This window comes from Streptomyces albiaxialis (assembly GCF_039530985.1).
Classification (GTDB): domain Bacteria; phylum Actinomycetota; class Actinomycetes; order Streptomycetales; family Streptomycetaceae; genus Streptomyces; species Streptomyces albiaxialis.
In genome coordinates, this window is the sequence record NZ_BAAAPE010000011.1 from 297,888 (window position 1) to 381,442 (window position 83,555).

An 83,555-nucleotide genomic window follows, 5' to 3' on the forward strand; every position below is an offset into this window, starting at 1 on the left:
GCGCGGGAGCGCGCGGTGCTGCTGCTCAGCCGGCTCGTCGGGGCGATGACCCTCGCCCGCGCCGTGAGCCACGTCCAGCCCGAACTGTCCGACGAGATTCTGCGGACCTGCCGCACCCACCCTCTCGACTGACGGGCGCGGCACGGGGTCGCGTTGCACCGGTGACGAGAAAGAGGGCACCCTTCAACGGCCGGCGGTGCGCGGGGCCCGCCGGAGAAGAAGTGAAGGGGACACCATGTGCGGCAGCGCCGGAGCACAGGATCGGAGCGGCTCCACACCGCTGTGCGGCCAGGGACTCGATCGCTACCGCGAAGCGGTGACGAAGGGCCGGATCACGGGCGAGGTGCCCGAGTGCCTGCTCCGGAACGGCCTCGTGCGCCCCGCGCCGGACGACCCGGGCGCATACGCCCCCGTGCCGCCCGACATCGCCCTGTCACGGCACGCCCGCCCCGTCCAGCAGGCGATCCTCGAACAGCAGCAGGCCCTGCTCCGCGTCCAGGCGCGCTACGCCGAGGCCGAGACCGCGTACCACGAGGCACGGCGGACGGCCGCCTCCGCCGGGCGGTTGCTCCAGGGCCGCGCCACCGTCTACGCCGCGCTGCGGGCCGGGGCCGACGGCTGCCGGGAGGAGGCGCTCACCCTCCAGCCCGGCGGCGCCCGCCCGCCCGCCGTGCTGGAGACCGTGCTGGACTGGGAGTACGAGATGATCGGCCGCGGCGTGCGGCGCCGCACGCTCTACCAGCACTCCGCGCGCTCGGACGGCCCGACCCTCGCGTACATGGAGAAACTCACCGAGGCGGGCGGCGAGTTCCGCACCCTCGACGAACTCTTCGACCGCCTGGTGATCTACGACCGCACCGTCGCGTTCATCCCGGTGGCGGGCACGGACATGCGGGAGAACGCGCTGGCCGTCGAGCACCCCGCGATCGTCGCGTATCTCGCGAACGTCTTCGAGAACGCCTGGGAGAGGGCCGACGCGGTGACCTTCGCCCAGCCCCGTTCCCGCCCCGCGCCGCTGACCGACGCGAAGCGGAGGGCCGTGCTCCGGTTGATGGTGGAGGGGCACACCGACCAGACCATCGCCGCCCGGCTGGGCATGAGCGCCCGCACGGTCGCCAACCACGTCAGGGCCGCCTCGGACCAGTTCGAGGCCCGCAGCCGCGCCCAGCTCGCCTACCGCCTGGCCCGCTCGGGCCTGCTGGAGGAGGGGCGGCCGTAGCGCGGGAGCGGGCCCCGGGGCTCACGTCACCTCACGTCACCTCACGTCACCTCGCCTCGCCTCACGCGCCGTCGGTCGCGAGCGCGGCGAACGCGGCCGGGTCGTAGGTGCCGCCCTGCATGCGCGTGATCACGCTGAACCGGTTGGCGGCGTTGATCATGGCGACGGCCGAGATCAGCGCCGCGGTCTGGTCGTCGTCGTAGTGCTCGCGCACCCGGGCCCAGGTCTCGTCGGAGACCCCGAGGTGGGCGTCGGCGATCCGGGTGCCCTCCTCGGCGAGCGCCAGCGCGGCCCGCTCGGCGTCCGTGAACACGGTGGACTCGCGCCAGGCGGCGACCAGGTTGATCCGGAGCGCGGCCTCCCCGGCGCGCGCCGCCTCCTGGGTGTGCACGTCGACGCACCAGCCGCAGCCGTTGATCTGGCTGACGCGCAGCTCCACCAGCTCCAGCAGGGACTTGGGCAGTGACGCCTCCTGGATGGCCAGGTTGACGCTGTAGACCCGCTTGCCGACCTTGGTACCGAGCGGGTTGGTCATCAGGTTGAGACGGGGTTCCATGGCGTTTCCTTCCGCATGGCTTGGCATCGTGTCGCCATGAAGAAGCCGCTCCCCCGCGCCCTGTGACAGCGCCGCGATGTGACGTAGGCCACGTGGCACGGGCGTCACAGGAGCGCCGCGCGCGGCATCTTGTGCGTGACCCCTACGGCCCGTACCCACAGGCAGGCAGGAGCCGGAATGAACGCGCGCGGCACCCCCGCGGACCCCGCCACCGAGGCCTTCGTGGCGCACCGCAATCTCCTCTTCACGGTCGCCTACGAGATGCTCGGCTCGGCCGCCGACGCCGAGGACGTCCTCCAGGAGACCTGGCTGCGCTGGGCCGGCGTGGACCTCGGGACCGTGCGCGACCCCCGCGCGTACCTCGTACGGATCACCACGCGCGAGGCCCTCACCCGGCTGCGGACGCTCCGCCGCCGCAAGGAGTCCTACGTCGGGCCGTGGCTCCCCGAACCGCTGCTGACCGCGCCGGACGTCGCCGAGGACGTGGAGCTGGCCGAGAGCGTGTCGATGGCGATGCTGCTCGTGCTGGAGACCCTCGCGCCGACCGAGCGCGCGGTGTTCGTGCTGCGCGAGGTCTTCGACCTCGGGTACGACGAGATCGCCGAGGCCGTCGGCAAGTCCCCCGCCGCCGTACGGCAGATCGCCCACCGCGCGCGGGTCCATGTCGCCGCCCGGCGGCCGCGCGGCGACGTGCCCGCCGCCGGGCCCCGCGACGCGCTCGACGCCTTCCGGGAGGCGGTCGAGACGGGCGACATGCGGCGCCTGTTCGACGTCCTCGCGCCGGACGTCGTCCTGCTGACCGACGGCGGCGGAGTCGTCCGCGCCGCCCTCTCGCCCATCGTGGGCGCCGAGCCGGTGACCGCCGTCCTGGCCCGCCTCGCCCCCGCGGCGACGCTGCGCCCGCTCCAGGTCAACGGACGCCCCGCGCTCCTCGTCGAGGTCGCGGGCAGGACGGACAGCGTGCTGGCCGTGCGCCTCGACGACGGCCTGATCACCGGCCTCTACGCGGTGCGCAACCCGGAGAAGCTCTCCCGCCTCGGCCGGGAGACGCCGGTCAGCCGCTGAGCGCCACCGGCAGGGAGCTGATCCCGGTGATGAAGTTGGACTCGATGCGGCGGGGCGGGCCCGTCAGGGCGATGCTCGTGGCGTGGGTGCGCAGCGTGTGGAGGAGGGTGCGGAGTTCGGTGCGGGCCAGATGGGCGCCGATGCAGAAGTGGGCGCCGTGGCCGAAGGTGACGTGGCGGTTGGGGGAGCGCGCGAGGTCGAAGGTGTCCGGCTCGTCGAAGGCCCGCTCGTCACGGTTGGCCGCCGGGGTCCAGAGGGTGACGATGTCGCCCTCCTCGATGCGCGTGCCCCGCAGTTCGGTCGCCGCCGTGGCCGTACGGCCCACGTGGGAGGCGGGGGACGTCCAGCGGAGGATCTCCTCGACGGCCGGGTCGACGGCGGCGGGGTCGGCGAGGAGCCTCTTCCACTGCTCGGGGTGGTCGATGAGGGCCAGCACGCCGCCGCTCATGGCGAGGCGGGCGGTCTCGTCGCCGCCGACGATGAGGTTGTAGCAGTTGAGGAGGGTCTCCTCCTTGGTGAGCGGGCGGCCGTCGACCTCGCTGGTGGCCAGGAGGCTGACCAGGTCGCCGCCGGGCGCGTCGCGGCGCTCGGCGGCCAGCCGCGAGTAGTAGCCGAGGATGCGGCTGCGGGCGACCCGGGTCTCGATGTCCGGCTCGTCCTCGCCGCCGGTGAGCATCGCCGCGTTCGTCAGCTCCAGGACGGAGGCGCGGTCCTCCTCGGGGACGCCGAGCAGTTCGCAGATGGCGGTCAGCGGGATCTGCGCTGCCACCTCCCGCGCGAAGTCGCAGGTGCCGCGCTCCAGCGCGGCGGTGACCACGCGCCGGGTCGCGGTCTCGATCGTCTGCGCGACGACGCCCAGCGCGCGGGGCCCGAAGCCGGAGATGAGCAGCCGCCGCAGCGCCGCGTGCCAGGGGCCGTCCGAGACGGCGATCATCTTGCCGCCCGCCGTGTCCCCGCCGCGCAGCAGCGTGCCGAGCATGTTGCCGCGCGCGACCGTGTAGTGCCGGTTGTCCTTGCTGACGGCGACGACGTCCTCGTACCGGGTCACCACCCAGAACCCCGGCAGCCCGCCGCGCGACGGGTGCCACCACACCGGCGCCTCGTCGCGCAGCCGCCGCCACACGGGCCCGAGGTCGGACGTGGCGTGCAGCCTCAGGTCCAGGAGGTTGAGGTCGTCGAGGCCCTCCAGGGCCACGGGTGCGAGGCCGTGCATGCAGCCCTCCGGGGACGTACGGGTGTGGGGAGTTCGGTCGGATGGCGTGACCTTTGCTCACGGTGTACGGCGCACACAAGGCCCGGCGGCGCGTACGGCCGTGCGCCACCCGCGGTCCCAACCCTCGGTCGGCGGGCCCCTGTTCGGTCACCATCTCGCGGTGACGTGCAGGCCGTGCGACAGGAGTGGTGGATGAGCGACAACCCGTGGGTGTCCCGGATCGGTGCCCCGCGACCGGAGCGGCCGGTGCTGCTGATCTTCCCGCACGCGGGCAGCGGCGCCTCCGCGTTCCAGCGGTGGCGGCGCACGGCGCCCGAGGACGTCGAGGTGCTCGCGGTGCGGATGCCGGGGCGCGAGACCCGGATCCGCGAGCCCCTGGTGGCGGACCTGCCGACGCTCGTCGAGCGGGTCGCGGACGGGGTGGCGGACGTCCTGGAGGGACGCCCATACGCGTTCTACGGGCACAGCGTGGGCTCGCTCGTCGCCTACGAGCTGACGCTGCTGCGCCGCGCGCGCGGGCTGCCGGAGCCGGAGGGGCTGACGCTGTCCGGCTATCCGGCACCGCATCTGCGCACCCCCGACCCGCTCCACGAGGAGCCGGACGACACGCTGCTGGAATTCCTGCGCGAGCGGGATTACGTGCCCGAACTGCTGCTCACGCAGAAGGGGTTCATGGAGATGCTGCTGCCCATCCTGCGGGCCGATTTCGCGCTGGCGGGCGGGTACCGGCCCGGGGCGTACGGGGTGGAGGAGCCGCTGTCCTGCCCGGTGCACGCGTTCGGCGGCGGCGACGACCCGTTCGTCACGCCCAAGGAGCTGGCGGGGTGGGGCGATCTGACCCGCGGCGAGTTCACCTCGGAGATCTTCCCCGGCGGTCACTTCTTTGTCTTCGAGCGGTCGGAGGCCGTCCTGCGGGCGGCCGTCTCCCGCCTGACCGGACGGGGCGCGAGCGAGGTGTGACCAGCCCTGTCCCGTCGACGGGACAACTCCCGGGGAAATCGGGGGCGGTGCGGAATCACTTCCCTTGAACCCCCGAGCGGGCCGCCGCTACCGTGACGCCGCCCGGAAGACGGACATCCCATTGGGGGCTACCACTAAGGAGCGATCACGGTGCAGCGAGTTGCTCGGTTCGCGGCAATTCCGGCTGGGCGGCGGGCCAAGTGGCTATTCCTCCTCCTCTGGTTGGTGCTCCTTGTCCTCATCGGCTCCCAGGGCAGCAAGATGTTCACGCTGCAAAAGAACAGCGGCATCAGCAACGTGCCCGGTTCGGCCGAATCCGCGCAGACCGAGGAGCGGTACCAGGAATTCCCCGGGCGGAAACACCTCTCCGCCGTCGTCGTCTATCACCGGGATTCCCAACTGACCGAGGCGGACCGGAAAACCGTCGACGACGACAGGGCCGTGCTCGCGCGCAAACTCCCGAAGGGCGAGGTGCCCGCGGCCGAATTCTCCCGGGACGGCACGACGGCACATGTGGACGTCGGCATCCCGGTGCGCGGCAACGACCTGAGTTTCGACGAGACGGAGAAGGTCACCGACGCCGTCGACGCCGTCGAGCGCACCGTGCGCGCCGGGGAGGCCCGCGGCGGGCTCGAAACCGCCGTGACCGGGCAGGCCGCCTACACCTCCGCGAGCGCCGGGGTCATGGGGGACGCGAACGTCCCGCTCTTCCTGGCCGTACTGCTGCTGCTCGTCCTGCTGCTGGCGTGCGCCTTCCGGGGCGCGGTGCTGTGGGGCGTGGTGCTGGCGTGCGGCGGCTTCGGCATGGCGGTGGCCGAGGGCGTCGTCTATCTGCTCGGCAAGGCCGCCGGGCTCACCTACACCACCCTCTCCCAGGGCCTGCTGACCGTCCTCGCGCTGGGCGCCGCCGTGCACTACGGGCTGCTGGTGACGGCCCGTTACCGCGAGGGGCTGCGCGCGTACGAGGACAAGCACGCGGCGATGGCGCACGCGCTGCGCCGGGCGGGCCCGACGGCGCTCGCCGCGGCCGGCGCCGTCGTCGTCACGCTGCTGTGCCTCACGGCCGCCGACGTCACCTCCACCCAGGCCCTCGGGCCGGTCTGCGCGGTCGCGGTGCTGTGCGCCGTGGCCGTCGCCACGACGCTGCTGCCACCCGTGCTGCTGGTCTTCGGCCGGTGGCTGCTGTGGCCGGACGTCCCGCGCCCCGCCGCGGACGCGCCTTCGGTGAACGGCCTTTCGGCAGACGGCCCCTCGGCGGACGGACCGTCGGCGGAGGGCGGCGCCTCCCCGCGTGCCGCCGGGCTCCTGCGGCGGCGCCCCCGCGCCGTGTGGGCGGGGTGCGCCGCGCTCCTCGGGGCGCTGGCCCTGGGCCTGTTCGCGACGAGCACCGGGCTCGCGGCCGACGAGGGGTTCAGCTCCGAGCCGCAGGCCGTCGCCGGGCAGCGGCTGCTCGCCGGGCACGCGCCCGGGGGCACCGGACACCCGGTCACCGTCGTCACCGCGTCCGCCGCCGCCGACCGCACGCTCGCGGCCGTACGGGACACCGAGGGCGTGACCGGCGCCCGGAAGGTCGCCGAGCACGAGGGGCGCGCGCTCCTGACCGCCACGCCCACGGCGGCGCCCGGCAGCGCCGCCGCGCTGGACGGCGTCGAACGGCTGCGCGACGCCGTGCACGCCGTGAAGGGCGCCCGCGCCGTCGTCGGCGGCGCCGACGCGGTGGCGCTCGACACCCGCGAGGCGGCGGCGCGCGACCGCGCCCTCGTCGCCCCGCTGGTGCTGCTCGCGCTGGCGGTCTGCCTGGGGCTGCTGCTGCGCGCGGTCCTCGCCGCACTGCTGCTGACCGGCGCCGTGGCGCTCACCTGGGCGGCGACGCTGGGCCTGGTCACCGCCGCGTCAGGGCCCGTGCTCGGCTTCGAGGGCCAGGACCCGACGCTCGCGCTGCACTCGCTGCTGTACGTGGCGGTGCTCGCGGCCGGTTCGACCGTCTTCCTGATGTCCCGGATACGGACGGAGCACGCGGAGAGCGCGGAAAGCGGCGGCTCCGGCTCCGGTCTCGGCTCCCCCGAGGCCGTGCTGCGGGGCCTCGCGGCGACGTCCCGCGTGACCTTCTGGGCGGGCCTGGTGCTGGCCGGGGTGTTCGGCGCGCTGGGCCTGATCCCGAGCGTGCCGGTGACGCAGACCGCCCTCGTGGTGGCGCTCGGGATGCTGCTCGACGTGTGCCTCGTACGCCCGTTGCTGGTGCCCGCGCTGCTGCTGGACGCCGGGGAGCGGAGCTGGTGGCCGGGCGGCACCCCGGAGCGTACGGAGCGGAACCGGGTCTCCGGCATTCCGCGCCCCCGCAGCCCCGAACCGGCAGAGACGATGTCAGGAGACCTCGATGTCTGACGCGCACGACGCCCCGCACAGCCCGCGGGCCGACCACGCCGTGCCCTCCGCGCCCGCCGCCCCTTCCGGAGCCGTCGCGCCCTCCGTACGCGTCGTGCGGCACGGTCCCGCGCGGCCCGGCGCGCCCGTGCTGGTCTGCTTCCCGCACGCGGGCGGCGGGGCCTCGGCGTTCCGCCGCTGGCCGGGCGCGCTGCCCGACGGCGCCGAACTGGAGCTGTGGGCCGTGCAGCCGCCGGGCCGCGAGGAGCGCGCCGACGAGCCGTGCCTCACCGACTTCGGCGAACTCCTCGCCGCCACCGCCGCGTCCGTCGGCGAGGTGGTGGCCGGGCGGCCGTACGCCTTCTTCGGGCACAGCGTCGGCTCGGTGCTCGCCTTCGAGCTGGCCCGCGAGGCGCGGCGGCGGGGCGAGCGGCTGCCGGAGGCGCTGGCCGTCTCCGCGTTCCCCGCGCCGCACACGCTGGTGCCGCACGCGCTGGACGGGATTCCCGACAAGGCCATTCTGGATTTCCTCAGCGGCCTCTCCTACGCTTTCGCGGACGGTCAGGCCCCGCCGCCCCGGCTGGTCGAGGAATTCCTGCCCGTGCTGCGTGCCGACTTCTCGGCCGTCAGCAGTTACGCATTCGCCGACGAGGCCCCTCTCCCCTGCCCGCTGCATGTGTTCTGCGGCAGCGTCGACCGTTTCGTGCGGCCGGCCGAGCTGCACAAGTGGGACGCCTACACGGACGGGGAATTCGCCCTGCACGTCCTGCGCGGCGGGCACTTCTATCTGAACCAGCACGCGGCCGGAATCCTGGAGATCCTCGGCACGCATCTGACAGCACATTCCCTCACCCAGGAGGTCTGAGAGCGGCATGGGCAACGGAAAGCAGATCCGCAGCATAGGCGTGATCGGCGGTGGCAGCGCCGGATATCTGGCCGCGCTGACGCTGCGGGCCCATCTGCCGGACACCAGCATCAGCCTGCTGGAATCGTCGAGCATTCCCGTCATCGGCGTCGGCGAGGCCACCACCTCCGAATTCCCGCCCTTCCTCTACAAGGTGCTGGGATTCGACATCGAGGACTTCTTCGCGAAGGTCAGGCCGACCTACAAGCTCGGCATCCGCTTCAACTGGGGCGGCCGGGACGAGGACCACTACTTCAACTACGCGTTCGACACCGGCTCGGCCGCCGAGTCGCAGGAGTACGACGGGAACATCAAGCGCGCCACCCTGCTGTCCGTGCTCATGTCCGAGCACCGGCACCCGGTCGTCCGCTCGGGCGACCAGCCGCCGTTCTCGCTGGAGCCGCTCTACCCGTACGGCTACCACATCGACAACAAGCGCTTCCTCGGCTACCTCCACGAGCAGGCGCGCGCCCGGGACATCACGCACATCGACGCCACCGTCGACGAGGTCGTCCAGAGCGCCGACGGCACCATGGAGGCCGTCGTCGACACCGAGGGCGTGCGCCACGAGTTCGACTTCTTCATCGACTGCACCGGCTTCCGGTCGCTGCTGCTGGAGAAGACGATGGGCTCGCCGTTCCTCTCGTACGCCTCGACCCTCTTCACCGACTCGGCGCTCTTCGCGACGGCGCCGCACGACGGGGAGATCAAGCCGTACACCCGCGCGCAGACCATGGACAACGGCTGGGCCTGGACGATCCCCATGCGGGACGAGGACCACCTGGGCTACGTCTACTCCTCCTCCTACGTCACGGACGAGGAGGCCGACGCCGAGTTCCGGCGGGTCTACCCGGGGCTGGGCCCCACGCGCCAGGTGCGGTTCCGCTCCGGGCGGCACGACGAGTTCATCAAGGGCAACGTCGCCGCGATCGGCAACTCCTACGGCTTCGTCGAACCCCTGGAGTCCACGGGCCTGTTCGTCATCTGCCGCCAGTCGCTGCTGCTCGCGATGGCGCTGGCCGAGAGCGACGGGCCGCTGACCACGAAGACCACCGACGCCGTCAACGGCGCCATCTCCGACACCTGGGACTTCATCCGCTGGTTCCTGTCGGTCCACTACCGCTACAACACCCGGCGCGACACCCCCTTCTGGCGCGCCTGCCGCGAGAGCACCGACATCTCCGGCGTCGAGCGGTGGGTCGACCGGTTCCGCGAGAAGGGCGCCCTCACCTACTCCACGACCGACCTCAGCGTCGGCGGCACCATCAACTTCGGCGCGTACGGGCACGACGTGCTGCTCTTCGGCCAGCAGGTGCCGCACAAAGCGACAGGCGCCCGCGAGACCCGCGAGGAGTACGAGCGGCGCGCGGCGGGCTACGAGGAGCTGGCCCGCGACGCGATGCCCCAGGCGGAGGCGCTGCGCTTCCTGGAGGAGCACCCGGAGATCCTGCGCGAGCCGATGAGCGGCGCGAACTCCTGGATGGCGAAGTTCATGGACTCGGTGATCGACATCTGCGAAGAGGCCCTGCGCACGGGCCGCTCGAAGGACACCGCGATGGCGGAAAGGAATCAAGCGTGATGACCCTCACCCAGGAGGCCGGACGGGCCGGATCCGGCACCCGGCTGCTGCACGAACTGGTGGCCGAGCAGGCGGCGCGGACGCCGGACGCGCCCGCCGTCGAGGCGGGCGACACCCGTATCAGCTACGCCGAACTCGACAGCCGCGCCACCCAGCTCGCCTGGCTGCTGCGGGAGCGGGGCGTGACCGCCGGCGCGGTGGTGGGCGTCTGCCTGGAGCGCTCCGTCGAACTCGTCGTCTCCCACCTCGCGGCGCTCAAGGCGGGCGCGGCCTATCTCGCGCTCGACCCGTCCGACCCCGCCGACCGGCTCGCCTACGCCCTCCGGGACGCGGGCGCCGCGGTCGTCCTCACCGAGGCCGTGACCGCCTCGGACTGGCCCGAGGCCGCCGCCGCGCTCGCGCTGGACGTGCACGGGGCCGAGAAGGAGGCCGCCGCCGAGGTCCGGCAGAGCACCCCGCCGTCCGAACTGACCGGCGCCGCCTGCGCGTACGTCATCTACACCTCGGGCTCCACCGGCCGCCCCAAGGGCGTGCTCGTGCCGCACGAGGGCGTCGTCAACCTCGCCAGGTGGCACGGCGCCGAGCACGGGCTGACCGGCGAGGACCGCTGCGCGCTGCTCGCGCGGGTCGCGTTCGACGCGATCTGCTGGGAGACCTGGTCCGCGCTGGCCGCCGGGAGCTGCCTGGTCGTGGCCCCCGCCGCCGTCAAGCAGGACCCGGACGCCACGCTGGCCTGGCTCGCCGACGAGCGGATCACCGTGGGTTTCCTGCCGCCGCTGCTGGCCGAGCGGCTCTACACCAGCCCGCACGCCACGCGCTCCGCGCTGCGCGTGCTGCTCACCGGCTCGGACCGGCTGGCCCAGCACCCGCCCGCCGGGCTGCCGTTCAGCGTGCACAACAACTACGGTCCCACCGAGTACAGCGTCGTCGGCGCCGCGGGCACCGTCCCCGCGGGCGCAGAGGGCTCGCCGTCCCTCGGGGTGCCCGTCGCGCACACCCGGGTCCGCGTCCTGGACGAGGATCTCGCCGAGGTCGCCGAGGGCGCCACCGGCGAGATCCACCTCAGCGGCACGGGGCTGGCCCAGGGCTACCTGGGGCGTCCCGGCCTGACTGCGGAGAAGTTCGTGCCCGACCCGTACTCCGGGGAGCCGGGCGCGCGGATGTACGCCACCGGCGACCTGGGGCGCTGGAACCCCGACGGCACCCTCGCCTTCGAGGGCCGCGCCGACCGGCAGGTGAAGATCCGCGGCTACCGCGTCGAGTGCGGCGAGGTCGAGACGCGGCTGCTGGCCCACACCTTCGTGCGCGAGGCCGCCGTCGTCGCCCGCCCCGACACGGCCGGCACCCCGCGCCTGGTGGCCTACCTCGTGTGCCCGCCCGGCCACGAGCCCGCCGAGGCCGAGCTGCGCGAGCACCTCGCCCAGGCCCTGCCCGAGTGGATGATCCCCTCCGTCTACCACCCGCTGGCCGCCCTCCCCAAGAACGCCAACGGCAAGGTCGACCACGCCCAGCTCCCCGAGCCGCACACCGAACGCCCCGACACCGGCTCGGCGTTCGCCGGGGCGCGGAACGCCACGGAGGAGACCATCGCCCGCATCTGGGGCGAGGTGCTGAACCTCGACGAGATCGGCATCTACGACAACTTCTTCGACCTGGGCGGCCACTCCCTGCTGGCCACCGAGATCGTGGAGCGGATCTCCGTCGAGTTCGACGCCGACCTCGACGTACGGGCCATCTTCGACTACCCGACCATCGCCGAGCTGGCCGCGAGCCTGAGCTAGGAGCACGAGCAGCACATGAGCGAGATCATCGACGTCGACAGCCACTTCCAGGAGCCGCCGGACTGGCTGGTCGAGGCCGACGCGGAACTGGCGGCCCGGGTCGATCCGCGGTGGTACTTCCGCACCTCCACCCAGGACCTGTTCGGCTTCTTCTCCGACGGCGCCCCCGAGGAGCGGCTCGCGGTGGACGCCGAGCGGCTCACCGCCTCCATCCAGCAGTCCCAGGACTTCTTCGCGGGCTTCCCCACACTCAAGGAGGCCGCGGCCGCCGCGGGCGAGAGCCGGTTCCGCGGCATGGCGTACCCCTTCGGCGGCTACCTGCCGGACGAGCGCCTGGCGTGGATGGACAAGAACGAGATCACCGCCCAGATCATCAACCCCGCCTCCGCGCTGGTGACCGTGCAGCGCGTCTCGGAGTACCTGGAGCCCGAGGACGTGCCGCGCACGATCCAGGCGTACAACAACTGGGCCGGCGAGGTCGTCAAGGGCCACACCGACCGGATGCTCACCACCTCCCTCCTGTGGTGGGAGGACGTCGACTGGTGCGTGCGCGAGCTGCGCCGCACCCGGGAGATGGGCGCCCGCGCCTTCCTCATCCCCGGCCGCCCCCCGGCCGGGCGTTCCCTCGCGCACGAGGCCTACGAGCCGATCTGGGCGGCGGCGAGCGAGCTGGGCATGCTCGGCGTGCTCCACTTCGGCTTCCTGGGCGGCCCGCAGGTCGCCCCCGGCTGGTACGAGACGGGCCGCGACGAGCTGAAGGACGTCGGCTACGCGCTGGCGTCCATCCACCCCACCACCCCGCAGCTCGCCTCCGCCGCGCTGATCGCCTCCGGCGTCTTCGAGCGGCACCCGGGCTTCCACCTCACGCTCCAGGAGTACCAGGCCACCGGCTGGGCCCCGGACTGGGTGCACGGCCTGGACTACCTGCTGGACCTGCCGGTGCTGCGCAACATCACGGGCCGCTGGTCGCTGCCGCTCAAGCCGAGCGAGTACTTCCGGCGCCAGGTCCTCGTCGTCGCCCAGCCCGGCGACCGCGTCCAGCGGGCCATCGACGAGCTGGGCGAGGGCTGCGTGGTCTTCTCCTCCGACTTCCCCCACCCCGAGGGCTCCTCGACGCCGACCCGCGAGTTCCGCGAGCTGCTGGAGAAGGAGCCGGTGTCGCAGTCCAAGGCCGACAGCTTCTACGGCCGCCGGATGCGCGAGATCCTCTCGGGCACGGCATGAAGTTCCGGTTCGGGATCCAGCTCATCGGGGCGCGGACCCGCGACGAGTGGGTCGGCGCGGCACGCAGGGCGGAGAGCACCGGCTTCTCCACCCTCGTGCTGCCCGACCACTTCGGCGGCGGACAGCTCGCCCCGCTGCCCGCGCTGATGGCCGCCGCCGACGCGACCTCCACGCTCCGCCTGGGCACGCTGGTCCTCTGCAACGACTTCCGCCACCCGGTCGTCCTCGCGCAGGAGGCCGCGACCGTGGACCTGCTGAGCGACGGCCGCCTCGAACTGGGCCTCGGCGCGGGCTGGATGAGCGAGGAGTACGAGGCGGCGGGGCTGCCCTTCGACAGCGCCGGCACCCGGGTCTCCCGGCTGGAGGAGTCCGTACGGATCGTGCGGGACGTCCTGGACGACGGCCGGGCCGACTTCTCCGGCGAGCACTACCGGGTCACGGGCTTCGAGGGCGCGCCGGAACCGGTCCAGCAGCGGGTGCCGCTGCTGGTCGGCGGCGGCTCGCCCCGCGTGCTGCGGCTCGCGGGGCGGCACGCGGACATCGTCAGCGTCCACCACGACCTGCGCTCGGGCGAGGCCCGCGCGCAGGACATCACACCCGAGGGCACCGAGCGCAAGCTCTCCTGGGTCCGCGAGGGCGCGGGCGCGCGCTTCGCCTCCCTCGAACTCCAGGTCGGCGTCGGCATCTTCTGGGTCACCCCCCGCCGCGAGACCGTCCTCAACGGCCTGAGCCGCCGCCTCGGCATGCCGCCGGCCCTCGTGGGCACGCTGCCGAACGTCATGGTGGGCAGCGTGCCCCAACTGGTCGACCAGTTGCAGGAGCAGCGGGACCGGTTCGGCTTCAGCTACGTCGTGATCCAGGGCCGCGACATGGCCGACGCCGAGCCCTTGGTGAACGCCCTAGCCGGTTGTTAGGGCTGTACCACCAGGGGCGCGGGGAACTGCGCGACCAGCCACAGCGCGCCTGCTGGCAGCGACATACGTGAGCCCCTACGGCGGGATTCTCGCCGTAGGGGCTCACGTGCGCTGCCGAGCGCGCCCACGTCGTGGCCGCTCGCGCAGTTCCCCGCGCCCCTGACGGGGCACCTCGCGCGTCGGCCCGAAGCAAGCGCAGCGCCCGCGAGGGACGCGGAAAGAAGGGGTCCGCGCCCCTTAGGGCGCCATCTGAGCCTCAGTCGCGGGGTGCGGGCCCCCGTGTCGGGTCTCGTATTCCGTGAGGGCCACCTTCATGGACTGGTCCCAAGAAGCGGACGCTTCCGGGATGGCGGCGGAGAGGCCTATCAGTTCCATGCGGCGGAGCAGGGTACGGCGCGCGCTCGCGTAGCGGGCGGCGTACTGAGTGCCCAGCGCGGCGCGGAGCGGCGGCAGGGACGCGCCGGGGAGCTTCCGTTCGGGGGCGACGAGGGCGAGGGTGACCTGGGGGATGGCCTCCAGCATGGTGGCGCGGACGTGCTCGGCGTGGTCACCGAGCACGCCCTGACGCGCGGCGTACATGCCGAAGGCCATGTGCCGGGACTCGTCCCGGATCACGTTGCGCAGGCCCGTGTTGAGGACCGGCAGCCGTCCCCGGAGCTGGCGGACCATGGAGAGCATCGAGCCGAGGACGGACATCGCGAGGACGCCCTCGGCCATCAGGTGGTAGTACGTGACCGCCTCGTACCAGGCCCTGCGGTCGTCGGGGTGGAACTTGACCCGGTCCGTACGGGCCTTCAGCTCGTCGTCGAAGATCGTGGAGACCGCGTCCCCGGCGGAGGCCCACGCGTCCTCGATGACCTTCTCGTGGCTCGGGACGCGCTCGCGCATCTCCTGGAGGTAGGTGGTGAAGAAGCGCGTGTGCCGGGCCTCGTCGGCGATCTGCGTGCACAGGTACTGGTGCTCGTCGAGCGTGGGGGCCGCGTCGGCGATGGGCGAGAGCGTGTCGCTGACGGCGGCCTCGCCGAGGACGAAGCCCTCGATCATGGACTCCAGCTCGCCCCGCGCGTACGGCCGGACCGCCGCCCAGTCGGCGGCGTCGTCGGCGATCGGCAGCTCTGTGAGCTTCCACTGCCCGTTCTCCCACTTGCGGAAGAGTTCCGAGGGGGAGACGACGCGCTCCTCGTCGGCCTCCATCTGCTCCGTGACGTCGGTGGTCACTGCTCCTCCTTGCCGGAGTCGTGGAGGACGACCCCGTCGATCGTTCCGTTCATGAGCTGGTCGAACATGGCGCGGCGCTGGGGCTTGCCGCTGGAGGTGCGGCGCACGGCGCCGCGGTTCGCGGCGACGACCACGACGCGCACGCCCCGCAGTTGGCGGCGCAGCGCCCGGTAGACGGGCTCGCTCCACTCGCCGGGCTGCTTGACGACGAGGACGGCGGCGGTGTCCTGCCCTTCGAGGCTGCCGAGGACGACGGCGTGCCGGACGCGGCGCAGCTCGGGGAGTTCACCGAGGACGGTCTCCAGGTCCTCCGCGAAGACCTGGACGCCGCGCACCTTGAGGGCGTCGCCGAGCCTGCCGAGGACGTGGAGCCGGTCGTTCCAGAAGAAGCCGGCGTCGCCGGTGACGAAGGCGCCGTCCCAGCGCGGGTGGCCGCGGTAGCCGTCGGCGAGCGCGACGCCGCCGACGGCGATCTCGCCGAGCACGCCGGGCGGCACCGGGTCGCCCGCCTCGTCGCGGACCTCGACGGTGACGCCGGGCAGGACGCGTCCGCTGGAGGCCAGCTCCAGGGGTTCCTCGACGGGGAGTTCGCCGGTGTCGAGGACGACCTTCTCGCCGAGCCGCAGCCGCGCGCGGTCCACCCGTACGCCCGGCGGGGGCACCCGCAGGTCCTCGCCGGTGACGGCGAGGGTGGCCTCGGCCAGCCCGTAGGCGGGCGAGAGCGTTCCGGGGCGCCAGCCGAAGGGCGTCAGCAGCCGCTCGTAGGCGTCCAGGACGCGGCTGTCGATGGGCTCGGCGCCGACGACCTGCACGAGCATCTTCGAGAAGTCGCAGCCCTCCAGGTCCTCGGCGCGTACGCGCCGCAGCACGTGTGCGAGCGAGAACGGCGGTACGGAGGTGATCTGCACGTTGCCGCTGCCCAGCAGCCGCATCCAGCGGGCGGCTCCGCCGATGAACTGGTCGGGCTGCATCACCCACAGCTCGGACTGCGTGACGAGGCTGGGCAGCACCATGCCGACGAGACCCATGTCGTGGTGGATCGGCAGCCAGGTGCCGCAGGCGTTGCCGTCGCGGAAGCGCAGCCACCGGGCCAGCAGGGCGATCTGTCCCTCCAGCGCCGCCAGCGAGACCTCGACGCCCTTGGGCGCGGAGGAGGAGCCGGAGGTGAACTGGAGCAGCGCCGTGCTGCCGTTCTCCCAGGTGTGGACGGGCACCTCGTCCGCCGTGGCCCCGAACGCGTCGTCCAGCGGGACGATCGGGGTGCCGAGGCTGTCCAGCTCCTCGCCCCACTCCTGCGCGATGTCGGGCTCGGCGAGGAGCACCCGGGGCCGCGCGGTGCCCAGGATGGAGCCGAGGTGGCGGGTGTAGGCGGCGCGGTCCTGGAAGAGGGCCGGGGGCACGGCGGGCGAGGGCGTGGCGCCCGCGGCGAGCGCGCCGAAGAAGGCGGCCATGAACCCGGGCCCGTTGCGGTGGACGACGGAGACCACGTCGCCGGGGACGACCCCGGCCCCCGCGAGCCCGGCGGCCACGCGCCGCACGCGCGCGGCGAGTTCGGGGTACGGGGTGTACTGCCACGCGCCCTCGGCGTCCATGGTGTGCACGCCCCGGTCGGAGCGCGGCCCGTCGAGCCAGTCGAGCAGCCCGGGGACGGCGGCGTCGTCGGGGACGGCGGTGTCGGTCGTACTCACGGTGTGGCTCTCCTCAGCTCTTGCCCGCGATCTCGTGGACGGCGGTGACGATGACGTAGATGTTGGCGAGGCCCAGCACGAACAGGAGCCTGCTGCCGGTCCAGCGGGTGACGGGCGCCCGCCAGACCCGGACGACGGCGCCGGCGCGGCCCCGCAGGAAGGTCGCCAGCAGCGTGGAGACGAGCAGCAGCACCAGCGCGGGCTCGCGGGTGATGTGCCAGACGGCGGGTGCGACGAGCACGACGGGCACCCAGAGCTGCCAGGCGGGCGCCTCGCCGAACTTCCCGGAGGCCAGGAGGCGTTCGGTCCAGTCGGCCAGCAGGTAGCCGAAGAGGGCGGGCAGCAGGATGAAGAGCGGGACGGTGAGCCAGAGCGGCTTCACCGCGTAGTAGTCGACGCCGTCGGGGCGGATGAACATCGCGCCGCCCGCCGTGGCGCCGAACACGGCGGTCTTCCAGTGCCGGTTGCCCTCGGCGAGCCAGGGCCGTACGAGGATGTAGAGGGCGCCGACCTGGGCGCCCATGGCGATGCCGGTCTCCAGCAGGCCGAAGGTCTGCAGGCTCCACTCGCCGATGGTCGACTTCGCGTCGGTGGTCTTGCCCATCGACGAGTCGGGCGAGGTGAAGCGCAGCAGGTACATCACGAGCCGCCCGCCGACGCCGCAGACCAGGAGGCCCGCGAGCGCGCCGGTCACGATGCCGGCGGACAGCTTCCACAGCGCCGCGCCCGTGTCCCGGAGAGCTGCCGTGCGGCCTTCGGCGGACTCCGCCGCCTCGTTCGTCGCTGTCATGGTCCGGGGATCTCTTTCGTCGCGTCGGGGTCGGTCACGCCGCGGGCGAGCGCCGTCTCGAACCGCCGCGCCAGCTCGGCGACGGTCCCGGAGGGCACCCGGGGCGCGTGCCCCACGCCGAGCCGCCGGTGGTCCGGGGCCTCGTGGAGCGAGAGATGCAGGTCGGCGGTGAAGCCCGCGCCGTGCATGCCGTACGGCACCCGGCGCAGCCGCCCGCCCGGGGGCGGGCCGCCCTCGTGGAAGGTCTGGTAGACCACGTCAACGGCGGTGTCCCCGGCGCGCCGCAGGGCGCGCAGCTCGGGCCGGGCCAGCAGCCGGTGGTACGGCACGACGGCGGCGTCCAGCGCGCCCAGCACGGTCTCCCGGGTGGCGCGCAGCGCGTCGCGGAAGGTGCCGGTGGCGCGCAGGTGGACGGGCACGGTGCTGATGAACGGGCCGAGCGTGTCGCGCAGCGGCGCCCTGCGCCGGGTGGACACCTCGATCGCGACGAGCGCGCCGTCCTGCCCCGAGAGCTGCTGGAGGGCGAGGGTGAGCGCGGTGAGCCCGGCCATGAACGGGCTGGCGCGCTCGGCGATGAGCAGCGCGCGCAGCGCCTCGTCGTCCACCGCGTCCAGCCCGAACTCGGCGGAGCGCACGGAGCCGGGGACCCGGGTGCGGGGTTCGACGCCGGGCAGGACGGTGGGTTCGGCGTCGCGCAGGGCGCCCGCGGCGGCCTCGATCAGGCCGTCGAGCTTCGGGCCGTAGACCTCGTGCTGCCAGGCGGCGTAGTCGGGGTAGGCGACGCGCTCGCCGTACTCCCCTCCCCTGCCGTCGAGTTCGAGTTCGAGGCGGCGCTCGATCTCGTCGAGGGTGACGGCGTCGGCGATGGTGTGGTGGACGACGGTGGCGAAGGCGTGCCCGCCGCCGGGCAGCGGCGCGAGCGCGGCGCGGAAGAGCGGCCCGTGGTGCGGTTCGAGCGGGCGGCGCACGAACTCGCCGAGCAGCTCGTACGGGTCGCCGTCGCCGGTGAGGCGCTCGACGGGGATCTCCAGCTCCTCGTCCACGTGCTGGACGTAGCCGCCGTCGCGGCGCCGGATCCGGGCGCGCAGCAGCGGGTTGCGGGCCACGAGCCGGTCCACGGCGGCGCACAGCTCGTCCGCGTCCAGCCCGGGCGGGGCCTCGTACAGCCGGGGCATGTTGAAGGTGCCGGTGCGGCGCATGCGGGAGAGGAAGAGCATCCACTCCTGCTCGTACGCGGCGGGAGCGGTGGTGCGGCCCGTGGCGTGGCCCAGCAGTCCGGGCCCGGCGGCCGGGCCCGGCCCTGAGGCGCGTCCGGTGGTCACGGTCACGGCGCGGGCACCTCCTCGGCGCGGTGGAACTCGGGCCGTACGTCCAGCAGCGCGGGGAACAGCCGGGCCTCCATCCGCTCGCGCAGCAGCGCCGCGGACTGTCCCGCGGTGCCCATGGCCGCGCCGATCTGGCGGCTCACCAGCCGCCAGTGCGCGGACATCCACGCGCCGAACGCGTCGTCCAGGTCGACGAGCAGCTCGGCGACCTCGCGGGGGCCGCCGCCCACCGCGTCGTAGATCTTGACGAGCCCGCCCTGGCCCTCGGCGAGCGCCGCGAACGCGTCCCACAGGCTCGGGCCCGGGCCCCGGCACGCCTTGATCACCCGGGCGAACTGCGGGGACTGCGCGGCGGAGGCGGTGCCCAGCTCGGTGCGGAACCGGGCGAACTCGGTGGGCAGCATGCCGCACAGCACGTTCAGCGTGCCGGTGAGCTGGCCCAGCACGTCCACGGCGGTGCGCAGCCGCCGGGCCGCGCCCTCCGTGTCCTCCTCCAGCAGCATCCGCCGCGCGTCTCCGGTCTCCCGCAGCAGCGTCGCCAGCCACAGCTCGGAGACCTGGTGCACGGCGATGAACAGGTCCTCCCCCGGCGCGTCGGTGCGGGGGCTGTGGAGCGCGAGCAGCTCGTCGACCCTGATGTACTCCTCGTACGGGGTGGGGGGTGCGCTCACCACGTCACCGCTCTCCTTCCGGTTCAGCATGCTGGGGTTCGTCGAGCCGGTACGCCTCGGCCTGGGTGCGGTAGAGGCGGGCGTAGCGGCCGCCGGCCGCCATCAGCTCGTCGTGGGTGCCGGTCTCGGCGACGGTGCCGCGTTCCATGACGGCGATCCGGTCGGCGAAGCGCACCGAGCCCAGCCGGTGCGTGATGATCACGACGATGCCGCGGCCGTCCCGGGTGACCTCGCGGGAGGCCCGCGCGTAGTGCTGGAAGAGCCGGTACTCGGTCTCCGCGTCGAGGGAGGCGGTGGGCTCGTCCAGAACCAGCAGCCGGGGTGTCTCGCGCATCATCGAGCGGGCCACCGCGAGCTTCTGCCACTGCCCGGTGGACAGTTCGGTGCCCTCCGGGTGCGAGCGGCCCAGCGGGGTGGCGAGCCCGTCGGGCAGCGCGTCCTCCAGCCGTTCGCCGTCGGCCTTGCGCAGCGCCGTACGCGCGGCGCCCGTGTCGTCGATACGGGGCAGGTCGCCGAGCCCGACGGTGTGCCCGGCCGTCACCTCGAAGCGGACGAAGTCCTGGTAGGCGGCGGAGACTTGGGAGCGCCAGGCCTCGGGGTCGAGCGTGCTCAGCGGCGCGCCGTTCCAGGTGACGGCGCCCCCGTCGGGGTCGTAGAGGCGGCACATCAGCTTGGCGAGCGTCGTCTTGCCCGCGCCGTTCTCGCCGACGACCGCAAGGGTCTGCCCGCCCTCGACGCGCAGGTTCACGCCGTCGAGGGCGGGCCGCGCGGCGTCCTTGTAGCGGAACGTGACGTCGTGCAGGGCGAGTCCGTCCCCGGTCTCGGGCGGTTCGGCGCCGTCCGTACGGTCGCCGTCGGCGAGCGCGGCGATGCGCAGATAGCGGTCGGCGGTCGCCTTGGCCCGTACGAGCTGGGTGACGGCGTCGGTCGCCATGGTGACCTGGCCCGTGACCTGCGCGGCCAGCGCGATGGTGAGCAGCACGTCGCCCACCCCGGCCTTCCCGGCGACGGCGGCGAGCACGGCGACGGCCACGGCCGCGGCGTACGCGGCGCCGAACAGCCCGGTGGCGTCGGCCTGGACGCGGAACGAGCGGTGGGCGCCGGTCTCGCGCTCGCGCTGCGCGGCGCCCGCCAGTTGCCGGTGCCGGTCGCGTACGGCCGCCTGGGCGCCGAGCACCGACAGCTCCTGGGCGTGCTCGGCGCCGCAGGCCACCGCGTACAGCTCGCGGGCCCGGTTCTCGTCGGCGGCGGCCAGCTCCAGGGAGCGCTGCCGCCAGCGGTCGCCGCGCCGGGCCGCCCAGACGGGCAGCGCGCCCACGGCGGGGAGGAGCAGCAGGACGGGGTGGACGTCGGCGAGGACGACGACGGCGAACAGGAGCTGGCCGAGCGCGCCCAGCAGGGTCAGCAGGAAGATCACGACCTGCGCGAGGCGGTTGACGTCCCGCTCGATCAGGGCGAGTTCCTCGGCGATCTCCGGGTCCTCGTGGTGCGCGACGCTCCACGGGGCCATGCTCATCGCCGCGATCCCGGCCTCGGCGGCGTGCCGGACCTTCTCCTCCAGCACGGTGCGGAGCCCGAACGTGTACCAGAGCAGCGCCAGCCAGCTCGCGACGGCGGCGGCCAGGCCCAGCCCCCAGCCCATGGCGGTGTCCGCGTGCCCGGCGACCACCGCGTCGGTGAGCTGCCGGATGAACAGGGCCACGACCACGGGGTGCGCGGAGATCGCGAGGGTCATCACGACGGCGCCGACGGCGCGCGGCGTGTCGCTGGCGAGCGCGAGCCGCGCCATCGCGGCGATGCCGCGCAGCTTCCCGGACGCCGGCGCCTTCCCCTTCACCGGGCGCCCCCCGCCTGCGCGAAGGGCTCCGCCTGGGCGGTGAACATCCGCCGGTACAGGCCCTCGTGGCGCATCAGCTCGTCGTGCGAGCCGGAATCCACGACCCTGCCGTGCTCCAGCACGAGGATGCGGTCCACCCGGCGGACGGTGTTGAAGCGGTGGGAGACCACGATGCGGATCAGTCCCTCGGTCTCGTCGATCAGCCGGTCGAAGAACTCGATCTCCCCGGACGGGTCGATGCTGGCGGTGGGCTCGTCCACGAGCAGCACCCGCGCGCCCCGGGAGAGGGTGAAGAAGGCGCGGGCCAGCGCGAGGCGCTGCCACTCGCCGCCGGACAGGTCGGCGCCGCCCGGGAGCCGGGCGCCGAGCGGGGTGTCGAGGCCCTGCGGCAGCCGCGCGACGCGTTCGCCGAGGCCGACCCGCTCCAGGCAGTCGCGCACGGTCGCGCGGGCCTCCTCGTCGTCCGGCGCGGCGCGCAGCACGTGCACGTTCTCGGCGACGGTCAGCGGCAGCCGCGCGAAGTCCTGGAAGACCATGGCCAGTTGGCTCCGCCACTCCTGACGGTCCAGCCCGGCCAGCGGCACCCCGTCGACCGCGATATGGCCCGCGACGGGGTCGAGGAGCCCGGCGAGCTGCCGCAGCAGCGTCGTCTTGCCCGCGCCGTTCTCGCCGACGACCGCGACGACCTCGCCCGGCTCGATACGGAACGAGACCCCGTCCAGCACCGGCCGCTCGCGGTCGTACGCGAACGTCAGTCCGTCCGCCTCCAGCGCCTTGGCGGGCAGCCCCGCGCACGGCTTGCGCGCGGCGCCGCCGCCGTCGCCTCCGGGGGCGGGGGCCGGTCCCGCGTGCGCGGCCTTGCGCTCCTCCAGCCGCCGTACGGCCGCGATCGGGGCCATGGCGACGTCGAGCCCGTAGGCGGCGGTGCCGCCGGAGACGGCCGAGGCGCCGATGAGCGCCTGGAGGAAGACGGCGAACGCGCCGGTCTCCAGGCCACCGTGGACCCCGCCGTCGACGAGCGCCCAGAACACCAGCCCGTACACGGCGACGAGCGCCGCGCTCAGTCCGAGGATCTTCATGTTGCCGGGGCGGCGCTTGGCCCAGGTCGGCCGGATGGCGGCCAGCCACTCCTGGCCGAGCCGCTCCAGGACCCAGCCGCGCAGCCCGAAGACCCGCAGCTCCTTGGCGGCCGCGCCGCCGACGGCGAGCGAGCGGAAGTACGCGGCCCGCCGCATCTCGTGCGCCTGGCCGAACAGCAGCTCCAGGCGCTTGGAGTTCTCCCGGCCCGCCACCGCGCGCGCGGCGAACCAGGCGAGCCCGACCAGCGCCCCCGCCCATACCTGGAAGAACATCAGGATCAGCAGCGGCCCGAGGGCGCCGAGCAGCGCCGCGTTGACCTCCGCGAGGCCCGCGACGGCCCGTTCCAGCGGCAGGCCGCCCGCGACGCCGGAGAGCAGCGCGAGGTCGTCCCGCGTCTCCTCGTCCTCCAGGTGGTCGGTGCCGTCCTCGACGGCGCAGGCACGCATGGCCCGTTCGCGCAGGGTGATCTCGATGCGCTGGCCGAGGATCTCGCCGACGGTGAAGCGGATCTTCCCGGCGACCTGGGTGAGCAGGAAGACCGCGCCCGCGGCGGCGACGGGCCCCGCTACGCGCCCCGCGCCGTCCTCCAGGCCGAGCCGCGCCGCCTCCGGGATCCGCCCCACGGCGATCCCGGCGAGCAGCATGAAGGCGCCCGGGCCGAGGCCGCCCACCACCACGGTGAGCAGCAGCAGGACCGAACTCCCCCGCCCCGAACGCCAGGCGAGCGCGTACAGGTCCCGCCGGGTGCGCCGGTGGCTCGCGCCCTCGCCCGCCTTCGGGCCCCCGCCTGCCTTCGGATCCTCGCCCGCCTTGCCTGACCTCACGCGCTCCCGCCCTGCGGGGTGATCCGGGAGACCGCGTCACGTGCCTTGTCCAGGTCCACGACGTGGCCCGTGCGCTCGGCCAGCCCGGCGATCAGCTCCTCGACGTCGCCGACGCTGCTGATGCCCGCCGTCTCCTCGCCGGGCAGCGGCGGGAGCTGGAAGACCTCCTCCAGCGCGAACGCCAGCTCGGCCAGGGCCAGCGAGTCGTAGCCCAGGTCGTCGCGCAGCTCGAACCGGGCGCCGGCGTCCGCGACGCGCTCGGGGGCGAGGCGTACGACGACGTCGCGGGCGAGCCCGCGCAGCGCGGCGGCGGTCTCTTCGGGCGTGGCGCCCTCGGGGGTGCCCCCGGGGGTGGTGGCCTCGGTCATCAGCGGTCTCCTCGCGCTGCGGGAGCCGCCGCCGGGCGGGCTCCGTTCGGGGAACGGAGGAAGGCGAGCATGCGGGACGCCTCCTCCCGGTCGAGCCCGGCGAGGCTGTCCTTGCCGAACTTGTTGAACAGCACCTTCTCCAGCAGCTCCGGCCCGTAGTCCGCCGCCGAGACGGCCTTGTCCAGCGACTGGAGCTGGGCCGGAGAGGCGGGCGGCTCGGGCGTGGCGATCTGCTCCAGCGAGGTGCGCACCCCGGGCCGGTAGAGGAAGTTGCTGTTGAGCCGCATCTCGTCGTAGAAGTCGGTCTCCTCGTCCAGCGGGAAGAGGAAGAGCGGCAGTTCGGGCGTGAGGCCCTGGCTCTTGTGCAGGTCGCGGAAGACCTGGCGCATGGCGCGGTACTTGTCGTGCCGCGAGTCGTAGTCCTTGTTGAACGCCCCGATGACCTCCTCCAGCACCGCGCGCTGCCCCGCGGAGGGCTCGGCGCCGGGCGCGATGCCCGCGAACGGCTCGGCGACGGCCTGGAGGTACTGGTCGGCGAGGAAGTTCTCCACCGACAGGAACTTGCTGTACGGGTTGCGGCCGAAGCGCACGTTGAACGAGGCGCCCAGGTCGAGGTAGTCGAGGTAGTGCCACAGCAGCGGCGGGATGTAGACCGCGTCCGTCGGGTGGATGACGGTGTACGCGCCGCCCGCCAGCTCCACGAACCGGCGGCGCTCCTCGGGCTCCATCACCTGGAGCGAGATCGACCCGAAATTGCCGAACGGGTGCAGCCAGGGCGAGGAGGACGGCGGGAAGAGGGCGACGCCCTTGCTGCCGAAGATCTGCGCGAGCAGGACGTGCCGCTGGTCCATGTCGAAGTGCAGATGCGCCCAGTTCTGCGGGCCCGCGATGAACGAGTGCAGATACAGGCTGTGGTGGTCGGTGGTGGGGCGGCAGAACTCCGGGATGGTGAAGCTCCGCAGCACGTCGGTGGGCAGGTCCCACTCGGTGACGACCTTGCGGCTGGCCTCCTGCGTGCCGTACCCGTCCAGGTACTCGTCCAGGGTGCCGAGCTTCGGCTCCGGCGGCTTCTCCTCCGACTCGACGAACTCCTTGCGGGTGTAGTCGATCTGCCGCGTGTACTCGTCCTGGATCAGCACCGGCATCTGGCCCAGCAGCCGCCGCGCCCCGTCCAGGGTGGCCGCCTCGGCCAGCGGCTCGTCGGCGTAGATGCCCCGGATCACCACGGGCTGCCGGGCCAGGACGTACTTCTCCCAGAAGCGGTCGTCCACCTCGGCCGCGGTGATCTCTGCTATGTGAAACTTCGCCATGCTGCCTCTCTTCGTGCGGATTCTGGGTCGCCCGCCGCGCGGGGCGCTGGGGGCGGGGCGCGGGGCCTCGTGGCCCGCCTAGGCGCTCGCCCGGACGCGGCGGTCGGCGCTGAACTCGGCGACGGTCGGCCGCTCCAGGACCGTCCGCGCCTCGACGGCGACCCCGAGCCGGGCGGTCAGCCGGGCGGCGACGGCCTCGGCCTGCGCCTCCCCGCCGCCCAGCGCGCGGAAGTCGTCGTAGATCCCGACGGGGCCGCGCCCGAGGACCTCGGCCCATACCTCCGCCACCGCGCGCTGCACCGGGTTGCGCGGCGCCGCGGCGCCGGTGGCCACGGCAGGGGTGGCCGGCGCGGCGGGCACGAGCGTGAGCGTCCCGTCGTTGTTCCACCGCCCGCGCGCCTCCGAGGCGTACATCCGGGCGCCGGGGACGCCCGCGTACGGGTCGGGCAGGAAGCTGCCCGCGGTGGCGGCGGCGCGTCCCGCGTAGCCGTGCGCGACGGCGTCCCCGCCGAAGTGGATCCGCCCCGTCGTCCCGACGGGCACGGGCTCCAGCCGCTCGTCGAGCACATAGACCCGGGCGCCGGGGGACGGCCGCCCCGCGATGCCGGTGAGCCCGTGCTCGGCGGGTCCGTGGTGGCGCAGCACGGGGAACGGCAGCCCCTCGGTGGTCTCGGCGCCCGCGTCGGTGAGCACGCCGCGCAGCGCCAGCTTCTCCGCGTACGGGTCGTAGGCGAGCCGCGCGAGGGCGCGGGGCGTGAGGAAGGCGACGGTGATCCCGGCCTCGGCCAGCCAGGCGTCCTCGGCCTCGCGCGGGGCGACGACCAGGGTCGCCCCGGCGGCCAGCGCCGCCCACGTCTGCCGTACGGCTGCGCGCTCGGCGTCGGCCGGGCCGTCCCCTTCCGGCAGCAGCGCGACGCGGTCGCCGGGTGCCGGGCCCTGCTCGCCGTACGCGCCGCCGAGCGCGGCCAGCGCCCGGTGCGGCACCAGCACGGGCCCGCGCCCGTCCGCGCCGGGCAGCACGTACGCGGTCGCACCGGGCGGGGCGGGCCCGGTTCCGAGGCCACCGGTCCCGAGGCCACCGGTTCCGAGGCCACCGGATCCGGCGACCCCGTCCGCCCCGGACGGCCCGGACCCGAACCCGTCGGGCACGGGCACGGACGCGGGCGGCTCGCCGGGTGAACCGGCGGCGGGGGCCTCGCCGGACCCGCCGGACGACGGTTCGCCGGAACCACCGGGCGACGGTTCGCCGGGCAGGCTGTCGGCGGCGGCGCCGTTCCCGGTGTCCGCCGGGCGCGCGAGCACCCTCGTCTCCCCGCCGGGGCCGAAGAGGACGTCCGCGCCGCGGGCGCGGAGCGCGGCCTCGCGGCGGGCCGGGGAGAGGTCCGGGTCGACGAGAGTGACCGCGCCGCCCGTCAGCAGGACGCCGAGCTGTGCGGCGATCTGGTCGGTGCCGGGCTCCATGGCGACGGCCGTCACGGTGCCGGGCCCTCCGGCGCCCAGCGCGCGCAGCCGTCCGGACGCGTCCCGCGCCGCAGCGAGGAGTTCGGCGTACGTGAGCCGCGCGTCACCCGCGACGACGGCGGGCACGTCGGGCGTACGTTCCGCGAGGGCGGCCACGCGTTCGTGGACGGGCGGGTGCGCGGCGCGGCCCGCCGGGCCCTCGTTGAAGCCGTGCAGGACCAGGTCGCGCTCCTCGTCGGGCAGCGGGTCCAGGGCGCTGAGCGGCGTCTCCGGGTCGGCGGCGATCCGGCGCAGCACCCGGACGTAGCGGCCCCACAGGCGGCGCATGGTGACCTCGTCGAAGAGGTCGGGCGAGTAGACCACGAGGCCCGACCAGGTGCCGTTCTCCCGCTCGATGACGTGGAGTTCGAGGTCGGCGCGGGTGGTGACCAGGTCGAGGTGGAAGGGCTCGACGCCGACCCCGTCGAGGCCGAGCCGCGCGGAGGCGGCGGAGCCCGCGTCGGTGGGCTGCACGACCTGGAAGAGGACCTGCGCGAGGGGGTTGCGGCTCAGGTCGCGGGCCGGGGCCAGTTCCTCGACGAGCTTCTCGAAGGGCAGGTCCTGGTGGTCGAGGGCGCCGTGCACGACCCCGCGCACCCGCTCCAGCAGCTCCAGGTAGGTGGGGTCGCCCGCGCAGTCGGTGCGCATGACGAGCCAGTTGGCGAAGAAGCCGACGAGCTTCTCCAGCTCGCGGTGGGAGCGCCCGGCGACGGGCACGCCGACGGCGATGTCGTCGGTCCCGGCCCACCGGCTGAGCAGCGCGTCGAACGCGGCGAGGAACACCATGAACAGCGTCGCCGAGCCCCGCTTGGCCACCCCGTCGAGGGAGGCGACGAGGTCGCCCGGCAGTTCGACGTCGAGGCGGTGGCCGACGTAGGTGAGCGTGTCGGGGCGCGGCCGGTCGGCGGGCAGCTCCAGCGGGCGCAGCCCGTCGAGCCTCTCGCGCCAGTAGCCGTTCAGCTCCGCCAGGGCCTCGCCGGTGAGCCGGTCGCGCTGCCAGGCGGCGACGTCGGCGAACTGCAGGGCGAGGGCGACCAGTTCGCGGCCCGCGTAGGCCGCCTCGACCTCGTCGCAGATCACCGAGAGCGACCAGCCGTCGGCGACGGTGTGGTGCGAGGCGACGACGAGCACGTGCTCGTCCGCGCGCAGCCGGAAGAGGCGGGCGCGCAGGAGCTGGTCGGCGGCGAGGTCGAAGGGCGTACGGCCGAAGCGTTCGCCCTGCTCGCGTGCCTCGTGCGCGTCGGCGACGTCCACGACGGGCAGCTCCACGGGCCGCGCGTCGCGCACGATCTGGCGCGGGACGCCGTCGACGCGCGCGAAGACCGTACGCAGCACGGCGTGCCGTTCCACGACGGTGTCGAGGGCGGCGGCGAGCCGGGGAACGTCGATCGGGCCGCGCAGCCGGAAGCCGAGGGCGACGTTGTAGAACGGCCGGCCGGGGGTGAGTTCGCCGAGGAACCAGAGCCGCTGCTGCCCGAAGGACATCGGCAGGTCGGTGCGGCCGGTCAGCTCGCCCTCGAACACCCGGGACGGGCCGCCCTCGTGCGCGACGCGTCCGCCCGCCGCAGCCACCCGTTCGGCGAGGTCGGCGAGCGTCGGCGACTCCAGCAGCGCCGACAGCTCCAGCTCCACACCGCACACCTCCCGCACCCGCGAGATCACCTGCGCCGCCAGCAGCGAATGACCACCCGACGCGAAGAAATCGTCCTCCAGCCCGACCGACTCCACCCCCAGCACCTCGCACCAGATCCCCGCCACCGCCTCCTGGACGGCCCCGGCGGGGGCGGCGTCGGGGGCGGCGGTCGCGGGTGCCAGAGGCGCGGGCAGGGCACGGCGGTCGGCCTTGCCGCTGGTGGTGCGCGGCAGGTCCGGGAGCGTCACGAAGGCGGCCGGGACCATGAAGTCGGGCAGCGCGGCACGCACGTGCGCCCGCAGCCCCGCCTCGTCCGCCGCGCCGTCGAGCACGGTGTACGCGACGAGCCGCCGGTCGCCCGGCGTGTCCTCGCGGACCGTCACCACGGCCTCGCGGACCCCCGGGTGGCGCAGCAGCACGGCCTCGATCTCACCCGGCTCGACGCGGAAGCCGCGGATCTTCACCTGGTCGTCGGCGCGGCCCAGGAACTCGACCGTGCCGTCCTCGCGCCACCGCCCGTGGTCCCCGGTGCGGTACATCCGGGCGCCGGGGTGCGGCGAGAACGGGTCGGGCAGGAAGCGCTCGGCGGTGAGCGCGGGCCGTCCCGCGTAGCCGCGCGCGACGCCCGTACCGCCGACGTACAGCTCGCCGCGCACGCCGACGGCGACGGGTGCGAGGTGCTCGTCGAGGAGGTGGACGCGGGTGTTGTCGACGGGGCCGCCGATGGGCAGCGGGCCCTGGACGCCGTCCAGTTCGCCGGGCACGCACACGCCCTCGGTGGAGATGACGGACAGCTCGGTGAGCCCGTAGACGTGGTGGACCTCGTCGATCCGGCCCCGCCAGCGGCGGATCAGCTCGGCGGGGAGCTGCTCGCCGCCGATGACCAGGCAGCGCAGCCTCGCGCCGGAGTCCGGGTCCACCGTGGACCACAGGGACGGCACGGTCTGGAGGACCTCGACGCCGGTCGTGCGGACGAAGCGCGCGAGGCCGTCGCCCGTGGTGTCGTCGGCGGTCGCGAGGTGCAGCTCGGCGCCGCTCAGCAGCGCCGCGTACACGTCGAGGACGGCGACGTCGAAGACCGGGGAGACGGCCTGGCCGACGCGGGTGCCGGGGCCGATGCCCCAGGAGCGGGCGGAGGCCAGCGCGATGTTGACGATCCCGCCGTGCGGGACCTGCACGCCCTTGGGGCGGCCTGTGGAGCCCGAGGTGAAGATCGTGTACGCGCAGTTGCCGGGGCCGGTCGCGGCGGGAGGCGCCTCCTCGGTGCCGGAGGCCGAGGGCGCGGCGTCCGGCGCGACGACCGCGCAGCCGGCCTGCCCGGCCCAGTCGGCGGGCTCGCCCGGCGCGGCGACGGCCAGCCGCGCGCCCGCGGTGCGCAGCATGTACGCGCGCCGGTCGGCGGGGTCGGCCGGGGACAGCGGGAGGAAGGCGGCACCGGTCTTGAGCGCGGCGAGCTGCGCGGTGACCGCGTCGATGCCGCGTTCCAGGCAGACGCCGACGACGTCCTCGGGGCCCGCGCCGCGCTCGCGGAGCGCTCCGGCGAGCCGCTCGGCGCGCGCGTCGAGCGTGCCGTAGCCGACGCGCTCCGCGCCGTGGACGAGGGCGACGGCGTCGGGGTCGCGGCGCGCCCGCTCCTCGAAGAGGCGGTGCAGCGGGAGCGCGGGGACCTCGCGGCCGGTGGCGTTGAAGCCGTGGACGACGCGCTCGCGTTCGTCCTCGGCGAGGATGTCGAGCCGGGAGAGCGGCACCTCCGGGTCGGCGGCGATCTGGGTGAGGACGCGGACGTAGCGGTCCCACAGCAGCCGCATGGTCGGCTCGTCGAACAGCTCGGTGGAGTAGACGAGCTGCCCCGACCAGGAGCCGGTGGCGTCCTGGGCGACCTGCATCTCCAGGTCGAGCCGCGTGGTGAGGACGTCCACCTCGAAGGGCTCGACGCCGATGCCGGGCAGCGTCAGCCCGCCGGAGCCGGCCTCGCGCGCGCCCGCGACGTGGAAGAGGACCTGGACGAGCGGGTTGCGGCTCAGGTCGCGGGCCGGGGCCAGCTCCTCGACGAGCTTCTCGAACGGCAGCTCCTGGTGGTCGAAGGCGCCGTGCGCGTCGCCCCGCACCCGCTCCAGCAGCTCCAGGACGGTGGGGTCCCCGGCGCAGTCGGTGCGCAGCACGAGGGTGTTGACGAAGAAGCCCATGAGGGATTCGAGCGAGGAGTGCGTCCGCCCGGCGACGGGCACGCCGACGGCGATGTCGGTCTGCCCCGACCAGCGGCTGAGCAGCGCGTCGAAGCCGGTGAGCAGCACCATGAACAGAGTGGCCGAGCCGCGCCGGGCGACCGCCTCCAGCCCCTCGACGAGCGCGTCGGGCAGGGCGAACTCCAGCCGCCTGCCCGCGTAGCTGAGGGCGGCGGGGCGGGGGTGGTCGGTGGGCAGCTCCAGCGGCGCGAGCCCGTCGAGCCGCGCCGTCCAGTGGTCGGTCAGCTCGCGCAGCGCGGGCCCCTGGAGGTGCTCGCGCTGCCAGTGCGCATAGTCGGCGAACGCGAGGGGCAGCGGCGGCAGTTCGCCGCCCGCGTAGAGCGTGCCCAGCTCCTCGCAGAGCAGGGACATCGACCAGCCGTCGGCCACGATGTGGTGGACGACGAAGACCAGCACGTGCTCGTCGGGCGCGAGGCGCAGCAGCCGGTAGCGGACCAGCGGTCCGGTCTCCAGGTCGAAGGGGGTCAGCAGCCAGCCGCGCGCCGTCTCGTGCGCGGCGGCGAGGTCCGCCGCCTCGTGCACCTCCAGGGTGACGGGCGCCGCCGGGTGCACGTACTGCAGGGGGACGCCGTCGACGCGGGCGAACGAGGTGCGCAGCACCCCGTGCCGTTCGACGAGGGCGCCCAGCGCCCCGCGCAGTTGGTCGAGGTCGAGGGCTCCGGTGAGGCGGAAGCCGAGCGCGACGTTGTAGAAGGGCTGGCCCGGGGCGAGTTCGCTCAGGAACCAGAGGCGTTCCTGGTCGAAGGAGAGCGGCAGCCCGCCCTGCGCGGCGAGGTCGCCGTCGAAGCGGCGTACGGGGCCCTGGGAGGCGGCGGGGCGTGCGGGACGGGAGTCCTCCCGCACGCCGCCGCCGGCCTCCTCGACCCGCGCGGCGAGCCGGGCCACGGTCGGGCCCTCCAGCAGCGCGGAGATCTGCAGGTCCACGCCGAAGGTGTCGCGCACCCGGGCCATGACCTGCGCGGCGAGCAGGGAGTGCCCGCCCAGTTCGTAGAAGTCGTCGTCCTTGCCGGGCGGGGCGACGCCGAGCACCTGGGCCCAGAGGGCGGCGACGGCCTCCTGGAGCGGCCCGTCGAGGGGCGCGTCCGCCTCGCCCCCGGCGCGTTCGGCGGCGGGTTCGGGGAGCGCCGCGCGGTCGACCTTGCCGCCGGAGGTGGTGGGGAAGGCGTCCATGACGACGACGGCGGCGGGCACCATGTACCCCGGCAGCGTCTCCCGCAGCGCGTCCTTGACCGTACGTTCGGTCGTCCGGCCCTCGCGCCCGTCCCCGGCGGCGGGCACCACGTAGGCGAGGAGGCGCTTGCCGCCCGCGGTGTCCTCGCGGGCGACGACGGCGGCCTCGCGGACGCCGGGCACGGCCCGCACCCGCGCCTCGACCTCGCCGAGTTCGACGCGGAAGCCGCGGATCTTCACCTGGTCGTCGGCGCGGCCGAGGAAGGTGACGGTGCCGTCGGCGTCGCGGTGGCCGTAGTCGCCGGTGCGGTAGAGCCGGGCGCCGGGCTCGGCGGAGAACGGGTCGGGCACGAACCGTTCGGCGGTGGCCGCGGGACGCCCGGCGTAGCCGTGCGCGACGCCGGCGCCGCCGAGGCAGATCTCGCCGCGCTCGCCGGGCCCGACGGGGTTCAGGTCCTCGTCGAGGAGGTGGACGGTGTCGCCGGGGATGGCGGTGCCGATGGGCGGCGGCGCGTCCAGCGGCGCGGTCACGGGGCAGCTCGTGGAGATGACGGTGGCCTCGGTGGGCCCGTACGCGCTGAAGAACGCGGCGCGGGCCGACCAGCGGTTGGCGATCTCGGCGGGGACGGACTCGCCGCCGGAGACGACCTGCCGCAGCGCGGGCAGTTCGCCGTCCGGCAGCGACTGGAGCGCCGCGGAGAGCACGGCCGCGGTGGTGATCCCGTGGTCGCGCAGCACCCGGAACAGGTCGCTGCCGGAGCCGACGGTGCCGGGCGGCAGCAGGACGAGCGTGCCGCCGTTGCACAGCGCGAGGGACAGGTCGAAGACGCTGGCGTCGAAGCGGACGGGCGCGAGCTGGAGCACGCGCTCGCCGGGCCCGTGCGCGTACAGCTCGCGCTGCGCGCGGACGAGCGCGACGACGGCGCGGTGCGGCACGACGACGCCCTTGGGGGTGCCGGTCGAGCCCGAGGTGTGGATGACGTAGGCGGCGCCTCCCGGCACCCCGCCCCCCGTGAGCGGGGTGGCCGGGCAGGCGCCGACGTCGTCCGCGGCCTCGTCCAGGTGGACCACGGCGCAGGCGCCGGTGTCCCAGTCGTCGGTGATGCCGGACCGGCTCAGCACGAGCGGCGCGTGCGCGTCGCCGAGCATGAAGGCCACGCGCTCCGGCGGGTCCTCCGGGTCGAGCGGCAGATAGGCGCCGCCCGCCTTGAGCACCGCGAGCAGCGCGACGATCTGGTCGATCCCGCGCTCCAGGCACAGCCCCACGACCGTCTCCTGCCGCACGCCGCGGCGGCGCAGGTAGTGGGCGAGGCGCTGGGAGCGTTCCTCCAGTTCCGCGTAGCCGATCTCCCGCTCGCCGCAGACCACGGCCGGGAGGCCGGGGGTGCGGCGTGCCTGCTCGGATATCAGCTCGTGGAGCAGAGCCCGGTCCGGCATCGCGTCAGACCTCCTGGGCCGCGGGCGCCCCGAGGGACTCGCGGACGCTCAGCGGCCGGATGTCGGTCCACACCTTCTCGATGTGCGCGAGGCAGTCCTCCCGGGCCCCGCTGAATCCCTCGGCGCGCCATCCGTCGGGTATTTCCTTGGCGGCGGGCCAAATGGAGTGCTGTTCCTCGTGATTGACGACGACCGTGTACTGGTCTATTTCGCTCGGCATCTTGTTCCTCGGTTCCTGTAATTCCTGTGACGAAGCAAAGCCGGGCCGGCGCCAGCGGATGCTATTTATGGCTTCTCAAGCCAGTCAAGGTTCCCGCTGACGCTGCGAGTCGGCTCTTTGCGGCGCTCTACGAGGGGGAGAGCTGGGGTGCCGCCGCCATGAGCTGCCCGGGGTCGAGGAGTTCCACGGCCTCGCGGTCGAGGACCCGTTGTATCCATTCGTCGAGCGTGGAGCCGACGCGTGAGGCGGCGTCCTGCCAGCGGCGCATCTGCTCGGCCGGAGCCTTCACGGTCACGGTCGCCGAACCCCCCGCGGGTCCGGCGACGGGACCGATCCTGCTGGCCTTGACCCGTCTGCGCAGCTCGCTGACCGACCAGTTCAGGCGCTCGGCGCGGTCGAGCCAGGCCTCCTGGTCGTCGTGCGGCAGCGCCGCGACCTCGCCGTGGTGCTGGAGGCTGAGGGTGTCCCGTCGACGGGACACCTCGAACTTCCGTGCCACCCAGGCGTAGTTCCGCAGGGTCTTGTAGTGCAGGGCGCTCGCCTCGATCGCCCTGCGGTAGCGGTCGGGGTAGCGGTTCTGCCCGTAGATCAGCCAGTCGCCCAGCCACCAGGCGGAGGCGTCGGCGACGACGAATATCTCCTGTCCGAGAGCGATCCAGGTGTCCAGGGGAATTGCCCTCGGAAAGCTCAGGCTGGTGCGACGCTTCAGCACCTTGGCAGTAGTGTGCGGTTTTCCGTTCACTGCACTATCCGCCTTTCACTGATAGTGGTATTGCCTGGCCGGTCAGTCGCGTACGACTGTCACGATGGCCGGTGTGACCTCGCGTATTCCGGCCGCTTTCAGTGCTGCGATGAGTGACTCGGCGTCTTCTCTGCCGTTGGCGAGCAGACAGCCGGGCTGAATTCGCAGCTTCTCGATGGCCTGTGCGGGAATGCTGAGGGCCTGGTCCCGCACTTCCGTCACCGTCAGGCGCGCGGTGCTCTCCGTCCCCGCCAGCCACTCGTCCACCGTCGCCGCGGCGTCCGGGTGGCGGCCGGGGACCGCGACGATGACGAGCGCCTCGGCGACCCCGCCGGGCCGCGCGAGCACGCCGGGGAGCCGCCGCGCGATGTCCTGGAGCAGCTTCTCCGCGCTGAGCGGGTGCGCCGTGTCCGCGTTGCCGTCTCCTTTCAGGGGCGCCCGCCCGGGCGCGTTGAAGACCAGGTGGTCGACGGGCCCGAACGCGTCGAGGCCCTCGCGGAAGTCGGCGACCTCGAAGGCGGCCTCGACGTGCGCGAGCCGCGCGTTCAGCCGGGCGTAGCCGACGGCGCGCGGGTCGATGTCCACCCCGGCGACCGCCTCGTACCGGTGCGCCCGGTCGAGCGCCAGCACGCCGGAACCCGTGCCGACGTCGAGCAGCCGCCCGCCGTGCTCGCCTCGGTGGGCCGCCAGCCGCAGGGTGCTGGCATGGGGCGGCATCACCGGGTCGAGGCCCTCGGCCGTGTACCCGGCCATGGCGGGATAGCCGTGCGAGACGGCGCGGCAGGCGAAGAGCGGGTCGGACAGGTAGTACCCGTCCTCGTACGGCGAGAGCGCCGCCCGGGCCGTCAGCACGGGCCCTCCCCCGGCTCCGGGGGCACCGGGGTGCTCCTCGACGAGTCCGAGGGTGTCGAGCGCGGTGCGCAGCCGCGCCGAGAGCCGGCGGGACCAGGCCGCGGCCGGGACCTCGCCGTTGCGGAAGAAGAGCTGGGTGAGCAACCCGGCCGGTTCCCCCGCGAGTTCGGTGACCCGGTCGCGCGACCAGAGCGCGTAGAGCGCGGAGTTGCGCAGCAGGTCGGTGCCGTCGGCGGCGCCGAGCAGCGCCGCGACGGCCTTGTCGGTGTAGTGGTGGTGCGGAAGCTCCTCGGCCAGGTCGCGCAGCGCCGCGAGGAATCGCGGGGAGGGAGCCGCGCCGGGGGCCGGTGAGGGGGTTAACGAGGTGGTGTCCCAGGGAATCACTGGACTCCGTCCTCTCAGTGGGGCGAGTGGAATTGCCTGTCGACGTAGAGCAGCGGCTGGGTCTCCTGACGTGCGGTACGGATGTCCACGGCGCGGCCGAGGAGCAGCAGATGGGTGGAGCGGTCCACGGCGTCGTCCAGGGTGCACACGAAGCTCGCGGGGCTGTCCGCGAGCACCGGGGCGCCCAGGGCGCCCTCCTCCCAGTCGCCGTGCGCGAAGCGCGCGGTTCCGCGGACGCCGGGGACCATTCCGGCGAAGGCCCGGGCGACGGGGAGCTGGGAGGAGGACAGGACGTTGACCGCGAAGGCGGGTGCCTCACGGACGGCGGAGCCCAGCCGGGTCCGCTTGTTGACGCAGGCCACCAGGGTCGGGGGGTCGAGGGTCAGGGAGCAGACGGCGGTCGCGGTGAGCCCGCACCGCTCGCCCGCAGCGGAGACCGCGGAGATCACACAGACGCCGCCCGCCAGCTTGCGCATTCCTGACTGGAAGTCGTTCGTGGGCCGATCAACCGTCACGGCACCCCCTCGCCTCGGCCGTACAAGATCCCGTCACTGGGACGTGCGGGACGGATTGAACCAAGGCCGCGACGGGGGAGTGAAGGGAACGGATGGTTCCCCGTACCGGGGTTACAGGACTGCCCCTACTGGGACTGATCACGGACAGAACTTGCGTGCCTGTTACGGAGGTTGACGCCCGGGCGGCGCCCCCGGTTTTGGCAAGCACTCATTGACACTCGGGAACTGTCAACGAATGATTGCTCCGTCGTCGCCCCCGCTGTGGGGCGCGCGCTGACCGCTGCCCGTACCCGGAGGAGTCAGTCGTTCCCATGTCCGCTTCCGATGCCGCGAGTTCCGCTCCCGCGGCCGACGAGGGGTCCACCCGCTTCCCGCCGCTGCTGCGCCGCGTCGTCCTGGTGACGGTGCTCGGCTCGATCATGTCGTTCCTCGACGCGACGATCGTCAACGTGGCGCTGCAGTCGCTGTCACAGCACATGGACGCCTCCCTGGCGACCATCCAGTGGGTGGTCACCGCCTACCTCCTCGGCCTGGCGGCCGTCATCCCGGTCAGCGGCTGGGCCGCCACCCGGTTCGGCGCCAAGCAGATGTACGTCCTCTCCATCGCCCTCTTCACGCTCGCCTCGCTCGCCTGCGGACTGGCCCAGAACGCCGGGCAGTTGATCGCGTTCCGCGCCGTCCAGGGCGCCGCCGGCGGGCTCACCCTCCCCATCGCGCAGATGATCACCGTGCGCACGGCGGGCCCCGCGCGGCTCGCCCGCGTCATGAGCGTCAGCGGAATCCCCACGCTGCTCGCGCCCGTCTTCGGACCGGCGCTGGGCGGACTGCTGCTGGAGCACGCGAGCTGGCACTGGATCTTCTTCGTCAACGTGCCGATCGGCGTGCTCACCGTCGTCCTCGCCCAGCGCATGATCCCCGCCGACGAGGGCCGCCGCGCGGCCGGGAAGCTGGACGTGCCCGGACTGGCCGCCGTCTCGCTCGGCTTCGTCGCGCTGACCTACGGGCTGGCGCAGATCGGCTCGAAGGGCAGGGCCGACTCCCCCGCGGTCCTCGCCTCACTGGCCGTCGGCGCGCTGCTGATCGCGGGCTTCGTGCTCTACGCGCTGCGCGCCGAGCGCCCGCTCGTGGACGTACGGCTCTTCAAGAACAAGCTCTACAGCGCCGCGCAGCTCACCAACTTCTGCCTGGGCTCGGCCGTCTTCGGCTCGATCATCCTGATGCCGCTCTACTTCCAGACCGTCCGCGGCGAGGATCCGACGGCCACCGGACTGCTGCTGATCCCGCAGGGCATCGGCGCCGGGCTCGCGATGGTGATGAGCGCGCGGCTCGTGGAGAAGCTGGGCGCCGGGCTGACCGCGTGCGCGGGCGGCGTCGTCAGCATCGTCGCGACCGTCCCGTTCATGATGATCGGCTCGGGTACGTCGTACTGGCTGCTGGGCGCCGCGATGGTCGCCCGCGGCTTCGGCATCGGCGCCTGCACGATCCCCGCGACGACGGCCGCCTACCGGGCCGTCCCGCCCACCGGGGTCAACGACGCCACCGTGCAGATCGGCGTCCTCCAACGGGTCGGCGGCTCGACGGGCACGGCGCTGTTCGCGGTCGTCCTCCAGGACCGGCTGACGTCGGCGACCGGCCACGCCGGGCAGGCCGCCGCCTTCGGCACCGCGTTCTGGTGGGTGCTGGGCGCCGCCGCGCTGGCCACCGTCCCCACGCTGCTGCTGACGTCGGCGGAGCGCCGCGCGGCCAAGGCGGCGGTTCCGCAGCCCGCCTAGCCTTCGCCTCCGCTCCCCACTCTCCCTCCCCTTCTTTCCCTCCCCTTGCCCTCTCCTTTCCTTCTTCTTTCCTCTCCCCCTGGCCCCGGTGTCCGTCCCGCCCTCCCCCGAGCGGGACGGGCACCGGTTCTTCCTCACGGCACCAACTCTGGCCCCGCGTCCCCACGGCCGGTTAGCTTCGCGCCCTCGCGCCCCGACGTGCCCCGCACCGGCGCTGAGCTGTCCCTCTGTCCCGTACGACGTCCCGTATCCGGAGTGACCCATGCCCGTGAAAGAACGCAGCGAGCCCACGGAGCCCAGGAAGGGAGGGGGCCCGGCGGACCCCGCCGGACCGGCGGAGCTGCCGCCGGACCTGCCCCCCGAACTGCCCCCGCTCGCCTCGCCCCGGCACCGCGTCGGCAGCGCCCTCGCGTTCCGGCGCGACCAGCTCGGCTTCCTCGCGCGCGGTATAGAGGAGCACGGCGACCTCTTCCGGTTCCGCCCGCTGGGCATCCCCATGGTGCTCATCAACCACCCCGACCACATCCAGCACGTTCTGGTCGAGCACAGCGAGCGGTACGACAAGGGCGCGGCCCTCTTCAAGATCGTCCGGCCCGTGCTGCGCGACGGGCTCATCGCCATCGCGGACATGGACCGATGGCGCCGCCAGCGCCGCATGATGGCCCCGCACTTCACGCCGCGCACCGTCGCCACGTTCGCCCGCAACATGACGGACGAGACCGAGCTGATGCTGGAGCGCTGGACCTCCCGGCCCGAGCCCTACGCACGTCCACTGGACGTCACCGACGAGATCGGCCAGCTCGCGCTGCGGATCGTCACCCGCTCGCTGTTCAGCGCCCAGGTCGGCGACTCCGCACGCGACTTCGAGCAGGCCTTCGGCGCGGCGAACGCCATCCTCGCCGACTTTTTCCGCTTCCCGTTCCCGCCGCTGAGCGTGCCCACCCCCAGCCACCGGGTGCTGCGCCGCGCCGTGGACGACATGGACTCCTTCGTCTCCGGCTTCATCGAGCGCCGCCTCGCCGACGGGCCCCCGGGCGAGGCGGACGCGGAGGAAGAAGCCCCCGACCTGCTCACCCTGCTCATGCACACCGTCGACGACGACGGCTCCGGCATGGACCTGGAGCAGCTCCACCACGAGGTCCTCAACCTCTGCATCGGCGCCTACGAAACCACGACGAACGCCCTGTCCTGGGCCTTCTATCTGCTCGCCCGGCACCCCGAGGCCGAGGCGCGGGTGCACGCGGAGGTCGACGAGGTGCTCGACGACGGGCGGGTCCCCGGCTTCGACGACCTGCCCCGTTTCCCGTACACCCGGCGGGTCATCGACGAGACGCTGCGGATCTACTCGCCCGCGTACCAGACCATGCGGCGCGCCCTGGTGGACGACGAGATCGGGGGCCACCGCATCCCCGCGCACAGCAATGTGCTGATCAACAGCTACTTCCTCCACCGGCACCCGGACTTCTGGCCCGCCCCGGACACCTTCGACCCGGACAACTTCGCGCCGGAGGCCGTCGCGGCCCGGCCCAAGCACGCCTACGTGCCGTTCGGCAGCGGCCCCCGGGTCTGCATCGGCAAGCACTTCGCGCTCACCGAACTGGTGCTCGCCCTGACGACCGTGGCCCGCCGCCACCGGCTCGTCCTGCCGGACGGCGCGCCCGAGGTCGAGCCCGATCCCCTGATCACCCTGCACCCCAAGGGCGGCGTCCACCTCCGCCTGGAGCCCCGATGAGCAGCCGGAGAGCCGAGATGAACCGGAGAGCCGACGTGCCCGACATCGCCTGCCCCTTCCCCTTCTCCGTCAACCCGCACGCCGAACGGGCCCGCGCCCATCTGCGGCACTGGACCCACGAGACCGGACTCATCCGGGGAGAGCGCGCCCGGCGCCGCTTCGAGCACGCCGACTTCGGCTGGTTCGCCGCGCTGGTCTACCCGACGGCGCCGCCCGAACGGCTGGATCTGCTCGCCGACTGGTTCGCCTGGCTCTTCCTCGTCGACGACCAGCTCGACGACGGCTCCTTCGGCCGCTCCCCCGAGCAGCTCGCCGAGGTCATCGGGCAGATGCGCGAGGTCCTCGACCGCTCCCCCGACGAGACGGCCGCCGAGCCGTCCCCGTCCCCGACCCCGGCCCTGGCCCCGTCCTCCCGGCTCCCCGTCGTCGCCTCGCTGGCCGACCTGTGGCGGCGTACGGCCGAGGGCACCTCGGCGCGCTGGCGGGCCCGGTTCGCCGGGCACCTCGCGCAGTGCCTGACCACCGCGGCCGTCTGGGAGGCGGGCAACCGGCTGAGCGGCCGGGTCCCGCCGGAGGACGAGTACGTGGCCAACCGGCGGCACACCGGCGCGATATACGTCTGCATGGACCTCATCGAGATCGCCGAGTCCGCCGAACTGCCGCCGGAGATCGAGGAGTCCGCCGCGTACCTCACCGCACTCGACGCCGCCTGCGACGTGGTGTGCTGGGTCAACGACGTCTACTCGCTCGCCAAGGAGCGCGCGCTCGGCGAGTTCCACAACCTCGTGCACATCGTCGGGCACCAGCGGGGGCTGCCCGACGACAAGGCGCTGTGCGAGGTCGTACGGGCCGTCGCCGGGGAGACCGCGCGCTATCTCGCCGCCGAGGCCGAGCTGCGCGCCGCCCACCCGGCGCCGTCGCGCGCGCTGGAGGGCGGCCTCGCCGGGATGCGCACCTGGATGCGGGGCAACCTCGACTGGTCACGCCGCACCCACCGGTACGGCGCGGACACCGCGCTGCCCGACGGCTATCTGGAGCCGGCGCTCGTGGAGGCGGACGGGCTCGTGGAGGCCGACCGGTGAGCCCCGCCGGAACGGCGGAGGAGGCTGTCGGTCCCGAGGAGGCGTGGGAGCTGCTGGAGCGGGCCCGGATGCTGACCGAGCCCGCGCTGCGCAAGGCGGTCGCCCGCCTCCCCGAGCCCGTACGCCCGCTCGCCGCCTACCACTTCGGCTGGCGGGACGCGGACGGCGACCCCGCGGAGGGCGGTTGGGGAAAGGGCGTGCGCGGCGCGCTCGCGCTGGCCTCGGCGCGGGCCGTGGGCGGCACGGCCGAGCAGGCGGTGGCCGCGGCGGCCGGGGTGGAGCTGGTGCACAACTTCTCTCTGCTGCACGACGACCTGATGGACCGCGACGCCACCCGGCGCGGACGCCCCGCCGTCTGGGCCCGGTTCGGCGAGGGGCCCGCCGTGCTCACCGGCGACGCGCTGCTCGTCCTCGCGATGGAGGCGCTGGCGGACGAGCCGGGCGCGGTGGCCGAGCTGTGCGAGGCGCTGCTGGTGCTCGTCGGCGGGCAGGGCGCGGACCTGGAGTTCGAGACGCGCGGCGACGTACGGCTCGACGAGTGTCTGCGGATGGCGGCGGGCAAGACCGCGCCGCTCCTCTCCGCCGCCTGCGCGCTGGGCGCGCTCGCGGCGGGCGCCGCGCCCGAACGTACGGCCGCGCTGCGCCGGTTCGGCCACCACCTGGGCGTCGCCTTCCAGCTCACCGACGACCTGCTCGGGATCTGGGGACGCAGCGCGCGCTCCGGCAAGCCGGTCGGCGCGGACCTGCGGCACCGCAAGAAGTCCCCGCCGGTCGTCGCGGCCCTGGCCTCCGGGACCCCGGCGGGCCGGGAGCTGGCGGAGCTGTATCTGCGCGGCACCGGCCCGCTCGACGACGCCGGGGTCCGTACGGCCGCCGAGCTGGTCGAGCGCGCGGGCGGACGGGCGTGGGCGGAGAAGGAGGCGGCACGGCAGCGTGCGGAGGCGCTCGCCGCTCTGGACGCGGGCGCCCCCGCCCCCGAGGGCGCCCGCGCGCTCGCGTCGCTGGCCGGACTGATCACGGCCGGGAGGGAGCGCTAGCCTCCCTCCCGGCGGGCTCCCTCCCCGCGTACGCCGTCAGTCGGTCTCCGCGAGCAGCTTGTCGAAGCGGGTCAGCCCCTCTTCGAGGACATCGGCGGGACGCGCGAAGCTGAGGCGTACGGCGTGCTCGGCGCCGAACACCTCGGCGGGCATCACCAGCGTCCGGTGCTCGGCCACGAGCCGCTCCGCCAGCTCGCGGGACGGCGTCCGTACGGCCGTCTCCAGCCAGGCGAACGGGGTGCCCTGGGGGCGGACGAGGCGCAGGCGGTCCGGGTGCCGGGCGACGAACGTGTCGAGCAGTTCGGCGCCCGGCGCCACCAGCCGCCGGTACCGCTCCACGTGCCGGTCGCGCTCGGCGAGGACCTGCTCGGCGGCGCGCTCCCAGACAGCGGAGTTGGAGACGGTGGTGTACCGCTTGTAGTTGACCGCGCCCTCGACGACCGCGCCGGGGGCGTGGATCCAGCCGAGCCGCAGCGCGGGCATGCCGTAGACCTTGGAGAGGCTGGAGACGGAGATGCCGAGCGGGGTGCGGTGGACGACGGAGTCGCGGAAGTCCAGCAGATACTCCTCGTCGTTGACCAGCCAGGCCCCGCAGCCCGCGGCGATCTCCGTGACGGCCGCCCACTCCTCCTCGCCGAGGACGCAACCGGAGGGGTTCCCCGGGCTGTTGATGACGATCGCGCGGGTACGGGGGCCGACGGCGGCGGCCAGTGCCGCGGTGTCGAAGGGGGTGCCGGGCCGCCAGGGCAGCACGGTCACCTCGCACCCGGCGGCGCGCGGCACCTCCCACGCCTGCTGCCAGCCGGGGCTGGTGGCCACGACGTGGTCGCCGGGGCTCAGCAGCGAGCGGTAGAGGAGGTAGAGGGCCTCCTGTGCGCCGTGCGTGACGGCGACGCTGTCGGCGGCGGGCGGCTCGGCGCCGTAGATCCCCGCGATGGCCTCGCGCAGCGCGGCGCGTCCCCGGTCCAGGCTGTAGTCGAGGTCCCATTCCGGATCGAGCCGCAGATCGGAGAGGAGCTGGAACCGTACGCCGCTTTCCGCGAGGTCGATGTCGTAACGCCCCTCGGCCTCGTCGAAGAGCCAGCTCTGGATCGTGTATTCGGCAATGCTCACGCGGGTGCTCCCCCGTTCTCTTTCGCGAAAGTGATGACGACGACGTCCCGGTACGCGGGCCTCTCCGGGAATTTCGGGGTCATGGGCGTGACGTAATGCAGCACGCTGGTGTCGTCGAAGAGCAGGGTTTCTCCGGCCGGCATCGTACGGTCGAGCAGCACGTCGTCGCCCTCTTCGCCCCGCTCTTCGCCCCTCTCCTCGTCCCCGGAACGCGCGCGGACGAGGGAGATCGCCCCGCTGACGTTCTCCACGGCGACGCACGTGACCGCGACGCGGTCGAAGCCGTCCCGGTGGAAGCCCTCGGGTGCGGGCAGTCCGACCTGGTCATCGGTGGCGACGACGCGGATCTGGTGGCACCCGGCGGTGAACTCCTCCGCACCGACGAACCGCCGCACCTCGGGCGCGAGGACGAGCCGCTCGGCGAATTCCCGTGCCGGTGCCCCGAGTTGCGGAAACCGCCGCTCGACGCCGCCCGCGTACATATTGATGTCCGTGTCCTGGAAGAACGAGTCGTCGTCCGTCCAGCGCAGGGTGTCGCCCTTGACGAGGGCACTGGCGAAGGCCCGGAAGCGGAAGGGGACCCGGGATTTCAGATAGTTGTCGGCGGTGAGTTCCGAGAAGCTCTCGATCAGCTCGTCGGATATCTTCCCGCTCGCATTGAGAAGCCTCAGGCGCATTCCTGTCCCCGCATTCCCGAAGGAGTTGATCCACAATGCGGGCCGAGTCGATCACGGTCGGCTCCGGAGGGTCAAGGAACGAGCACCCCCACAGAAGCAAGCAGGGCTTGACAATCTCCCTTTGTCAAGGCTTACTTGCACCATGGCACTTCCTGACCTTGACGATCTGATCGCCGAAGTCGACCGCACCTGCGAGGTCGCGCACCGCCCCGGGGGGCACGAGCAGCCCGACTGGCTGGCCCTGCTCACCTCGGCCGCCGGACTCGCCGGACAACTCCAGGCCCTCGCCGACGACTTGGTCGAAGACTACGTGGAGCACTGCCGTCTGCACGGCATCTCCTGGACGGACATCGGCTCGGCCCTGGGCGTGACCCGGCAGGCCGTGCAGCAGCGCTTCCACGCCCCCCACAAGCGGTACACCCCGGAGATGCTCACCGAGGACCTCCAGCAGGCCATGACGCACATGAAGCAGGCCGCGGTGCAGCACCGGAACAACTACATCGGCACCGAGCACCTGTTGTGGGGCCTGACCTCGGAGGACAACGCGGCCACGGCCCTGCTGACGGCGGTCGGCGCCGACCCCGAGGAGATCCACCGCGCGGTCGGCGACCAGCTCAGCATGGGCGCCTCCCAGGCCGCCGAGCGCATCGCCTGGACGCCGTACTCGCGCAAGGCCATCGCCCTCGCCGAGGAGCGCGCCGAGGAGACGGGCTCCGAGCTGATCGGCTGCGACCATCTGCTCTTCGGCATCGCCCAGATCGCGCGCGGCGTGGGCGGCGCGGTCCTCGCCGACGCGGGCCTGGACGCCGAGCGCCTCCGCAAGTCGTCGGGGGCAACCCCCGCGTGACCCGCACCCCGGAGGTACGGCGCGCGGTGACCGCCGCCCTGGCCACCGCCACGTCCCTCGGCCTCTCCGCCACCGACGCCCACATCCTCCAGTCCTCGAACAGACTCACCCTCCGCCTACTGCCCAGCGACACCTTGGCCCGGGTGACCCGGCTGACCCCCCTGCCAATGGGCGGCGAAGCCGCGGGGTTCGAGCCCGCCGAACGCGCGGCCGCGGGCCCTGAGATGGCCGCGCCCGGCATCGCCGGGCGCGCGGAGGTGGGGTCCGCGCCGGAGGCTGAGGCCGCGTGGTTCGAGGTCGGTCTCGCGGGGCGGCTTGCCGCCGCCGGGTGCCCCGTGGCCGCGCCCGACCCCCGGGTGGCGCCGCGTGTCCACGAGTACGACGGGCACGCGGTCACGCTCTGGACGTACTACGCACCGCCCCCGGCGGCCCGGGACGTCCCGCCGGCCGACTGCGCCGCCGCGCTCGGCCGACTGCACACGGGCATGCGCCGTCTCGACGTCCCCGCGCCGCACTTCACGGACCGCGTCGAGCAGGCCCAGCGGCTCCTGGCCGACCGCGACCGGACCCCGGCGCTCGCCGACGGGGACCGGGAGCTGCTCGCCGGGACCCTGCGCGACCTGCGGCGCGACATCGGGACCCGCGGCGCCCCCGAGCAGCTCCTCCACGGCGAGCCGCACCCCGGGAACCTGCTCGCGACGGAGCACGGGCCGCTCTTCGTCGACCTGGAGACGTGCTGCCGCGGCCCCGTCGAGTTCGATCTCGCGCACGCGCCCGAGGAGGTCGACGCGTACTGCCCGTACGCCGACCAGGAGCTGCTGCGCGCATGCCGCGCCCTCGTGCTGGCGATGATCACGACCTGGCGCTGGGACCGCCACGACCGGCTGCCCGACGGCCGCCGGCTGGCGGCGGAGTGGCTGGCCCGGCTCCGCACGGCACGCTGAACGCGCGGGGCAGTACGCCTGTTCGGTGAGGTCGAGGCCCCGTCGGCCCGCTCGGCGACCCGGCGGGTCGGCCGTAGCCCGCGCGAGCGGCGGCGGGCCGCCGTGCGGTTGGATGGCGTCCGACAGCGGACGAGTCGGGCGGAGGGGTGAGCGGCGCGGTGGAATCGGTGCACGAGGTGGTGGCGGGGAATCCCTATCCGGGGCGGGGCGTCGTGTGGGCGCGCACGCTCGACGGTGCGCTGTGCGGCGGCTATTTCCTGACGGGACGCAGCCCGGCGTCCCGGACCCGGACGGTCCGCCGCGGCGACGGAGAGCTGATCGTCGCGCCGACGGCCGCACCAGCCGCACCAGCCGGACCGGGCGGACCCGGCGCGCCCGGCGCGCCCGGCGTGCCCGGCGTGCCCGGCGCGCCCGCGCACGATCCGCTGCGGCACTACGTCGCGGCCCGCGAGCGCGACGGCTGGCTGGTGTTCGGCAACGGCGAGCAGGTCGCGACGGTGTCCGACCGGCTGCGGCGCGGTCACGCACCGGCGGAGGCGCTCAGCGGACTGGAGTACGAGCCCGACCCGCCGATCTTCACGCCCCGCATCACGGTCGTGGCGGACGTCCGGGACGACGCCGGGGACGACGCCCGGGACGACACCCGCCCGGGCCGCGAGGCCTGGTTCGGCGCCGCGCGGCGCGGGCGCGGCGGCCGGACCGCGGCCGACGTGCTGACGCTCGCGGTCCGGGACCTGGAGCCGGGCGACGCCGTACTGATGACGACGTACCGTTCCGACGGCCGTACGGTCGCGACCGGCGAGCCCTACCACGAGGTCAGGACCGAGGCGGCCGGGCGCGACGGGCTCCTGGAGGAGCTGTGGAGCGCGCTGGACCCCCGACTGCGCGTCGCGGCGGCAGTGTTCGAGCCGCATCGTACGGCCGAAGCCGCCGTCCGCCACGAGATCGTGCCGGGGCCCGGTTCAGGCCCGTGAGGAACTCTCCGAAGAGCCGACCCGCTGCCGTCGCGAAGGGGGCGCCCTCACCTCGTGGGGCGCCAAGTGGCCGCGCCGAGGACCGAGTCGGCCATGCCGTAGTAGAGGAACCAGGTACCGCGGAAGCGGACCAGCCCCTCGCTGAAGACGACGTGGTTGACCTGGCCGCCCTGCTCGTCGTCCGAGGTCGGGACGAGGAACGGCCGTTCCAGCCGGGCGACGGCCTTCGTCGGGTCTGCCGGGTCGATGAGGAGCTGGCCGCCCGAGTACTGGCCCTTGCGGTAGCCGCCCTTGCCGTCCGAACGGCCGTTGTAGACCAGCAGGATGTGCCCGTCGTCGGTGAGCAACGGCGGCGGGCCCGGCTCGATCAGGGACCCCTCCCAGGGGTGCACCGGCTTCGCCACCGGGTCATCGGTGCCGACGGTCCTCCAGTGGATCAGGTCCTCCGAGGTGGCCCAGTAGATGTTGGACTCCCCGAAGTACATCCAGTACTTGCCGTCGACGGGCGTGGTGAGGATCGCGCCCGCCTTGTTCCAGGGCTTGTCGCCGTGGATCGGGTCGGGCAGGTCGGGGAAGAGCGGCCCGTGCTTCTTCCAGTGCACGAGGTCCTTCGAGGTGGCCAGGCAGAGCAGGGCGCTCGTGCCGTCGTAGCCGGTGTAGGTGAGGTAGTAGGTGTCGCCGACCCGCACCACGCGCGGGTCCTCACAGCCGCCGGGCTTCTCGTACGGCTCGGTCGGCGTGAGCACCGGCTCGGGCCGGCGCCGGAAGGTCAGGCCGTCGTCGCTCCAGGCGAGCCCGATGCTGGAGGTCTTCGCCTTGTCCTGGGCCCGGTAGAGCAGCGCGATCCGGCCGCCGACGACCAGGGCGCACGGGTTGTAGAGGTACGCCGACTCCCACGCGTGCGCGGGCTCCGGGCGCAGGATCGGGTTCGCCTCGCTCTTGGTGAAGGGCCCGAGGGGGAAGCGCGCCGACCCGCGCGGGTGCCGCCCTCCCGGCGCGGCTCCGGCGGGGCCCGCCGTGGCGAACGTGCCCGCCAGCGCCGTGCCCGCCACTCCCGCGGAGGCCCTCAGCACCCCGCGCCGCCCCCACCGCCCCCACGCCCGCGTCTCCGCCTGCCGGTCGTTGTGTCGCATGTACGGACGACCTCCCCACCCTCACCGTTGACAACGTTGTCGGACTCCGGGCCGCCGGAGCCTGGCGTACCCGTACGCACCGGGCCACACCCTGGGCGACGCGCCGCACCCCGTCAAGGGAACGCGCACCACTCCGTTCGCGCGGGCCCCGTGGGGCCGAGCAGCCGCACGCCGCACGGGTGTTGACAGGTTTCCCCGGGCGGCTCAAGAATCGGCCCCCTCGTGACAACGTTGTCGGCAGGCAGGAGGACCACCGTGGGGTCCCAAGGGTCCGATCGGTCAGATTCCCCGGAGGTCGGCCGCCGTCGCCTCCTGCAGCTCCTCGGCGCGACCGGCGCCGCCACCGCACTCCCCCTCGCCCTCGCCTCCCCCGCCGCCGCGGCCCCGGGGACGGCGCCGGGGCAGCAGGGGCAGGGACGGGCCGCCCGGGGCGCGCCGGAGGACGACGAGGTCGCCGCCACGTACTACCGCGTCCTGCTCCGGCACACCCGCTGGTCGGAGACGCAATGGGACGCGGCCAAGGGGGCGTACGCGGCGAAGGACTTCGGCTTCGCCGTCGTCCTCGGGCACGCCGTCCTGCTGACGCGCGGGGACTTCGACGAGCAGGCGGCCGGAGTCAGCGAGGCGACGCTCAGGGACCGGACGCTCGCGACACTGCGCCGCTTCGCCGCGTCCAACAGGCTGGCGGGCGGCAGCCAGTGGGGCCGCAAGCTGTTCTTCGACACCACGTTCCAGTCGTACTTCATCCTCGCCGCGCGCCTGCTGTGGGACGAGCTGGACGACGCGACGCGCTCCGCCGTCGACACGATCACCCGCGAACAGGCCGCGTACACCCACTCGTTGGGCACCGGCGACGACCCCGACTCGGGCGACTGGACACCCAACGGCCTGACCGGCGGGTACGTCGGCGACACCAAGCTGGAGGAGATGGGGCTCTACGCACAGACGTACGCCCCCGCGCTCGCCTGGGCCCCCGACGACCGCCGCCACGCCGACTGGGCCGCGCACTACGGCACCTGGTCGCGGAACGAGGCCGGGCTGCCGCCCGCCGACCTGGCCAACCCCGCGCGCGTGGACGGCGTCCCGGTCTCCCGCAACACCGCGCACAACACGTACGACACGTTCATCGTCGAGAACCACGAGTCGTTCGGCCCGCACTACCAGGAGGAGCTGTGGCGCACCTCGGGCCGTAACGCGGCGCACTTCCTCGCCGCGGGCAGGCCCCTGCCCGAGGTGCTGACCGCGCAGCCCAACGCCGAGCCCCTGTGGCGCACGCTGCTGAGCGTCATGTCCGACGCGGGCGAACCGCTGATGCCGATGGTGAACGACCGCGAGCACCTCTACGGCCGGGACGTGATCCCCCTCGCCTTCCTCGCCCGGATCGCCGGGGACCGGGCAGCGGCCCGCGCGGAACGGGAGCTGGCCGCGCGCCTGGAGGCGTACCAGGCGTATCCGCCGGAGCACCGGCTGGCGAAGTTCTCCGGCGAGCCCAAGTACGAGCCGGAGGCGCGCGCCGAGCTGGCCATCAGCTATCTGCTGCACGAGTGGACCGCCGACCGGCCGCCCGTACGGCCGCTGTCGCGGGACGGGCTGTTCGCGCACGCGGCGGGCGTCACCGACTTCGGGACGGGGCCCGGCCTGGTCGCGCACCAGTCCCGCGCGGCCTGGGCGGGCGCGGTCACGAAGCCCGGTTTCGTGAAGTTCGCCTGGCAGCCCGGGCACGACGACTGGCTGTTCCGGCTCAGCGGCGGCACCCCCGTCTTCCTGCCCTCGACGGCGGCCGAGGTCACCGGCCGCGCGGTGCGGGTGCACACCGCAGTACGGGACGGCTTCGACGGCAGCGCCACCCTGCTCCGCCTCGGGGACGGCTTCGCCGGGTACACGACGCTCCCCACCGGCGCGGTGGTCTACGCGGCGGACGGGGCGCACGCGGGCGGCTCGCGGCTGGAGGTGCACAACCTGACCATGCCGGGCGTGGCGGGCCTGAGCGGCAGCCGCACGTACCGCTTCGCGGAGGGCTCGGCGAAGGTACGCGCACAGGACGGCTCCTCCTCCGAGGGAGCCGGGCCCTCCCGGGGAGCCGGGCGCACCGACGAGCTGACCTTCGAGAAGGTGACGGTGCGTCACCTGCGCATGCTGGGCGTGCAGCCCGACCCCGAGTACGGCTACTCGCTGTACGCGGTGGAGGCCCGCGACGGCTCCGGCGCGCCCGACCTCGCGCGCGGCCGTACGGCGACGGCGTCCTCCCGAGCGCCCGGCATGGAACCGGGGATGGCGGTGGACGGCGCGGCGGACACCCGCTGGGCCGTCTCGAAGGAGGACCGGAAGCGCGCCGACAGTTGGTGGGCGGTGGACCTCGGCTCCGCGCACGCGCTCGACCGGGTCACGCTGCGCTGGGAGGCCGCCGCCGCGCGCGTCTACCGCCTCCAGGGATCGTCCGACGGCGAGGAGTGGACGGACCTCGCGACCGGCCCCGAGCCCGCCGTGCGCAGCCGCGGCGGCTGGCTCGACGTCGACGGCCGCGCGGGGCTGGTGGTGCGCGGCTCCGGCGAACACCCCGTCGCCGTCTACGGCGACATGATCGTCCCGGCCGACGGCGCGACGGTGCCCCTCGTCGTCGAGGGCCACTGCGGCGCGTCGCCCGCCGAACTGCGCGCCCTGGCACGGGACGCCGCCCCCACGGCCGCGGACGAACGGGTGAGCGCGGCGCTCACCGACGGCTACCTGAGCCTGTTCAACCTCTCCGCGCACGCGGTCCGCACGCGCGTCGACATCCCCCGGCGGGGCCGCCACCAGCACGTCCACGAGGGCGAGCAGACGGTCACCCGGAACGGCCTCACCCGCACCGCGCGCCTCGACGCCGCCTCGGCCGCGCTCCTCCCGCCCCGCTTCACGCTCACCTCGCTCTCTGGCCGCACCCTGCCCCCGGGCCTGCGGATCCGGGTGACCGACGGCGCCACCCTCCACCTCTCCGGCCCCGCGTGCCGCGTACGGATAGCGGGCCAGGGCCGCACCACCGTCGCGACCGTACGCAGCGGTCGCGGCACCCGCGTCACGCTGCCCGGCGCCCGCCCGTACCCCTACGACGACCACGCCCTGGGCCGCACCACCTTCCCCACCTCGCCCCTGCCGTCCGGCATGTCCCGCCCCGGCACCGCCGTGGACGGCGACCCGGACACCGCGTGGCGCCCGGGACCGGACGGCCGCATGGTGGTCGATCTCGGCGAACGGCGCCGCGTACGGTCGGTGGAGACCGAATGGACGACCGGGTCGCCCCCGTCCGCGCACGTGGAGTTCAGCAGGGACGGCATCCACTACCACCGCGCGGGCCCCCTCACCGGCCACGGCGAGGTCCGCCGCCTCACCCGCCCCGCCTCGGCCCGCTACGTGGCCCTGAAGATCCACGGCACTCCCCGCCCCGGGGCCCGCCTGCGACGGCTCTCCGTAAACTGACGCCGGCAGTTCCACACAGGGGGAGGCGCGGGCCACGGGAATGAACACCGCGACGAGGATCTCAGCGCTCGCCCTCTACGTGGCGGCCCTCGCGCTGCCGAGGATCGCCGGGTGGCCGCTCGCCCGCTCGGTGGCCTGGTACGCGCTGCTGCTCGCCGTCGCCGCCGGGACGCGGCTCGCGCTGTCGCGGGCCGCCGGGCGCTGGGACCTCCGCGGCTCCGTGCCCGGGGACGAGACGGTCCGGCTGGTCCTGCCCGTCCGCAAGAGGGCAGGGCGCGTCCCGTACGCGCTGCTCGGCGAGGAGTTCGCCCTGGCGCTGACCGACCGGCACGTGTTGCTCCAGCGCCGCGCCCCGCTCACCGGGCGCCCGGTAGGGGAGCTGCACCGGAGTGAACGGACCGAGCTGCGCCGGGAGAAGTTCCTCACGGTCGAGACGGCGTCCGGCTCCCGGATGGAGCTGGTCGTACCGATGGCGCACCGGCCGGAGGTCGCCCGCTGGTCCAGGGACGGCGCCGCGCCGGGCTCCTGAGACGAGACGGCCCCCGTCAGGGCCCGGGCCGGTGGTGGACCGAGACCGCGTAGGCGCCGTCGGCGAACGGCTCCCGGTCCCACGTCGCGTACCGCGCCTCGGGCGCGAGGCCCGCCGCGGCGCAGTGCGTGTCGTACGCGTCCACGGTGTAGCCCCGGTCCAGCGAGAAGCCCGCGACAAGACGGCCGCCCGGCCGGACGTGCGACGCCACCCCGGCGACGAGGGCCCGCTCCGTCCCCGGCGGCGTGAACAGCGGCACGTTGCCCGCCATCAGCACCACGTCGAAGGTGACCCCGAGGTCGAGTCCCGCGAGGTCGCTGAGGTGCCAGGGGATACCGGGCGCCAGCCGCCGTGCCGTGGCCAGCATCGACTCGTCGACGTCCACGCCCACGACCTCGACCCCGTGCCGCGCCAGCTCGATGGCGACCCTGCCCGTCCCGCACCCCGCGTCGAGCACGCTGGACGGCCCCAGGGCCCGTACGAAAGCGGCCTCCCCGTGCACGTCCTTGCCCTCGGCGGCGATGCTGTCGAACCGCGCCTGATACTCCTCACCGTCCCACGCCATCCCCCCACCCTGACACACCCGCCCCAGGGGCCGTGGGCCGTGGGCCGTGGGCCGGTTCACACACGCGCCGCCTCGGCGACGGCCGCGAGGAAGGCGAACTGCCGCTCCCGGGCGTCAGGAGGCGCGCACGTACCGGTCTGCACGCCGAACGTCGCGTTGCGGGCCTCCATCGCGAGACGGAGGATGCGTTCGTCCCGGGTGGCCAGCCGCAGCCTGTTGATCGCGTAGTTCACCCGCGACCGCGCTTCCCAGCTCTCGCGCTGCGCCTCGTCGCTCTGCCCGTCGCTCTGCTCGGACCGCGTGGCCAGCCGCGTCTCCCAGTACAGGCGCCCCCGGTAGTCCGTCAGGGCGTCGGCCAGGCCCGACGCCGCCTCCTCAAGGCGCTGCATCCGTGCGACGTGCTCGGCGCGGGAGGACACCCAGCGTTGGAGCAGGCCGGTGGTGAGCGCGCCCAGCAAGGTCCCGGCCACCGCCACGAGACTGGTCCACACCGCGCTCAACCCCGTGCTCCCCCGTCCCAAGATCAGGCCACCGGCTCCCATTCTGGCAGCAACGGCCGCCGCCGGAGCGGCGGTTCCCGGCGCCCGTGCCGGGTAGCGGTCCGGTGTGGACGAGCCAGCGGTCGGCCGGGCGTACGGGTACGGAGGCGTGCGGGGATGAGACGCGCGATGTCCCACCTCCGGGGCGCGGACGCCGACATCCTCGCGGTCGGCGTGTGCGCGCTCCTGCTGTTTCTCGCCGCCAGGTGGAGCTACCCGCTCCCCGTGCTCGCGCTCCTCGTCCTCGCCTGCGCGGTCTTCGCCGTCTCGGCGGCGACGGGCGGGAACCGGGGCGCCCTTGTGCGCCTCCAGGAGCTCGCCATGATCCTGGTCGTCGCGCCCGTGGGAATCACCGAACTCGTCTACGGAGACGCTCCCCGTCTGGGCGTCCTGTACGGCTCGATGACCGTCATCGCCGGCTGCCAGTGGGCGGCGTCAGTCGGCAACCGGCGCCGCGAGAGGCGGTCGGGACGGCCCTCCGTACGGCCGTGAGAGGCCGGTGTTCAAGGGGTGGCGGGCCCCGCCGTCGGGCGGGCGGTTCAGGCCGGGGGTCTGCCCAGGGCCAGGAACAGCCGCATCGCCGTGTCCCGCACCGGGGCGACACGGCGGCGGGTGTGCACCGCGCGGTTCATCACGCGGGCGGCGCGGGCGAGGCGCTGGGTGGGCCGGCGCCGGGCGGAGTCGTACGCCCGCAGGGCGTCCTCCACCCGGTCGCGGGACGCGAGCCGGCGGGCCAGGGTGACGCCGTCGACCAGCGCCTCGCAGGCACCGCGCCCCAGGTCGGGAGTCATGGCGTGGGCCGCGTCGCCGACGAGGGCGATACGTCCGCTGACGTAGCTCGGCAGCGGTGCGGCCAGGTCGTACAGGTCGTTCCGGTACACCTCGGCGTCTCCGGGCCCGGCCAGGCGGTCGAGGACCTGGCGCACCCCGGCGTGCCAGGCCCCGAACCGGGCGCGTACGGCGGCGAGTTCGCCGTCCGGGTACGACGCGCGCTCGGGAGCCCGCGCGCAGGCGAACCAGTGGGCGCTGCCGCCCTTGCGCGGAGTGACGCCGAACCGGGCGCTGTCTCCCCAGGTCTCGGTCATGTCCGGCACGTCGAGGCCGACGGTGCCGTGCCAGGCGCTCACCCCGGAGTAGCGGGGCCGGTGCGCGTCGCCGAACAGCGCGGTACGGGCCCCGCTGCGCAGGCCGTCGGCCGCGACGACCACATCGTGGTCGGCGGCGAGTGCGCGCACGTCGGTCACCCGCTGCCCGTAGCTCACGGCGCCGTCGCCGAGCGCCTGGGTGAGCGCGCCGAGGAGCGCGGGACGCGAGATGACGCGCACCGCGTCACCGGCGCGACGCCGCAGCTCCGCCATGTCCACGTGTCCGATCAGGCTGCCGTCGGAGCGTACGAAGCGCCCGTGGGCCGCCTCCCGGGAGAGGTCGCGGGCCGTGCCGCCGACCCCGAGGGCGTCGAGCGCCCGCAGCCCGCCGGGCCACAGGCCGAGCGAGGTCCCGGTGGACGGCGGCGCCGGGGCGCGCTCGCACACCTCGACGTCCCACCCCGCGTGGCGCAGGGCGACGGCGGTGGCGAGGCCGCTCATTCCGGCCCCGATGACGAGGGCTGTTCTGGTCATGGCCGGGACGCTACTACGTTTACAGTGCTGGCACTATGTTTATAGTGGTTCCGCCTCCCGCGAGGGGCACGGGACGGAGCGGCACGGCACGGCACGGGACACCACGGGACGGAAACGGCGGAGGGGACGGGCGAGTTCGGCATGGCGGGCAGACGTGAACAGGTGCTGGACGCGGCCGTGGAGATCGTCGGCACCGGCGGCCTGCGGCGCCTGACCTACCAGGCCGTGGACACGGCCGCCGACGTGCCGAACGGCACCACGTCCAACCACTTCCGCAGCCGCGACCTCCTCGTCGCCGGGGTCGTGGCCCACCTCGAAGCCCTCGACGCCCGCGACTGGGAGCACTTCGCCGCCCTCCCCTCCCCCGGCGACCCCGACGCGCTGACCGAAACGCTGGCCTCCCTGGTCCACCACGCCCTCGGCCCCGCCCGCCACCGCACCGCGGCCCGCTACACCCTGGTGCTCGAAGCTCTCGCCCGTCCCGCCATCCGGGACCCGCTCGCGCGCGCCCAGGAGTCCCTGCTCACCCTGATGTCCCCGTGGCTGGAAGCCCTCGGCTCGACGTCTCCGGCCGCGCACGGCCGGACCCTGTTCGACTACCTCGACGGCCTGATCCTCCATCAGATGACCCTGCCCGCCGAGAACTTCGACCCCGCCCCCGGGATCCGCACGGTGCTCGCCGCCGCCCTGCCCCCGGCGGCCTGAGCCCGGCCACACCCTCCGCGACTGTGCATCCGTTATTGCATATGCATTTGCAGCCGCGGAATCCGCGGCTGCACGAGCCACCTTTTCGGGTGATGCTCGACTGTCGAGTTGACCCGATAATCCAGCTACCCGACGTGGGACAACCGCGCCACGGAAGCCGGAAACCCAGCGGATTTGACTGGCCGATGATCACTTTTGAACACACCGTGCCCTCATATGGCCGAGAGAGCGCCCGATCGCGATTCATTTGGTGAACTCGCCACCACTCGCGCCCTGTTACCGCCCGTACAAGCGTGGGCGTAGTGGACGCCGATGGATTTGCACGCGTGTCTTTCGAGGGCTGGTGCGCCGTCGTGTCGGACGGTAGCTTCCTCGGGCAACGAAAGGCGTTCGCTGTTCCGGGAGAAGGAGATGAGCACGCTCACGTCACGTCGCACCGACCACTCCGCGCATTCTCCTCAGGCCGCCCCGGCGCACACGTCCTTGGAATTCTCCGCGTTCTGCGCGCTGCACCACGACCAGTACCTGCGCTACGCCCAGGCCCGGCTGGGCACCCGCACCGGCGCGGCACTGCTCGCGGCCTGCCTGCACGAGCTGGCCCGGCTGTGGCCCGAGGTGCTGCGCAGCCCGAGCGCCCCCGCGTTCGGCTGGCGGCTGCTGGCCTCGGCGGCCGGCATCCTCCGCGCGGAACGGACCGCCGGCTCCGCGCTGTACCAGCACCTGCCCGCCACCCTGGCGGACGCGGTGCTCCTGTGCCACGGCCTGGGCCTGTCCGTACCCGAGGCCGCCGCGCTCACCGGCATCGACGAGTGCGTGCTCACCGGCCGCCTGCGCCTGGCCCGACGCGGCCTGCCCGCCGGAACGCTCGACGCCCTGGCCGGATCCGCCGACGTCCCGGGCGCCCCCGGCGCCCCCGGCTCGCCCGGCTCGCCCGGCTCACGCTGAGCGGAACGGCTCCGGGTGGCCGGATCATTCCGGTGTGCCCCCGCGTCCCCCCGTCGCGGTCTGGCCCGCCCCCACCGGGCTGCCTACCATGGGGCACCTCTTGGCGGGGAGCGTCGAGCACATACGAGCACGGGGGCCTGATGGGACACGGCGAGCACTCCACTTCCAGCTCTCCGATCGATATCACCACGCCCAGCGTCGCCCGCATGTACGACTATTACCTGGGCGGCACGGACAACTACCCCGTGGACCGCCAGGCCTGCGAGGACCTCGACCGGATCGCGCCCAGTACCAAGGAACTGGCCCTGAACAACCGCCGGTTCCTCCAGCGCACCGTGCGCGTCCTGGCCCAGGAGTACGGGGTACGGCAGTTCCTCGACCACGGCTCCGGGCTGCCCACCCAGGACAACGTCCACCAGGTCGCCCAGCGCGTGGACCCGTCCTGCCGGGTGGTCTACGTCGACAACGACCCGATCGTGCTGGCGCACGGCCGCACGCTGCTGGAGGAGAACGACGAGACCGCGGTCATCCAGGCGGACATGCGCGACACCGACGGCATCTTCGCGCACTCCGAGGTCGAGCGCCTGATCGACCCCGAGCAGCCCACCGCCGCGCTGTTCGTCTCCGTACTGCACTGCCTGCCCGACGCCGACGACCCCGCCGCCCTCGTACGCCGCGTCGCCGACCGGCTCGCGCCCGGCAGCTTCGTCGTCATCTGCCACCTGGTCAGCGACGATCCGCAGGTCCGCGCGGACACCACCGACTTCATGCTGCGCAGCACCCAGGGCGAGTGGGGACGCGTGCGCGCCCCCGCCGAGATCGATGTCTACTTCGACGGGATGGAGATCCTGCCCCCCGGGCGCCTGGTGGAGGTCTCCCAGTGGCGGCCGGACACCGACCTCGCCCCCCGCCAGCAGACGCAGGAGTGGATCGAGTACGGCGGAATCGGCCGTACGCGCTGAAGTCCCGCTCGCCGAGCGTCCGTTCGCAGAGACCCCGGAGCGGCCCGGCTATGGCTGTGGCCGTGGCTTTGGCCATGACGCGGCGAGGGCCGCGAAGCGCTCCTCGGCCTCGCGCAGCATCTCCATGCTGGGGCGGCGGCGCTCGGCCGCCTCCTGGAGCTGCTCCAGCGTGCGGCGGAAGGACTCCACCTCCGCGGGCTTGCTCAAGTACGAGGCGCCGCCCGCGCGTTCCAGATAGACCATCTCCGAGAGGCCGCCGGGGGCGAACGTCAGATAGGTGAAGGCCGAGGTGGGCGCGGCGAAGCCGCAGTCGAAGCGGATGACGCGGAGGTTGATGCCCTCCTGTGCCGACAGGTCCAGCAGGTGCCGCATCTGATCGCGCATCACCGCCGGACCGCCGAACGTACGCTGCAGCACGCTCTCGTCCAGCAGGGCCAGCACCCGCGGCGCCACGGGCCCGGTCAGGAGCCGCTGGCGGTCCATGCGCAGCCGCACCCGCCGCTCCACCTCGTCCCCCTCCGCCCCGCGCAGCCCTCCGCACACCAGGGCGCGCGCGTAGTCGGGGGTCTGGAGCAGGCCGGGCACGCTGTGCGTCTCGTACATCCGCAACTGGTCGGCCTGCCCCTCCATGCTGATCAGGCGCCGGAGCCAGCCGGGCAGCACGTCGCTGTACTGCTCCCACCACGGCAGCTCCCGCGAGTGCCGCAGCAGTTCCTGGACGGCGGCCAACTGCTGCTGGTCGCGCACCCCGTAGAAGTGGAGCAGGTCGAAGACGTCGGCCTCCTTGGCCGGGCTCTCGCCCCGCTCCAGCCGGGAGATCTTCGAGACCGAGGCCCGGATGCACTCCTTCACCTCGCGGATCTGCATCCCCCGCTGCTCGCGCAGCCCGCGCAGGTACATCCCCAGGATCTTCCCGGCGACGTCCGGGTTCCCCCGCGCCCGCACCAGATCGGCGGCGCCGAAGGAGACCTGGACCGGGGCCGGCTCTCCCCGTCCGTAATCGGCGGCGGACATGCGTTCCCCTCCACGAGGCGAGGTCGGTACGAAAGCGCCCACCATCCCAGAAGCGGCCCCGCATGTCCCCCATTCCGCTGGATCAGCGGCTGAATTCAGTCAACCATGGCGTCGAACTCACCCTTCTTCGCGCCCGTCACGAACGCCGCCATCTCCTCCCGGGTGTACACGAGCACGGGCCCGTCCGGGTACCGGGAATTGCGCACCGCAACGCCGCCGCCCTTTAGCGGGGCCAGCTCGACGCAGTTCCCCTCAGCCGTGCTGGCGCTGCTCTTCACCCAGTGCGCGCTGGAGATCTCACCCGCGGGAATCCCGTTGGCCGCCATAACCCACTCCTCTTTCGCCGAAACGTTCGACTGGTAATCCTTACGGGGGTATTCTGCGAATACCGCTTGCGTTCCACACCCCCTCTGTGGAGGCATGCCGTGCAAAGCCATATGCAATTGCACGGCCGCGTGGATTTCCGTGAATCCTAGCTCCGCCTGGGGCGACGCGAAGTCCCACGAATGAGTGTTCTCGGGCGGCCGATTTTGGCCAAAGATGACGGGTCGGCCCGGTCCCCGCGCGGATCTCCGGCCCGCCCTCACCGGCCCCCGCAGGGCATACGCGGGACGAGTACTGGGGAGGGGCACGTTGACGGCATCCGGCCGGGCGTCCGATCATGAACCGCCTGTGCCGGTCCGGCAGTTGGCGTCGAGAGGGATGATGGATGAGCGACAGCGAGTTCGAGCACGGGACGAAGCCGCACACGGCGCGCTGTTACGACTACTTCCTGGGCGGCAAGACCAACTATGCCGTGGACCGGGAAGCAGCGCTCCAGGCCCTGAAGGCCAACCCCCACGCCATGGTGGCCGCGCGGCAGAACCGGGGCTTCATGCACCGCGCCTCACGCTTCGTCGCACGGGAGACGGGGATCGACCAGTTCCTGGACATCGGGACGGGCATCCCCACCGAGCCGAACCTGCACCAGGTGGTCCAGTCGGTGAACCCCCGGGCGCGAGTGGTCTATTCGGACAACGACCCGATCGTTCTCGCGCACGCCCGGGCCCTGATGAACAGCACCCCCGAAGGGGACACGGCCTACGTCGAGGCCGACGTACGCGACCCGGACCGCATCCTGGAGTACGCCCGCAAGACGCTGGACCTCTCCCGCCCGGTCGCCCTCTCGGCCGTCGCGCTCTTCCACTTCATCCCCGAGGAAGACGACCCGTACGGCCTGATGCGCCGCCTCACCGCGCCCCTCGCACCGGGCAGCGCCCTCGTCTTCTCGCACGCGGCGATCGACCTGGACGACGGGCAGATGGCCGCGCTGGCCGAGCAGTACAGCAAGTCCGTCACCCCCACCCGCCTGGCGACCCGCCAGGGGACCGCCGACTTCTTCGAGGGCATGGACCTGCTGCCCCCGGGCATCGTGCCGACCAGCGAGTGGCACGCCGCCCAGGCCCCCGACGAGACGCCCCACGACCCCGGCCCCGTCACCCCCGCCGAGGCGGGCGTCTGGGCCGGAGTCGCCCTCAAGCCCTGACCCACACGCGACTGCCCCGCACGCGCCCCGAGCCCCGCTCCCCCAGGCGTTCCAGCTCCCCCATCAGCAGTTCGGCCTTCGCAACGCAGCTCCCACGGCCGACGGCCAGCAACCGCGCCCGAGAACGCGCCATCCGTCGCGCAAGGGAGGGGTCGCCTGATCGCCGGCCAGATCCAGGGGCGGGGCGGGCCGTACAGGGTGGCCCAGGGCCAGCGCGGTCCACGGGCCGCACGAGGGGGCGCCAGCGTGGGAGCCTGATCCGATGTCCGGACAGCGGCACGGCTCCGAGCCCACTCAGCAGTTCTCTGACGAGCAGATCGTCAACTGGTTAATCGACGAGTGCCGAGACGTGGGGGGCCGCATCTCAGCCCTGACAACCTCAGGCGATCGCATCCTCGCTGCGGGAAGCACCGTCATCGCGCTGGCCGCGACCGTCGCGTTCGGAGGCGGGAAGAGCTTCCTGCTGATGTGGCTGCCACTGGGCGTCTCCATCGTCATCACCTACGGGCTCTACCTGAACAACATGACCCGAGCCCTGATCGGGTACAAGATCGGCTTGGAGGAAGAGATCACGAGGCGCGTCGGCCTCCCCCTCATCGCGTGGCAGTCCCGCGTCAACGTCCGCGCAGGGTCCGGTCGCCATGTGAAGACCGCGCTCTTCCTCGGCGGGGTGGTATATGCCGCGAGCGTAGGAGTCGGCCTGACCCAGGCCCTGCACACTCTTTCGCGGGGGGCCTGGGGGCACGAGCGCGCGTGGCTCTACATCGGGCTGACCCTCGCCAGCGTGCTGGTCGGCACTGTCGCCCTCGCCTCCTGCTATTGGATCCAGCGGCGCACACCTACGACTACGGCCCGGAGAGTCGCGGAGATGTTTGCAGCCTCTGTCCCAACTGAACCTCCGGACCAACGATCGGATGCTCCCCGATAGCGGCTTCGCTGGGTTCTGAGCGGGTGAACCGACATCGACCCCGAACGGCCGTGCTGGCAGGCGCGGCCGTTCACCCCTCGTGAACCAGACGGTCAGGGCTGCTGCTCTTGCCCGGAGGACCTGATCGAAGCCTGGACGCTGCTGGAGCTGAACCGGACCGACTGGCGGAAGCGGTGGTGGCCAGCTCCAGCGGGTGCCGAGAAGCCGTTGGAGCACCATTGAGGCGCTCACTCCTTCTTGCGATGGTCGTCCCTACACTCCAACTACAGGGCTGTAGAAGGATATGCGGCCGAGAGGAACTCCATGCGGCTCCTACGCGCCCTTGTCACCCTGACCGCCGTCCCTGCCCTCCTGGCGACCGCGCTGCCGGCGTCCGGCAGCGACGGTCCCGCAGGCGCGACGGAGGAGAAACCCCGGGTGGTGGCCGAGGAGCGCGTCGGACCCCGCCTGACCGACCTCACCATCGAGTCACCCGCCCTGGCCGAACGGGCGAAGGTGCGGCTGCTCACTCCGGACGGCTGGGACGAACGGGGGCCCGACGACCGGTGGCCCGTGCTCTATCTGCTGCACGGCGGCTTCGAGCCGGAGACCTACAAGACCTGGACACGCGAGTCAGACATCGAGGCGACCCGCGCCCTCCGGGACGTGCTCGTCGTCATGCCCGAGGGCGGCAAGCTCGGCTTCTACAGTGACTGGTGGAACCACGGCGAGGGCGGCCCGCCCGCCTGGGAGACCTTCCACCTGGACGAGACCCGCCCCCTGCTGGAACGCGACTACGGCGCCGGGCGGAAGCGGGCCGTCGCTGGGCTGTCGATGGGCGGCTTCGGCGCGCTCTCGTACGCGGCGCGCAGGCCGGGCATGTTCACCGCCGCCGCCGGGTTCAGCGGGCCCGTGCACCTGCTCCACCCCCGCATGGCGAACATCTGGCCGACGCTGGAGGAGGGCTGGGGCGGCAGTCTGGACGCCCTGTGGGGCGACCCGGACACCCAGTGCGCGGTCTGGCGGGCCCACGACCCGCACCACCTCGCGCCCCGGCTGCGCGGCACGGACGTCTTCCTCTCGGCGGGCGACGGGCGTCCCGGCCCGCTCGACCCCGACAGCCCGTACGACCCGGCCGAGGCGGACCTGCGCGTCATGAACAAGTCCCTGACCGCCCGCCTGCGCCACCTCTCCGTCCCCGTGACCACGCACTTCTACACCGGCACCCACCACCCCGCCTACGGAACGCGCGAGCTGCACCGCGCCCTCCCCCTGCTGCTCAAGAACCTGGACACGCCGACGGGCCGATGAGCCGACGTGTCACGCGAACATGAGCACGCCGATCAGGACCGCCGAGGCGCGGGGGCGGCGCCGGTGAAGAGGGGCGCCCGTATCTCTCTGGTCACGGGGCTGGGGCGGTTCGGGGCTGGTGGAACGTGCCGTCGCGGAGCATCGCGAAGAGCACGTCGGCCCGGCCTCACCTGCGGCACCAGTCGCCGGCATCCACATGACGAAGAGCCTCCCGGGAGAAGTCCGGCGGTCAGGCCCCTGACTTGTTGAATCGAGCCCGGACGCGCGGTCTGCAGCCGTAGCGTCCACGGTGCCGGTCGGCACGGGCTCGCATTGCCCCATGCCGCCCTGCGGGGACGGCTCATGATCAGCGTGCCGCCGCTGACCGGCACCCGCGCGGTGTGACTCGACAGAGGCATGAACGTGTGTGACCGCAACTTCAAGTCAGGGTGTCCGCCGCACACGTCAACAGCCGGATCGAGCAGCGGTCTACCGGCGCCTCCGGGCCCGGTGACACCACCCCCCAGATCATGAAATACGGGGGAGTCATGCCGGGCCCGAAGGCCGAGAGCCCCGTTGGGGCCGGCAAGGCCAGGCACGCAGCGTTCAGCCATTCATGCCAGCAGGAGTGCCGGGCACTGTCCGCCAGGAAGCGGACCATGGCGTCCGGATCGAGATGACCCGGTATCGCAAGCCCGGGATCTCCGCTCACGAAGGTGCTCCGTCGCATGGGGAGCCGATTCTCCTGCCAGGCAGGGCTGAAGCTGGCCGATGCCCTTCAGAGCGTCAAGAAACCCGGGGCGAGCGGTCGGCACGTACGTGCGCGCCGGGGTCAGTTCTTCGCGCGCCAGACAGTGCCGCGGCGCTCGTACTCCAGGACCATCTCGGCACGCAGCGCGCTCGCCGGTCCGTAGAGGCGTTCGGCGAGCCAGAGGGCCAGGTCGAGGCCCGAGGTGACGCCACCGCAGGTGATCAGGTCCCCGTCGTCCACCACCCGCCCGTAGGTGAGCTTTCCGCCCTGCTTGGCGAGGTCGTCGCGGGCCGCGAAGTGCGTCGTGCACGGCCTGCCGCGGGTGATCTTCGCCGCCGACAGGACCATGACGCCGGTGCATATCCCGCCCATGATCAGCCCGGGCCGCTCGGCCCTGGCCAGTGCGCGCGGCAGTACGCCGCGCGCGATCTCGTCATCGACCCCCGACCCCCTCCCGTAGCCCCCGCCCGGGACGAGCAGGACGTCCGCGTCCTCCGGGGCCCAGGGGTCGCGTACGTCGGTGTGCATGCCGGAGGACGTCCGTACGGTGCGGGGGCCGTCGGCGGTGACGAAGCTCTGCCTGATCCGGCGCTTGTCGGCGTCCGCGAGGATGCCCAGCACCTCGACGGGGCCCGCGAAGTCCTGCTCCTCGACGGCGTCGAACAGGACGGTGTGGACGCGCAGTTCGCGGGCGTGTGCACGTTTCTGTCCGGCGGCGGCGGAGGTGGAGGAGGTGCCGAGGCCCAGCGTGGCCGTGGCCGCTGCCGCGGCGCCCGTACGGATGACGTTCCGGCGCTGCATGTCATGTGCTCCTTGAGTCGGTCGGAATCGGAGGACTGGCGGACTGAGTCGGTCGACGTCGGGAATGCGCTGGTTCCGAGCCGTGGAACGCGGGCCGGACGACTGTCTCCCCGGGCACGAGGTACGCGGAAGGGGATGTCCGGATGTGTGGGCTGCTCGTCCTTGAGGACATACCGGCCGGCCGCCGAGACTGAGGAGTGTGAAAACCGAGAGCGATGTGGTCGTGGTCGTGGGCGACGGCGTGGTGCTGCTCGATGTGGCCGGACCGGTGCAGGTGCTGCACGGGACCGGCTACCGGGTCCGGCTCGCCTCACCCGGCGGGCGCACGGTGGTGAGCGACACCGGGATCCCGCTGGGGGTCGAACTGGCGCTGGAGGACGTCCCCGAGACGGTGGACACGGTGATGGTGCCGGGCTATCCGACGGTGAACGGCCACGGGCATCCGCCGGAGCTGATCGCGCACGTACGCCGCCTCGGCGCGGGTGCGCGACGTACGACGTCGGCCTGCACCGGCGCGTATCTGCTGGCGGAGGCCGGGCTGCTCGACGGCAGGCGGGCCACGACGCACTGGGCCGAGTGCGCGACGCTCGCGCGGCGCTTCCCGCGGGTGCGGGTGGAGCCCGACGCCATCTACGTACGTGACGGGCCGCTCATCACCTCCGCCGGGGTGACCGCGGGCATCGACCTGGCACTGGCACTGGTCGAGGAGGACCACGGCCCCGAGGTGGCGCGTACCGCGGCCAAGCACCTGGTCGTCTTCCTCCAGCGCCCCGGCGGCCAGTCGCAGTTCAGCGTGCGGGGTGCGGTGCCCCCGCCCCGTGACGCCAGGCTGCGGCGGGTACTGGACGCCGTGGTGGCCGACCCCGCCGGGAGCCACACCCTGGCCGCCATGGCCGAGCAGCTCGCCGTCAGCGAGCGCCACCTCACCCGCCTCTTCCGTCGCGAAGTCGGCGGCACGCCCGGGCAGTACGTGGAACGTGTCCGCGTGGAGGCGGCGCAGGCCATGCTCGAATCCTGCGACGCCGGCGTGAACACCATCGCCCGCGCCTGCGGGTTCGGTACGGACGAGACGATGCGCCGGGTGTTCCTGCGCGTGCTCGGGGCACCGCCTGCGGCCTACCGCGCGCGATTCCGCACGACCACCTCCGCCCAGGTGGCCTTCTGACGGATCCCGCTGGGCTCGCGTCGTCCCGCGACTCCTCCCCCAAGCTCTTCGAACAGGGGGTACCCCCACGGCGTTGTCATCGGCCGGCAACGCTCCGCGTCGGCTCCATCCTCCGCCTTGGGCACGCAGCCACAGGACGACGCTCCCTGACCCAGCCTGATCCCTCAGAAGGACCCCAGCGGGTCCCGGCGGGCCGCACCGCCGCCCAAGTCCCCAGCTCCGCTCGGACAGGGAGGAACCCCTCGCGGCGGAGCCGCGTATCGGCACAGTCCCGCGCCCCGACGGGGCGCTGTCCACGCACGTGTCACCGGATCAAGGAGAGAACCGATGCCCGCACACCCGTCACGTCGCGACGCGCTGATCACCGGAGCCGCCGCGCTGTCAGCGACAGCCGTCACCACGGACGCCGCCGCCACGGACGCCGCCGACGCCGGCCCCGACGCCACCGGGGAACTGTCGTTCCCGGACACGGCCCTGGCCCGTAAGGCCCGCGGATTCCTGGACGAGGCGGCGCAGCCGTACCTGCGCAATCACAGCCTGCGCGCCTTCCTGTTCGCCCGCGCCGCCGCCGCGCAGGCCGGGCGGCGGCCCGGGAGGGACTACGACGAGGAGGTGCTGTTCCTGGTCTGCGCGCTGCACGACATGGGGCTGACCAGACGGGCGGCGGACGACCGGCAGCGGTTCGAGGTCGCGGGCGCCGACCTGGCGGCGCGTTTCCTGGAGGACAACGGCGTCACCGACACCCGCGTGGACACTGTCTGGGACGGCATCGCGCTGCACACCTCGCCCGGATTCGCGGCCTCCCCCGTCCACCGGCGCCGCCGCCCGCCGGAGATCGGCATCGCGCAGCGCGGCATCCTCCTCGACATCGAGGGCGGCCCCGACGACCTGCCGCCCGGCTACGCCTCCCGCGTGCACGCCGTCCACCCCCGTCTCGGAGGGATCCGCGCCCTCAGCGAAGACCTGGAGACCCGCAGCCTCGCCGACCCGGTCACGGCCCCGCCGATGACCCTGCCCGGCGAGATCCTCCACCAGCTCCACCCCGAACTCCCCTACACCACCTGGCAGACGGCCCTCGACACGAACCGCTGGGGCGATTGAAGAGTTCCGTGTGTGAGCGGGTACGGGTTCAGGCTGTGCCCGGGCCCATCCGGAAGGCGGGGCTGACGCCGACCCGGTCCGGAGCGAACGGTTCCAGCCATCGGGCGGGGCCGGCCTGGGCGTGGGCCTGGGCCGGGGCCGGCACGGATATGTCCGGGTCCACCTGGGACAGGGCCGCGACGAGGTACCGCGCGTCGCGGCCCGTCACGGTGTCGGGTACGGCGGCCGGGCGGGCGAGCGCGCCGCCGAGGTGCCGTACGTTCATGATCACCATCTGGGACCCGCCGGGACCGGCCAGGGTGCCGAGTGCTGTCGGGGACAGCGTGTCGGCCAGGAGGTTCTCCCCGATGAACGCCCCGGCCCCGTCCGGCTCCGCGTGCACGCGGGCGTACTCCGCGAACCGCATGGGGGCGAGCGTGTCCTCGACGGGCGGCGCCGCCTTCCGCAGCGGCGCGACGAGTTCTTCGGCGTCTTCCGCCGAGCCGCGCAGGGAGACCGCGACGCGCGCGATCCTGCGTCCGCGCAGGTGGGGCGGGAGGACGTCGAGGGCGGGAAAGGCCATCACCCGGAGCGCGGAGGTGAGTTCGGGCGGCAGGCCGAGGGTCCACTCGTGGAAGGCGTGGAGCGGCGTGGGATCGCCCGTGGCGTCGGCCGCACCGAGGTCGAAGGCGAGCCCGCCGCCCTGGAGCGGCCCCTCGGGCAGCAGACCGACGGTCATCTCCGTGACGACCTCGCCCGGCACAGGGCCGCTGCCGCGCAGCCGGGCGAACCGCTCGCCGTCACCCGGCCCGACCTCGCGCTCCTCGTCGTCCCCCGTGACGACGGTGTACGAGCGGACGTGGTCGCAGGCCCAGCCGTCCGAGCGGGCCAGCAGGCCGAGCCCGCCGCCGAAGGTGTAGCCGACGGCGCCCACGGAGCCCAGGCTGCCGCTCGGCGGGACCAGCCCGTGTGGTGCGGTGGCCGCGATGACGTCGTCCCAGGTCGCGCCGCCACCGACGCGGGCCGTCGCGGCCACCGGGTCGACGGCCACGGCGTTCAGCCGTCGCAGCGTCAGCAGCACCCCGCCCTCGGCGGACGCCCGCATGCCGTGTCCGGTGCTGTGCACCGTGACCGGCAGGCCGTACGCGGCGGCGCGCCGCAGCACGGTCCGTACGTCGGCGGCGTTCCGCGCCCCGACGACCAGATCGGGCCGGTGCCGCAGCCCGAGCTGGAATCCGGCCGACTCCCGCGCGTACCCGGCGTCGTCGGGCAGCAGGACCGGGCCGGTCACGGACCGGGCCAGCTCTTCGGACAGGCGGCGGGATACCTCGTTCGTGTGCGTCATGTTCATCCTTGTCTCTCAGGTGATTCGGTACGTGCGGGCGTGTTCAAGGCGCCGGAACGGCCGCCTCCCGCCCGCGCAGGCGGCGCAGTACGAGCAGCCCTCCGACGCCGGGGACGAGGGCGAGCAGCCGGGCCCGCCGGGCAGCGGCAAGGGGCGTCTGCCAGGTGGCGACGATCGTGACCAGGTAGGCCGTGCCGTGCGTGGGGCCGCCCAGCGAGGTGATCCACCCGGCGTGCACGGTGAGGAGGTTGGCCAGCAGAAGCGCCAGAGAGACGGCCTCGGCGGCGGCCGCGACGCGCAGTGTCAGCATCGTCCGCATGCCGTTCACGCCCCCGTCGTGGAGCCGGGGCGCACGATCATCAGCACGACGACGACCGCCCACAGCAGGTTGAAGATCCCGGTCACCATGGCGAGCCGGGCGGCTCCCGCGCGACGTGCCTCCGCCGTGGGCGCGGTCGCCTCCGTGGTGGGTGCGGGGAGCAGGCGCCGCTGGCGCGGCAGGATCACGAGGAGCAGCAGGGCCGCCGCGGCGGCGGTCAGCACGACCGAGGCGAGCAGCCAGGCGTCGGTGAGGACGCCGAGTTGCGCGCCGGTGGCCACGCCGAAGACCGGGACGGCGATGCCGAGGACGGTGTATCCACGGCAGATCCGGTGCAGGAGCCCGGCGGTACGGAGGTTCTGCCCCGGCGGATCGTCCCCCTCGCCCTCCGGCGTACGGACGAAACGCGGAAACATCGAGGCCGCGACCGTGATCGGCCCGACCGCGAGGATCGCGGCCAGGACGTGCACGGAGAGCAGGAACTTGGTCACCGAGGTCCCCTTCCGGGTCGGCCGCCAGCTCCCTTCTGCGCGACGGCCGGTTCCGGGCACACCACGTGCGGGTTGGCAGCCAATAGGTTGGCTGTCGATCTATAAGTAGCACGTCCCGGCCGCCCTTGGGTAGGCTGTCTGACTATGAAGGCGAGCGCGGTACGCGGACATCTCGACGGACTCCTGCTGTCCGTCCTCGAATCCGGCCCGCTGCACGGGTACGCGGTGATCACCGCGGTCCAGGAGCGCAGCAACGGCGTGCTCGAACTGCGCAAAGGCACCATCTATCCCGCCCTCGACAAGCTGGAGCGGCTCGGGCTTCTGCGCAGCACCTGGGAGTCGGAGGGCGAGCGGCGACGGCGTCGCTACGAACTCACGGACGCCGGCCGTCGCAGCCTCGCCGAGGAGCGCTCGATGTGGCAGGAGTTCACGACCGCCATCGGCGCCGTGCTGGACCCGGCTCCCGGCACCGGCCCGAAGCACGCGACATGACGACGCCGACCGGCTCCCCGGCCGCCCCCGCCGGGGCACCCGTCGAGGCGCCCATCGAGGCCCACGTCGCGGCTCTCGCGGCGGCGCTCCACGGCCCCGCACGGGTCAAGTCACGCCTGTTGCGCGAGCTGCGCGAGGGCATGCTCGACGCCACGCGGGATCTTTCGTACGACCTCTCGCACGGCCGCGCGGAGAGTGCGCGGGAGGCGGCGGCGGACGAGCGCGCCGCGCGTCAGGTGGTACGGGAGTTCGGCAGCGTGGCGGAACTCGCGCCGAGCTTCCAGCGTGAGCTGACCATCGCCCAGGCGCGGCACACCGCCCGCACGGTCATGCTGGTCGCCCCGCTGCTGCTCATGTGCTGGTACCTGGTGCGGACATGGGACGGCTGGGCGGGGGGCCGACCGCCCGGTCCGGTCGAGCTGCTGGTCGCCCACCTCGGCGGGGTCGCGGCGTCGGCGGCGGTGGTGGGCGCGGCGGCGCTCGTCGCGACCGGCGCGCTCGCGCGCCGCCTCCCCACCCCGCACCGGCTGCCTCTGGCGGTCGCCTGGACCGGGACCACCGCCGCCGTGGCCCTCGCCGTCAGCGCGCTCACCCTGGCCCTCGCCTCGGTCCTCGCCACGTACTGGCCGTTGAGCGTGGCCGCGGGCGTCGTCGTCATCGCCTCCCACGCGAAGGTCGCCGCCTCGGCCCGCGCCTGCCGCGAGTGCGCACGCCTGCCGGTGACCTGACGCTCACCCGTCCCGCCGGGTGAGGGCCCGCACCAGGGAAACTGGAACCGTGAGCATCGAGAACGGCGGCGCGGCCGCACCCACGAGCAGCACCTCCGTCGTCGTCCTGACGCTGGCGCGCCGCGTCGAGACCGAGCTCAATGCCGCCCTCGCGCCGTTGGATCTCACGGTCAACAGGCTCGGCCTGCTCGGCCACATCTCCGGCTTGCCCCCGACAACCGTCGGAGCCTCGCCATGCACAGACGACCTCTTCGAGAGCCGCTCCGCGTCCACACGGTGCTCTACGACGGAGTGGAGGAGCAGGACTTCGCGGGCCACGTCGAGGTCCTCGGCATCCTCGCGGAACAGCGCCGGATCCAGCAGACCTTCGTCTCGGCCGACGGCCCCGGCAGGGTGACCACGATGTCCGGACTGGAGATCGCGATCCGCGCCCCGTGGTCACCCCGGTCGGCGGACCTCCTCGTGGTGCCCGGCGGCGGCTACGGCGACGGGGCGGCGGTCGCCGGGGAGATCCAGCGAGGGGTCCTGCCGAAGGCCCTCGCCAGGGCCCGTCGGCCCGGCCTGACCATGGCAGGGGTGTGCACGGGAACGATGCTGCTGTCCGCCGCCGGGCTCACGGCCTCCCCCTCCGCCTTGGGCCCAGGGGCCACGCATCCTCTTTCGGGCAGGGCCGAACCGCATGGCGCCTGCGCCGGATGGCCACGAGCATTGTCACGAGCGGCATTCACCGTGGCCCGAGAAACGCCGCCGTGGGAGAACCGATCGGGCCGCAGGACAACGGGGGAGATTCCAAGATGAAGCATCACAAGGCTCGGATCGGCGTCACCTCGCTGATGCTCGCTGTGGGCGGGCTCACCGCTATGACAGTGCCCTCAGCCGCCCAACCAGCTCCCGGTAAGGCTACGGCCGCTGACGCATCCGCGTCGAAGTACCGCAAAATCAAGCACTGTGATGATACCGCCCTCATCGGCCTCTTTGCCGTGACCAAAACGGTGACGAGCACGGGCCGCACCGCCCGCCTCTACACCGAGAGGGAGCCCGACGACCGCGCCTACTCCTTCGCCTATGACATCGCGCAGGGAGACAAGGCCTACGTGCAGCGCAGCAAGAACACCTTCAAGATGTCGGGACCGGATACCAACGGATGGCATCCGTCGAAGTCCGCGGTCTATGAGATGGGCGCCGTCCGCTCCTGTGAAAACACCGCAGGCTGGTACGAGGCGAACGTCAACGACCACATGTTCACCAACGCCGTGACGGTGCAGAGGGACTCCGTCCGAGCTTACGCCGTACGTACCTGCATCAACCCGACGAATGGACCCACCAAGTGCAGCAAGTGGTGGGTCGACCACAAGGACCGCTGACCCGGTATCCGGGCTTGAGCAACAGCAGTACAGCGGTTGGCACTCAGTTTGATCATGGTTCGAGCTGGGTCGCTTCAGTCGCTCATCAGGGAATGATGTCAGTCGCAAGGGTGCTGACGCGGTTCTCGTACTCCTCTGTGTCGAGGTCGTCCACGCCGAAGTCCAGGTGGAGCTGCTGTTGGCATGCAAGGGGCGTGCCGTCAAACCCGTGGATCTCGATCCAGTCGAGGTCCCCCTCGTCGGCAACCACCCGGCCGTCGGTATACAGTCCGGCGACCTCCGGGGCGAGCACGTTAGAGGTCGGGCTCCGAGGCGGCTGTTACTGCTTCAGCGGCCCGATCTGCTCGACGGTCTTCGCGAGGGCGAGGATCGCGTCGGTCTCGGCGCTGGTGCGCCAGATCAGTGCCCACCGGGTCGGCGCGGCATCGCGGACGGGGAGGTAGGCGATGTCGGGTCGTGCGAAGAAACGCGCGGCCTGGAGGTGCACCTGGGACACAGCCTCGCCGCGGGAGATGATCAGCAGCACCTCCATGAAGTCGGAGGCTGTGGGCCCGGCCTGGATGGGGCGGCCGCTGGGGGTGTGCGTCGGCACCATGGCCGCACGCCAGTACGCGGGCGCATCGAGGGCGATGACGGTCTGGTCGGCGAGGTCCTCGCGGCTGACCGACGCCTGGCGCGCCAGCGGGTGGCCGGATGAGACGGCGAGCATCAGCGGCTCGATGTGGATCACGGGGCCCACCGTCAGGTCGGGCTCCTGAACGGGGAGCCAGACCAGGGCGGCGTCGAGCTCGCCGCTGCGCAGCCCGGCGAAGGGGTCGGTGAAACCGATGGTGCGGATCTGCACCTCGATGCCGGGCCGCTCGACGGCGAACGCGTCGAAATAGGGCCGCAGGTCGTCCACGTTGGAGGAGATCATCCCCAGGCGCAGCACGCCGACCGTTCCCCGGGCGGCTTGCTCCGCGCGACGCAGGCTCTCCCTCATCTGGTGGTGGGCCGGTGCCAGATCGTCGATCAGTTGGCGTCCGATCGGAGTGAGCGCCACCTTGCGGCTGGTCCGCTCGAACAGCGCCGCGCCGATGCGGCGCTCCTGTGCCTTGACGCACTGGCTGACCCGGGACGGGGTGATGTGCAGCCGCTCCGCGGTCCTGCCGAAGTGCAGCTCTTCGGCGAGCACGAGCAGTATCTCGATGTCCCGCAATTCCACGACGACCACCCCCGTGACCTGGCCTGCTTGCGAACGCGACACGCTACCTCGTCGCGCAGGCCGGCGCACGGGATCGTTTCGTGCCGGGTTAACGCCGCTGTCCCATTCAGGCGTTGATCACCCCTCGTACGCCGGTGCAGATTGAGACAGCACCCAACCCGCAGCGTCGCTCCGGAGCGGCGCTGCGCTGCTCTGCTCTGCTGGAGGACACAGATGACCACAACAACGCCCGGCTCGCTCATCCACTTCGTGGCCCAATCGGTTGACGGCTTCATCGAGGGCCCCGACGGCGAGTTCGACTGGACGGTGGTGGACGAGGAGCTGTCGGCGTACTCCCAGACGGTGAGCGCCGAAGTTGACGCCTTTCTGTACGGGCGGGTGGTGTGGGAGATGATGTCCGGTTACTGGCCGCGCGCCGAGGAGATCTCCACTCACCCGCACGATCTGGAGTTCGCGCCGCTATGGCGGGAAAAGCCCAAGTTCGTAGTCTCCAGGAGCCTGGAGAAGGCCGACTGGAACACACAGGTGCTGGGCACCGACTTCGCCGAGCGGATCGCAGCACTGAAGCGGTCCGGTACCACTCTGGTGCTGTTCGGCGGCGCCGACCTCGCCGCGTCCCTGGCCGAACACGACCTGATCGACGAGTACCGGATCACCGTCCATCCGGTCCTGCTGGGTGGCGGCAAGCCGGTCTTCCAGGACCTCAAGCGCCGTACCGGGCTGACGTTGGCCGAGGCGAGGGTTTTCGACTCCAAGGTCGCACTCCTGCGCTACCGGCGGGACCGCACCTGATCCGCCCCGCCGATGCCATGCTGTTCGGCCGGGTCAGCTACGAGGCTTTCAGCCCTGTCTGGCCGGACATGGCGGAGTTCGCCGAGTACAAGGAGAAGCCGAAGGGCGCATACCTGGGCACCGGGCTGATCGTCCCGCACCGCAGAAGGGCCGGACGGCCCCTCCTGCGCGGTCAGGAGGAGGACAACGCCGAACACCGCCGGGTCCGTGCCCGCATCGAGCACACCTTCGCCCGCATGAAGACCTGGAAGATCCTCCGCGACTGCCGCCAGAAGGGCGACGGCCTCCACCACGCCGTCCAGGCCGTCGCCACCATGCACAACCTCGCCCTCGCCGCGTGAAACAGCAGGCCAAACACCCCTCCGGCCAGCCCGAACCGAGCCTTCCGCAACACCCTTTAGACCACGCCGTCCGCGACCCTGGCCATGGCCGCCCACCGCGGGGCCCGCGCCGGGGGTTACTCATCCTCGGTCGGCTCTGTCGCGTTCCGCCAGACCGTCAGGTCGATGGTGATGTAGTCATCACTCGGGTCGCTCTCGGGGGATCGCTGTTTGTACGTGACGAGACCGATGTGGCCGGAATCGGTGTAGACACACACCTGTGAACCCTTGGAAACCCGGTCCATTTGGAGCTCTTCGGTATAGCGGGTCTCGGCACGGCAGGTTTTCAGGCTGCCCTGCTGGGCGTTGTTGAGCAGGACGAACTTCGCCGATCCCGCCGTGAACCTGTCGTTCTCGGCGTTGAATTCGAAATCTCCGATGTGGCTGTAGCTGCTCGGGTCTCTCGGCTTGGGCGGTTCATCCGCGAAGTCCAGGTAGTACTCGCTGGTCAGTTGGATATCCGGGTAGGTGCGCGGGCGCGGGTCCGGCCGCTGCGATGGCTTGCCCGACGCCGATGGTCCGGCTCCGGCCTTGTCGGACTGGTCCGGCCGCTGTGCGGCATCCGGACTGCGGGACGCTTGCGGGCCGTTCTTCGCACCCCCTTTGCCGCCGTCCTTGTCGCCTCCTGCGGCCCACAGCGCGGCGGCCCCGCCCGCGACGACCACTACGGTCACGGCGACTGCGGCCACGATTTTCCCGGCCCGGCGCTTGTCCGGCCGCTGGAGGGCAGCCGTACCGGCACCGGCAGTGCGCATCGGGGGCGGAGAGGCCGGTGCGTACGGGCCGGCTGTCGCGGGCGCGGTCTGCTGGTACGCCGCTCCCGGAGCGGTGGGCGGCATGGGAGGGGCATGGGGCCGGGCTTGGGCGACTGGCCCGGGTTCCGTCACCGTGTGGGGTGCGGGTGCTGCGGTCCGCTGGGTGATGTCGGCGGCGAGCGCACCCGGCAGCCAGTCCTCCGGACGCACCAACTGCGTCTTACCGGATGCCTGTTGACACATCCGTATCACCTCCGGCACACCGGGCCGGTGCGCCGCATCCTTCGCCAGGCAGCGGGAGACCAGAGCGTGTAACTCCTGCGGCAGCCCGTCCAGGTCCGGTTCCTCGTGCACGACGCGGTAGAGCACCCCGTGCGAAGGCCCCTCCCCGAAGGCAGGGATGCCCCGAGCGGCGTAGGCGGCGACCTGGCCGAGCGCGAACACATCCGTGGCCGGGGAGATCTCACCGGCCACAGCCTGCTCGGGCGCCATGAAGGCCGGGGTGCCGATGGTGGCGCCACTGCCGGTGAGGGAGGTGGCGTCGGCGGCGCGGGCGATCCCGAAGTCGATCACTCGGGGACCGTCGCCGGCCAGCAGCACATTGGAGGGTTTCAGGTCGCGGTGCACGATGCCCGTGCCATGGATCACCTGGAGCGCCTCGGCGACACCCGCGACGAGCAGCGCCACCGTCGAGGCCGGGAGCGCCCCGTGTCCGGCGACGGCTTCGGCGAGAGAGGGGCCTGGCACATAGGCGGTGGCCAGCCACGGAGTGCGGGCGTCGGTGTCGCAGTCAATGACGGGCGCCGTGTACAGGCCCTGGACGCGCTGCGCCGCGCGCACCTCACCCGCGAACCGGCGCCGGAATTCCGGGTCCTCGCTGAATTCCGGGCGGATCACTTTGATCGCGACGGGGCGTCCCCCGGGGGTGTAGGAGAGGTACACCTTCCCCATACCGCCCGAGCCGAGCCGAGCCGTCAGCCGGTACCCCGCCACCGCCGCGGGATCGTCACCCTCCAGCGGAGAGAAGACCGGGGACACCATGGTCGAGACCGCCTCCTGGATTCCGTACCGATGTGAGATCGTGCGAGGACGTACGCCGTGCTCAGCCCGTGAGCTTGTCCGCTTGCAGCCCGGCCACGGACTCGGTCCGCTCCACCGCGTCCGCGCGCTCGGCCATCGTCTCCCGCTGCCACACACTGACGACCGCGATGTTCGGACCGACGCGGATGAAGCGCTGCGCCCCGTACATCTTCTGTCCGATGTTGTGGTCCACGTCGGACTCGGTGATCTTGCGCTGGCCGATCAGTCCGAACCGCTCGTCACCCAGCTTCCGGGCCCCGGACTTGTCGTAGACGACGTGGTACTTGTCGACGTCGGGCTGCTTCTCGATCACATCGACATCCGCGCCCTTCCGGTCGCACGTGCCCGCCAGCTTGCGGAGTGCGTCGAGTCCTGCCGCCGCGGTACCGGCGTTTGCGTAACTGTAGACACTGACCCTGGCCTCATGGGCATCCGTCCGGTACTCCCGCTCGACGATGCCGACGGGGCTGCCGACGGCCGACAGTTGGGTGTACATGCCGTAGCAGTTGGCAAAACCGATGAACTTGCCCGCCGTGATGTCCTTGCGGCTGTAGGAGTGACTCTCGCCGTCCTTCTCGGTCCACTCCCCACTGAGATCTTCCAGCCCGAGCACGGCCTTGCCCAGGTCCGCGTCCGACGTGAGCGGGCCCACGCCGGATCGCGATGTCTCCGCAGCCGGACCATCGGATGCCTTCTCATCCGTCCTCTCTGCGGATCCGTCCGATCCGGAACAAGCCGCAAGCAGCAGCGCGCCCGACACCGTGGCCCCTATCAGAGCCAGCCTGCAACGTCTGATCCCTGCCACAACTCCCCCTGGTCTTCGCCCCATTGCCACCCGCGCCTTGGCACCATACCCGCGCACCCCGTGCCACGGACCGCGATCGTGCCCACCCCGCCCCCATCCGGCTGCTCCGGGCCCCGTGCATCGCGGACATGCGCCCATTTGCACTTATGGGACCGCTTCGATCTCCGGCCGGGCTAGAGCGGATCTTCGTGCTTGATCGTGCAACTTTCAAGAGGAGCTGACCGGTCCGCCAGCGTCTGCAAGGGGCGCATCGGAAGTCCGCAGGAGTACTCGCTCCTCTGGACGTCGAGATCCTGAGGGGCGCATGACGCGCGAGCGGTCCGGTCGCTCGCTGCGAGGCGGGCCCACCCCCTTGATACTTCTCACCGCACACCTCTCCGCCCAAGGAAGTCACGAACGAGGAGAATCGTGGCAAACCTGCTGGTCCTGTGCCTGGTCCGCGAGACCCTTCCTGGAGCTATCGCCGCATCCACGGCGAACTTGCCACCTTCGGGATCAAGATCGCCTCCTCCCCTGTCTGGGAAATCCTCGGCGGTGCGTCCCGAAGCGTGTGGGGGCGGGCGGCTCCCCGCCCTCCGATAGCGCTGGATCGGTTTCACTCGTGAGCCGCGCCCTGCCGTATGCGCGTACCGCGCGCGCCTCGCCGAGCTGCCGCCGCATGTTCTCATCTCCGGCGAGTGCGCTGTCGCCGAGTAGCTGGATCGCCTCGTCCGCCACCGTGACGGCACGCTCCAGCTCCCCGCTCCAGTAGTGCATCCGGCACAGGTTGGTCAGCATCCCGGGCAGATCCAACGGATTGGCGTCCGCGGTGGCCTGCTGGGTACGCAGCAGAGCCACTGCCTCGGCTTGCAGCGGAACCGCTCGCGCGAGCTCTCCCGCTCGGGCCATGCCCAGCGCGTACGAGTTCAGTACACCGATCAGCAACTCTCGCATTGACTCGGGGTCCTTGCGGCGCACGCGGCGCAGCACGGCGAGCGCGTTCGCCAACTGTTCCTCGGCAAGCGCCTCTTCGTCGCACCGCTGATAGTCACGTGCCAGCTTCTCGTGCTGTTCGGCGAGGAGCGGAAGGTATGCTGCCTCCTGCTTGGCGAGCTTCTTCCACGTGCGTACGGCCGCACGGCGGGCGTCAATACCGAGTACCGGCTGACCTCCGCGGGTGCGTGCCTCCGCGCGTGCGGCGTATGCCTCGGCGCGCAGGCGGTGCACGGCCACTGAAGCCCCGTCTAGCAGGTTGAGTGCCTCGTCCACCGCCCGGTCCGCGCGCTCGAAGTCTCCCCGCCCCGTCTCCGCCCGCGCGAGCAACACGATGCGACGCGCTACCTCTGTCCGAACGTCCTGGGCCAGGTGCAGCATCGTCCCGGGCGGACCGGGCTTCAGTCGGGCACGGTCCATACCCAGCGCAGCGCTGAGCATTTCGGCGGCACCCGCGTGCTCGTCCCGCGCCATCGCTTCCTCGGCCATGGTCTCCAGCTCGCGAGCCGCCGCCTGCTGCTCCTCCGGCGGCGTGCCCGGCTGAAGCCCGGTCCGCGCCAGCTCGGCCGCGCGACCGGCCAGCTCGACCGGCTCTGGCCCGGATGCGCCCGCGTCGGCCGCCAGCACCGACCGCGCCAAGCTCTTGAGCAGCACGTGCTCGACGTCATCCTGCCCAGCCCAGCCAGCCGGTGCATCGAAGCCAGCCGCTTCATCCGATTCGGTCCGCACCTCGCGATGCTCCAGGTACGTCCGCGCCGCCTCACGCGCCGCCTCCGTGTGCCCCGCCGCAACGTGCGCCGTGACGAGCCTGCCCAGGAGGCGCCCGAGCGGCCGGTCCGGATGCGCGCCGTCGCTCACCCGCCCCGCGCGCAGATGAGCCACACCGCGTGTGAATGCCGCGACCGCCTTCTCCCCCTGCCCCGTCATGAGGTAGGCCGTGCCTAGCAGCTCCGAGTTGAGGGCGTCCGCGACCCGGTAGCCGTCGGAACGCAGCTCTCGCAGCTCCCGGTAGAGTTCGTCGGCTTTGCCCGCCGCCTCGATGGCGCGGGCGTGCTCGCCCAGGCCGTACCGCTCAGCGGCCAGGTTGGTCAGGGAACGGGCCAGCTCGCCGAGAAAGTCGTAGGGGTCCTCAGCCGCCAGCGGTCTCAGCAGCGCGATGGCCTCTTCCTGGTGGCGGGCGGCAGTCGCGTGCTCGCCGCGTTCCCCGAGCCGGTTGGCATAGTTGGTGAGCGCGACCGCGAGATGCCGCGCGGACGTCCCGGGGTGGCCTTCCGCGTATGTGCGGTGCAGATCGAGTGAGCGTTGCGCTGCGGCGAGCGCCTCTTCCTCACGGCCAAGGTTTCGCAAGACCGTGCTCAGGCCGTTGTGCGCCTGGGCCAGCGCCAGTTGGTGCTCTCCGGTATCGAGCGGCCTCCCTGGGAGGGAGAGCATCTGTATGAGCCGCTCGGTGAACTCCAGACAGTCGGCGTATCGGCCCACCTGCATCAGCCGTCCCGTGAAGGAGAGCATCGCCGCAAGCACCCCTTGGGCCGACACCCCCTCTAGCCCACTGCCGTCGCTCTCCGCCACCTCCTTCATGAGGCGTTCGCCTGCCGCGCACCCGACCTCGGCGAGGTTTTCCGTGATCCGCGGGACGCGTTCCTGTAGGTCTATCAGCCGCTGGAGCGACAGTTCCTGGTGCGTGAGGAGGGTCAGCAGCCCCGTCTTGAGGGGATCCGCATCCTCCACACGGGTGGCCGCGTCGATGGCGCTCTCCAGCAGTGCGTCCCCGTGCTCGGTGCACAGCGAGGTGAGTGCGGGGCCGAGCCGGGACCGGAAGTCGAGGTGGGCTGCGACGCGCGCGTATCGGGTGAGCAAGGTCGTACGGCGCTTCTCGTCCAGCGAGCGCAGCGCGGCGACGGCGAGCGACGGCTGCCGGATGAGCCGCCGCCCGATGTGGTACTCGGCCAGCCGGTCGGGCAGGAGAGCGCCATAGGGCCCAGTGCCCGTGGTCTCCGGGACAGGGCAGACGTCTCCGAGCCATCCGCACACGGCGGCGATGCGGTCCTGCGGCTGGTCGGCCAGCGTGGGGACGGAGCGCAACAACGCGTATGCCTGTTCGCCGTCGTCGGCGCCTGCCAGCTGTCCGACAGCGAGTGCGTCGGCGAGGGTGTCCCGAGTGAGGGAGACGGGCAATAACCCGCGGGCTTCGGCGAGCGCGTCCCAGTAGCGACTCTCGTGGTCCAGCAGCCGCGCTTCCACCGACCGCCCGGCAGGCGCATCCGTGTCCGCGCTGCCCAGGCCCGCGTCGAGCAGATCGACAAGTGCTGTCATGCCCAGGGTCAACGCGTGTTCCAGACCGGCTGGGCCCAGTGGGCCCGTTGCCGCCGGTGAACCTGGCGTGCCCGAGCTCAGGCGCTTCGCGAGCGTGGCGGCAGCCCGCGTCCAGTCGGTCGTGTCCAGCCCTTTGAGCGCGGGCAGTGTCCGCGCGAAGGCGTCCACGGCCTCCCGGTATGCCTCGGCGCGGGCGGTGGCCTCAAGGTGCAGGGGACCCAGCTCGCTTGTCGTGGCACCACTCAGCAGTTCTCCGGCCGCGCGGCTCGTGCCCGCGGCCCGCTGCCACCAGTCGCCCGCGGTACGGGCTGTGAGCAGCACCTTGAACGCGGCGTCCTCCTCCCGTAGTTCGGCCGCTTCGCACAGGGCGTCGAGCTGATCGGGACGGGCCTCGGCGTAATCGACCACGACCAGCGTTGGCCGGGCTGCCTCGCGCAGGGCGCGTACCGCCTCCGCCGAGGCATCCTGGCGCAGCCACAGCACAGTCCACGCGCCCGTCGCCGCGAGCCGCCGGGTGAGCTCGTACGCGAGTCGTGTCTTTCCCTGACCGCCCGAGCCGTAGAGCAAGTGGACGCCCGCGTCGGGCTCCTCGCACCATGCGCGCAGCCGGGCCAACTGCTCCGAGCGCCCGCGGAACGGCACGATCGCGCGGTCGGCCCACAGCAGCGCGGAAGGCGTACGGACCCGGCCCGCGCGGGCGGCGAGATGCTGCCACTCAGCTGGTTCGAGGACATGTGGGATCCCGGACGAGGGAACCGCGCCGCAGTCCTCCAGCGCGGTGCGGAAGGTCTCGTCACGGAACAGTACCCAGGCGGGGACGGCTTCAAGGCGGCTGCCGCCCCAGCCCGCGGGGTCGGCGGCAACGACCCCGAGGATGAGGTCGCCGCTCGTCAGGGCACCGCCGGAGAGGCCGGACCAGGGGGTGCGGTCCTCGTCGCGGTTCCCGTGTTCTTGAGGGGGCAGATCGACGCGCATCACATAGCGGTTGCCTACGTGTCGGTCGCCCGCCGTCAGCAGGCCAGCGGGGGTGAAGGTATCCACAGGACGCTCGCGTCGCTGGACGACGTCGGGCACACCACCGGTGCGGCAGGGCACGTCCGGGGCGCGGGTCACCAGCCGCCCCCACCGGGCGGGGTCGGAGGAGACGCCGGGGAGGGGGTGCTGCGGATCAGTGAGGCACAGCAGCGCGGCGTCATCGCGGGAGCCAGGAGTGCCGCGCCAACGGACCTCAGCCTCGTAGGTCTCGGACCGTCCTGGCTGGTAGACGGTGACACAGCCGCCGGGGGCAGGGACGGGGTGGGCGCTGGTGAGCACGGCGGTGGGGGTCAGGGCGTAGCCCGAAGCACGTCTGAGCCGTCTGCCACCCGCTATACCTTCCACGGCAACAATCCGGTCCAACTGCACGGCGTGATTCCCCCCTCTTGTCGCCTCTCGCTCTAGCTGGCCCCGTCAGTCAGGAAGGTGCTGCGACACATCCCCCGGACCATGCGTCGCGTGAGTGACGGGCGCGGATATGAGCAGGTCACGGCCTTCCGGGGTGGTGGGCGTAAGAGTGACGCAGACGCGCTGCGTATGTGCCTGCGTCGTCCCCTTGTTCGCGCCGACGGACGCGATCGAAATGGCCAGCTTCCCGTCGGTGCCGGTGGCGCGGGTCAGCTCGACTGTGAACTCCATCTCGACGGGCCCGACGACGAAAGCGAGCTCGTCTGTCGCTGCGGCACGCACTGCCCCGAGCAGCTCGTCGCGTAGAGCTGCCACCGCCTCGCGTAAGCTGATCTCCCCGGTCACCAACTCTCCCATGGCTCCTCCTGCCACTGCGGATGTCCCGCCACTGTGAACACCACACGTTACGGCGATAGTTGGGCCTTACCCAACATGGGACAAGGTGTCCGCCGCCCGTGAACGTCATAGATCTCAAAGCCGGTCAGGGGCGACCCATCGGGCAGCGGAATCCGGGGGCGCACTCTCACGCCCGGCGCACAGCCCTGAGTGCACCGGACTGTGAGGAAGCCGTAGCCCATGAATCCCACGGCACCCGCCCGGCCAAGCCGTGGAGCCAGATGATGGGGCATCATACTGGCGCTCAGCCATTGATCCGCCCGACGCGTGGCTCAAAACCGCAGCCTGCCGATCAACTGCTCTCAATCTGCGGGAAGTCGGCCACCACCGTCCCTGCGGACGCCTCCGGCGATCTCAAGACTGCAAGGTTCCCGGGAGGACATTTCCTACCTCTCCACCACCTGGATCGCCGCCTACGAACCCATCCGATCCCACAACGAGGCATCCACGGCCGACATGCACCGCCCGTCAGGGCCCGGACAAGCGAGCCGCCGAGCCCGGTAACGCTCTTCGACGCCTCCCTGCTGAAGGCGGGTTCACGGAAGCCTGGAGCATGGCGGCCGGTACGCCGAAGCCATCGCCCGATGGAAGACGCTCACCCGCCGGCAACCCCCGCCGACGGATGAGGCGGGCCGCCTCTCACCGCGTCTCGCGGAGTGGATGCAGGGCCTGAAGGACGGCTGGGTGACCGCCACCCCCGGTCTCGGACGCCCCGCCCAACTCACCGCCCTGGACAACGGGGTAATCCCGCAACAAGCCGCGGGGCACTGCGCGTCCTCGCTCCGTCCGCCCCGGTCTGCCGCCACCGCCCGCGTGGTTGAGGCCCCCTCTACACCCTGCTTCCCGGCCGGGCCAAACCGCTCATTCTCCGGATCTTCGACGCCCCAACACCCGAACACGAAAGGGGACATCGGTGTCGGAGACCGCCGACAACGACGGCCCGGTGCGGATACCCGACCACGATCTGGACGATCTCGTCGCCACCGTCGCCGCGCTGGTGGCCCAGAGCCAGCAGCAAGCCGCCACCCTGGCCCGGCTCACCGACGAGAAGCCCAGCCCGAAGGAAGCCGCGCAGCCCCACCGGCCTGGCCGGGAAACCCCCTCAACACCGCACCCGGACAACGGGCCTGAGGGCCCGCCCCCCTTCATCCTGGCTCTCGACGGCCACGCCTACGAGCAGGAACTGGCCGCGCTCGCCACATGGGTGCACGACCTGCTGCTGCCGGTCTACGGCCGCGAGATCACCTCCAGCCACCCCTGGTGCCACAAGTGGCGCGAGCACCCCGAGGCCGTCGCACGGCTGCGCGCCCTGCGGCTGGCCTGGCAGCAGTACACCGACGCCGAGGCGGGCGCCGCCGGCCCCTCGGTGTGGCACCACGACCATCTCGATCCCGCGCTGCTGCAACTGCGCGCGCCCGGCGGCCCGTTCGGCGCGTGCACCACCAGCGCCGCCCGGCCCAACCACCGGCTGCTCGCCGCGCCGGAGCAGGCCGGAGGTGGGGCCTGAGATGGCGGCTCCCGATTACCGCGTCGAGGGATTCCGGCCGGTCTCCGACCGCGTCCGGGACGACTTCCGTGCCGTGGCTCTCGACGACGACATGCACGCGGGGCTGGCCGCGCACCACACGGCCGACGGGCGGGAGAGCATCCTGCTCTTCTATGACGGCGCCGCCGTATGGGACATCCCCGGCACAGCCGAGTACCTCGGCATGCACCTCGAACGCGACCCGGGCTCGCATGCACGCCTGGGCCAACTTCGACATCCACGACAAGTGCACCGACAACGTCTTCCACGCCGCACTGCGCTCCGCTCACGCCTCCAACGACACCGTGCTCGGCAGTCACATCCTCGCGTTCTGGCCCATCGCCGCGTACAACACCGGCCGCGCCGAGGACGCCGAGGTCGTGACCGACGCCGCGCTGTCCGCGGCCCGAGGACGGACCACCCCACGGGTGGAGGCCATGCTCCTGTCCCGTCGGGCACGCGGCCGCGCCCACCAGAACAACCCGGCCGCCGTCACCGACCTCGACCGCGCCGCCGAACTCCTGGAAGCCACCGGCCACTCCTCCGGAGAAGACCCGGAATGGGTCTACTGGTTCGACGACTGCGAACTCCTCGGCGCCCGCGCCTCCACCCACCTCGATCTCGGCCAGCCCGCACAAGCCGAGGACACCTTCGTCCAGGCCGCGGCCCGCTTCCCCACCGGCCGGGTACGCACCCAAGCACTCTTCCTCGCACGACGCACCGACGCCCAATGGCGCCAGAACGATCCAGAACGCGCCTGTGCCACCGCACACCGCGCCCTGAACCTCACCGAAGGCATCAGCTCCCACCGTGCCACCGGCCCACTGCGCGACCTGGCAGCCAACATGGACGAGCACGCCGGCCTCCCAGCCGTACGGAACCTCCGCGAGAGAATTGCCATCGCTCAGAGCGGCTGACCTGAAGAGGTTCAGAGGACGTCCGGGAGCCCCCCTGAACAGCCAGCCAGTTGAGAGCGACCACGCGATCACTCTCGCGTCGGCTGCTCGGGGCCCCTATCTTCAGAAGCCGTGATGAACCCCTGCATCCTGCTGGCTCGAAGCGAAGCGCTGCACCACCTACCCCTCAAGCTATTTGTGCACGCTAGGCACTCAAGCAACAGTGACTGCTAACGATCACCAGCCCATCGGGGCGTGCGCACACGCGTAGATTTCACGCCAGTTTGAAGACCGTTGAACGGGCAGCTAGTTGAGGAGCAAGAGCCGCCCGCAAGGATGACCACGAAGCATACGGCAGAACTGGTGGCCGATTCCGCTTGGCATAGACCATTCTCGTCTGGGTAATGTGTGCGGTTTCAGTGGAAGTTGTGGCACTGTGCGGGCTCTCGGTGGCCATGGTGGTCATCGTGTGATTCTTCCGTGGGGGGAAGAAGATGCAGATACGCACATTAGGTGCGCCGGTGAGGCGTGCTCCCAGACGTGCCAGACGGGCGGCGATCGCGATGGTCGCCGCCTTGGCGTTAGGAGCGTCGATCACGCCCGCGATCGCCGGGCCGGACGACGAGAAGCCGTCCTCGGCCTGGGGCAAGGACGGGGCGAAGGCGAAGATGCCCGCGGTGAAGGTGGGCAAGACCCAGGCGCCGGGCGCGAAGCGGGAGGCCACCCCGTCCAAGGCCGTGGCCGAGTGGCGCAGGGCTCAGGAGAAGCGGGCCGAGGCCCCGGTCAAGAAGCAGGAGGGGCTCGCCGCCCCGGAGGCGGAGTTCGTACCGTCCGGGCAGGGGGCGGTGCCCTGGCAGCAGATCTCGGATGTGCGGGTGACGGACGCCTTGGTGGCCCGGGTGAATTACTCGACGGGCAATCTGATGCTGGCGGCCACCGATCTTGATGTGGCCGGTGTCGGGAAGACGGTGCAGCTCGCCCGTACGTACAACTCCCTCGACGCCCCGTGGGGCAAGGTCTCCCGGCGCTGGTGGCAGGGCTACGAGCGCTACCTGCGGATCCTGCCGGAGGAGAACAAGACCGTCCTGTACGACGCGAGCGGCGGCTCGGTCTCCTTCACCAAGAAGGCGGACGGCACCTTCACCACGCCGAAGGGCTACCGGCTGGATCTGGAGCAGAAGCCGGACAAGAGCTACGTGCTGACCGACCGCGCCTCGGGCACGAAGGACACCTACAGCGAGGGTGGCACGCTGACGAAGGTGACCGACCGCAACGGCGGTGAGGTCCGCGTCGAGCAGCACGACGAGGGAGCCGAGCACAAGGGCTTCAAGCTGACCGATGTGCGCTCGGGCCGGTTCGTGGATCTGGTCAAGACGGACGCGGCGCAGTGGCAGGCCAAGGACAACACCGGCCGCACGGTCGTGATGGACCTGGACGCGGCAGGGAACCTGGCCAAGACCACCGACACCGAGGGCAAGTCCACCGCGTTCGGCTATGACGCGGAT

General features: G+C 72.8%; 71 protein-coding genes and 2 pseudogenes (1 of these 73 only partly in view). 38 read left to right on the forward strand and 35 right to left on the reverse strand.

All coding sequences use genetic code 11. From position 1 onward, the window contains the following. Both ABD343_RS21930 and ABD343_RS21935 read left to right on the forward strand, forming a co-directional pair. Nucleotides 1–132 carry the end of a TetR/AcrR family transcriptional regulator gene (locus tag ABD343_RS21930; RefSeq protein ID WP_344530781.1) on the forward strand. It extends 468 nt beyond the left edge of the window, so the window shows 132 of its 600 coding nt (coding positions 469–600); its start codon lies beyond the left edge, outside the window; the stop codon is at nucleotides 130–132. Between the two features lie 184 nt (nucleotides 133–316). Next, complete coding sequence (locus tag ABD343_RS21935; protein WP_344530783.1) at nucleotides 317–1,219, forward strand: LuxR C-terminal-related transcriptional regulator; 903 nt, start codon at nucleotides 317–319, stop codon at nucleotides 1,217–1,219. A gap of 61 nt (nucleotides 1,220–1,280) precedes the next feature. Here the strand turns inward: ABD343_RS21935 and ABD343_RS21940 are convergent, their stop codons facing one another. Further along, nucleotides 1,281–1,775: a carboxymuconolactone decarboxylase family protein gene (locus ABD343_RS21940; protein ID WP_344530785.1), complete on the reverse strand. Its 495-nt coding sequence runs from the start codon at nucleotides 1,773–1,775 to the stop codon at nucleotides 1,281–1,283. A gap of 177 nt (nucleotides 1,776–1,952) precedes the next feature. Between ABD343_RS21940 and ABD343_RS21945 the strand changes: the two genes are divergently transcribed. Next, nucleotides 1,953–2,840, forward strand: coding sequence for an RNA polymerase sigma-70 factor (locus ABD343_RS21945; RefSeq protein WP_344530787.1), 888 nt, complete (start codon nucleotides 1,953–1,955; stop codon nucleotides 2,838–2,840). Here the strand turns inward: ABD343_RS21945 and ABD343_RS21950 are convergent. Further along, on the reverse strand, nucleotides 2,830–4,053 hold the full coding sequence (locus ABD343_RS21950; RefSeq protein WP_344530789.1) for a cytochrome P450: 1,224 nt from the start codon (nucleotides 4,051–4,053) through the stop codon (nucleotides 2,830–2,832). The two genes, ABD343_RS21945 and ABD343_RS21950, sit on opposite strands and share 11 nt — an antisense overlap. Before the next feature lie 192 nt (nucleotides 4,054–4,245). Here ABD343_RS21950 and ABD343_RS21955 point away from each other — a divergent pair, with 192 nt between their 5' ends. The 7 genes from ABD343_RS21955 to ABD343_RS21985 all read left to right on the forward strand — a co-directional run bounded on the left by ABD343_RS21955 (nucleotide 4,246) and on the right by ABD343_RS21985 (nucleotide 13,779). Beyond that, on the forward strand, nucleotides 4,246–5,013 hold the full coding sequence (locus tag ABD343_RS21955; RefSeq protein WP_344530791.1) for a thioesterase II family protein: 768 nt from the start codon (nucleotides 4,246–4,248) through the stop codon (nucleotides 5,011–5,013). Between the two features lie 261 nt (nucleotides 5,014–5,274). Further along, nucleotides 5,275–7,398 (forward strand): MMPL family transporter, encoded by a 2,124-nt coding sequence (locus tag ABD343_RS21960; protein ID WP_344530793.1) that lies wholly within the window; start codon nucleotides 5,275–5,277, stop codon nucleotides 7,396–7,398. Next, complete coding sequence (locus ABD343_RS21965) at nucleotides 7,391–8,242, forward strand: thioesterase II family protein (RefSeq protein ID WP_344530795.1); 852 nt, start codon at nucleotides 7,391–7,393, stop codon at nucleotides 8,240–8,242. The genes ABD343_RS21960 and ABD343_RS21965 overlap by 8 nt, the downstream gene beginning before the upstream one ends. Nucleotides 8,243–8,249: 7 nt before the next feature. Continuing rightward, nucleotides 8,250–9,860 (forward strand): tryptophan 7-halogenase, encoded by a 1,611-nt coding sequence (locus tag ABD343_RS21970; protein ID WP_344530797.1) that lies wholly within the window; start codon nucleotides 8,250–8,252, stop codon nucleotides 9,858–9,860. Continuing rightward, nucleotides 9,860–11,641, forward strand: coding sequence for a non-ribosomal peptide synthetase (locus ABD343_RS21975; protein ID WP_344530799.1), 1,782 nt, complete (start codon nucleotides 9,860–9,862; stop codon nucleotides 11,639–11,641). Before ABD343_RS21970 ends, ABD343_RS21975 begins: the two co-directional genes overlap by 1 nt. A gap of 15 nt (nucleotides 11,642–11,656) precedes the next feature. Then, nucleotides 11,657–12,865: an amidohydrolase family protein gene (locus ABD343_RS21980; RefSeq protein WP_344530801.1), complete on the forward strand. Its 1,209-nt coding sequence runs from the start codon at nucleotides 11,657–11,659 to the stop codon at nucleotides 12,863–12,865. After that, the gene (locus ABD343_RS21985) at nucleotides 12,862–13,779 is read left to right on the forward strand and encodes a TIGR03621 family F420-dependent LLM class oxidoreductase (RefSeq protein ID WP_344530803.1); all 918 of its coding nucleotides are present in this window, start codon (nucleotides 12,862–12,864) and stop codon (nucleotides 13,777–13,779) included. Before ABD343_RS21980 ends, ABD343_RS21985 begins: the two co-directional genes overlap by 4 nt. 237 nt (nucleotides 13,780–14,016) lie before the next feature. On the opposite strand, the gene ABD343_RS21990 is transcribed toward ABD343_RS21985, so the two are convergent. The 14 genes from ABD343_RS21990 to ABD343_RS22055 form a co-directional block, all read right to left on the reverse strand. Next, nucleotides 14,017–14,997, reverse strand: a complete 981-nt coding sequence (locus tag ABD343_RS21990; protein ID WP_344530805.1) for a ribonucleotide-diphosphate reductase subunit beta — start codon at nucleotides 14,995–14,997, stop codon at nucleotides 14,017–14,019. Continuing rightward, nucleotides 14,994–16,685 (reverse strand): AMP-binding protein, encoded by a 1,692-nt coding sequence (locus ABD343_RS21995; RefSeq protein ID WP_344530807.1) that lies wholly within the window; start codon nucleotides 16,683–16,685, stop codon nucleotides 14,994–14,996. The genes ABD343_RS21990 and ABD343_RS21995 overlap by 4 nt, the downstream gene beginning before the upstream one ends. Nucleotides 16,686–16,698: 13 nt before the next feature. Then, complete coding sequence (locus ABD343_RS22000; protein WP_344530809.1) at nucleotides 16,699–17,475, reverse strand: hypothetical protein; 777 nt, start codon at nucleotides 17,473–17,475, stop codon at nucleotides 16,699–16,701. Beyond that, on the reverse strand, nucleotides 17,472–18,803 hold the full coding sequence (locus ABD343_RS22005) for a condensation domain-containing protein (RefSeq protein WP_344530811.1): 1,332 nt from the start codon (nucleotides 18,801–18,803) through the stop codon (nucleotides 17,472–17,474). The genes ABD343_RS22000 and ABD343_RS22005 overlap by 4 nt, the downstream gene beginning before the upstream one ends. Further along, nucleotides 18,800–19,474: a tryptophan 2,3-dioxygenase family protein gene (locus tag ABD343_RS22010; protein WP_344530813.1), complete on the reverse strand. Its 675-nt coding sequence runs from the start codon at nucleotides 19,472–19,474 to the stop codon at nucleotides 18,800–18,802. Before ABD343_RS22010 ends, ABD343_RS22005 begins: the two co-directional genes overlap by 4 nt. 1 nt (nucleotide 19,475) lies before the next feature. Beyond that, nucleotides 19,476–21,308, reverse strand: coding sequence for an ABC transporter ATP-binding protein (locus ABD343_RS22015; protein WP_344530815.1), 1,833 nt, complete (start codon nucleotides 21,306–21,308; stop codon nucleotides 19,476–19,478). Continuing rightward, nucleotides 21,305–23,212, reverse strand: a complete 1,908-nt coding sequence (locus tag ABD343_RS22020) for an ABC transporter ATP-binding protein (protein WP_344530817.1) — start codon at nucleotides 23,210–23,212, stop codon at nucleotides 21,305–21,307. Before ABD343_RS22020 ends, ABD343_RS22015 begins: the two co-directional genes overlap by 4 nt. Continuing rightward, nucleotides 23,209–23,580 (reverse strand): hypothetical protein, encoded by a 372-nt coding sequence (locus ABD343_RS22025; RefSeq protein WP_344530819.1) that lies wholly within the window; start codon nucleotides 23,578–23,580, stop codon nucleotides 23,209–23,211. Before ABD343_RS22025 ends, ABD343_RS22020 begins: the two co-directional genes overlap by 4 nt. Beyond that, nucleotides 23,580–24,890: a cupin-like domain-containing protein gene (locus ABD343_RS22030; RefSeq protein WP_344530821.1), complete on the reverse strand. Its 1,311-nt coding sequence runs from the start codon at nucleotides 24,888–24,890 to the stop codon at nucleotides 23,580–23,582. The genes ABD343_RS22025 and ABD343_RS22030 overlap by 1 nt, the downstream gene beginning before the upstream one ends. Before the next feature lie 78 nt (nucleotides 24,891–24,968). After that, nucleotides 24,969–32,876 carry an amino acid adenylation domain-containing protein gene (locus ABD343_RS22035; RefSeq protein ID WP_344530823.1) on the reverse strand — a complete coding sequence of 2,636 codons (7,908 nt, stop codon included), beginning with the start codon at nucleotides 32,874–32,876 and terminating at the stop codon, nucleotides 24,969–24,971. A 4-nt stretch (nucleotides 32,877–32,880) separates the two neighbouring features. Beyond that, a complete protein-coding gene (locus ABD343_RS22040) occupies nucleotides 32,881–33,096 on the reverse strand; it encodes an MbtH family protein (protein WP_344530825.1) in 216 nt (71 codons plus the stop codon). A gap of 127 nt (nucleotides 33,097–33,223) precedes the next feature. Next, nucleotides 33,224–33,808 (reverse strand): LmbU family transcriptional regulator, encoded by a 585-nt coding sequence (locus ABD343_RS22045; protein ID WP_344530827.1) that lies wholly within the window; start codon nucleotides 33,806–33,808, stop codon nucleotides 33,224–33,226. Between the two features lie 72 nt (nucleotides 33,809–33,880). After that, the gene (locus ABD343_RS22050) at nucleotides 33,881–35,074 is read right to left on the reverse strand and encodes a 50S ribosomal protein L11 methyltransferase (protein WP_344530829.1); all 1,194 of its coding nucleotides are present in this window, start codon (nucleotides 35,072–35,074) and stop codon (nucleotides 33,881–33,883) included. A gap of 14 nt (nucleotides 35,075–35,088) precedes the next feature. Continuing rightward, complete coding sequence (locus ABD343_RS22055) at nucleotides 35,089–35,589, reverse strand: flavin reductase family protein (protein WP_344530831.1); 501 nt, start codon at nucleotides 35,587–35,589, stop codon at nucleotides 35,089–35,091. A gap of 311 nt (nucleotides 35,590–35,900) precedes the next feature. Between ABD343_RS22055 and ABD343_RS22060 the strand changes: the two genes are divergently transcribed. The 4 genes from ABD343_RS22060 (at nucleotide 35,901) to ABD343_RS22075 (ending at nucleotide 41,212) form a co-directional block, all read left to right on the forward strand. Beyond that, nucleotides 35,901–37,361, forward strand: a complete 1,461-nt coding sequence (locus tag ABD343_RS22060; RefSeq protein WP_344530833.1) for a DHA2 family efflux MFS transporter permease subunit — start codon at nucleotides 35,901–35,903, stop codon at nucleotides 37,359–37,361. Between the two features lie 262 nt (nucleotides 37,362–37,623). Continuing rightward, complete coding sequence (locus ABD343_RS22065; protein WP_344530835.1) at nucleotides 37,624–39,093, forward strand: cytochrome P450; 1,470 nt, start codon at nucleotides 37,624–37,626, stop codon at nucleotides 39,091–39,093. Next, a complete protein-coding gene (locus tag ABD343_RS22070) occupies nucleotides 39,090–40,175 on the forward strand; it encodes a terpene synthase family protein (protein WP_344530837.1) in 1,086 nt (361 codons plus the stop codon). Before ABD343_RS22065 ends, ABD343_RS22070 begins: the two co-directional genes overlap by 4 nt. Beyond that, the gene (locus ABD343_RS22075; protein ID WP_344530839.1) at nucleotides 40,172–41,212 is read left to right on the forward strand and encodes a polyprenyl synthetase family protein; all 1,041 of its coding nucleotides are present in this window, start codon (nucleotides 40,172–40,174) and stop codon (nucleotides 41,210–41,212) included. Before ABD343_RS22070 ends, ABD343_RS22075 begins: the two co-directional genes overlap by 4 nt. Before the next feature lie 36 nt (nucleotides 41,213–41,248). Here the strand turns inward: ABD343_RS22075 and ABD343_RS22080 are convergent, their stop codons facing one another. Together ABD343_RS22080 and ABD343_RS22085 are read right to left on the reverse strand one after the other, a co-directional pair. Beyond that, nucleotides 41,249–42,325, reverse strand: a complete 1,077-nt coding sequence (locus ABD343_RS22080; RefSeq protein ID WP_344530841.1) for an aminotransferase class I/II-fold pyridoxal phosphate-dependent enzyme — start codon at nucleotides 42,323–42,325, stop codon at nucleotides 41,249–41,251. Continuing rightward, the gene (locus ABD343_RS22085) at nucleotides 42,322–43,002 is read right to left on the reverse strand and encodes a 2OG-Fe dioxygenase family protein (RefSeq protein ID WP_344530843.1); all 681 of its coding nucleotides are present in this window, start codon (nucleotides 43,000–43,002) and stop codon (nucleotides 42,322–42,324) included. Before ABD343_RS22085 ends, ABD343_RS22080 begins: the two co-directional genes overlap by 4 nt. A gap of 142 nt (nucleotides 43,003–43,144) precedes the next feature. On the opposite strand from ABD343_RS22085, the gene ABD343_RS22090 reads away from it, so the two are divergent. The 3 genes from ABD343_RS22090 (at nucleotide 43,145) to ABD343_RS22100 (ending at nucleotide 45,767) form a co-directional block, all read left to right on the forward strand. Continuing rightward, nucleotides 43,145–43,849, forward strand: a complete 705-nt coding sequence (locus tag ABD343_RS22090; protein ID WP_344530845.1) for a Clp protease N-terminal domain-containing protein — start codon at nucleotides 43,145–43,147, stop codon at nucleotides 43,847–43,849. Next, complete coding sequence (locus ABD343_RS22095) at nucleotides 43,846–44,793, forward strand: phosphotransferase enzyme family protein (RefSeq protein WP_344530847.1); 948 nt, start codon at nucleotides 43,846–43,848, stop codon at nucleotides 44,791–44,793. The genes ABD343_RS22090 and ABD343_RS22095 overlap by 4 nt, the downstream gene beginning before the upstream one ends. Before the next feature lie 158 nt (nucleotides 44,794–44,951). Further along, a complete protein-coding gene (locus tag ABD343_RS22100; RefSeq protein ID WP_344530849.1) occupies nucleotides 44,952–45,767 on the forward strand; it encodes an IMP cyclohydrolase in 816 nt (271 codons plus the stop codon). Between the two features lie 47 nt (nucleotides 45,768–45,814). On the opposite strand, the gene ABD343_RS22105 is transcribed toward ABD343_RS22100, so the two are convergent. Continuing rightward, nucleotides 45,815–46,900, reverse strand: a complete 1,086-nt coding sequence (locus tag ABD343_RS22105) for a glycoside hydrolase family 130 protein (RefSeq protein ID WP_344530851.1) — start codon at nucleotides 46,898–46,900, stop codon at nucleotides 45,815–45,817. A 255-nt stretch (nucleotides 46,901–47,155) separates the two neighbouring features. On the opposite strand from ABD343_RS22105, the gene ABD343_RS22110 reads away from it, so the two are divergent. Further along, nucleotides 47,156–50,353: a discoidin domain-containing protein gene (locus ABD343_RS22110; protein WP_344530853.1), complete on the forward strand. Its 3,198-nt coding sequence runs from the start codon at nucleotides 47,156–47,158 to the stop codon at nucleotides 50,351–50,353. Between the two features lie 40 nt (nucleotides 50,354–50,393). Beyond that, complete coding sequence (locus tag ABD343_RS22115; protein WP_344530855.1) at nucleotides 50,394–50,882, forward strand: hypothetical protein; 489 nt, start codon at nucleotides 50,394–50,396, stop codon at nucleotides 50,880–50,882. A 16-nt stretch (nucleotides 50,883–50,898) separates the two neighbouring features. Here ABD343_RS22115 and ABD343_RS22120 read toward each other — a convergent pair whose 3' ends face one another. Next, nucleotides 50,899–51,447 carry a methyltransferase domain-containing protein gene (locus ABD343_RS22120; protein ID WP_344530857.1) on the reverse strand — a complete coding sequence of 183 codons (549 nt, stop codon included), beginning with the start codon at nucleotides 51,445–51,447 and terminating at the stop codon, nucleotides 50,899–50,901. A 56-nt stretch (nucleotides 51,448–51,503) separates the two neighbouring features. Further along, a complete protein-coding gene (locus tag ABD343_RS22125; RefSeq protein WP_344530859.1) occupies nucleotides 51,504–51,947 on the reverse strand; it encodes a hypothetical protein in 444 nt (147 codons plus the stop codon). A 168-nt stretch (nucleotides 51,948–52,115) separates the two neighbouring features. On the opposite strand from ABD343_RS22125, the gene ABD343_RS22130 reads away from it, so the two are divergent. Then, the gene (locus ABD343_RS22130; protein ID WP_344530861.1) at nucleotides 52,116–52,478 is read left to right on the forward strand and encodes a hypothetical protein; all 363 of its coding nucleotides are present in this window, start codon (nucleotides 52,116–52,118) and stop codon (nucleotides 52,476–52,478) included. 47 nt (nucleotides 52,479–52,525) lie between these two features. Here ABD343_RS22130 and ABD343_RS22135 read toward each other — a convergent pair whose 3' ends face one another. Continuing rightward, nucleotides 52,526–53,605: an FAD-dependent oxidoreductase gene (locus ABD343_RS22135; RefSeq protein ID WP_344530863.1), complete on the reverse strand. Its 1,080-nt coding sequence runs from the start codon at nucleotides 53,603–53,605 to the stop codon at nucleotides 52,526–52,528. Between the two features lie 141 nt (nucleotides 53,606–53,746). Here ABD343_RS22135 and ABD343_RS22140 point away from each other — a divergent pair, with 141 nt between their 5' ends. From ABD343_RS22140 to ABD343_RS22150, 3 genes are all read left to right on the forward strand, one after another. Beyond that, on the forward strand, nucleotides 53,747–54,310 hold the full coding sequence (locus ABD343_RS22140; RefSeq protein WP_344530865.1) for a TetR/AcrR family transcriptional regulator: 564 nt from the start codon (nucleotides 53,747–53,749) through the stop codon (nucleotides 54,308–54,310). Between the two features lie 483 nt (nucleotides 54,311–54,793). Beyond that, nucleotides 54,794–55,255: a hypothetical protein gene (locus tag ABD343_RS22145; protein WP_344530867.1), complete on the forward strand. Its 462-nt coding sequence runs from the start codon at nucleotides 54,794–54,796 to the stop codon at nucleotides 55,253–55,255. A 140-nt stretch (nucleotides 55,256–55,395) separates the two neighbouring features. Continuing rightward, nucleotides 55,396–56,217 (forward strand): SAM-dependent methyltransferase, encoded by an 822-nt coding sequence (locus tag ABD343_RS22150; protein WP_344530869.1) that lies wholly within the window; start codon nucleotides 55,396–55,398, stop codon nucleotides 56,215–56,217. Nucleotides 56,218–56,265: 48 nt separating this feature from the next. Here the strand turns inward: ABD343_RS22150 and ABD343_RS22155 are convergent, their stop codons facing one another. Then, complete coding sequence (locus tag ABD343_RS22155; RefSeq protein WP_344530871.1) at nucleotides 56,266–57,231, reverse strand: helix-turn-helix domain-containing protein; 966 nt, start codon at nucleotides 57,229–57,231, stop codon at nucleotides 56,266–56,268. A 95-nt stretch (nucleotides 57,232–57,326) separates the two neighbouring features. Next, nucleotides 57,327–57,557, reverse strand: coding sequence for a DUF397 domain-containing protein (locus ABD343_RS22160; protein ID WP_344530873.1), 231 nt, complete (start codon nucleotides 57,555–57,557; stop codon nucleotides 57,327–57,329). A 383-nt stretch (nucleotides 57,558–57,940) separates the two neighbouring features. Between ABD343_RS22160 and ABD343_RS22165 the strand changes: the two genes are divergently transcribed. From ABD343_RS22165 to ABD343_RS22175, 3 genes are all read left to right on the forward strand, one after another. Continuing rightward, on the forward strand, nucleotides 57,941–58,756 hold the full coding sequence (locus tag ABD343_RS22165; RefSeq protein ID WP_344530875.1) for an SAM-dependent methyltransferase: 816 nt from the start codon (nucleotides 57,941–57,943) through the stop codon (nucleotides 58,754–58,756). 262 nt (nucleotides 58,757–59,018) lie between these two features. After that, on the forward strand, nucleotides 59,019–59,684 hold the full coding sequence (locus tag ABD343_RS22170; protein ID WP_344530877.1) for a hypothetical protein: 666 nt from the start codon (nucleotides 59,019–59,021) through the stop codon (nucleotides 59,682–59,684). 303 nt (nucleotides 59,685–59,987) lie between these two features. Further along, on the forward strand, nucleotides 59,988–60,974 hold the full coding sequence (locus ABD343_RS22175; protein WP_344530879.1) for an alpha/beta hydrolase: 987 nt from the start codon (nucleotides 59,988–59,990) through the stop codon (nucleotides 60,972–60,974). A gap of 811 nt (nucleotides 60,975–61,785) precedes the next feature. Here ABD343_RS22175 and ABD343_RS22180 read toward each other — a convergent pair. Then, on the reverse strand, nucleotides 61,786–62,505 hold the full coding sequence (locus ABD343_RS22180) for a DJ-1/PfpI family protein (RefSeq protein WP_344530881.1): 720 nt from the start codon (nucleotides 62,503–62,505) through the stop codon (nucleotides 61,786–61,788). Nucleotides 62,506–62,704: 199 nt separating this feature from the next. On the opposite strand from ABD343_RS22180, the gene ABD343_RS22185 reads away from it, so the two are divergent. After that, nucleotides 62,705–63,670: a GlxA family transcriptional regulator gene (locus ABD343_RS22185; protein ID WP_344530883.1), complete on the forward strand. Its 966-nt coding sequence runs from the start codon at nucleotides 62,705–62,707 to the stop codon at nucleotides 63,668–63,670. A 327-nt stretch (nucleotides 63,671–63,997) separates the two neighbouring features. Continuing rightward, nucleotides 63,998–64,771 carry an HD domain-containing protein gene (locus tag ABD343_RS22190; protein WP_344530885.1) on the forward strand — a complete coding sequence of 258 codons (774 nt, stop codon included), beginning with the start codon at nucleotides 63,998–64,000 and terminating at the stop codon, nucleotides 64,769–64,771. A gap of 28 nt (nucleotides 64,772–64,799) precedes the next feature. Here ABD343_RS22190 and ABD343_RS22195 read toward each other — a convergent pair whose 3' ends face one another. The 3 genes from ABD343_RS22195 to ABD343_RS22205 are packed head-to-tail and all read right to left on the reverse strand — an operon-like array spanning nucleotide 64,800 to nucleotide 66,905. Beyond that, nucleotides 64,800–66,095, reverse strand: a complete 1,296-nt coding sequence (locus ABD343_RS22195) for an FAD-binding oxidoreductase (RefSeq protein WP_344530887.1) — start codon at nucleotides 66,093–66,095, stop codon at nucleotides 64,800–64,802. A gap of 43 nt (nucleotides 66,096–66,138) precedes the next feature. Then, nucleotides 66,139–66,414, reverse strand: coding sequence for a hypothetical protein (locus ABD343_RS22200; RefSeq protein ID WP_425578241.1), 276 nt, complete (start codon nucleotides 66,412–66,414; stop codon nucleotides 66,139–66,141). A gap of 5 nt (nucleotides 66,415–66,419) precedes the next feature. Continuing rightward, nucleotides 66,420–66,905, reverse strand: coding sequence for a hypothetical protein (locus tag ABD343_RS22205; protein WP_344530889.1), 486 nt, complete (start codon nucleotides 66,903–66,905; stop codon nucleotides 66,420–66,422). A gap of 144 nt (nucleotides 66,906–67,049) precedes the next feature. On the opposite strand from ABD343_RS22205, the gene ABD343_RS22210 reads away from it, so the two are divergent. Continuing rightward, nucleotides 67,050–67,397 (forward strand): helix-turn-helix transcriptional regulator, encoded by a 348-nt coding sequence (locus ABD343_RS22210; protein ID WP_344530891.1) that lies wholly within the window; start codon nucleotides 67,050–67,052, stop codon nucleotides 67,395–67,397. After that, entirely contained in the window at nucleotides 67,394–68,125 is a 732-nt protein-coding gene (locus ABD343_RS22215; protein ID WP_344530893.1) for a hypothetical protein, read from the forward strand. The genes ABD343_RS22210 and ABD343_RS22215 overlap by 4 nt, the downstream gene beginning before the upstream one ends. A 3-nt stretch (nucleotides 68,126–68,128) precedes the next feature. Here the strand turns inward: ABD343_RS22215 and ABD343_RS22220 are convergent, their stop codons facing one another. Beyond that, complete coding sequence (locus ABD343_RS22220) at nucleotides 68,129–68,293, reverse strand: hypothetical protein (RefSeq protein WP_344530895.1); 165 nt, start codon at nucleotides 68,291–68,293, stop codon at nucleotides 68,129–68,131. Between the two features lie 66 nt (nucleotides 68,294–68,359). Between ABD343_RS22220 and ABD343_RS22225 the strand changes: the two genes are divergently transcribed. Continuing rightward, nucleotides 68,360–68,923 carry a DJ-1/PfpI family protein gene (locus ABD343_RS22225; RefSeq protein WP_344530897.1) on the forward strand — a complete coding sequence of 188 codons (564 nt, stop codon included), beginning with the start codon at nucleotides 68,360–68,362 and terminating at the stop codon, nucleotides 68,921–68,923. After that, nucleotides 68,920–69,489: a hypothetical protein gene (locus ABD343_RS22230; RefSeq protein WP_344530899.1), complete on the forward strand. Its 570-nt coding sequence runs from the start codon at nucleotides 68,920–68,922 to the stop codon at nucleotides 69,487–69,489. Before ABD343_RS22225 ends, ABD343_RS22230 begins: the two co-directional genes overlap by 4 nt. 85 nt (nucleotides 69,490–69,574) lie before the next feature. On the opposite strand, the gene ABD343_RS41020 is transcribed toward ABD343_RS22230, so the two are convergent. Together ABD343_RS41020 and ABD343_RS22240 are read right to left on the reverse strand one after the other, a co-directional pair. Continuing rightward, nucleotides 69,575–69,781 carry a hypothetical protein gene (locus ABD343_RS41020; RefSeq protein WP_425578239.1) on the reverse strand — a complete coding sequence of 69 codons (207 nt, stop codon included), beginning with the start codon at nucleotides 69,779–69,781 and terminating at the stop codon, nucleotides 69,575–69,577. A gap of 27 nt (nucleotides 69,782–69,808) precedes the next feature. After that, entirely contained in the window at nucleotides 69,809–70,735 is a 927-nt protein-coding gene (locus tag ABD343_RS22240) for a LysR family transcriptional regulator (RefSeq protein WP_344530901.1), read from the reverse strand. A gap of 171 nt (nucleotides 70,736–70,906) precedes the next feature. On the opposite strand from ABD343_RS22240, the gene ABD343_RS22245 reads away from it, so the two are divergent. The 3 genes and pseudogenes from ABD343_RS22245 to ABD343_RS22255 form a co-directional block, all read left to right on the forward strand. Beyond that, nucleotides 70,907–71,485 (forward strand): dihydrofolate reductase family protein, encoded by a 579-nt coding sequence (locus ABD343_RS22245; RefSeq protein WP_344530903.1) that lies wholly within the window; start codon nucleotides 70,907–70,909, stop codon nucleotides 71,483–71,485. A gap of 8 nt (nucleotides 71,486–71,493) precedes the next feature. Next, nucleotides 71,494–71,589: pseudogene (locus tag ABD343_RS22250) on the forward strand (dihydrofolate reductase family protein); the annotation flags it as partial. Continuing rightward, a pseudogene (locus ABD343_RS22255) lies at nucleotides 71,590–71,826 on the forward strand (transposase family protein); the annotation flags it as partial. Between the two features lie 116 nt (nucleotides 71,827–71,942). Here the strand turns inward: ABD343_RS22255 and ABD343_RS22260 are convergent. The 4 genes from ABD343_RS22260 to ABD343_RS22275 all read right to left on the reverse strand — a co-directional run bounded on the left by ABD343_RS22260 (nucleotide 71,943) and on the right by ABD343_RS22275 (nucleotide 79,590). Continuing rightward, nucleotides 71,943–73,661 (reverse strand): serine/threonine-protein kinase, encoded by a 1,719-nt coding sequence (locus tag ABD343_RS22260; protein ID WP_344530905.1) that lies wholly within the window; start codon nucleotides 73,659–73,661, stop codon nucleotides 71,943–71,945. A 61-nt stretch (nucleotides 73,662–73,722) separates the two neighbouring features. Next, nucleotides 73,723–74,352 carry a hypothetical protein gene (locus tag ABD343_RS22265; protein ID WP_344530907.1) on the reverse strand — a complete coding sequence of 210 codons (630 nt, stop codon included), beginning with the start codon at nucleotides 74,350–74,352 and terminating at the stop codon, nucleotides 73,723–73,725. A gap of 648 nt (nucleotides 74,353–75,000) precedes the next feature. After that, nucleotides 75,001–79,104 carry a P-loop NTPase gene (locus ABD343_RS22270; RefSeq protein WP_344530909.1) on the reverse strand — a complete coding sequence of 1,368 codons (4,104 nt, stop codon included), beginning with the start codon at nucleotides 79,102–79,104 and terminating at the stop codon, nucleotides 75,001–75,003. Nucleotides 79,105–79,239: 135 nt separating this feature from the next. Continuing rightward, nucleotides 79,240–79,590: a trypco2 family protein gene (locus ABD343_RS22275; RefSeq protein ID WP_344530911.1), complete on the reverse strand. Its 351-nt coding sequence runs from the start codon at nucleotides 79,588–79,590 to the stop codon at nucleotides 79,240–79,242. Nucleotides 79,591–80,542: 952 nt separating this feature from the next. On the opposite strand from ABD343_RS22275, the gene ABD343_RS22280 reads away from it, so the two are divergent. The 3 genes from ABD343_RS22280 to ABD343_RS22290 form a co-directional block, all read left to right on the forward strand. After that, nucleotides 80,543–81,136: a DUF4913 domain-containing protein gene (locus ABD343_RS22280; RefSeq protein ID WP_344530913.1), complete on the forward strand. Its 594-nt coding sequence runs from the start codon at nucleotides 80,543–80,545 to the stop codon at nucleotides 81,134–81,136. Nucleotides 81,137–81,366: 230 nt separating this feature from the next. Then, on the forward strand, nucleotides 81,367–82,071 hold the full coding sequence (locus tag ABD343_RS22285; RefSeq protein WP_344530915.1) for an NsdA family TPR-like regulatory protein: 705 nt from the start codon (nucleotides 81,367–81,369) through the stop codon (nucleotides 82,069–82,071). A 647-nt stretch (nucleotides 82,072–82,718) separates the two neighbouring features. Next, nucleotides 82,719–83,555: DUF6531 domain-containing protein (locus ABD343_RS22290; protein ID WP_344530948.1), on the forward strand; the 837-nt coding region annotated here is incomplete at its 3' end.

Bases quoted from the DNA above. Each gene is read 5' to 3' on its own strand.
- ABD343_RS21975 (WP_344530799.1), top strand. From the start codon at position 9,860: ATGACCCTCACCCAGGAGGCCGGACGGGCCGGATCCGGCACCCGGCTG.
- ABD343_RS22035 (WP_344530823.1), bottom strand. From the start codon at position 32,876: ATGCCGGACCGGGCTCTGCTCCACGAGCTGATATCCGAGCAGGCACGC.
- ABD343_RS21940 (WP_344530785.1), bottom strand. From the start codon at position 1,775: ATGGAACCCCGTCTCAACCTGATGACCAACCCGCTCGGTACCAAGGTC.
- ABD343_RS22200 (WP_425578241.1), bottom strand. From the start codon at position 66,414: ATGCGGACGATGCTGACACTGCGCGTCGCGGCCGCCGCCGAGGCCGTC.
- ABD343_RS22120 (WP_344530857.1), bottom strand. From the start codon at position 51,447: ATGGCGTGGGACGGTGAGGAGTATCAGGCGCGGTTCGACAGCATCGCC.
- ABD343_RS22025 (WP_344530819.1), bottom strand. From the start codon at position 23,580: ATGACCGAGGCCACCACCCCCGGGGGCACCCCCGAGGGCGCCACGCCC.
- ABD343_RS21945 (WP_344530787.1), top strand. From the start codon at position 1,953: ATGAACGCGCGCGGCACCCCCGCGGACCCCGCCACCGAGGCCTTCGTG.
- ABD343_RS21965 (WP_344530795.1), top strand. From the start codon at position 7,391: ATGTCTGACGCGCACGACGCCCCGCACAGCCCGCGGGCCGACCACGCC.
- ABD343_RS22160 (WP_344530873.1), bottom strand. From the start codon at position 57,557: ATGGCGGCCAACGGGATTCCCGCGGGTGAGATCTCCAGCGCGCACTGG.
- ABD343_RS22275 (WP_344530911.1), bottom strand. From the start codon at position 79,590: ATGGGAGAGTTGGTGACCGGGGAGATCAGCTTACGCGAGGCGGTGGCA.
- ABD343_RS22085 (WP_344530843.1), bottom strand. From the start codon at position 43,002: ATGCGCCTGAGGCTTCTCAATGCGAGCGGGAAGATATCCGACGAGCTG.
- ABD343_RS22285 (WP_344530915.1), top strand. From the start codon at position 81,367: ATGCACGCCTGGGCCAACTTCGACATCCACGACAAGTGCACCGACAAC.
- ABD343_RS22260 (WP_344530905.1), bottom strand. From the start codon at position 73,661: ATGGTGTCCCCGGTCTTCTCTCCGCTGGAGGGTGACGATCCCGCGGCG.
- ABD343_RS22135 (WP_344530863.1), bottom strand. From the start codon at position 53,605: ATGACCAGAACAGCCCTCGTCATCGGGGCCGGAATGAGCGGCCTCGCC.
- ABD343_RS22170 (WP_344530877.1), top strand. From the start codon at position 59,019: ATGTCCGGACAGCGGCACGGCTCCGAGCCCACTCAGCAGTTCTCTGAC.
- ABD343_RS22105 (WP_344530851.1), bottom strand. From the start codon at position 46,900: ATGCGACACAACGACCGGCAGGCGGAGACGCGGGCGTGGGGGCGGTGG.
- ABD343_RS21970 (WP_344530797.1), top strand. From the start codon at position 8,250: ATGGGCAACGGAAAGCAGATCCGCAGCATAGGCGTGATCGGCGGTGGC.
- ABD343_RS22040 (WP_344530825.1), bottom strand. From the start codon at position 33,096: ATGCCGAGCGAAATAGACCAGTACACGGTCGTCGTCAATCACGAGGAA.
- ABD343_RS21950 (WP_344530789.1), bottom strand. From the start codon at position 4,053: ATGCACGGCCTCGCACCCGTGGCCCTGGAGGGCCTCGACGACCTCAAC.
- ABD343_RS22130 (WP_344530861.1), top strand. From the start codon at position 52,116: ATGTCCCACCTCCGGGGCGCGGACGCCGACATCCTCGCGGTCGGCGTG.
- ABD343_RS22155 (WP_344530871.1), bottom strand. From the start codon at position 57,231: ATGTCCGCCGCCGATTACGGACGGGGAGAGCCGGCCCCGGTCCAGGTC.
- ABD343_RS22225 (WP_344530897.1), top strand. From the start codon at position 68,360: ATGCACAGACGACCTCTTCGAGAGCCGCTCCGCGTCCACACGGTGCTC.
- ABD343_RS22000 (WP_344530809.1), bottom strand. From the start codon at position 17,475: ATGACAGCGACGAACGAGGCGGCGGAGTCCGCCGAAGGCCGCACGGCA.
- ABD343_RS21960 (WP_344530793.1), top strand. From the start codon at position 5,275: ATGTTCACGCTGCAAAAGAACAGCGGCATCAGCAACGTGCCCGGTTCG.
- ABD343_RS21980 (WP_344530801.1), top strand. From the start codon at position 11,657: ATGAGCGAGATCATCGACGTCGACAGCCACTTCCAGGAGCCGCCGGAC.
- ABD343_RS22065 (WP_344530835.1), top strand. From the start codon at position 37,624: ATGCCCGTGAAAGAACGCAGCGAGCCCACGGAGCCCAGGAAGGGAGGG.
- ABD343_RS22115 (WP_344530855.1), top strand. From the start codon at position 50,394: ATGAACACCGCGACGAGGATCTCAGCGCTCGCCCTCTACGTGGCGGCC.
- ABD343_RS22030 (WP_344530821.1), bottom strand. From the start codon at position 24,890: ATGGCGAAGTTTCACATAGCAGAGATCACCGCGGCCGAGGTGGACGAC.
- ABD343_RS22195 (WP_344530887.1), bottom strand. From the start codon at position 66,095: ATGACGCACACGAACGAGGTATCCCGCCGCCTGTCCGAAGAGCTGGCC.
- ABD343_RS22165 (WP_344530875.1), top strand. From the start codon at position 57,941: ATGAGCGACAGCGAGTTCGAGCACGGGACGAAGCCGCACACGGCGCGC.
- ABD343_RS22180 (WP_344530881.1), bottom strand. From the start codon at position 62,505: ATGCAGCGCCGGAACGTCATCCGTACGGGCGCCGCGGCAGCGGCCACG.
- ABD343_RS22070 (WP_344530837.1), top strand. From the start codon at position 39,090: ATGAGCAGCCGGAGAGCCGAGATGAACCGGAGAGCCGACGTGCCCGAC.
- ABD343_RS22150 (WP_344530869.1), top strand. From the start codon at position 55,396: ATGGGACACGGCGAGCACTCCACTTCCAGCTCTCCGATCGATATCACC.
- ABD343_RS22245 (WP_344530903.1), top strand. From the start codon at position 70,907: ATGACCACAACAACGCCCGGCTCGCTCATCCACTTCGTGGCCCAATCG.
- ABD343_RS22210 (WP_344530891.1), top strand. From the start codon at position 67,050: ATGAAGGCGAGCGCGGTACGCGGACATCTCGACGGACTCCTGCTGTCC.
- ABD343_RS21955 (WP_344530791.1), top strand. From the start codon at position 4,246: ATGAGCGACAACCCGTGGGTGTCCCGGATCGGTGCCCCGCGACCGGAG.
- ABD343_RS21985 (WP_344530803.1), top strand. From the start codon at position 12,862: ATGAAGTTCCGGTTCGGGATCCAGCTCATCGGGGCGCGGACCCGCGAC.
- ABD343_RS22230 (WP_344530899.1), top strand. From the start codon at position 68,920: ATGAAGCATCACAAGGCTCGGATCGGCGTCACCTCGCTGATGCTCGCT.
- ABD343_RS22215 (WP_344530893.1), top strand. From the start codon at position 67,394: ATGACGACGCCGACCGGCTCCCCGGCCGCCCCCGCCGGGGCACCCGTC.
- ABD343_RS22175 (WP_344530879.1), top strand. From the start codon at position 59,988: ATGCGGCTCCTACGCGCCCTTGTCACCCTGACCGCCGTCCCTGCCCTC.
- ABD343_RS22060 (WP_344530833.1), top strand. From the start codon at position 35,901: ATGTCCGCTTCCGATGCCGCGAGTTCCGCTCCCGCGGCCGACGAGGGG.
- ABD343_RS22090 (WP_344530845.1), top strand. From the start codon at position 43,145: ATGGCACTTCCTGACCTTGACGATCTGATCGCCGAAGTCGACCGCACC.
- ABD343_RS22140 (WP_344530865.1), top strand. From the start codon at position 53,747: ATGGCGGGCAGACGTGAACAGGTGCTGGACGCGGCCGTGGAGATCGTC.
- ABD343_RS22190 (WP_344530885.1), top strand. From the start codon at position 63,998: ATGCCCGCACACCCGTCACGTCGCGACGCGCTGATCACCGGAGCCGCC.